This window comes from Nocardia sp. NPDC057668, assembly GCF_042799795.1.
Lineage (GTDB): Bacteria > Actinomycetota > Actinomycetes > Mycobacteriales > Mycobacteriaceae > Nocardia.
The window spans coordinates 505,325-617,750 of record NZ_JBHVIC010000001.1 but is presented as its reverse complement, the minus strand read 5'-3'; the positions used below and the strand labels follow the sequence as shown (position 1 = coordinate 617,750).

110 protein-coding genes and 1 riboswitch (2 of these 111 cut by a window edge) are annotated in these 112,426 nt (G+C 68.8%); of the genes, 50 read left to right on the top strand and 60 right to left on the bottom strand.

Annotated elements, in window-relative coordinates:
• Positions 1-617 carry the 3' portion of an AraC family transcriptional regulator gene (locus ACFVBH_RS02935; RefSeq protein WP_378999209.1) on the top strand. Its footprint begins 151 nt before the window's first position, so 617 of the gene's 768 nt are visible here — the last part of the coding sequence; its start codon lies beyond the left edge, outside the window; the stop codon is at positions 615-617.
• A 312-nt stretch (positions 618-929) separates the two neighbouring features.
• Here the strand turns inward: ACFVBH_RS02935 and ACFVBH_RS02930 are convergent, their stop codons facing one another.
• The 5 genes from ACFVBH_RS02930 to ACFVBH_RS02910 form a co-directional block, all read right to left on the bottom strand.
• Entirely contained in the window at positions 930-1,418 is a 489-nt protein-coding gene (locus tag ACFVBH_RS02930) for a hypothetical protein (RefSeq protein WP_378999207.1), read from the bottom strand.
• A gap of 171 nt (positions 1,419-1,589) precedes the next feature.
• Positions 1,590-1,829, bottom strand: coding sequence for a hypothetical protein (locus ACFVBH_RS02925; protein ID WP_354985416.1), 240 nt, complete (start codon positions 1,827-1,829; stop codon positions 1,590-1,592).
• Between the two features lie 61 nt (positions 1,830-1,890).
• On the bottom strand, positions 1,891-2,367 hold the full coding sequence (locus ACFVBH_RS02920) for a hypothetical protein (protein ID WP_378999205.1): 477 nt from the start codon (positions 2,365-2,367) through the stop codon (positions 1,891-1,893).
• Between the two features lie 260 nt (positions 2,368-2,627).
• Positions 2,628-3,230, bottom strand: a complete 603-nt coding sequence (locus tag ACFVBH_RS02915) for a hypothetical protein (RefSeq protein WP_378999202.1) — start codon at positions 3,228-3,230, stop codon at positions 2,628-2,630.
• Positions 3,231-3,426: 196 nt separating this feature from the next.
• Positions 3,427-3,936 carry a hypothetical protein gene (locus tag ACFVBH_RS02910; protein WP_378999199.1) on the bottom strand — a complete coding sequence of 170 codons (510 nt, stop codon included), beginning with the start codon at positions 3,934-3,936 and terminating at the stop codon, positions 3,427-3,429.
• 336 nt (positions 3,937-4,272) lie between these two features.
• Here ACFVBH_RS02910 and ACFVBH_RS02905 point away from each other — a divergent pair, with 336 nt between their 5' ends.
• Positions 4,273-4,479 carry a hypothetical protein gene (locus ACFVBH_RS02905; RefSeq protein ID WP_354985419.1) on the top strand — a complete coding sequence of 69 codons (207 nt, stop codon included), beginning with the start codon at positions 4,273-4,275 and terminating at the stop codon, positions 4,477-4,479.
• Positions 4,480-4,681: 202 nt separating this feature from the next.
• Here the strand turns inward: ACFVBH_RS02905 and ACFVBH_RS02900 are convergent, their stop codons facing one another.
• Positions 4,682-5,596 (bottom strand): hypothetical protein, encoded by a 915-nt coding sequence (locus ACFVBH_RS02900; protein ID WP_378999197.1) that lies wholly within the window; start codon positions 5,594-5,596, stop codon positions 4,682-4,684.
• A 140-nt stretch (positions 5,597-5,736) separates the two neighbouring features.
• Here ACFVBH_RS02900 and ACFVBH_RS02895 point away from each other — a divergent pair, with 140 nt between their 5' ends.
• On the top strand, positions 5,737-6,231 hold the full coding sequence (locus tag ACFVBH_RS02895) for a hypothetical protein (protein ID WP_378999195.1): 495 nt from the start codon (positions 5,737-5,739) through the stop codon (positions 6,229-6,231).
• A 200-nt stretch (positions 6,232-6,431) separates the two neighbouring features.
• Here the strand turns inward: ACFVBH_RS02895 and ACFVBH_RS02890 are convergent, their stop codons facing one another.
• The 4 genes from ACFVBH_RS02890 to ACFVBH_RS02875 form a co-directional block, all read right to left on the bottom strand.
• A complete protein-coding gene (locus ACFVBH_RS02890; RefSeq protein WP_378999193.1) occupies positions 6,432-7,376 on the bottom strand; it encodes a hypothetical protein in 945 nt (314 codons plus the stop codon).
• A gap of 111 nt (positions 7,377-7,487) precedes the next feature.
• A complete protein-coding gene (locus ACFVBH_RS02885) occupies positions 7,488-8,060 on the bottom strand; it encodes a GNAT family N-acetyltransferase (RefSeq protein WP_378999191.1) in 573 nt (190 codons plus the stop codon).
• 105 nt (positions 8,061-8,165) lie between these two features.
• Positions 8,166-9,509 (bottom strand): hypothetical protein, encoded by a 1,344-nt coding sequence (locus ACFVBH_RS02880; RefSeq protein WP_378999188.1) that lies wholly within the window; start codon positions 9,507-9,509, stop codon positions 8,166-8,168.
• A gap of 140 nt (positions 9,510-9,649) precedes the next feature.
• On the bottom strand, positions 9,650-10,132 hold the full coding sequence (locus ACFVBH_RS02875) for a MarR family winged helix-turn-helix transcriptional regulator (protein ID WP_378999186.1): 483 nt from the start codon (positions 10,130-10,132) through the stop codon (positions 9,650-9,652).
• A gap of 50 nt (positions 10,133-10,182) precedes the next feature.
• Between ACFVBH_RS02875 and ACFVBH_RS02870 the strand changes: the two genes are divergently transcribed.
• Entirely contained in the window at positions 10,183-10,599 is a 417-nt protein-coding gene (locus ACFVBH_RS02870; RefSeq protein WP_378999183.1) for a nuclear transport factor 2 family protein, read from the top strand.
• Here ACFVBH_RS02870 and ACFVBH_RS02865 read toward each other — a convergent pair.
• Both ACFVBH_RS02865 and ACFVBH_RS02860 read right to left on the bottom strand, forming a co-directional pair.
• Complete coding sequence (locus ACFVBH_RS02865) at positions 10,575-10,877, bottom strand: hypothetical protein (RefSeq protein ID WP_378999181.1); 303 nt, start codon at positions 10,875-10,877, stop codon at positions 10,575-10,577. The two genes, ACFVBH_RS02870 and ACFVBH_RS02865, sit on opposite strands and share 25 nt — an antisense overlap.
• 69 nt (positions 10,878-10,946) lie before the next feature.
• Positions 10,947-11,318, bottom strand: a complete 372-nt coding sequence (locus ACFVBH_RS02860; protein WP_354985429.1) for a nuclear transport factor 2 family protein — start codon at positions 11,316-11,318, stop codon at positions 10,947-10,949.
• Positions 11,319-11,430: 112 nt separating this feature from the next.
• On the opposite strand from ACFVBH_RS02860, the gene ACFVBH_RS02855 reads away from it, so the two are divergent.
• Entirely contained in the window at positions 11,431-12,399 is a 969-nt protein-coding gene (locus tag ACFVBH_RS02855) for an RNA polymerase subunit sigma-70 (protein ID WP_378999179.1), read from the top strand.
• A 218-nt stretch (positions 12,400-12,617) separates the two neighbouring features.
• On the opposite strand, the gene ACFVBH_RS02850 is transcribed toward ACFVBH_RS02855, so the two are convergent.
• From ACFVBH_RS02850 to ACFVBH_RS02840, 3 genes are all read right to left on the bottom strand, one after another.
• The gene (locus tag ACFVBH_RS02850) at positions 12,618-12,812 is read right to left on the bottom strand and encodes a hypothetical protein (protein ID WP_378999176.1); all 195 of its coding nucleotides are present in this window, start codon (positions 12,810-12,812) and stop codon (positions 12,618-12,620) included.
• A gap of 61 nt (positions 12,813-12,873) precedes the next feature.
• Positions 12,874-13,206, bottom strand: coding sequence for a hypothetical protein (locus ACFVBH_RS02845; protein WP_354985432.1), 333 nt, complete (start codon positions 13,204-13,206; stop codon positions 12,874-12,876).
• A complete protein-coding gene (locus ACFVBH_RS02840; RefSeq protein WP_354985433.1) occupies positions 13,203-13,526 on the bottom strand; it encodes a hypothetical protein in 324 nt (107 codons plus the stop codon). Before ACFVBH_RS02840 ends, ACFVBH_RS02845 begins: the two co-directional genes overlap by 4 nt.
• Positions 13,527-13,791: 265 nt before the next feature.
• Between ACFVBH_RS02840 and ACFVBH_RS02835 the strand changes: the two genes are divergently transcribed.
• The 3 genes from ACFVBH_RS02835 to ACFVBH_RS02825 are packed head-to-tail and all read left to right on the top strand — an operon-like array spanning position 13,792 to position 15,390.
• A complete protein-coding gene (locus tag ACFVBH_RS02835) occupies positions 13,792-14,643 on the top strand; it encodes a helix-turn-helix domain-containing protein (RefSeq protein WP_378999173.1) in 852 nt (283 codons plus the stop codon).
• A gap of 20 nt (positions 14,644-14,663) precedes the next feature.
• Positions 14,664-14,891: a DUF397 domain-containing protein gene (locus tag ACFVBH_RS02830; RefSeq protein WP_378999171.1), complete on the top strand. Its 228-nt coding sequence runs from the start codon at positions 14,664-14,666 to the stop codon at positions 14,889-14,891.
• 40 nt (positions 14,892-14,931) lie between these two features.
• Positions 14,932-15,390: a pyridoxamine 5'-phosphate oxidase family protein gene (locus ACFVBH_RS02825; protein WP_378999169.1), complete on the top strand. Its 459-nt coding sequence runs from the start codon at positions 14,932-14,934 to the stop codon at positions 15,388-15,390.
• On the opposite strand, the gene ACFVBH_RS02820 is transcribed toward ACFVBH_RS02825, so the two are convergent.
• Positions 15,377-15,925, bottom strand: coding sequence for a DinB family protein (locus ACFVBH_RS02820; RefSeq protein WP_378999167.1), 549 nt, complete (start codon positions 15,923-15,925; stop codon positions 15,377-15,379). The genes ACFVBH_RS02825 and ACFVBH_RS02820 overlap by 14 nt on opposite strands.
• Positions 15,926-16,062: 137 nt before the next feature.
• Between ACFVBH_RS02820 and ACFVBH_RS02815 the strand changes: the two genes are divergently transcribed.
• Complete coding sequence (locus ACFVBH_RS02815; protein ID WP_378999165.1) at positions 16,063-16,350, top strand: metallophosphoesterase; 288 nt, start codon at positions 16,063-16,065, stop codon at positions 16,348-16,350.
• 10 nt (positions 16,351-16,360) lie between these two features.
• Here ACFVBH_RS02815 and ACFVBH_RS02810 read toward each other — a convergent pair whose 3' ends face one another.
• A complete protein-coding gene (locus ACFVBH_RS02810; RefSeq protein WP_378999163.1) occupies positions 16,361-17,266 on the bottom strand; it encodes a hypothetical protein in 906 nt (301 codons plus the stop codon).
• Positions 17,267-17,412: 146 nt separating this feature from the next.
• The gene (locus tag ACFVBH_RS02805; RefSeq protein WP_378999161.1) at positions 17,413-18,132 is read right to left on the bottom strand and encodes a class I SAM-dependent methyltransferase; all 720 of its coding nucleotides are present in this window, start codon (positions 18,130-18,132) and stop codon (positions 17,413-17,415) included.
• 253 nt (positions 18,133-18,385) lie between these two features.
• Between ACFVBH_RS02805 and ACFVBH_RS02800 the strand changes: the two genes are divergently transcribed.
• Entirely contained in the window at positions 18,386-18,763 is a 378-nt protein-coding gene (locus tag ACFVBH_RS02800) for a hemophore-related protein (protein ID WP_378999158.1), read from the top strand.
• 111 nt (positions 18,764-18,874) lie between these two features.
• Here ACFVBH_RS02800 and ACFVBH_RS02795 read toward each other — a convergent pair whose 3' ends face one another.
• On the bottom strand, positions 18,875-19,894 hold the full coding sequence (locus ACFVBH_RS02795; protein WP_378999156.1) for a hypothetical protein: 1,020 nt from the start codon (positions 19,892-19,894) through the stop codon (positions 18,875-18,877).
• Positions 19,895-20,174: 280 nt separating this feature from the next.
• Here ACFVBH_RS02795 and ACFVBH_RS02790 point away from each other — a divergent pair, with 280 nt between their 5' ends.
• The 5 genes from ACFVBH_RS02790 (at position 20,175) to ACFVBH_RS02770 (ending at position 30,350) form a co-directional block, all read left to right on the top strand.
• Positions 20,175-24,425 (top strand): HAMP domain-containing protein, encoded by a 4,251-nt coding sequence (locus ACFVBH_RS02790; protein WP_354985443.1) that lies wholly within the window; start codon positions 20,175-20,177, stop codon positions 24,423-24,425.
• Positions 24,425-26,776 carry a SpoIIE family protein phosphatase gene (locus tag ACFVBH_RS02785; RefSeq protein WP_378999153.1) on the top strand — a complete coding sequence of 784 codons (2,352 nt, stop codon included), beginning with the start codon at positions 24,425-24,427 and terminating at the stop codon, positions 26,774-26,776. Before ACFVBH_RS02790 ends, ACFVBH_RS02785 begins: the two co-directional genes overlap by 1 nt.
• Positions 26,777-26,844: 68 nt before the next feature.
• On the top strand, positions 26,845-28,050 hold the full coding sequence (locus ACFVBH_RS02780; RefSeq protein WP_378999150.1) for a hypothetical protein: 1,206 nt from the start codon (positions 26,845-26,847) through the stop codon (positions 28,048-28,050).
• 288 nt (positions 28,051-28,338) lie between these two features.
• Positions 28,339-29,415, top strand: a complete 1,077-nt coding sequence (locus ACFVBH_RS02775; protein WP_378999148.1) for a fused (3R)-hydroxyacyl-ACP dehydratase subunits HadA/HadB — start codon at positions 28,339-28,341, stop codon at positions 29,413-29,415.
• A 215-nt stretch (positions 29,416-29,630) separates the two neighbouring features.
• The gene (locus ACFVBH_RS02770) at positions 29,631-30,350 is read left to right on the top strand and encodes a haloacid dehalogenase type II (RefSeq protein ID WP_378999146.1); all 720 of its coding nucleotides are present in this window, start codon (positions 29,631-29,633) and stop codon (positions 30,348-30,350) included.
• A gap of 78 nt (positions 30,351-30,428) precedes the next feature.
• Here ACFVBH_RS02770 and ACFVBH_RS02765 read toward each other — a convergent pair whose 3' ends face one another.
• A complete protein-coding gene (locus ACFVBH_RS02765) occupies positions 30,429-31,085 on the bottom strand; it encodes a hypothetical protein (protein WP_354985448.1) in 657 nt (218 codons plus the stop codon).
• A gap of 292 nt (positions 31,086-31,377) precedes the next feature.
• Here ACFVBH_RS02765 and ACFVBH_RS02760 point away from each other — a divergent pair, with 292 nt between their 5' ends.
• Entirely contained in the window at positions 31,378-31,908 is a 531-nt protein-coding gene (locus tag ACFVBH_RS02760) for a hypothetical protein (protein WP_378999143.1), read from the top strand.
• A 36-nt stretch (positions 31,909-31,944) separates the two neighbouring features.
• Here the strand turns inward: ACFVBH_RS02760 and ACFVBH_RS02755 are convergent, their stop codons facing one another.
• Positions 31,945-32,628, bottom strand: coding sequence for an HAD family phosphatase (locus ACFVBH_RS02755; protein WP_354985450.1), 684 nt, complete (start codon positions 32,626-32,628; stop codon positions 31,945-31,947).
• The gene (gene ribB / locus ACFVBH_RS02750) at positions 32,625-33,281 is read right to left on the bottom strand and encodes a 3,4-dihydroxy-2-butanone-4-phosphate synthase (protein WP_378999141.1); all 657 of its coding nucleotides are present in this window, start codon (positions 33,279-33,281) and stop codon (positions 32,625-32,627) included. The genes ACFVBH_RS02755 and ribB overlap by 4 nt, the downstream gene beginning before the upstream one ends.
• 296 nt (positions 33,282-33,577) lie before the next feature.
• Between ribB and ACFVBH_RS02745 the strand changes: the two genes are divergently transcribed.
• Positions 33,578-35,023, top strand: coding sequence for a M6 family metalloprotease domain-containing protein (locus ACFVBH_RS02745; protein ID WP_378999139.1), 1,446 nt, complete (start codon positions 33,578-33,580; stop codon positions 35,021-35,023).
• A gap of 127 nt (positions 35,024-35,150) precedes the next feature.
• Here ACFVBH_RS02745 and ACFVBH_RS02740 read toward each other — a convergent pair whose 3' ends face one another.
• From ACFVBH_RS02740 to ACFVBH_RS02725, 4 genes are all read right to left on the bottom strand, one after another.
• On the bottom strand, positions 35,151-35,612 hold the full coding sequence (locus ACFVBH_RS02740) for an SRPBCC family protein (RefSeq protein WP_378999137.1): 462 nt from the start codon (positions 35,610-35,612) through the stop codon (positions 35,151-35,153).
• A gap of 485 nt (positions 35,613-36,097) precedes the next feature.
• Positions 36,098-37,501, bottom strand: coding sequence for a lipase family protein (locus ACFVBH_RS02735; RefSeq protein ID WP_378999135.1), 1,404 nt, complete (start codon positions 37,499-37,501; stop codon positions 36,098-36,100).
• Between the two features lie 237 nt (positions 37,502-37,738).
• A complete protein-coding gene (gene glyA / locus ACFVBH_RS02730; RefSeq protein ID WP_378999133.1) occupies positions 37,739-39,040 on the bottom strand; it encodes a serine hydroxymethyltransferase in 1,302 nt (433 codons plus the stop codon).
• Between the two features lie 126 nt (positions 39,041-39,166).
• Positions 39,167-39,366: riboswitch (cobalamin riboswitch) on the bottom strand.
• 74 nt (positions 39,367-39,440) lie between these two features.
• Positions 39,441-39,794, bottom strand: coding sequence for a hypothetical protein (locus ACFVBH_RS02725; protein ID WP_378999131.1), 354 nt, complete (start codon positions 39,792-39,794; stop codon positions 39,441-39,443).
• Between the two features lie 239 nt (positions 39,795-40,033).
• Here ACFVBH_RS02725 and ACFVBH_RS02720 point away from each other — a divergent pair, with 239 nt between their 5' ends.
• On the top strand, positions 40,034-41,233 hold the full coding sequence (locus tag ACFVBH_RS02720) for a helix-turn-helix domain-containing protein (protein WP_378999129.1): 1,200 nt from the start codon (positions 40,034-40,036) through the stop codon (positions 41,231-41,233).
• Between the two features lie 78 nt (positions 41,234-41,311).
• Here the strand turns inward: ACFVBH_RS02720 and ACFVBH_RS02715 are convergent, their stop codons facing one another.
• Positions 41,312-41,581: a GlsB/YeaQ/YmgE family stress response membrane protein gene (locus tag ACFVBH_RS02715; protein WP_354985458.1), complete on the bottom strand. Its 270-nt coding sequence runs from the start codon at positions 41,579-41,581 to the stop codon at positions 41,312-41,314.
• A gap of 173 nt (positions 41,582-41,754) precedes the next feature.
• On the opposite strand from ACFVBH_RS02715, the gene ACFVBH_RS02710 reads away from it, so the two are divergent.
• The 8 genes from ACFVBH_RS02710 (at position 41,755) to ACFVBH_RS02675 (ending at position 48,569) form a co-directional block, all read left to right on the top strand.
• Positions 41,755-42,333, top strand: a complete 579-nt coding sequence (locus ACFVBH_RS02710; protein ID WP_354985459.1) for a TerD family protein — start codon at positions 41,755-41,757, stop codon at positions 42,331-42,333.
• Between the two features lie 113 nt (positions 42,334-42,446).
• Positions 42,447-42,707 (top strand): hypothetical protein, encoded by a 261-nt coding sequence (locus ACFVBH_RS02705; RefSeq protein ID WP_354985460.1) that lies wholly within the window; start codon positions 42,447-42,449, stop codon positions 42,705-42,707.
• A gap of 227 nt (positions 42,708-42,934) precedes the next feature.
• Positions 42,935-44,287 (top strand): cytochrome P450, encoded by a 1,353-nt coding sequence (locus ACFVBH_RS02700; protein WP_378999126.1) that lies wholly within the window; start codon positions 42,935-42,937, stop codon positions 44,285-44,287.
• A gap of 96 nt (positions 44,288-44,383) precedes the next feature.
• A complete protein-coding gene (locus tag ACFVBH_RS02695; protein WP_378999124.1) occupies positions 44,384-45,850 on the top strand; it encodes an aldehyde dehydrogenase in 1,467 nt (488 codons plus the stop codon).
• A 44-nt stretch (positions 45,851-45,894) separates the two neighbouring features.
• The gene (locus tag ACFVBH_RS02690) at positions 45,895-46,644 is read left to right on the top strand and encodes an SDR family oxidoreductase (RefSeq protein ID WP_378999122.1); all 750 of its coding nucleotides are present in this window, start codon (positions 45,895-45,897) and stop codon (positions 46,642-46,644) included.
• A complete protein-coding gene (locus ACFVBH_RS02685; RefSeq protein WP_354985464.1) occupies positions 46,644-47,555 on the top strand; it encodes an NAD(P)-dependent oxidoreductase in 912 nt (303 codons plus the stop codon). The genes ACFVBH_RS02690 and ACFVBH_RS02685 overlap by 1 nt, the downstream gene beginning before the upstream one ends.
• The gene (locus ACFVBH_RS02680) at positions 47,555-47,974 is read left to right on the top strand and encodes a carboxymuconolactone decarboxylase family protein (protein WP_354985465.1); all 420 of its coding nucleotides are present in this window, start codon (positions 47,555-47,557) and stop codon (positions 47,972-47,974) included. The genes ACFVBH_RS02685 and ACFVBH_RS02680 overlap by 1 nt, the downstream gene beginning before the upstream one ends.
• A 10-nt stretch (positions 47,975-47,984) precedes the next feature.
• On the top strand, positions 47,985-48,569 hold the full coding sequence (locus tag ACFVBH_RS02675; protein WP_378999119.1) for a TetR/AcrR family transcriptional regulator: 585 nt from the start codon (positions 47,985-47,987) through the stop codon (positions 48,567-48,569).
• Between the two features lie 182 nt (positions 48,570-48,751).
• On the opposite strand, the gene ACFVBH_RS02670 is transcribed toward ACFVBH_RS02675, so the two are convergent.
• The 4 genes from ACFVBH_RS02670 to ACFVBH_RS02655 are packed head-to-tail and all read right to left on the bottom strand — an operon-like array spanning position 48,752 to position 52,686.
• Entirely contained in the window at positions 48,752-49,711 is a 960-nt protein-coding gene (locus ACFVBH_RS02670; RefSeq protein ID WP_378999117.1) for an ABC transporter substrate-binding protein, read from the bottom strand.
• Between the two features lie 11 nt (positions 49,712-49,722).
• Complete coding sequence (locus ACFVBH_RS02665) at positions 49,723-50,493, bottom strand: ABC transporter ATP-binding protein (RefSeq protein WP_378999115.1); 771 nt, start codon at positions 50,491-50,493, stop codon at positions 49,723-49,725.
• A gap of 1 nt (position 50,494) precedes the next feature.
• Positions 50,495-51,337 carry an ABC transporter permease gene (locus ACFVBH_RS02660; RefSeq protein ID WP_378999113.1) on the bottom strand — a complete coding sequence of 281 codons (843 nt, stop codon included), beginning with the start codon at positions 51,335-51,337 and terminating at the stop codon, positions 50,495-50,497.
• Between the two features lie 29 nt (positions 51,338-51,366).
• Positions 51,367-52,686, bottom strand: coding sequence for an aryl-sulfate sulfotransferase (locus ACFVBH_RS02655; protein WP_378999111.1), 1,320 nt, complete (start codon positions 52,684-52,686; stop codon positions 51,367-51,369).
• Between the two features lie 156 nt (positions 52,687-52,842).
• Between ACFVBH_RS02655 and ACFVBH_RS02650 the strand changes: the two genes are divergently transcribed.
• Positions 52,843-53,901: a LacI family DNA-binding transcriptional regulator gene (locus ACFVBH_RS02650; RefSeq protein ID WP_378999109.1), complete on the top strand. Its 1,059-nt coding sequence runs from the start codon at positions 52,843-52,845 to the stop codon at positions 53,899-53,901.
• Positions 53,902-53,985: 84 nt separating this feature from the next.
• Here ACFVBH_RS02650 and ACFVBH_RS02645 read toward each other — a convergent pair whose 3' ends face one another.
• The 3 genes from ACFVBH_RS02645 to ACFVBH_RS02635 all read right to left on the bottom strand — a co-directional run bounded on the left by ACFVBH_RS02645 (position 53,986) and on the right by ACFVBH_RS02635 (position 56,754).
• Positions 53,986-54,696, bottom strand: coding sequence for a hypothetical protein (locus ACFVBH_RS02645; protein WP_378999107.1), 711 nt, complete (start codon positions 54,694-54,696; stop codon positions 53,986-53,988).
• A 176-nt stretch (positions 54,697-54,872) separates the two neighbouring features.
• Positions 54,873-55,811, bottom strand: coding sequence for a methionyl-tRNA formyltransferase (locus tag ACFVBH_RS02640; protein ID WP_378999105.1), 939 nt, complete (start codon positions 55,809-55,811; stop codon positions 54,873-54,875).
• A 100-nt stretch (positions 55,812-55,911) separates the two neighbouring features.
• Positions 55,912-56,754 (bottom strand): CPBP family intramembrane glutamic endopeptidase, encoded by an 843-nt coding sequence (locus ACFVBH_RS02635; protein WP_378999103.1) that lies wholly within the window; start codon positions 56,752-56,754, stop codon positions 55,912-55,914.
• Positions 56,755-56,917: 163 nt separating this feature from the next.
• Here ACFVBH_RS02635 and ACFVBH_RS02630 point away from each other — a divergent pair, with 163 nt between their 5' ends.
• On the top strand, positions 56,918-57,376 hold the full coding sequence (locus ACFVBH_RS02630) for an SRPBCC family protein (RefSeq protein WP_354985475.1): 459 nt from the start codon (positions 56,918-56,920) through the stop codon (positions 57,374-57,376).
• A gap of 130 nt (positions 57,377-57,506) precedes the next feature.
• On the opposite strand, the gene ACFVBH_RS02625 is transcribed toward ACFVBH_RS02630, so the two are convergent.
• The 5 genes from ACFVBH_RS02625 to ACFVBH_RS02605 are packed head-to-tail and all read right to left on the bottom strand — an operon-like array spanning position 57,507 to position 63,941.
• Entirely contained in the window at positions 57,507-59,513 is a 2,007-nt protein-coding gene (locus tag ACFVBH_RS02625) for a molybdopterin-dependent oxidoreductase (RefSeq protein WP_378999100.1), read from the bottom strand.
• Positions 59,514-59,565: 52 nt separating this feature from the next.
• Positions 59,566-60,333, bottom strand: coding sequence for a 3-oxoacyl-ACP reductase (locus tag ACFVBH_RS02620; RefSeq protein WP_378999098.1), 768 nt, complete (start codon positions 60,331-60,333; stop codon positions 59,566-59,568).
• Between the two features lie 47 nt (positions 60,334-60,380).
• Entirely contained in the window at positions 60,381-61,742 is a 1,362-nt protein-coding gene (locus ACFVBH_RS02615; RefSeq protein WP_378999096.1) for an aldehyde dehydrogenase family protein, read from the bottom strand.
• Complete coding sequence (locus ACFVBH_RS02610) at positions 61,739-62,608, bottom strand: gamma-glutamyl-gamma-aminobutyrate hydrolase family protein (protein ID WP_378999094.1); 870 nt, start codon at positions 62,606-62,608, stop codon at positions 61,739-61,741. The genes ACFVBH_RS02615 and ACFVBH_RS02610 overlap by 4 nt, the downstream gene beginning before the upstream one ends.
• Positions 62,589-63,941 (bottom strand): glutamine synthetase family protein, encoded by a 1,353-nt coding sequence (locus ACFVBH_RS02605; RefSeq protein ID WP_378999092.1) that lies wholly within the window; start codon positions 63,939-63,941, stop codon positions 62,589-62,591. The genes ACFVBH_RS02610 and ACFVBH_RS02605 overlap by 20 nt, the downstream gene beginning before the upstream one ends.
• A 316-nt stretch (positions 63,942-64,257) precedes the next feature.
• Here ACFVBH_RS02605 and ACFVBH_RS02600 point away from each other — a divergent pair, with 316 nt between their 5' ends.
• Positions 64,258-66,513 carry a germacradienol/geosmin synthase gene (locus tag ACFVBH_RS02600; protein WP_378999090.1) on the top strand — a complete coding sequence of 752 codons (2,256 nt, stop codon included), beginning with the start codon at positions 64,258-64,260 and terminating at the stop codon, positions 66,511-66,513.
• Between the two features lie 115 nt (positions 66,514-66,628).
• Positions 66,629-67,528 (top strand): bile acid:sodium symporter family protein, encoded by a 900-nt coding sequence (locus ACFVBH_RS02595; RefSeq protein ID WP_354985482.1) that lies wholly within the window; start codon positions 66,629-66,631, stop codon positions 67,526-67,528.
• Positions 67,529-67,564: 36 nt separating this feature from the next.
• Here the strand turns inward: ACFVBH_RS02595 and ACFVBH_RS02590 are convergent, their stop codons facing one another.
• The 3 genes from ACFVBH_RS02590 to ACFVBH_RS02580 all read right to left on the bottom strand — a co-directional run bounded on the left by ACFVBH_RS02590 (position 67,565) and on the right by ACFVBH_RS02580 (position 70,731).
• Entirely contained in the window at positions 67,565-69,130 is a 1,566-nt protein-coding gene (locus tag ACFVBH_RS02590; RefSeq protein WP_378999087.1) for an adenylate/guanylate cyclase domain-containing protein, read from the bottom strand.
• A gap of 450 nt (positions 69,131-69,580) precedes the next feature.
• Positions 69,581-69,940, bottom strand: coding sequence for a cupin (locus ACFVBH_RS02585; RefSeq protein ID WP_354985484.1), 360 nt, complete (start codon positions 69,938-69,940; stop codon positions 69,581-69,583).
• Positions 69,937-70,731, bottom strand: coding sequence for a class I SAM-dependent methyltransferase (locus ACFVBH_RS02580; protein ID WP_378999085.1), 795 nt, complete (start codon positions 70,729-70,731; stop codon positions 69,937-69,939). Before ACFVBH_RS02580 ends, ACFVBH_RS02585 begins: the two co-directional genes overlap by 4 nt.
• Before the next feature lie 59 nt (positions 70,732-70,790).
• Between ACFVBH_RS02580 and ACFVBH_RS02575 the strand changes: the two genes are divergently transcribed.
• From ACFVBH_RS02575 to ACFVBH_RS02560, 4 genes are all read left to right on the top strand, one after another.
• On the top strand, positions 70,791-71,453 hold the full coding sequence (locus tag ACFVBH_RS02575) for a helix-turn-helix domain-containing protein (protein ID WP_354985486.1): 663 nt from the start codon (positions 70,791-70,793) through the stop codon (positions 71,451-71,453).
• A gap of 179 nt (positions 71,454-71,632) precedes the next feature.
• Positions 71,633-72,094 (top strand): hypothetical protein, encoded by a 462-nt coding sequence (locus tag ACFVBH_RS02570; RefSeq protein ID WP_354985487.1) that lies wholly within the window; start codon positions 71,633-71,635, stop codon positions 72,092-72,094.
• A 10-nt stretch (positions 72,095-72,104) separates the two neighbouring features.
• Entirely contained in the window at positions 72,105-72,812 is a 708-nt protein-coding gene (locus tag ACFVBH_RS02565; protein WP_378999082.1) for an ABC transporter ATP-binding protein, read from the top strand.
• Complete coding sequence (locus tag ACFVBH_RS02560; protein ID WP_378999080.1) at positions 72,809-73,654, top strand: ABC transporter permease; 846 nt, start codon at positions 72,809-72,811, stop codon at positions 73,652-73,654. Before ACFVBH_RS02565 ends, ACFVBH_RS02560 begins: the two co-directional genes overlap by 4 nt.
• Before the next feature lie 7 nt (positions 73,655-73,661).
• On the opposite strand, the gene ACFVBH_RS02555 is transcribed toward ACFVBH_RS02560, so the two are convergent.
• Together ACFVBH_RS02555 and ACFVBH_RS02550 are read right to left on the bottom strand one after the other, a co-directional pair.
• Positions 73,662-74,519 (bottom strand): hypothetical protein, encoded by an 858-nt coding sequence (locus ACFVBH_RS02555; RefSeq protein WP_378999078.1) that lies wholly within the window; start codon positions 74,517-74,519, stop codon positions 73,662-73,664.
• A gap of 38 nt (positions 74,520-74,557) precedes the next feature.
• Positions 74,558-75,337 (bottom strand): AraC family transcriptional regulator, encoded by a 780-nt coding sequence (locus ACFVBH_RS02550; RefSeq protein ID WP_378999076.1) that lies wholly within the window; start codon positions 75,335-75,337, stop codon positions 74,558-74,560.
• A 54-nt stretch (positions 75,338-75,391) separates the two neighbouring features.
• On the opposite strand from ACFVBH_RS02550, the gene ACFVBH_RS02545 reads away from it, so the two are divergent.
• The 3 genes from ACFVBH_RS02545 to ACFVBH_RS02535 all read left to right on the top strand — a co-directional run bounded on the left by ACFVBH_RS02545 (position 75,392) and on the right by ACFVBH_RS02535 (position 77,766).
• Positions 75,392-76,234: a sulfite exporter TauE/SafE family protein gene (locus ACFVBH_RS02545; RefSeq protein WP_378999074.1), complete on the top strand. Its 843-nt coding sequence runs from the start codon at positions 75,392-75,394 to the stop codon at positions 76,232-76,234.
• A gap of 280 nt (positions 76,235-76,514) precedes the next feature.
• Positions 76,515-77,165: a hypothetical protein gene (locus ACFVBH_RS02540; RefSeq protein ID WP_378999072.1), complete on the top strand. Its 651-nt coding sequence runs from the start codon at positions 76,515-76,517 to the stop codon at positions 77,163-77,165.
• 97 nt (positions 77,166-77,262) lie between these two features.
• Positions 77,263-77,766: a Fic family protein gene (locus ACFVBH_RS02535; protein WP_378999070.1), complete on the top strand. Its 504-nt coding sequence runs from the start codon at positions 77,263-77,265 to the stop codon at positions 77,764-77,766.
• Between the two features lie 101 nt (positions 77,767-77,867).
• Here the strand turns inward: ACFVBH_RS02535 and ACFVBH_RS02530 are convergent, their stop codons facing one another.
• Both ACFVBH_RS02530 and ACFVBH_RS02525 read right to left on the bottom strand, forming a co-directional pair.
• Complete coding sequence (locus ACFVBH_RS02530; protein WP_378999068.1) at positions 77,868-78,875, bottom strand: endonuclease/exonuclease/phosphatase family protein; 1,008 nt, start codon at positions 78,873-78,875, stop codon at positions 77,868-77,870.
• A gap of 151 nt (positions 78,876-79,026) precedes the next feature.
• Complete coding sequence (locus ACFVBH_RS02525; protein ID WP_378999066.1) at positions 79,027-84,492, bottom strand: carboxyl transferase domain-containing protein; 5,466 nt, start codon at positions 84,490-84,492, stop codon at positions 79,027-79,029.
• A gap of 359 nt (positions 84,493-84,851) precedes the next feature.
• Between ACFVBH_RS02525 and ACFVBH_RS02520 the strand changes: the two genes are divergently transcribed.
• Complete coding sequence (locus ACFVBH_RS02520; RefSeq protein ID WP_354985497.1) at positions 84,852-85,220, top strand: hypothetical protein; 369 nt, start codon at positions 84,852-84,854, stop codon at positions 85,218-85,220.
• A gap of 127 nt (positions 85,221-85,347) precedes the next feature.
• A complete protein-coding gene (locus tag ACFVBH_RS02515) occupies positions 85,348-86,601 on the top strand; it encodes a TMEM143 family protein (RefSeq protein WP_378999064.1) in 1,254 nt (417 codons plus the stop codon).
• On the opposite strand, the gene ACFVBH_RS02510 is transcribed toward ACFVBH_RS02515, so the two are convergent.
• Positions 86,591-86,983, bottom strand: coding sequence for an NUDIX hydrolase (locus ACFVBH_RS02510; RefSeq protein ID WP_354985499.1), 393 nt, complete (start codon positions 86,981-86,983; stop codon positions 86,591-86,593). The genes ACFVBH_RS02515 and ACFVBH_RS02510 overlap by 11 nt on opposite strands.
• 142 nt (positions 86,984-87,125) lie before the next feature.
• Between ACFVBH_RS02510 and ACFVBH_RS02505 the strand changes: the two genes are divergently transcribed.
• The gene (locus ACFVBH_RS02505) at positions 87,126-88,121 is read left to right on the top strand and encodes a diiron oxygenase (protein ID WP_354985500.1); all 996 of its coding nucleotides are present in this window, start codon (positions 87,126-87,128) and stop codon (positions 88,119-88,121) included.
• Between the two features lie 85 nt (positions 88,122-88,206).
• Here ACFVBH_RS02505 and ACFVBH_RS02500 read toward each other — a convergent pair whose 3' ends face one another.
• Positions 88,207-88,932, bottom strand: a complete 726-nt coding sequence (locus tag ACFVBH_RS02500; protein WP_354985501.1) for a TetR/AcrR family transcriptional regulator — start codon at positions 88,930-88,932, stop codon at positions 88,207-88,209.
• Positions 88,933-89,040: 108 nt separating this feature from the next.
• The gene (locus ACFVBH_RS02495; RefSeq protein ID WP_354985502.1) at positions 89,041-89,742 is read right to left on the bottom strand and encodes a hypothetical protein; all 702 of its coding nucleotides are present in this window, start codon (positions 89,740-89,742) and stop codon (positions 89,041-89,043) included.
• A gap of 259 nt (positions 89,743-90,001) precedes the next feature.
• On the opposite strand from ACFVBH_RS02495, the gene ACFVBH_RS02490 reads away from it, so the two are divergent.
• Positions 90,002-91,462, top strand: a complete 1,461-nt coding sequence (locus ACFVBH_RS02490; protein ID WP_378999061.1) for a flavin-containing monooxygenase — start codon at positions 90,002-90,004, stop codon at positions 91,460-91,462.
• 169 nt (positions 91,463-91,631) lie between these two features.
• Here the strand turns inward: ACFVBH_RS02490 and ACFVBH_RS02485 are convergent, their stop codons facing one another.
• The 4 genes from ACFVBH_RS02485 to ACFVBH_RS02470 form a co-directional block, all read right to left on the bottom strand.
• Entirely contained in the window at positions 91,632-93,203 is a 1,572-nt protein-coding gene (locus ACFVBH_RS02485) for a protein kinase (protein WP_378999059.1), read from the bottom strand.
• A 125-nt stretch (positions 93,204-93,328) separates the two neighbouring features.
• Positions 93,329-94,060 carry a S1 family peptidase gene (locus ACFVBH_RS02480; protein WP_354985505.1) on the bottom strand — a complete coding sequence of 244 codons (732 nt, stop codon included), beginning with the start codon at positions 94,058-94,060 and terminating at the stop codon, positions 93,329-93,331.
• Positions 94,061-94,311: 251 nt separating this feature from the next.
• The gene (locus ACFVBH_RS02475) at positions 94,312-95,088 is read right to left on the bottom strand and encodes an RNA polymerase sigma factor SigF (protein WP_378999057.1); all 777 of its coding nucleotides are present in this window, start codon (positions 95,086-95,088) and stop codon (positions 94,312-94,314) included.
• 1 nt (position 95,089) lies between these two features.
• On the bottom strand, positions 95,090-95,443 hold the full coding sequence (locus ACFVBH_RS02470) for an STAS domain-containing protein (protein WP_378999055.1): 354 nt from the start codon (positions 95,441-95,443) through the stop codon (positions 95,090-95,092).
• A gap of 322 nt (positions 95,444-95,765) precedes the next feature.
• On the opposite strand from ACFVBH_RS02470, the gene ACFVBH_RS02465 reads away from it, so the two are divergent.
• A complete protein-coding gene (locus tag ACFVBH_RS02465) occupies positions 95,766-96,050 on the top strand; it encodes a hypothetical protein (RefSeq protein ID WP_354985508.1) in 285 nt (94 codons plus the stop codon).
• Between the two features lie 22 nt (positions 96,051-96,072).
• Here the strand turns inward: ACFVBH_RS02465 and ACFVBH_RS02460 are convergent, their stop codons facing one another.
• The 4 genes from ACFVBH_RS02460 to ACFVBH_RS02445 form a co-directional block, all read right to left on the bottom strand.
• A complete protein-coding gene (locus tag ACFVBH_RS02460) occupies positions 96,073-97,038 on the bottom strand; it encodes an acyl-CoA desaturase (protein ID WP_378999052.1) in 966 nt (321 codons plus the stop codon).
• On the bottom strand, positions 97,035-98,603 hold the full coding sequence (locus ACFVBH_RS02455) for a peroxidase family protein (RefSeq protein WP_378999050.1): 1,569 nt from the start codon (positions 98,601-98,603) through the stop codon (positions 97,035-97,037). The genes ACFVBH_RS02460 and ACFVBH_RS02455 overlap by 4 nt, the downstream gene beginning before the upstream one ends.
• Before the next feature lie 37 nt (positions 98,604-98,640).
• Positions 98,641-99,993, bottom strand: coding sequence for a glutamate decarboxylase (locus ACFVBH_RS02450; protein ID WP_378999048.1), 1,353 nt, complete (start codon positions 99,991-99,993; stop codon positions 98,641-98,643).
• A gap of 343 nt (positions 99,994-100,336) precedes the next feature.
• Positions 100,337-100,933 (bottom strand): isochorismatase family protein, encoded by a 597-nt coding sequence (locus ACFVBH_RS02445; protein ID WP_378999046.1) that lies wholly within the window; start codon positions 100,931-100,933, stop codon positions 100,337-100,339.
• Positions 100,934-101,077: 144 nt separating this feature from the next.
• Between ACFVBH_RS02445 and ACFVBH_RS02440 the strand changes: the two genes are divergently transcribed.
• The gene (locus ACFVBH_RS02440; RefSeq protein WP_354990871.1) at positions 101,078-102,055 is read left to right on the top strand and encodes a helix-turn-helix domain-containing protein; all 978 of its coding nucleotides are present in this window, start codon (positions 101,078-101,080) and stop codon (positions 102,053-102,055) included.
• 75 nt (positions 102,056-102,130) lie between these two features.
• On the opposite strand, the gene ACFVBH_RS02435 is transcribed toward ACFVBH_RS02440, so the two are convergent.
• The gene (locus ACFVBH_RS02435; RefSeq protein WP_354990870.1) at positions 102,131-102,517 is read right to left on the bottom strand and encodes a hypothetical protein; all 387 of its coding nucleotides are present in this window, start codon (positions 102,515-102,517) and stop codon (positions 102,131-102,133) included.
• A 277-nt stretch (positions 102,518-102,794) separates the two neighbouring features.
• On the opposite strand from ACFVBH_RS02435, the gene ACFVBH_RS02430 reads away from it, so the two are divergent.
• The 5 genes from ACFVBH_RS02430 to ACFVBH_RS02410 all read left to right on the top strand — a co-directional run bounded on the left by ACFVBH_RS02430 (position 102,795) and on the right by ACFVBH_RS02410 (position 107,991).
• Positions 102,795-103,451 (top strand): hypothetical protein, encoded by a 657-nt coding sequence (locus tag ACFVBH_RS02430; protein WP_354990869.1) that lies wholly within the window; start codon positions 102,795-102,797, stop codon positions 103,449-103,451.
• 223 nt (positions 103,452-103,674) lie between these two features.
• Positions 103,675-104,406, top strand: coding sequence for a DUF2334 domain-containing protein (locus tag ACFVBH_RS02425; protein ID WP_378999043.1), 732 nt, complete (start codon positions 103,675-103,677; stop codon positions 104,404-104,406).
• Between the two features lie 292 nt (positions 104,407-104,698).
• The gene (locus ACFVBH_RS02420; RefSeq protein WP_378999041.1) at positions 104,699-105,379 is read left to right on the top strand and encodes a class I SAM-dependent methyltransferase; all 681 of its coding nucleotides are present in this window, start codon (positions 104,699-104,701) and stop codon (positions 105,377-105,379) included.
• Entirely contained in the window at positions 105,376-106,902 is a 1,527-nt protein-coding gene (locus tag ACFVBH_RS02415) for a glycosyltransferase (RefSeq protein ID WP_378999039.1), read from the top strand. The genes ACFVBH_RS02420 and ACFVBH_RS02415 overlap by 4 nt, the downstream gene beginning before the upstream one ends.
• 84 nt (positions 106,903-106,986) lie before the next feature.
• Positions 106,987-107,991 carry an LLM class flavin-dependent oxidoreductase gene (locus tag ACFVBH_RS02410; protein ID WP_354990865.1) on the top strand — a complete coding sequence of 335 codons (1,005 nt, stop codon included), beginning with the start codon at positions 106,987-106,989 and terminating at the stop codon, positions 107,989-107,991.
• Between the two features lie 120 nt (positions 107,992-108,111).
• On the opposite strand, the gene ACFVBH_RS02405 is transcribed toward ACFVBH_RS02410, so the two are convergent.
• Entirely contained in the window at positions 108,112-109,245 is a 1,134-nt protein-coding gene (locus tag ACFVBH_RS02405; RefSeq protein WP_354990864.1) for a hypothetical protein, read from the bottom strand.
• 141 nt (positions 109,246-109,386) lie between these two features.
• Between ACFVBH_RS02405 and ACFVBH_RS02400 the strand changes: the two genes are divergently transcribed.
• Positions 109,387-110,169, top strand: coding sequence for a hypothetical protein (locus ACFVBH_RS02400; RefSeq protein ID WP_378999035.1), 783 nt, complete (start codon positions 109,387-109,389; stop codon positions 110,167-110,169).
• A gap of 87 nt (positions 110,170-110,256) precedes the next feature.
• A complete protein-coding gene (locus tag ACFVBH_RS02395) occupies positions 110,257-111,213 on the top strand; it encodes an AEC family transporter (RefSeq protein WP_378999033.1) in 957 nt (318 codons plus the stop codon).
• A gap of 32 nt (positions 111,214-111,245) precedes the next feature.
• Here the strand turns inward: ACFVBH_RS02395 and ACFVBH_RS02390 are convergent, their stop codons facing one another.
• Positions 111,246-112,426, bottom strand: partial view of a M1 family metallopeptidase gene (locus ACFVBH_RS02390; protein ID WP_378999031.1) — the 3' portion only. It continues 157 nt past the right edge of the window; 1,181 of the gene's 1,338 nt are visible here — the last part of the coding sequence; its start codon lies beyond the right edge, outside the window; it ends in the stop codon at positions 111,246-111,248.

Genomic DNA, 112,426 nt, shown 5'->3' with positions numbered 1-112,426 from the left:
CGGGACAGGTGAATTGGGTGCTACCGCCGACGTTGGCGCTGTGGCTTCCCGCCGGGGTCGTGCATCGCACAGGAGCGACACGCGATGCCGTGCTGCACAGTCTGTACTTCGAACCGGACCGCTGTGACGTGACCTGGACCGAGCCCACCGCTGTGCGCGTCGACGGGCTGCTGGCGCACTTGATCGCCCATCTGGGTAGGGATGATCTGGCCGATGATGCGCGCCGCCGCGCCGAGGCGGTCGTGCTGGATCTCCTGCAACCGCTGCCCGCGACGCCGATCGACGTGCCGCTGCCCGTCGATGAACGAGTGCGGGCGGTCGCAGACGCGCTCCTGGAGGATCCCGCCGATCCGCGTGGACTGGAGGCGCACGCCCGCGCGGTCGGCGTGAGCCGGCGGACGCTGACTCGCCTGTTCGTCCAAGACACCGGTATGAGCTTCGACCGCTGGCGCACTCACGCGCGGCTGCAGGCGGCGCTCGTGATGCTCGCCGAGGGGCAACCGGTATCCCGTGTGGCGCACAGCGTCGGGTACGCGACGGCCAGCGCGTTTCTGGCGGCTTTCCGGCGAACGGTCGGCACGACACCCCGGCGATATCTCGACGGCACTAGGAACTGACGCCGTGCACGGATGCCGGCCCCGCATGCCCCCGCGCGCAGTGCGACCGGCCGCGCGTCGCGGTGCTCGGGGGTTTCCGTCGCTTCCGGCGTCTCACTTCGATCGGTTCGATGCCAGACTGGCGTGATGACGACCGACAGGGTTGACGCTGCACGACAACTGGTGCAGCGGGGCTTCCCGCAGGCCCGGGAGGGATAGCTGGGTGGCAGCGTCGCGCTCGGAATGGCGACGCCTACCTCTCATCTGGACATAACCATACTGTTGTCGGGTTCGCCAGCGGTCCAGAGCCTTCTGCTGAAGCGGGCGCGCTGCTCAATGTACCCAGGCGATCAGCTGTGGATTGTGTTCGCTCATCGCCTTCAGGATGGACTCGTACGAGACGGAAAGATTGTTCAACCGGATGTCTAGCGAGGCAGTGGAAGCGAACTCGGGATCGGTGCCGTTGAGCTCCACAACGATCGGCGTTATTGGCTGGTCACCTTCACGGTCCGTGCGTATCCATACATGATCTACGGCAGTCCAAGGGACATATCCGAATCTCTGGTGCCTGATGCCATGGTCGGTGATTACGAGCATGGGCTTGTGGCGGATCAATTCCCATAAGGCCACTATTGCCCCGACTATGAAGAGGGGCACGAAGATACCGGCGACTATCCACCCGAGCACGCCCGCGAAAATTGTGGTGCTGAACACCGCCGCCATGACCAGACTGCCAAGCAGCCCGCTACCCAACCCGCTCTCGAAATACTTCGTGTCTTCACGCCCGACGTCCCCACCCGAACCCGGGCTCACCCGCTCCACCTGGGGATCATATCCAGCGGCATGGCCGGTTGGGGCGGCTGGATGATGCGAGACAACCCGAAGGACAGTGGTTTCCGTGCGAGTCGTGTCAGTTCGATGGGAGCCACACTTGACGGCGGGGACGACAACTTCACACTCATCGGCAGATGCGGACGCCCGCGTGGCTTTAGATCATCGACAGCACGAAACCGATGAAGCCGTGAGTGATTCGCTCCAAGCCGGCTCCGTCGTCACGGTCGGTTGCGCGGCGAGCGACTGGTACACCTCCGGCGGACAGTAGGCCCCCGAACAGTCCGAGAAGTCGAACAGGGCGGGATTCTCCGCCCACTTGGCGAACACCCACAGCCCGCAGGACAACACCAACAGCACCCCGAACACGATCACGTACTTTTTGAACCACACGCGCGCCATGCTAGCCCCCGATACGTCCCATATTCCCCGTACATTGAGGCGGGAGCTCGAAGTGGGGCGTTCACATCTGCCAGTCCACTCGGTGGCCATCACGAAGAAGGGTCTCCTCCACCGCGGCCCAGTCCTCCACCCACTCACAGCGGCAGGCGATCTCCATGGCGGGGTCATCGGCAATTCGGATCATGTCGCCTTTTGCCAGCGCTCGCTCCTCTGGTGTTTCGGCGAAGTCCTGCATCCTGTCGACTCGGATACAGCGCCCTGCGTCGGCGCCGGCCACGACTCGGCCCACAATGCCGTAATAGTGAGTCGCGCCTGCGTGTCTGGCGATCTCCTCTGAACGATCGAACTCCGCAATCACGCGTGATTCCGCACCGATCGTCAAAGTGACGCCCACAGTCTTTCCGAAGATCACGATGCCGCCCTTGGCGGTCGTCGAGTTCTCCTCGGCCTCCATGACAACCGCCTCGAGAGTCATGAACGGCCCCTCCATGACGGTGACCCGCTGACCAACCTGAAATCCGACCACGAGCTCTGACATTTCCACATCGAACCACCCGCAGGTACAGCGCACAGACCGCTGCCTTCCGCGAGAAATCTTCTACGAAATCGGCATCACGGGAACCATCTGATCCGCCCCACCGACTGTGGCATGGTCACTTCACGGAGGACGATTTCGAGTGCGCCATCGAGATTGACGCCGGACTCGACCCGTCTGGTCTGCGGCGGCCTTCTCGGATCTGGACGAGGGTGTCCGCCAGTCGATTCGGCGCATCGAACCGGGCCCGAGTGAAGTCGGGTTCACCGCGGTGTGAGGTCGAGGGCGGTGCGGCTCCGTGCGCGGCAGCGGAAGATGGTGAACACCATGGTCGTGCCGATGACCACGACGACGTTCCAGAGCACGATCTCTTTCGCCACGGTCGACAACTCTTCGGCTGGCTTTCCCTCTGCGACGGTCAAAGTGACACCCGCCTGGGAAACCCCGGTCAGCAGGTAGGTGTCGTGGTGATCCGCGTGGAAGGCGTATCCGGCGCGGCCGTCCAGACCGTCGACATGACGCATGAGGATGGGTCCGACAGCTCGCACCTCGACCGGTCTGCCCGCCTGATCGGTCAACGTGACGGCTATGTCCTTCTCTGGCGAAAACTCGTCGCCAACCCCTTCGAGATAGATCACGTAGTCGCTATCGGAGGCCAGGGTCAGCCAGCCTGACCCGGGGCTCTCTACGCGCTGGAAGTCACCTACTTCCGCGGTTACCTGCGACCAGGCGCCGAATGCGGAGATGATCACACCGATCCCCCCGACCAAGACGGCGACGATCCCGGGAAAGATCCACCACAGCGACGGCGTGGCCGTCCACCGTCCTGGTTGCTGCGGGTTCGGGGAGTATCCCGGGTAACCCATCGATCGAATCCTCTGCGGTAGTACTGAACTCGGTCAATGCACGCTCGGTTTCCGAGAAGTCGGCGTGGCGCGCGTACTCCGTGTCCCTCCACCCGGACCGTACTGACCACACCATTGGTACCCGCGAAGGCTACGGGTTCTATCGTCTATCAGCGCGAGGCGGGCAGTCGGCTCTGGGCCGCGTGGTGGTCGCGGATCAGTATCTCTCGGAGAAGCGGTACCAGGAACCGGCATGGGGCTGATAGCTGAAGCGGCTGTTGTCCTTCGGAGGGTTGTCAGGGAAGTAGGCGAATCCGGTGTATGCGAAGGTGAGGAAGGCTTCACCTTGGTAGATCAGGCAGCCTCCGCTGCCTTTCGCAACTTTGGAGACGCGGTAGACCCCGACGAGCCGTGTCTCGGTCGAAGTGGCACATGTGAGCGCCGTTCGCTCGAGCGCGCTTTTCGACACCACCCACCCGAGCTCGGCCGGCGCTCCTGTCCACGCCGTGATGAACGTCAATGCGACCAGCAACGGAGAGATCAGGCTCATCTGCCAACTGCGGTAGAGCAGCAGACCTGCGACAGCGGCAGCCAGCCAGACAATACCTACGAACGAAAGCATGAGCACCGCGAAGAATGCCGAGCTTGCCGAACCGCGCGAGGCCTGACTCCACAGCAGAAACAAGCAGATAAGCGCGGTCGCTCCTGCAATCAGAGTGGAGGTCACCTTCCAGGAGTGGGGGACCAGGAGGTTGTCCACTCGACGGGGCCGCGGTCGGTTGGTTCTCGCCACCATGGGAAACGCGAAGACGCCCCGCTTCGAACTCATAACGTCCTCCCCACGCAGTCCACCCCCGCAAAAATAGCTCAGCGCAAGTTGATCGGTCACGATGCTGGCTTGGACAACGACTGTTGATGTCCTGACTGTCAACACCCATGGGCGGGCCCATCAGACGGTTTGCGATCCGATGTGTTTGTGGTGCAACGGATGTCCTGAGCGGTCGTGACGCTCTAGAGTTGCCGCTGGGTCGGGCGGACCGGCCCGAGAACAGCGGGAGAGACCATGAGCGAGCACGACGACGACATCAAACAGGCGCTGCTCGAGGAGCAGAACAAGAACCGCGAGCTGGACGTCAAGGTGGTGGGTCTCGAACGGCAGATCGCCGAACTGCAGACGGAGCTCGAGGCGGCGAACAGCCGGTACGAGGACCTCGACGGGCTGTACAAGAAGGTTCTGCAGGAGGCTGCCGACCTGATTCCCGAGTCCTGAGCGGCACCGGGTCGTAGCGCTCATCAGATCCTGGCCGCCGGAGGTTTTTGCCCCGTCGGCGGCCAGGATCGGTCGCGTTCTACGGGTTGCCGAGGACCCGTAGCGGCTTGCAGCGCTTGGCATTCGCGGACGCGAGCGCGAACACATCGGCTCAACTTCGCCGGTTCCATCGGTGCGTCGGCTCGAGACGGCGCGGGTCCGTTCAGACCCCGGGAGTCAACCGTTTGCGGGCGCCGTCCACGCGTCGTTCCACGCCGTCCAGGTGTTTCTGCGCGCGCTGGAGAGCCTCGCGTGTGGTTCGCTCGGTGGCCGCGGTGAATCGGCGGCGCTGTTCGGCCTCGGTCAGTTCGGCTCGCAGGGTTTCGACGCGGCCGACGAGTTCTGCCAGGTCCGCTGCGGCCGCGTCGTGGTCGGATCGAGCGGAAGTCACGGCGGCGCGGGCGGATTCGACCTCGGTGAGCATTTGCTCGAGCTCGCGACGTATCTCGGCCTGCGGGTCGGGAGCGGGCTTGTCTGCGGCTTTGGATTCGGTGCGCGGTTTGGTCCGCGTGGCTGGTTCTTCCGCGTGATCCTCGGTGGAATCGGTTGTCGTCGAGCGCGTTCGGCTGCCGCGATGTCCCGCACCGGGAACCGCGGTCAGTGCGGCGGGCCCGAATCCCTCGTAGGTGGCTGCGGCGGTGAGCGTTCCGGCGCGCAGCCCGTCGGCGACCGATTGATCCGCCAGCGCCGCCTGCAGACTCGCGCCGACCTCGCGCAGGACGGATTCGGTCAGGCGCTGGCCGTGGCCCGCCGCCAGTTCGGCGGTTTTGCGGGTGACGGCGTTGACCACCTGCTGCCGCCGCGTGGTGAGCGCGCGCAACTTGTCCGCCGACAGCCGCCGCTGCGCGTCGCGCAGGGCTTCGCCCACTTCCGCGACCGCGCGGACATCCTCGCTCGCCTCACGAGAGAGCAGATTCAGCGCCCACGCGGCGACCGTCGGCCGCCGCAGCTTGCCGATGGCGGCGGCCAGTACCTTGTCCCCGGCGTCGCGGGCCTGCCGCGCCCGCTCGGTGCGGGCGGGTACGAACTCGGCGGGCGGGAGCCCATAGAGTTCGGTGACGACCTGGTCGAGCGTCATGCGCCAAGCCTACGGGCACACCCGGACTCTGACCGGTAAGGCGAGTTGGTCCAGCGAGTGGCCTACCTGGAGTGGGCCGGCTGGACCACGTCCACAGGTTGAGCGCAGCCTCGCTATTGACCGCGATCGATACTTACCCTGTGAAGAAGCGCTCGAACACCCACCGCACCGGATTGACACGCGACAACCCGCGCGCTGCTGTGGCAGCCGCGGCGCGACAGCTCGAAAAGGCGATCTCCGCCAGCGACCACAGCGTCAGCATTTTCCTCGACCCTGTCGTCGCCCTGGGCGAGCATCAACTGCCGCACCGCATTCCGGTAGCGGACCATGTGCGCCGTGTGGTGTCGGATCCGGTTGTCAATGTGCGTGCGATCGGTATGTGGTGCAGCTGGGCGGATGATTTCCGGGGAGTCCTCGGTGCGGTGTATCCACCGGGTGGACTGATCGAGGACGAAGGCGCCGTCGATTCGCATGTTCAGGCACTCGCAAATGCCATCGAGACCTTTATCGGGGCGGTACGAGTCGCCGCCCAGGTTGATACTCGGCCGGAGGGCTATTACGCCAACAAATGGACAGAGATCGTCCTGGTCTCCAGTACACATATCGCCCGTCTGGCGCTGACCGCCACAGACTGATTCCGTGCTGGGGTCCCGGTACGACGCATTGTCTATGCCGAGGGGGAGGTCGTCGATGAGTTCGGGCAACCGCTGCCGGAAGAGGCTTCGGCGCCGGAGCCTGTGGACGAGGAATTTGTCTTCGAGATGATCGCGCGGTTGACCGGGCTGAACTTCGGTGAGATCAGCGCCGCGCCGCAGAGCGTGTGGAGTTGCGGGCATTAGTCGCCGCGGGTCACCCTGCCCTCTATTCGATTCCCGCTCGCGGTGCCGTAGTCCGCGTATTTGTAGCTCGCCGAAACCACCCGGGTACCGCCGGCCTCGCACGTCGGATCGCGTAACTCGGTGAACGCGAACGTGTTGCCTGTACCGGATCGGTGCAGCAGCACCACGCTGTTCGGCGGATCCGGCCGTAGCGGCTCGTCGTCGCGGAACGAGATCGCGGTGGGCGGGGTTGTCTCTACCTTGCCTGCGCCGGTTCGTAGCGTGACCACGACCCCGAACGCGTTGTCGGGAACATCTTTCGGTGGATCCGTCTGCTTGACGTCCCCCGCGTAGACGGTCGTTCGCGTCGCGTCGATCCAGTCCGACCAATTCCTCCCGCAATTGCGGTCGGTGACGCGATCGGCCAGGACGCCGGACGGGGTTCCGCTGCCCCCGATCAGCGGCGGAATCGTGAGCATCGCGGCGGTGACGAGCACGACCGAGAGTGCCGCTCCGCCCCGCACCCAGGCGGCACGTGTCCGACCGGAGCGGCCGTCGTAGAAGTGGCGGCAGGCCGCCGCGAACGCGGTGGCAAGCGCGAAACACGACGCGGCGAGGCTCGTGTCGAGGTGTTCCGCTATTCCGGGCTCGAACCCGAACAGGTGTAGCTCGGCCCCCACGAACTGGGCGAACAAACTGGTGATCAGCCCGCCCGTGATGGCGCCGCCGGGTGCGAATCGGTAGGGCAGCAGGCCGAAAATGGCGGTGAGGAACACCAGCGGGCTGACGACCAACAGAAATGGCCAATAGACGGTGAAGTTGGCCGCGAACCGGCCACCTGCCTCGAGCTTGACCCCCGGATCGGCTCCCGACTCCGAGTAGAGTGCGCGGCCGATCGCCAGCCATGCCACAGCCAACGCGCCGACCGCAACGACCTGTAGCGCGTATGCGAAGGGGTTCAAGCGATTCCGCGATTTGTCACGAGCAAACACGCGGTAACGGTATCGACCGGATATGTTCGAATTGGTTGCCAGCTGTGGAGAAATCGTGTGGCTCTGAGCTTTTCGTGTCGGCTATCGCTCTTTCACCCAGAACATCCCACGCCCGGATTCGGCCGGAGCGCTCTGCACGCGGGGTTCGATGCGGTCGAGGCGATAGCCGAGTCGGCGCGCGACCGCGGCGCTGCGGACGTTGGCTTCGTCGCAGTGGATTTCGACGCTCTTGATGCCGGGCAGGGCCAATGCGATGCGGGTCAACTCGCCCGCGCTGCGGCTCACCACGCCGCGCCCGGTGTGCTTCACATGGCACCAGTAGCCGATCTCCAGCGCCGGTGGGCCGAGGCAGTCGTGGAGGCCGATCGCGCCGAGCAGGGTCCCGTCACCGTCGAAGATCCCGTAGTTGAAGGCGCGGTCGCGCGTTGGCCAGCCCTGGGCGACGGTCTCGTCGAACTCGCGCTGCTTCGCAATGGTCGGGGGTTCGGCCAGCCACTCCATCCACGGGTGGATGTGCTCGTAGGATTCGGTGAGCGCCTCGACCCGTGCGGTCAGGTCCTCCGGCTGCCAGCGGCGTAGCAGCAGGCCCTCCAACTCGATTCGCTGCGGAGGGCCGACGCCCGGTGCCAGAGCAGGCGAGAGTTCGAGGTCCATACAGGCGATAGTGGCGGTGGGGCCTGTACCGAGACAAATCGTTTTTCGCCCGCGCGCCGGCCGGTTCGGGAATGCACAGCCGCATTCCCGAGCCGAATCGACCGATTACGGATCCAGCCCGTGGATGATGAAGTCGATGTGGGGATCGCCGCGATAGGAGCCGATGGCCGCGCGGATGTCGAACGTCGTCCCGGCGGTGCTGAGGATGAAGACCCAGACCTTCGGGGTGGTGGCCACGCCGGTGTTGTCGGTGGGGTAGGAGGCGTACGCCTGTTCGGAATTACCGTCGAAGGAGATCCGCATCGCCTGGCCCTGGGGGTTGTAGGGGGCGAAGTAGATCTGGACGCCGGGGAAGGGCACGCCGTTCGCCCGGCCGTATTTCACCGACAGGGGCGCGGCGGAGGTCCAGTCGTTGCCTATGCCGCCGCCGTGCACGGTTTGGTTGTTGCCCGAGACGATCGTCAGTACGGCGTCGGTGGGGTTGGCGGGGGCCGCGTTGTTCCAGATCGAGGGTGCGGCGGTGGTCGGATCGGCGCCGGAATAGACCGCGAGGGTGCCGTCGTCGGTGATGGTGGTGACGTAGCTGCCCTGCGGGCGGGCCTTGGTCGAGATCGCCCAGTAGAGGCCCTGATTGTGGCCGGGGTCCGTGCCCTTGTAGACGCAGAGGTTGCCGTCGGTCTGCATGACCGCGAAGCACGGGAACGCGGGCTTGGTGACGCGGTTGCTCCAGTACGGTTGCCGCGCGGTCTGGATGCTGCTGCCGGGCGGGGTGCCGCACACCAGGGTGAGCGCACCCGTGTCGGTCAGCGTCAGACCGTATTTGCCGTTCCCCGAAGGGAGCAGCGTGTTGCGTGAAATCCATTGTCCGGCTTGCAGAGTGTTGCCGGTTGTCACCCGGTTCGCGGCGTAGCTCTGGCTCGAGTTCCAGGTGATGAACGCGGGGTCGAACCCGTTGTCCGGCACGACACCCTCGGGCGCGGAGCCGATCTGGAGGTTGCCGTCGGGCGCGAAGACCGCCCAGTACTTCGGACCGGGGCCGCGCTGCCAGGTGTTCGTGGCCCAGCACGGACCCTTGTTGTCCGACGGCCCGGTCCCTCGATAGATGACGAAGTTGCCGTCGTTCTGGATGGTCGCGAAGTACTGGCCGTTGGTCTGCGCGGGATTGAACTTCCACTTCGGGTCGATGTGCGCGGAACCGGCGTCGCCCACCGCGGAGTAGTATGGCTGATTCGGGTCGATGTCGGCGTAGGCCCCGCCGGTCGCCCCGGGGCGCGCGAAATAGAACCGCAGGTCGCCGTTGGCTTGCAGGACCGCGTAGAAACCCGAGAGCGGGCCCTGTTTGAAGAAGTAGTCACCGACGCGCAGAAAGTTGCCCGACGCGAGCGCGGACCCCTTGTTCGTCCCGGCGGGCGGGAGCAGATTGCCGCTGTTCAAGCTGGTCTTGTTCATCGGCTTCTCGCTTCGCTCTCGCCGGCCGTGCTGAGTTTCGATGGTCCGGCGACGCGCCCGGTCCGGTCAAGCGGTTCGGGTGAAATCGATGTCCCGGCAAGGCAAGTCGTGCGCGACGCGCCGGAGAACCGGGATCGTGATCAGTGGGGCGGGAGCACCGCCCGGCGTTCGACGGCCTCGATCCCGCCGAGTTCGGCGAGCAGTTCGGTGAGGAACGTGCGCTGTGCCGCGAGATGCGATTCACCGAACCGTGCCGCGAGGCGGGTTTCGAGAGCGGCGCGGGCGCGGCGGGCGGCGGCGACGGCGGCGTGGCCGCGGGGAGTCAGGCGGATGCGCCGGATGCGGGCGTCCGAGGGGTCGGGCGTGCGTTCACAGTAGCCGAGGCGCTCGAGCTCGGCGACGGCTTTGGACGCGCCCTGCTGGGTCATCGAAAGGTGGGCCGCCAGTTCGGTGATGGTGGGCTCGCCGGCGATCAGGTGCTGGAAGAGGTAGCCGTGTGACATGCGCAGATCGCCGAAGCCGTCCTCGCTCAAGGACGCCTGAACCTGTGCCGCGGCGGCTTGGCCCGCGAACAGCGCGAGGGTTCCGGTGTCGAGCGAGCGGGGATCGAGGTCGGCGGCCATGGGGACATTCTGCGTTGCACAACCTTAGTTGTGCAACTATGGTTGTGAATATGTCGAACATCGAGAATCCCAATGTCGAGATCGCGCTGCGCTACCACCGGGCGGTGTCGGACTTCGCGGGCGGAGCCGAGCTGGCCGCGTTCTTCCACCCGGACTTCACCCACCACGAGCTGCCGAACGCGCTGTTCCCGCAGGGGAACGTGCGCAGCCTCGACCAGGTGCAGGCAGCCTCGGCGGCGGGGCGGAAAGGCTTGAGCGCGCAGAACTTCGAGGTGCTCAACACGATCGCGATGGGCGAGCAGGTCGTGCTGGAGGTGCTCTGGACCGGGACGCTGGCCGTGCCGGTGCGGGACCTGCCGGTCGGTCATGTCATGCGGGCGCACATCGCCACGGTGCTGGAATTCCGGGAGGGGAAGATCATCGCCCAGCGCAACTACGACTGCTACGAGCCGCTCGTGCCCGCCTGATCGGGATAGCCTGTCCTGCGCAGGCGCACCGCCACCGCGATCGTGAGACAGGTGGTCACGAAGCTGCCGAGCATCCCGTAGAGCAGCGCCCACTGGCGCTCGTGGAAACCCGCCAGGCAGAAGACGGACTGCACGTAGACGAAGATCGCGAGCATGCCGAGCGAGACGCCCTCGGCGCTGCGCGAGGCCCACATGCGGCGCAATTGCAGGCAGACGGCGGCGATGTTCACGAAGCTCGCGCTCCACGCCAGCCAGCCGATGAGGGTCCAGAAGCTCACCGCGCCTCCGATTGCCGATGCCCGAGGACGCCGGGCCCCGGTGGATCCGGAGCCCGGCATCGTTCGCAATCAGTGTGCCGCAGACCTCGCGGCCTCGAACGGCAGGCGGTCGAAGATGAAGCGGCTCTGCGTGATTCGGCCGTCGACAACGGTGACGAGTTCGGCCCCCGGGCCGTCGGCGACCGGGAGGGTCGAGGTGTTGTACATGACCAGGGCCGTGGTGTCGTTCCCGAAGGCGGCGAACATCGTCGCGCCGACGAGGATCTGGCTGAACGGCTCGAGGAAGGCGCGATAGGCGGCCGCGCCCTCGATGCGGCCCGCGGGGGCGTCGCAGACGATGTCCTCGGCGACGTACTTCATCGCGGTGTCCATGTCCTTACCGGTCCAGGCGTGGAAGTACTCCAGGGCGACGCGGACGGCGGGACTGTCGTTGGTGATCATGTCGGTCTCGATTCGATCGGTGAGAAGCGGTCATCGGTATAGACACCGACCCGCTCGTGAACGGACCGGTGGCGTCCCGGCGAATGTCGGCCACAGATGTCACGATGGCGGCATGACCGAGGCATTGACTGCTGCGCGGGGCGGGGACGAATTGGCGTTCGCGCAGCTCACCGCGCCCTATCGGGGTGAATTGCGGGTGCACTGCTATCGACTGCTCGGGTCGCTGCACGATGCCGAGGACGTCGTGCAGGAGACCCTGCTGGCGGCGTGGCGGGCGCTGCCGGAGTTCGAGGAGCGCTCCTCGGTGCGGACGTGGCTGTATCGGATCGCCACGAATCGCTGCTCGAACGCCCGGCGGGACGCGAGCCGTCGGCCCCCGCCGCCGTTGCCCTTCGAGGTTCCCGAGCCCACGCGGGCGGGGGATGTGGGCTGGCTCGAGCCGTTTCCGGACAGCCTGCTCGATCCGGAGAAGAGCTATCAGGCAATGGAATCGGTTGGGGTGGCTTTTATTTCGGCGTTGCAGCGGTTGCCGCCGCGCCAGACCGCGGTGCTGGTGCTGCGGGATGCGCTGGAGTTCAGCGGGTCCGAGGTCGCCGACATGCTCGGCACCACGACCACCGCGGTGAAAGCCGCGTTGCAGCGCGCGCGGGCGACGCTGCACGGCGATGCCGAGCCGGTGGATCCGCCCGGGCGTGGTTCGGACACCGAGCGGGAGTTGACTCGGCGGTTCGCGGCCGCGTATTCGGCGCGCGATGTGGATGCGGTCGTGGCGCTGCTGACCGACGACGCGTGGCTCACCATGCCGCCGTGGCCGCACGAGTATCAGGGCCGCGCGGTGATCGCGGAGTTCCTGCGCGGGGTGCCGGCGTTCCGGGATCGAAATCCGTTGCGGCTCATGGGTACGCGTGCGAACGGTGGTCCGGCGTTCGGGGTCTACGCCAGGCTCGCGGGTGACTCGGATTTCCGTGCCACGGGGCTGCTCGTACTCGGTCTCGCGGGGGAGGGCGTGGGTATGCTCACCCACTTCCCGCCCGCCGAGGTGTTTCCGCACTTCGATCTGCCGATGACGCTGGATGCGTGAGACGTGCATCCTGGCTGCGACCGGCAACGCAACCGTGATTATCGGCGCTGCGGCCACCACCCGCGCGGTCGCCGCGGGCGCGAGTACGGCATCGACATCCCCGCATTCGGCGGCTGCGGACGCCGGCCGCGCTCCGACCGGCGGCATGTTCAACGGCGCGCTGGGTCGACCGTGAATCACGCTGTGGCGCATCGGGTATTCGATTGCCCGGGCGTGACTCAGGCCGCGTGACGGCCGGTCGGTAGCGCGGCGTGCGGGGTCCGGATGATGGAGCGTTCGCGTTCGATGCGCGAGCGAATGGCCTCCACGGTCCACTCGTCGCGCGCGGGTATGGCGCGTGCCAGGGTCGCGAGCCATACGCCGAGAGCGCCCACTCCCATACCGATCACGAAGAGCAGCCAACCGTGCAGCATCTCCGCCACCTTCTCTCCGGTCGTTCCATGATTGGTTTCGGTGAGCCCGGCCGATGCTCGATCAGCGATCTATGCCGGGGATGAACTCGACAGGCTTGCCGGACAGCGGATTTCGCGGCCAGTGCCCGATCGGCGTCAAGGACCACACATCCACGTCCTGCCGCATGGCGTCGAGCCAGCCCGAGACGTGCAGGACGTCCGGGACGATGACGGCCCGGATACCCGACGGGGCGAAGGTCGCGAGCAGCAGGCTGAAATCCTTGTCGCAGGGTTCGACGAGGATGGCGCGCAGGTCGAATCCGTGGTGCCGGGCGAAACGGCGCAGCGCGCCGATGTGGTCGCCGGTGTCCTCGCCCGATCTGTCGCTGCGCACGATTCCGTATGCGCTGGTCACGGATTCACCTCACAGACGGTGGCGGCCGCGCGGTCGGCGAGTACGCCGAGCAGACAGTCGTGCGGAACCGGGAGGCCGGTCAGGTGCCCGCACAGGGTGATGACGGTGCGCGCCTGGGCTCGCCGGCATTCGTGCAGCAGGTCCAGGAACGCGGACGGGACCGTTTCGTCTCGCGGATGCGGCTCGAGGAAGACGGTGCCCAGCTCGCAGCCGAGTTCGCGTGCGGCGGTGGATAGCCGGCGCCGATGGCTCTCGATCGCGCTCGCGTCGAGCAGGTCGAGTCGGAGGTAACCGTAGGCGAGGGGCGGGAGGGGGTTCATCGACCTTGCCCCAATGCCGTTGTGGGAGTTGCGGAATGATGGAACGGACCGCGCGATTCGGGGTTTTCACTAGCACTGCTGGACATGTGCGTCACCGCCCTGAGAGCGCCGTACGTGCGACTGAACCGTACGGAAGTGTCGTGTAGTGGCAGGCTCAATACTAGTCTGTATATATACAAGTCGAGATGTGTACTGCGAAACCGGGGCGATATGTCCGACGTAGTATTCGTTAGGTCAGCCGAGATGGCCGAGGTGGGAGGTTGAGGTGTCCGATCGTCGTTCCGACCCTGCGGCACTGCGGTTCTTGATCGGCCACGACCTGCGGATCACGCGCGAGCGGGCCGGATTCAAGCAATCCGAGGCGGCCAAGGTGCTGGGGTGCAACCAGCCCAAGATCAACTACCTGGAAACCGGCAAGACGCAGCAAAAGCCGGACGAGACAACGGCATTGCTGCGGGCGTACGGCGCAGATGTCGAGCACGTCGACCGCATCGCGTCACTGGCGGGACAGGCGGACCGCACGACATGGTGGGCGCCGTTCTCCGATGTGTTGCCGGACTGGTTCCGCACCTTCATCGGTCTGGAGGGACTGGCCTGCGGTCAGTTCGTGTACCGGTCGAAAGTCTTTCCCGGGCAGCTGCAGACCGAGCGCTACGCGACGGCGCTGCTGGAGGCGGGCCTGCAGATCGCGCTCATGGATGTGCCGCAGGTCGTTCGGAGCCGGATGGCGCGTCAGCGTTTGACCGACGGCGAGCATCCCCTGCGCATGGTCGCGGTGCTCGAGGAAGCTGTCCTGGATCGTCTGGTCGGCGGTCCGGAGGTGATGGTCGAGCAGTTGCGGCACCTCCTGGATCTCGTGCGGCTCGACAATGTCGAGGTGCGCATCATGCCTACTCGGGTGGCGGTACACGACGGGATCAACGACGAATTCATGCTGCTGGACTTCGATTCCGCGCAGAGCATCGGCTACCTGGAGTTCGCCGCAGGCGCTCTCTACGTGCAGGACCAGGAGCAGGTTCGGCTGTATAAGATGATGGCCGACCGTATCCGCGCTGCGGCGCTCCCGGCCTCCGAGTCCGCCGATCTCATCGCGGCACGGATTGCCAACCTGCAGTGATGAGTTCGGAGCGGCCTGACATGAATACCCCTGCCCTATCCTGGCGGACATCGAGCTACAGCGGGTCGAACGGGGGCGAGTGCGTCGAGGTTGCCTTCGACGGGGATCTGGTGCTCATTCGCGACAGCAAATACCTGCGTGATCCAGCCAACGACCCGGCGCGGCAGCCGATGCTCGCGGTGTCCGGCGCGGTGTGGGCCGCCTTCCTCGCGGGAGTGTGCGAGGGGGAGTTCGCCGTCGCGGCGTGAGGTGGCGGGCGGCGCGGTCGCGCGCGGCTACGGTGTAGCCATGGAGGAACGCCGACTGCTCGAGGAGTACGTCGCCGGGGGCGGGCTCATGCAGCTCGCCACGGTGGGCGACGACGGCACGCCCCGGGTGTGCAGCGTGTGGTACCTGCCGAGCTTCGGGCCGGATCGGCTGCACTTCATCTCGCGCCGGGATCGGTTGCACTCGAAGAACATCGATGGGAACCCGGCGGTGGCCGGGGCGATCATCGACAACCCGCCGGCCGAGCTCGGGCTGACCGGGCGGGGCGTGTCGTTCACCGGTGTCGCGCGGGAGCTGCCCGGGACGGGCAACGACGACGTGGCCGCCGCCTTCGCCGCGCGCTGGCCCAGGGCGAGCGGTGTGCTGAGCGCGATGCCCGACGCTGCCTCCCGGCTGTACGAGATCGCGGTCAGCGAATGGGTGCTGTTCGACGAGGAGAATTTTCCGGCGAGTCCGCGCCGGACCATCAGCGCGGGATAGCGTCGCTCCCGGCGGTGTTCGCGGCGCGCAGCAGTCGCAGCTGACCGATCTCGGCGGCGTTCTTCATCAATTCGGCGTTGACCCAGGCGACCGCGTGCACCACCGCTTTACCGGCGTCGCTCGGCCACGGGAACTCCGCCGGGGCGTCGAGCTCGGCGTCGGTGAGCGTGTCCAGGATGTCGAGCCACTGCGCACGCAGGTCGCGCAACCATGCGATGGTCGCGGAGCCGGGCCCCGGCCAGCGAATCTCGGTGCGCTCGTGCGGAGTCCGATGCCGCCCGTGGTCGATCGCAACGGTCCACCACCACCCGATATGCCAGGTGAGCCACGCGACGGTGGGAACCGGGATCGGATCCGGCTCGGAATCGGCCCAGTCCGGAACCCAGCCGCCGTTCCCGTCCGCCCGGACGTTCCACGTCAGTTGGGCCGGTTCCCAACCGAAGTCGTGGTCGTCCAGCCGCTCGAGGTGGTAGTCCAGCAACGCCCACACCAGCTCGAACTGGTCACGCAGCACGTCGGTACGCGAGGTAGTCACGGCCGCATCCTGCCGGGCCGACTCGGTGCGCGGCAACCACATTTGGCACGGCTGCCACCGTCGGCGGCCGCGGCCGCGATGCCCGGCGCGGCCGTCGGCCCCGGGTTAGGCTGCGATCCGAGGGATCGGGAGGGACCGTGCTGCTCGCACATTTGAGTGATCCGCATCTGCGCGCCGACGCGCTGTCCGCCGCGCCCGCCGCCGGTTTGCATCTCGCGCTCGGGCGGGTCCTGTCACTCGATCCACGCCCGGACTGCGTCGTGATCACCGGCGACCTCGTGGAATACGGTCATCGCGCCGCGTACGAGCAGCTGCGAGAGCTGCTCGAGCGATTCCCGCTACCGATACATCTCGTTGTCGGCAATCACGACGATCCCGATGCGGTCCGGCGCCGGATCAAGGCATGCGGGCAGACCCCTGGCTGACTGGTCGGCGTCACGAATCCGTGGTGCGGCCCAAGGTGCCGAGGAACGTTTCGAAGACCGGGGTCGGGGTCACCTCGCCCTGATTGTTCACGTGGTTCGTGGTGGCGGCCAGGTCTATTCGGCCTTCGTGCCAGTGGTAGAGCCAGGGGCTGATCGGCCAGGGGTCGGTCTCGTAGACCAGGGTGCCGAAGCGGGCCAGGACCAGGAGGGCGCGCAGGACCTCCAGGTCGGTTATGGGGTGGCAGTACACGCGCTGGCGGGCGGGGGCGGTGAAGAGGGCGCCGGCTGGGCCGACCACGGGGTAGTCGTCGAGCCAGCGGAGATTCGTCGTGAGGTACTCCGAGCCCGCCATGCGGAAGATCGGCAGGTTCGTGGCCAGCGCGTCGAAATCGCCCAGGGGCAGGGGTGCGAGGGATACGTCGCCGTCGGCCCGCACGTTGTTCTCGGCCAGGGTGAAAAGTTCGGTGTCGGGGGGCCATTCGTGGGTCCAGGCGCGTTCGACGGGCATCACCGTGTGCACCTTGTCGATGAGCAGGCGCTGGATCAGGCCGGGCGCCCATTCGCGCCACACCAGATTGCGGGCGGCGGCCGCGGCGGGGTAGACGCGGGTTCTGAGCAGTGCGCGCATGGCCGGGAAACTGTGCACGTCCAGGGGTGCGTCGCGGTCGACCGCGGTGGCCGCGACCACGGTGCCGAGGTGGTCGCTGACGATCGCCGGCCAGTGATCGGCCGGTTCGAAGAGCAGGCGGCGGCGAATGTGCTCCAGGGTCAGGGTCGTCATGCTGTCGTTGTCGGACACCATGATCTCGTCGGGGCCGACCGGGAGAATGGTGTAACCCAGGTCCGAGGCAGCGGCGAAGAGCAGACCGAAGAGCCGGCGCGGGTTCAGGTCGTCGTCGCGCATTCGAGCCGCCACCGATACAGGATATTCGACGCGGGCGTTCGCGGGGTTCTGTCGGGCGTGCGCGCGCGGATGCATGACACCGTGAGAGTGCCGGGGCGGCAGATTGATTCGGCGACGTGGCGTTCCCGGGAGGCGGGACGACCGATACGGCGGCGTGCCTAGCGGGAGCCCTCCCAGCGGTAGTACGAGGCGACCGCGGGCTGTCCGGTGTAGCCAGGGCCGGTCGTGTCGTCGGCCCCGAGGTAGGTGGCGGAAAACCGCGCCGGACGAGATGCCCCGGCGGTGAGGCGGTGGTGGCGGGCGTCGTACGTGAAGTCGGATTTGCGTAGTTCCGCCACGACTTTTCGCGTGGCCGGTGTGCCGTCGGGATGGCGGATCAGGGCCGGGTCGAATTGCGCGGCCAGGGTTCCGGTGGGTGTGAGCGAGCGGGTCATGGCGGCCAGCAGCGCCAGCTTGTCGCCGATGTAGTGCAGACCGTGCACGCAGGTGATGAGATCGGCGGCGCCAGATGGTTGCCAGTCGGTTGCGTTGGCGGTGATCAGGCGTAGGCGCGGGGTGGCGGGCGCGGCCCGGAAGTGGTCGACCAGGTCGACCCCGACCAGGGTGATGTCGGCGGTGGGGAATTCGGCGGCGAAGCGTTGCTCGGCCGCCAGCAGCGCCCGGCCGGAGCCGCAGCAGATGTCGATCCAGGTGACCGCGGCGTCTGGGTCCGCCCGCAGGCGCTCCGCCAACCGCTCGTAGGGGTCGAAGCCCAGATCACGGGCATAACTGTTCACTCCGGAGAGCCCGCGATCGCGGTTCATCGCGTTGTTGGCGACCACCGCGGAACGCTCCAGCGCGGCGGTGTCGAGCAGTGGCGGAACGGGATTGGACAGCATCGGACCATTCTCCCGGTTTCGCGGTCGTACCGCGTGTCGCGGCCTCGAACGCGGTCCTGCCGCCGCTCGGCACGCTCGCCGACGGGACACGACAGGAGGTTCAATACCCGTCTCGCGCGTGCTCGAAACAGTTGTCCGAAAGTTCGCTAGATAACCAAACCTTCGGCGGCGCGGCTCCGAAATCCCTTCTGTCCGGCTCATTCCGGGGCCGGATTCGCACAGTGTTGACGCTACTGGAAGGAATCGCTTTTTCATGAGGTTGATCAGTTCGCATGGCTTCGCTCGTTCGGCGGTACTCGCCGGTTTCGCTCTGTCGGCGATGCTGACCGGTGCGGGCGCGGCGAGTGCCGATCCGATGGGCGATCTCGAGCCGATCCTCAACTCGAGCTGTTCGTTCAGTCAGATCGATGCCGCGCTGCACGAGGTCTCGCCCGAGACCGCGGCCCAGCTCGACGCCGCGCCGGCGCAGAAGAACGCGATCAAGGCCGCCTACGACCAGCCGGTCGAACAGCGCCGCGCCGCGTTCCAGGCGCTCATCGCCCAGCAGCAGCAGATGGGTGCGGTGGCGCAGGACAGCTCCGCCTTCGGCAGCCAGATGGACGAGGTCGTCGCGACCTGTAGCCAGTACTGAGTTCCGGAAGCGGCTCGCGCGCGCCCGGATCCCCCGGGGGCTGAGCGACACCGCGTGGATCGGGTACGCGTGACTGCGGAGCACGCGTACCCGAGCTCGCCGGGACTTCCGTCAGGGCAGGGCGTTCGCCCGCGGATTGCGTTCCACGCTGTAGTAGGTCGGATCGTCGCGCAGACGCCAGTCGGGACCGGTGAAGAACCGGGCGGCGGTGTCGTCGCCGAGGGCGATGTAGCGCAGCCAGGCCACGGCGGCGCCGGACGATCGGTAGTTGCCGGGGCCGTCGACCGGTGAGAAGTGGCTCACCCCACGGGCATTGGCGATCCAGGCCGGGGCGGCGGACACGAGGTTGTATTCCCACCACCGCACCCAGGCGAAGTCGGGGACCACGACATCGTTGTAGCCGGTGAGGAACAGGGTGGGGACGGTGATCGACGAGCCCAGGGCCAGGGGGCCGGGTTCGATCGCCAGGGCGCCGATGATGCGCAGGGCCGGATCGATCGCGCCGGCGATCGGCGGGAACAGGGCTGCCGCCTGGAGCGTGGCCTGACCGCCGCCGGAATGGCCGGCCAGCACGGTGCGGCTCAGGTCGATCTTGCCGAACAGCGGTGAACTCGGATCCCGCTGCTGGGCAACGGCGGTGGCCAAGCCGATCGCGGGCACATACGCCAGCGAGTTGAAGAAGTCGTAGGACACCACGACCACGAAGCCGTGGCCGGTCCACTGCCGGACAAGGGCGTCGTATTGCCCGGGGTTGGAGGTGATTCCGCCTTCGAACAGGATCAACGGCGCGCTGTCCAGGTCGGCGATGTCCGCCGGAAAATAGGTGTTCACCCCGATCGGCGACTGCAATCCGTACGGAAACGCCTGCGTGCACCGCAGATCGTCGACATTGCCCGACAGGTGCACCACGATGTGGGCGATCATGCCGAACACCGATTCCTGACAGGGATTTGTCACCGTCGAGGTTGTCACCCCGTGCGGTCCGGCCGTGTCGAAGAGGGACTGCGCCGTCGTCCCCGGTGTGATGTCATCGGCCGTCGCGGTCGCGGGGCGCACTCCGCCCACCCCGGCAGCGATCCCGAACGCCGCGACGAGAGCGAGAACGCGCCGCCCGGCACTGGACTTCATCATTGATGTCCGCCTTCACCCGATCGGAACCGCCGAGCCCGATCGATCAACTCTGAGACTGTTCAGTCTCGGATTAGACCGTAACTCCGGTGTGGCGCACGACACAAGGGGGCGCCGGACCGCCCGTCCGTGCCGCGAACCGACCAGCCGTTCGGTGCTGCGGGCTGTTGGCTTGTGCGCCAATGGATTCACATGTCCGGGAGCGGAAACGTAGAGTTCACCTGCGGGTGAGCGCGCAGAATCCCATGCCCGGCCCGATGAATCGACCAGAGCGAGGACAGACATGACGGACGCGTCAGCACCGGCCCGCGCGTCGGCCAAGGCGGCCGGAGCGGACACCGATCAGGTCGAATTGCGCCAGCTCCTGGCCGGTTTGACGGCGGTGCGCGACGGTGACTTCGGCACCCGGCTGCCGACCGACACCGACGGGCTGCTCGGCGAGATCGCGACCGTCTTCAACGGCATGGTCGATCAGCTGTCGCTGTTCACCTCCGAGGTCACCCGCGTGGCTCGCGAGGTCGGCACCGAAGGCCAGCTCGGCGGGCAGGCCGAGGTTCCCGAGGTCTCGGGAACGTGGAAGGACCTCACCGATTCGGTGAATGCCATGGCGGGCAACCTCACCGCCCAGGTCCGCAACATCGCCCAGGTGACCACCGCCGTCGCGCGCGGCGACCTGAGCCAGAAGATCACCGTCAGCGCGCAGGGCGAGATCCTCGAACTCAAGAACACCATCAACACGATGGTCGGCCAATTGTCCTCCTTCGCAGACGAAGTCACCCGCGTCTCGCGCGAGGTCGGCACCGAAGGCATCCTGGGCGGGCAGGCCGATGTGAAGGGCGTGTCCGGCACCTGGCGCGACCTCACCGACTCGGTGAACTTCATGGCGGGCAACCTCACCGCGCAGGTGCGCTCGATCGCCCAGGTCGCCACCGCGGTCGCGGGCGGTGATCTGACGCAGAAGATCCGCGTCGACGCGCGCGGGGAGATCCTCGAACTCAAGAACACCATCAACACGATGGTCGACCAGCTCTCGGCCTTCGCCGACGAGGTCACGCGCGTGGCCCGCGAGGTCGGCACCGACGGCAGGCTCGGCGGCCAGGCCGATGTGAAGGGGGTGTCCGGCACCTGGAAGGACCTCACCGAATCGGTGAACGTCATGGCCGACAACCTCACGGCGCAGGTGCGCTCGATCGCCCAGGTGACCACGGCGGTGGCGGGCGGTGATCTGACGCAGAAGATCCGCGTCGACGCGCGCGGGGAGATCCTCGAACTCAAGGAGACCATCAACACGATGGTCGATCAGCTGTCCTCGTTCGCGGACGAGGTCACGCGCGTGGCCCGCGAGGTCGGCACCGAGGGCAACCTGGGCGGGCAGGCCACCGTGCGCGGTGCGTCCGGTACGTGGAAGGACCTGACCGACAACGTCAACGTGATGGCCTCCAACCTCACCAATCAGGTGCGTTCGATCGCCCAGGTCGCCACCGCGGTCGCGCGCGGTGATCTGAGCCAGAAGATCACCGTCGAGGCCAAGGGCGAGGTCGCCGCGCTCGCGGGGGTGATCAACACGATGGTCGACACGCTGTCCGCGTTCGCCGACGAGGTCACGCGCGTGGCGCGCGAGGTCGGCACCGAGGGCATGCTGGGCGGGCAGGCGCGGGTGCCCAACGTCGCCGGCACCTGGAAAGACCTGACGGACAACGTCAATTCCATGGCCAACAACCTGACCAATCAGGTGCGCAACATCGCCCAGGTGACCACAGCCGTCGCCCAGGGCGATCTGACCCGCAAGATCGACGTCGACGCGCGCGGGGAGATCCTGGAACTCAAGACCACGATCAACACCATGGTCGATCAGCTCTCGGCGTTCGCGGCCGAGGTCACCCGCGTGGCGCGCGAGGTCGGCTCGCAGGGCCGGCTGGGCGGGCAGGCCGAGGTCGAAGGCGTCTCGGGCACCTGGAAACGCCTGACCGAGAACGTGAACGAGCTCGCGGGCAACCTCACCCGGCAGGTGCGCGCGATCGCCGAGGTCACCAGCGCCGTCGCCGAGGGCGACCTGACGCGGTCGATCACGGTCGAGGCCTCGGGCGAAGTCGCCGAACTCAAGGACAACATCAACTCCATGGTGGAGTCGCTGCGCGAGACCACCGAGGCCAATCAGGATCAGGACTGGCTCAAGACCAATCTCGCGCGCATCTCCGGGCTCATGCAGGGCCAGCGCGATCTGCACGTGGTCGCCGAGCTCATCATGGACGAGCTGGCGCCGCTGGTCTCGGCGCAGTACGGCGCGTTCTACCTGGCCGACGACACCGCCGAACGGCCCGAACTGCGCCTGATCGGTTCCTACGGCAGCCCGCAGGAACCCGGTGGGACCCAACGGTTCACCTTCGGGCAGTCGCTGGTCGGGCAGGCCGCGCGCAGCCGTCGCACCATCGCGGTGGACGACGTGCCCGGCGACTACCTGACCATCGCCTCCGGGCTCGGGCAGACCGCGCCGAACACGCTGCTGGTGCTGCCGATCGGCGTCGAGGATCAGGTGCTCGGGGTGATCGAACTGGCGTCGCTGCACCGCTTCACGCGCATTCACCGCGACTTCCTGGACCAGCTCATGGAAACGGTCGGGGTCAACGTCAACACCATCATCGCCAACGCCCGCACCGACGAGTTGCTGGTGGAATCGCAGCGCCTGACCACCGAATTGCAGGTCCGCTCCGAGGAATTGCAGGTCCGTCAGGAAGAGCTGCAGCGCTCCAACGCCGAAATGGAGGACAAGGCGGCTCTGCTGGCCATGCAGAACCGCGACATCGAGGCCAAGAACCTCGAAATCGAGCAGGCCAGACAGGAATTGGAGACCCGGGCCCAGCAGCTGGCGCTGGCCTCGAAGTACAAGTCGGAGTTCCTGGCCAATATGAGCCACGAGCTGCGCACCCCGCTCAACAGCCTGCTGATCCTGGCACAGTTGCTGGCGCAGAACCCCTCTCGCAACCTCTCGCCCAAACAGGTCGAGTACGCGGGCATCATCCATTCGGCGGGATCGGATCTGCTCCAGCTGATCAACGACATCCTGGACCTGTCCAAGGTCGAGGCCGGCAAGATGGACATCACCCCCGCGCGTGTGCCGCTGCGCAAACTGCTGGACTACGTCGAGGCGACCTTCCGCCCCATGACCACGCAGAAGAGCCTGGGATTCCGCATCACCACCGCGCCCGGCCTGCCCCTGGACGTGCTCACCGACGATTCGCGGCTGCGGCAGGTGCTGGGCAATCTGGTGTCCAACGCGGTGAAGTTCACCGAAACCGGCACGGTGGAACTGCGGATCGAGCCGCCGCAGGCGCGCGAACTGCCGGCGGCCATGCGCAGGCACGGGTCCGCGATCGCCTTCCGGGTGGTCGACACCGGCATCGGCATCGCCGAGCATCAGCTGGAATCGATCTTCGGGGCGTTCCAGCAGGCAGACGGGACCACGAGCCGCAAATACGGCGGCACCGGACTGGGACTGTCGATCAGCCGGGAGATCGCCTACCTGCTCGGGGGCGCGATCACCGCGGAAAGCACACTGGGCGAGGGCAGTACGTTCACGCTGTACCTGCCGGTCGCGCGGCCGGACTTCCAGGAGAGCGCCTTGACCGAGCGGGAGGACGAGCAGCGCTCGGACGACCGCCCGGAGCTCGCGCTCGCGGGGCCCCAGCCCCAGCGCCGGTTGCTGGTGGTGGAGCAGCGGCCGCAGGGTCTGCTCTCGCTGGTCGCCCAGGGCGCGGTGGCCGACCTGGCCGACAGCAACGACCCGCGCGGGCCGGTGCAGGTGGTCAGCGCGACGGGGGTGCAGGAGGCGGCCGCGGCCATGGCGGCGGAGGCATTCCATTGCGTCGTACTGGAATTGGACCTGCCGGGCGACGCGGCGCTGGCGTTCCTGCAGACCATGGACGGGGACGCCGCGCTGAGCAGCGTGCCCGTGCTCGCCCACAATCACCGGCTCGATTCCGAACAGGAGCGACTGCTACAGCAGCGCATCGAGCGCCAGCCCCTGGAATTGCTGTCGAGCCTGGACGAACTGCGCGAGCGCATCGCCCTGCACGTCATGGCGCAGGCCCCGGGGGACGTGGTGCCGCTGGTGCGGCGCGAGGACGCGCCCGCCGTCGCCCCGCAGCAGCCGGTCGGCGAGCTCGTCGGGCGCACCGTGCTCATCGTCGACGACGACGCGCGAAACCTGTTCGCGCTCAGCAGCATTCTGGAACTGCACGGGATGAGCGTGCTGCACGCGGAGAACGGGCGCGAAGGCATCGACAAGCTCCTGGCACACCCGGAGACCGATCTCATCCTGATGGACGTCATGATGCCCGAGATGGACGGGTACACCGCGACCGCGACCATCCGGGAGATCCCGCGCTACGAAGACCTGCCGATCATCGCGGTGACCGCGAAAGCCATGCTGGGCGACCGCGACAAGAGCCTGGCCTCGGGCGCGAACGACTACGTCACCAAACCCGTGGACGCGGACGCGCTGCTCGGCCGAATCCAGCACTGGCTCGGCGCCTGATGGAGCAGGACGGTGACGCCGCGACCGCCAGGCTGAACGGGGTGGTGGTCAACCGGCTCGCGGCGACCGTGGACCGGCTGCGGACGCAGATTCAGCAAGCCCAGGCCACCGCCGACGGGCGCGCGCTGATCGAGATGGCCAAAGGGGTGCTGGTCGAGCGGTTGCGGTGCGGGCCCGCGCAGGCGGCGCAGCAGCTGGAGTCGCTGTCGCGGCAGGCGGGCGTCGGGGTGCTCGAGCTGGCCGCGGATCTGGTCAACCAGGCCGCGCAGGACAAGATCAGCGAAGCGGTCGGCCAACTCCTGCGGCGCACAACCGATTCCGACGGGGCGGCGGTGCGCCTGCGGACCGCGGAGAGCGCGCTGCTCGCCGCGAACGGGGACACCCAGCGCGTGGCCGAATCGGTGCTCGAGCACGCGCTGGCGCCGCTGGGCGCGACCGCGGTGGTGATCTGGGCCGCGGGCGCGGACGCCTCGCTCTCGCTGGTGGGGTTCGCGGGTATCGGCGTGCAGGAGGCCGAACGCTGGCGGTACGTGCCGCCGGGGCTGGCGACCCCGGCCCGGCAGGCGCTGCTCACGCGCGAGGCGGTGTGGATCGAGGATCTCGACGCCTCGCGACTACCCTCGATCGGCGACCGGCGGGGCGGGCGCGCGGCCGTTCCGGTCGGCGCGGGCGGCAGTCTGCGCGGTGTCCTCGAGGTGTGCTGGCCCCAGCCGATCGAACCGCAGCCGCCGCAGGTGCGCCGGCAGTTGGCGGCGCTGGGCGAGCTGTGCGCGCACACCTTCGAATCGGATCCGCTCGCGGTGCAGTCCTCGGACCGCTCCGACGCGGCCGGGCTGGTGCGCCTGGCCGACGGACTGTTCGATCCGGCGCTGGTGCTGGTGCCCCAGCGCGAGCACGGAGCACTCACCGATTTCCGTATCCACCATGTGAATTCGTCCTTCATCGACCCCGCCGGGCGGCCGCGCGGACTGATCAACGGCGCGCTGTTTTTGGAAACGTATCCGATGGTGGCCGAAGAGGGCCGGCTGTTCGAGCGCATCGAGCGCGTGCTGGCCACGGGGGAGAGCTATCGCGCGGACCGCGTGCTGCTGACCGAGCTCGTCGACCAGGTGCCGCTGACGGTCGCGGCCGCGCTCAGCATCGGCCGCTACGACGACGCGGTGCTGATCGTGTGGCGGCTCGAGGACGACGCGGCGCGGCTGGCGGCGCTGCTGCAGCACGCTCAACGTCTGGGCCGGGTCGGCGGGTTCGAGGAGAACGCCGCCTCCGGCGAGATCACTTGGAGTGCCGAGCTTTTCGCGCTCTACGGGGTGTCCGCGGGTTCGGATCCCATTCCGCTGGCGCAGTTGCCCGGGCACGTGCACGAGGCCGACTCCGAGGCGGTCCGGCGGTTCCTGCGCACGCTGCTGCAGTATCGCCGCCCGACCTCGGCCGCGTTCAGGCTGATCCGGCCGGACAGCGTGATCAGGCACGTGCGGATCATCGCCGAACCGGTGCACGACGAAGCCGGGCACCTGCTCGCGGTTCGCGGTGCGTACCAGGACATCTCGGCGCAGCACTGGACCGAGATCGCGCTGTCGGCCACCCGGGACAGGCTCACCCACACCGAGGAACACGCGGCCGAACAGAGCAGTCTGGCGCGGCAGCTGCAGCAGGCGATCATGCCCGACGCCCAGCCCTACACCGACGCGTTCGGGCTGCGCATCGCGGTGCGTTATCAGCCGACCGAGCAGGCCCACCTGGTGGGCGGGGACTGGTACGACACCATCGTGCTGCCGTCCAAGAACATCCTGGTCTCGGTCGGCGACATCACCGGGCACGGGATCACCGCTGCCACCGGAATGGTGGTGCTGCGCAACGCCTTACGCGGGCTCGCGGCCACCGGTGCGGGTCCGGGGCAAATGCTGACCTGGCTGAATCTGGTCGCGCACCACCTGACCGATCACATCCTCGCCACCGCGGTCTGCGGTCTCTACGATCCGCAGACCCGGGTGCTGCGCTGGGCGCGCGCGGGGCACCTGCCGCCGGTGCTGATCCGGTCCGGGCAGGCCGTGAACCTGCCCGAGCTGCGCGGCATCATCCTGGGCGCGCTGGCCGAAACCTCCTACGAGGAGGGTGAAGTCCAGCTCGAGCCCGGCGACACCCTGCTGCTCTACACCGACGGCCTGATCGAACGCCGCGCCGAGCACCTCGACGTGTGCGTGGACCGCCTGCTGCGCGTGTCGGCCGAGTTCACCGGCGGGCTCGACGATCTCGTGGATCACCTGCTCGACGGCAGCGACGCCGACACCGACGACGACACCTGCGTGGTCGGCATCCAGGTCGAACCGGGCCAGGGCCCGCCGCCGTAGCTCCGCGCGCGGCGGCGTGTCTTGTACAGTGACGAGTCGTCAGCGAGTCTTACCGGTGGGGGTTTGTCATGGCGCGCAATGGGTTACGGCGATTCGTGATTTTCGCGGCGGCGGTGACGCTCGTCGCGGGCGCCGCGGCGGTGACCACGGCCGCGCCCGAACCGGCTGTCGCCGCGGCCGTCGAACTCACCCCGCCCGCGCCGACCGGCAGTCATCCCGTGGGTGTCACCGAAGTGCATTTCGTGGACGCCGGGCGCGTCGACCCGTGGGCCGGCGGCGACCGGGAACTGATGGTGCAGATCTGGTATCCCGCTGAGGATTCCGGGTCGTCGGAGCCCGCGGTGTGGATGCCGGCCGGTGGCCGCGAAGCCCAGCGGGACTACCTCGACGGGTTGGGGGTGCCGGCGCGGAGCTGGCGGCTCGGGCCGAGCCACAGCTACCCGAACCGGCCCGCGCGCCAGGGGATCGGGCGTTTCCCGGTGCTGCTGAATTCTCCTGGTATGACCGACACCACCGGGTGGAGCACGGCGCAGGCCGAGGATCTGGCCAGTCACGGCTACGTGGTGGTCGCCATGAACCACACGCACGAGGCGTTCGCGGTGCACTTCCCGGACGGGCGCGTCGAACGCACCGTCGTACCGCTGGATTCGCCGCCGGAGGTGCTGAGCGATGTGCTGTTGCCGAACCGGGTGGCCGATACCCGCTTCGTGCTCGCCGAGTTGGCCGACGCGGCGGCGGGCGGTCCGACCGCGGCGGCCCTGCCCGCCGAACTGGCGGCCAATCTCGACCTGACGCGGGTGGGTATGTTCGGTCATTCGCTCGGTGGCTCGACCACCGTGCAGGCGCTGCACGACGAGCCCGGGATCCGGGCCGGGGTGAATCTCGACGGACCCGTGCTGGGTTCGGTCGCGGACGAAGGCACGGACAAGCCCCTGCTCATGCTGGCCGGTGGCCGCTCGCCGTGGTACGGCCAGCCGGGCTGGGAACCGTTCTGGTCCAACAACATCGGGGTAAAGCTGCCGATCGGCATCGCGGGCACCGAGCACATGTCCTTCTGCGATCAGCAGGTGATCCTGCCCGTGCTCGCCGCGGCGGGACTGCTCGGGGCGGAGGCCGCAGGTGACGCCGTCGGGGACATCGACGCCCGGCGGTCGGTCGATCTTCAGCGCACCTATCTGCGCACCTTCTTCGATACCGTCTTCGCGCGCGAGGGCGGGGATATTCTCCGGGCTATCACCCTGCTGGCGCAGCCGGAGGTCGTTCCGCACGGTTGAGTTGCGGCGGGCGGGGCCATCCGAGAGCGCGCGAGAAGGGCCCGGCGCGGCGGGGAGCTGCGGAATTGCCGGGCACGAGAGGCGCTGTCGGTTCTATCGTGAGGTAGTGGCTCGCCGATAACCCTGATCCGTATCGGGGGCGATGTACTGCCCGGTCTGCCGGGCTCGTTAGGTCCTGTGCCAGTATTTTTCGCCAGGACGGCCAATCCGCGGACGGGTTCGCGCCGACTTCTGTGAAGTAGCTCGTTCATTGCCATGCTCGGTCAACTTTCAGGAGGAGAACGCTCGATGGCCGCCACCGTGAACGAATGCCTGGATACGCCAGTGACCGCGCCGGAGCCGGGGGACGGGGAGGGCGGGGGCGCAGCGGCAACGCTGGGGGAGATGGTGGGGCGTCAGTTCCGGCTGCGGGACCACTACGAGGTGGGGCGGGAGAAGGTGCGTGAGTACGCGCGGGCCGTGCAGGCCGAGCATCGCCTGCATTTCGACGACGAAGCCTCCGCGGCGCACGGGCTGCCGCGGCTGATCGCGCCGCCGACCTTCGCGGCGCTGCTGGCCGCGCCGGCGCAGACGGCGCTGACCGATCAGCTCAGCGGCTGCGATCTCACCACCGCGGTGCAGACCCAGCAGCACCTGGAGCTGCACCGGCCCATCGTCGTCGGTGATCGGCTCTCGAGCACCATCGCGCTGCGGTCACATCGGGAAGCCTTCGGCGGCGATCTGATGCTGGTGGACAACTACATTCGCGATCAGTACGGCTGCCCGGTCGTCACCTCGCACACCAGCGTGATCGCGCGCTCGGGCGGGTCGGATATTGGACGGGCACTCAGTGCGCTGAACCCGACGATCCTGCGCCATGACGTCCGGAACGGCGCAGCCCCGGAGGTCGTGGACGTGACCGGCGGCGCGGCGTCCGCTCGCGCGGAAACCAGCACCCTGCGTGGTCTGGATCGCCGGACCGCCGCGGTCGGCGATGCCCTGCCCACGCGCCAATTCCGGCTCAGCTACGGCGATTTGGTGCACTACGCGGGACTGTCGGGAGATCCGAATCCGATTCACTGGTACGAGCCCGCCACCGCGCTGACCGGGCTCGGTCCCGGGGTGGTCGCGCACGGCATGCTCACCATGGGGCTGGGCGCGTCCTATCTCACCGGGTGGGCGCGCGATCCCCGGGCGCTGCGCGAGTACAGCGTGCGCTGGACGAGTCCCGCGCTCGTGGTGCCGGGCCGGTTGAGCGTGATCGAGTTCACCGGCAAAGTCGCTGCGCTGCACCGGGACAGCGGACTGGCGACGGTCGCGATCGGCGCGACCCAGAACGGCCGGCGGCTGTTCGGGCGCGCCACCGCGACGGTGAAGCTGGGCTGAGTCGCCGTGCGTGACGCCGAATCACGACGGAATCGGCGCATGTATCTGACACTCGAGATTGTACGAAGACGCCGGGGTCGGTAACGTTTCCGGCCGTCGGGGCGTTCCGGGCCGGAGGGATTCCCTTGGGCCGGTGCGCGATGGGGTGCGTTTCGGTCGCGGATATGGTCGAGCGGATACGCCGTTCGGGCTGTATCGCACGGAGGGGGCAGTGAATGCCGGGTTCGCGTCTGTCGGCACCGCAGGCTCTGCTGTTCGACGTGCAGGGCACCGCGACGGATTTCTTTTCCACCGTTACCGGTACCGCCCGGCGCGTGGCCGGTGCGAAGAACCCGGCCGTGGATTGGCCGGAATTCGTCAATGCCTGGCGTGCTGCCTATTTCCGGGAAACCTCGCGCGAGCGACGGGCAACCGATGCGTGGATCAGCGTGGATTCCATCTACCGGTCGACCCTCGACGAATTGATCACCGCCCGGAATCTCGAACTCGACGAGAACGAACGCCGGGAGGTGAACGCCTCCTGGAAGCTCCTGACGCCCTGGCCCGACGTCGTGCCGGGCCTGCGCCGGCTGCGCCGAGATCATGTGCTGGCCACCCTGTCCAACGCCGACGTCGACGCCGTCGTCAGCATCACCCGGCACGGTGACCTGCCCTGGCATGCTGTTTTCACCGCCGAGATGGCCGGGGTGTTCAAACCCGACCCGGTCATCTATCACCTGGCCGCGCGTTATCTGGGCCTGCCGCCGTCGGAGATCATGATGGTGGCGAGCCACAAGTACGACATCCGCGCGGCGGCGCGATTGGGCTTCCGGACCGCGTTCATTTCCCGGCCCGACGAGTTCGGCGACCCGGCGCTCGCCGACGCGGAATTCTCCGACGAATTCGATATCAACGCAAGGGATTTCCAGGATCTCGCCGATCAACTCGGCTGTTGATCTCGCTGGCGCCGGTGCCCGCGGCGACGCTGCTGTTCGGCCGCTGGAACCGGTGGTCATCGGCGCGGGGAATGCGGATCAGGCGCTCGCCTCGGCGAATCTGAGCTCGAATCGCCGTGTGGTCGGCTCGTCGAGGTCCGGGCGCAGCCCGGCGAGCCAGCGGCGGTACAGCGCCTCCTCCGCGTTGTCGTGCTCCGGATCGACGGGGCGATCGAGGTACGGGCCCAGGATCGTCACCAGGGGGCCGAGCGCGCCGCCCCGGCGGCGGTTGGCCTCGAGCAACTGGGTGACATAGCGCCCGTACAGCGGCTGAACGGTGGCGTTCAGGCGACGCGCGGCGGCCTGTTGTGCGGGGGATCCGGATTCGGTGAGTGCGCTGATCTCGCCTGCGGCGGCGATCAATTCGGTAATGGTCTCGGCGTCGATGTACACCCCGGGCGGTCCGGCGACGATGCCGGTGCGCTCCTTGAGCGGGGTGGGATTGCCGCCGGCGAAGTACACGTTCTCCGCCGAGCCCGGCGTCCAGTCCAGTCCGATGTCGAGGCGGCGCAGGGTTTTCGAGGTCAGGCCGTGCGCCGCGCCTCGCTCGATCTTGAGCATGGTGGGTTCGGTCGGCCCGCCGTGCAGGTGCACCTGCCGCCGCGATCGGTGCATCGCCGCCATGCGGGCGAGCACGATCCGGGCCAATCGTGTGGCCGACGCGTCATCGTGCGCGTCGCCGCCGGTCACCGTCACGGGCACGATAATAGTACGAAAATCCTTCACGGCGGAACCTTCGATTTGCGTGGATCACCTGGGTTCCAGGCGGAAGGCTGCTGATTTGTGCACTATGTCGGTGACGAAGCCCTTGTTAATGGGGAAAGATTTTCGTAGGATTTTCGCATCCTGACGTCGCGTTCAGCCGCACTCCCGCGCGGCGGCCGGGAACTGGCGTTGGGTGATCGACCGCGAAGGGGGCGGTCGATCACCCAGTGTCCCGGTACATTTGGCGCAGCCCCTGCTCACCGATGACCGAGGATCCGCAACTGTGCTTCTGCCCTGGGATGGTCGAACGCTCCGGGGCCACGTCCCGCGCATCCTGTTCGGCCTCTGCGCGATCGCCCTCGCCGTGATGGCCACCTTCGCCATTGCCGAGAGTCTCGCCGTAATCACCCGAGCCACCGGAATCTCCGGTGTCGCCGGCACCTTCGTCAGCGAGCGTTGTGATCCCGACAGCGGTCGCCGCGCCGCCGTCTGCACGGGAACCTTCGCCGCGGACCGGAATCCGGGCACGGTGGTGCCGAAGGTCCTGCGGGGTGGTCCCTATACGCCGGGCACGCGGGTGCCGGTGCGCTCGGGCGCTGATCTCTCGGTGACCGGAAGCGTCACCGCCGCCACCGGATTGGGCTCGGCCGCGATGTTCACGTCCTTCGTGCTGCTCATGCTCGTCGGCGCCGCGATGAGTTTCTTCAAGATCACGCTGATCCAGCGGTTCTCCCGGGTCACCCTGTACTCGGCGGCCATCCTGTTCATCGGTGGCGTGCTGATCGCCGTCGCCGCGGCGCTGGCCGGTCCCTGACCGCGCGCCGGGCGGGCGATATCCCCGGGGCCGTGATCAGGGGATGAGAGCCTGATCCGCGTTGCGGCCCAACTGGTTTCGGAGCCACGGTGCGGCCGCTAGCGCGTTCGCGGCCAGATGCGTCACCAGGGCGGCGTCCGCCGGGGCGATCAGCGTCGCGGGGTGCGGGATGGCGAGTACCCGCATGCCCGCCCCGGCCGCCGAGCGGATGCCCGCGGGGGAATCCTCCACGGCCACACAGTGTGCGGGGGAGAGATAGAGCAATTCGGCGGCGTGCAGGTAGGGCGCCGGGTGCGGTTTGGAGTGCGGATGGTCCTCGCGGGTCAGGACCAGGGGGAAGTATCGGTGCAGATCGAAATACCGCAGGGTGGCGTGTACGAAGCGGCGGGGCGAGGCCGAGACGATGCCGGTGATGGCGTGGTCCGCGGCGGCTTCGATCAGTTCGGCGATGCCCGGGAGCAGGGCCACCTGCCCCTGCTGGATCTGGCCGATCATGAGATCGGTGCAGGCTTCGACGACCCGGGCCGGGGAGTCCGAGCCGCAGACGTGTGCGAGATGGTCGGCCCAGTCGCCGTGACCGTGGGTGCGGGCCCGATCCGAGTCGGTCCAGCTGTGCCCGTGCTGGGCCGCGTAGTCGACCCAGCACCTGTCCCACGGGTCCATGCTTCCGACCAGGGTGCCGTCCAGATCGAACAGCACCGCGTCGACGCGTTCGCTCATGCGTCGACGCCGGTCGGGCCGGATTGCAGGGCGATCAGCTGATCGATCGAAATCAGTTTCAGCCCATGGGAATCGGCGAAGGCGCGCAGTGCGCCCAGGCGCATGACCGAACCGTCGTCGTGGCAGACCTCGCTGATCACGGCCACGGGGGACAGGCCCGCCAGACGCATCAGTTCCACGCCGGCCTCGGTGTGACCCTGGCGGGCGGCCAGGCCCCGCGGATGGGCGCGCAGCGGGAAGACGTGTCCGGGTCGTTGCAGGTCACCGGCGACGGTCGCGGGATTCGCGAGCGCGCGCATGGTGGTGGCGCGGTCCTGCGCGCTGATGCCCGAGACCACGTCCGCCACCGCGTCGACGGTGAGGGTGAACGCGGTTTCCTTGCAGTCCTCGTGGGTCGAGGTCATGAGCGGCAGGCCCAGCAGGTCCGCGCGTTCGGCGGGCATGGGTGCGCAGACGACGCCGCCGGTGTAGCGGATGAAGAAGCCGAGCGCCTCGGGCGTCGCGAATTCCGCGGCCATGATCAGATCGCCCTCGTTCTCGCGATTCTCGTTATCGACCACGATCACCGCGCGGCCCGCCCGGATCTCGCGCACTGCCTCGTCGACCTGGTCGAATACGTTCACGCGGTACTGCGTGGATACCGGAATCGTCATCGTAGTGGCCTTCCGTTCGAGTGGAATGGGAGCGCACAACTCAGCAGACGGTAGCCGAAACAAGATCGATAACGCGGGAGCGCGGGAGACCGCTCGCGCCCGTGTCCATGAACATACTCCGTGGTCAGCGCGCCGGGGAGGGTCGGTCGCCCGGGTGGGGACGGGCGATCACCGCCCGTGTTCGCGGGCGGGCGGGCAAGATTGAACCCGGCTCCCGGACAGCGGTATTCGGCGCGGGAGCCCGTTCGCGCCGGCCGGTGCGGGCGCGCAGCTGTCGGCGAGGCGAGGACACCAGCATGAGGCTCACGCTCACCCCCATCCCCGCGCACCGGTGCGACGGCGCACCGTGCCCGGTGCCCCTGTCGCCGCAGGCGTTCAGCCAGTTGTATCTCGCCTATCTCGATCTGACCGGCGCGAATCGGCTGCCCTCGACGCTCTCGTTCGAGGAGTACTACGAGATCTGGCGGGCGCAGCGGCGCGGGGAGGATCTGGTCGGGCTGGACGACGGCGCGACGCGGACCGCGCCGGGCGGGGACAAGGAACTCATCACCCGGCCCAATGTTCGGCTCAACGGGGTGATTCGGACGATCGTGCTGCTGGTCGATTTTCCGGACAAGCCGCACGAGGCCGCGCACGGGCCGGGGTACTACGAGGCGATGCTGTTCAGCGACAAGCTTTTTCCGACCGGCAGCATGCGGGACTTCTACCGTTCGGTGAGCGGGTTCGACGCCGAGGCGGGAACCGGCATCGATGTGCAGGGTGCCGTGCACGGGTGGTTCCGGCTGCCGCAACCGCTCACGTTCTATACCGACGGCAGCTCCGGGACCGGTAACGGGTTCCCGCGCAATGCCGCGGGGATGGCGCGGGACGCGGTCAAGGCCGCGCTGGCCGAGGGCGTGGATTTCACGCCGTACGACGTGCTCGGGGAGCGAATCGTGACCGCGCTGTTCATCGTGCACGCCGGGCGCGGAGCCGAGGAAACCGGTTCGGCCGACGACATCTGGAGCCTGAAATGGGCGATCCCGGGCGCGGGGGAGCAGGTGGCGCCGAACCTCGCCGTGACGACCTTCCTGACCGTGCCCGAGGACTGCAACATGGGTGTCTGCGCGCACGAATGGGGCCATCTCGCGGCGCGCTGGGCGGATTACTACGACACCACGCAGTCGCCGAACTTCCGCTCGGCAGGGCTCGGCGACTACTGCCTGATGGCGGCGGGCAGCTGGGGCAATCACGGCATCACGCCCGTGTACCCGAACGGCATGTTGCGCGCGTTCCACGGCTGGCTCGAGCCGCGCGTCGTCACGCAGACGACCGCGGGCATCGTCCTCGAGCCGGCGGCCGAGGGCGGCGGGATGGTGTTCATCCGCAATCCGCGGCGGATGCCCCGCGAAAGCCAGTACGTCGCAGTGGAATACCGCCGCAAACGCGGGCAGGACGCGTTTCTGCCCGACGAGGGGATCGCGATCTACGTGGTCGACGAGGCGATCGAGAACGTCAACGACGAGTCCGCCCTGGCGATCGAGCTGATGCAGGCCGACGGGAAACGCGACCTGGCCGCGATCTTCCGCGGCGGCAACCGCGGCGACGCGAACGACCTCTACCCCTCCGCCGGCAACGCCACGATCGGGCAGTCGACCCGACCCGCCCTGAACATGCCCGGCGGAACCTGGTCCGGGATCACGATCACCGTCCACGGCAGTCCGGGGGACGATCGGATGACCATCGACGTCGCCATCGACTGACCGGTCATACGCGCCCGCATCGTGCTGCGGAGGGGACCGTGGCGGGGGCGCCCGCCGGGGCGACCGGTGGACCGGTCACCCCGGCGTGTCGCGCGCGGCGGGTAGTCGCCGAAGCCGAGAGGTGGCGTCACACGCCGGCGCGGGGGACGTCGCCGGGCCAGGCGCCGGTTTCGTGGCCGCGCTCCTCGATGAACTGCTTGAAGCGCTTCAGATCGCCCTTGACGCGGCGGTCCAGGACGCCGAGCTTGTCGCCGACGTTCTCGACGAAGCCCTCCGGATCTATGTCCATCTGGGTGATCACGCGGGTCGTGGTGTCGTCGATGCGGTGGAAGGTCACCACGCCGGCGTGCTCGGGGCCGCTGTCCGAGCGCCACGCGATGCGTTCCTCGGGATGCTGCTCGACGATGGTCGCGTCGAATTCCCTTTCCACCGGCCCGAAGTGGACCTTCCAGTGGGTTCGGGTGCTGTCGAGCTGATCGACGCGCTCGACGCCCTCCATGAACTGCGGGAAGGACTCGAACTGGGTCCACTGGTTGTAGGCGGTCCGGATCGGTACGTTGACATCGGTCGATGCGGTAACGGTACCCATGGGGAGACCTCGCTTCCTGTGTCACGGATGCCGAGATTTCCGGCATCAACCGCGTGCTACCCGACGCGACGGGACGCAAACACCGCTCCCGTGACCAGCGGCGTCGCCCTCGGCCGGCCGGTTGTTCCCCGAATCTCCGTCCACGCCGGGCCGATCGGCACTCGATCGGCCCGGTGAGCCACCACGGGCCTCATGTACGCCGAGGTTGCCCCGCGGCGTCCGGCTCAGAGCTCAGCACATTGTGCTGCTGCGTTAACACGGTTGTCCCGCAGCGTTATTCACCGGGTGAGACCGTCGTATTGCGGGTTCCGGCGGTGCGCCCGCTGCGGGAGAGTGAGGGAAAATGCCTGCTGTGGAAGCCATTACCGTCGTCGCCGTGCTGACTCCGCTCGCGGCGATCATCGGTCGCATGGTCATGATCGCCGTGCCCTGCCGGGATGTGCCCCGGGCGTACCGGCCGGGCACGGACTGATCCGGGACCCCGGTTACTTCACGCCGATCGGTGCGCCGAAGAACGATCCGAGGGTATTGCCCAGCGTCTGGCCCAGCAGGGTCAGGCCGGCGGGGTCGGTCGCCATCAAGGGAGTGTCCGTCGTCGAGCAGCCGGGGGCGGCGGGGACGCCGTTCAGACGGTCGCCCAGCCACAGCAGAGCGGTTGTGGAGCCGGAGATCTCGGTGGTGATGTGCTCGCCGAGGTGTTCGCGGGTGTACTGGACCCGGGCGTTCGGATCCTGGCAGTAGGTGTCGACGAGGGTGTTCACCGGGCCCACCGGGATGAGCTCGTCGGGATTGGCCTGCCAGATGAACATCGGCATATCGGGTGTGGATTTACCCATGCGGGTGCGGGTGAGGGTATCGATCACCACCGGGTTCCGCATCGGATCACCCTCCGGAACCCGCAGCATGCCTTTCAGATTCGCGAAGGGGAACAGGGCGGTGTTGTACTGCACGCACAGCCCGCCCTTGACGACCTTCAGGGCCTGGCCGAGCGGGTCCAGATCGCGATCGAGCAGTGCCCCGAACTCGGGGTACTCGCGGCCGAGGCCGATGACGGCGGACATGATCATCCCCGACCACAGCTGACCGTTGCCGATGTCGAGCAGCGGGCCGAAATCCGCGGGCACGCCACCCTCGGCCGTGCCCACCACGTTGAGTTCGGGCGCGTAGGAGGCCTTCAGCTCGGCCGCATGGCCGGTCGCGATCGCGCCGCCCGAATAGCCGTACAGGCCGATCCGCGTGTCGGGGGCCAATCGCATCGGGCCGAAATCCTTCGCGGCGCGGATGCCGTCCAGGGTGATGCGCCCGGCCAGCGGCCCGGCGCCGAACGCGCTGTCGGGTCCCTGGTAGTCGGGAATGACGATCGCCCAGCCCTGTTGGACGGCGGCCTGCGCGATGACGAACTCCAGCGGCGCGACGATCTGCCCGACCGCGGCCGCGGCGGACCACTGCTGCACCGCGTACGAGGGCGCGCAGTAGGCGGCCAGGGAATCCTCGGCGACCTGCACCGAGACCAGCCTGTCGGGTGCGGACCCGCGCGGCTTGATGACCGTGGCGACCGCCGGAATCGCCTCTCCCCGAGTGTTGTTGGAGCGGAACGAGACCTGCCAGGCGTCGACGTTGAGCGGAATCACCCCGGCGTTGGCCACATTCACCTGCCGGGCGGCGATGACCTCGCCCGGGGCCTTGCTCGCCACCAGCGCGGCCGGCGGATCGTGGAACCCCGGATCGAGCTCGGGGGGCACCGCGAACGCCGGTGCGGGCTGCACCGCGACGGGTGCGGATCCCGCGGGCTCGCCGGACGCGATCGCGGTGGTGAAGGTACCCACCGCCGCCGTGAATGCCAGAGCCACCACGGCCGCCCGGCCAGGTAGCGACGCGCGCAGCGCCATTGGTCGTCTCCATCCGTTTCAATGTGAGACCACACTGACTCACATGGAGGGCAGAGTATCGTCTGCGTCACTATCGAGCAAGGGCTGTCCGAGACAGTTTGCCGAAATTTTTCGGGAGCGGTTGTGCACGGTGCGACGGACATCCGTGACGACCCCGCGGTCCGCGCCGTGCGGCCGGATTCCCCGCGCGCCGAAAAGCTTTGGCACACGGGGAATCCGACCGGCGTCACCGCCGGATCAGATCAGGTTCCAGCTCTCGAGCCCCTGGTACAGCGGAATGTCGCGAGCCAGCTTGCCGACCCGGGCGCGCAGGGCGTCGATGTCGGAGCCGCCCGCGAGCGCGGTGGCGATGATGTCCGCGACCTCCGTGAACTCCGCATCGCCGAACCCGCGCGTGGCCAGTGCGGCCGTGCCGATCCGCAGCCCGGAGGTGACCATCGGCGGACGAGGGTCGAACGGAACGGCGTTGCGGTTCACCGTGATTCCGATCTCGTGCAGCAGATCCTCGCCCTGCTGACCGTCGAGCTCGGAGTGCCGCAGATCCACCAGCACCAGGTGCACATCGGTCCCGCCGGTGAGCACGGTGATGCCACGCTCGGTCACATCCGCGCCGCTCAGCCGCTCGGCCAGGATCTTCGCCCCGGACAGGGTGCGCAGCTGGCGATCGGCGAACTCCGCGCCCGCGGCGATCTTGAAGGACACGGCCTTGGCGGCGATGGCGTGCATGAGCGGGCCGCCCTGCTGACCCGGGAAGACCGCGCTGTTCAGCTTCTTCGCGAATTCCTGCTTCGCGAGGATGAGCCCGGAACGCGGCCCGCCGAGGGTCTTGTGCACGGTGGAGGACACGATGTCGGCGTGCGGCACGGGGGAGGGGTGCACGCCCGCGGCGACCAAACCGGCGAAATGCGCCATGTCCACCCACAGGTACGCCCCGACCTCGTCCGCGATCTCGCGGAACGCGGCGAAGTCCTGATGCCGCGGGTAGGCCGACCAGCCCGCCACGATCACCTTGGGCCGCGCCTCGAGCGCGATACCGCGGACCTCGTCCATGTCGATCCGATGGTCCCGCTCGCTGACACCGTACGCGTGCACCTCGTACAGCTTGCCCGAGAAGTTCAGCTTCATGCCGTGCGTGAGATGACCGCCGTGCGCGAGGTTCAGCCCGAGCAGCTTCTCGCCCGGGTTCATCAGCGCCATGAGCACCGCGGCGTTGGCCTGTGCGCCCGAATGCGGCTGGACATTGGCGAATTCGGCCCCGAACAGTTCCTTGGCGCGCTCGCGGGCCAGGGTCTCCACCACGTCGACGTGCTCGCAGCCGCCGTAGTAGCGCCGGCCCGGATAGCCCTCGGCGTACTTGTTGGTGAGCACGCTGCCCTGCGCCTGCAGCACCGCGCGCGGCACGAAGTTCTCCGAGGCGATCATTTCCAGGGTGTCGCGCTCGCGGGCGAGTTCGCCCGCCATGGCGGCGGCGAGCTCGGGATCGAGTTCACCGAGCGATTGCGTATCGACCGATGCCGGACGGGTTTTCGAGGTGGTCACGGGAAGCTCCAGGGTGGCGGTGCGAAGGATCGCCGCCCTATCCGCGCGCACGACCGACGCCCGCGCCCGCCGGGCCGGTGCTGATCGGTGATACGCCCGGTCCACGAGGCGACGACCACCGGATACGGCGTATCCGGTACAGCGGGCAGGTCTTCGGACTCGCGGGCACCGGTCCCCGCGCGGGGTCCACCTACTGGCCGTCGCTTCCCGGACCCGGGTCCAGTGCGTGTGACGGCGGTCGTTCCTGCTCACCGCTGCGGGACAGTCCCGGATTCTCACCGGGTTCCCTCTCACCCGTCGGCGTGACCGCCGCTCGGGCTTCGACACTCGCGATGGGTCAGGGGCTCCGTCGGCCACATCGCAAGCGAACCAGCTGCGCCACCAGGATAGGCATCGGTGATCACGCCCGGGCGCCGGGGGCTTCCGGGTGTCCCGGCTCGCCCGCGCCACCGCGCGCGTAGGTTTCCTCGGGTTCGACCGTGATCACGTCGACCACCGCGACCAGACCGGTGGGGACGACCGCGGCGTCGAAGTGCTCGACGGTGGGGACGAACACCGCGCTCGCGCCCGTGCGGGTCACCGCGACCCGCAGGCGATGCACCCATTCCTGGGTATGGGCGTCGAACACCAGGATTTTGGACAGGTCGTACCCGAGCCGGGCGGCGGCGCTGCGGATCAGGCGCTCGTCCCACGGCTGCCGCACGCCGGAGACGTCCTTGTTCAAGAATCCGAGGGCCTTCGGACTGTCGAACATCACCGGCACCCCCCAACAGCGGCGAAGGGCCGTGGATCCTCGCCGGCGCGCATGCGTTCCATGTCCGATTCCTTCGGTGCGGGAATTCATCGAGTGCGCCTGTCGCGCCGCAGATTCGACAAATCGGACGAACCGCTCCGGCGCTGGTCGCTGTATCCAGCCTGCTCCCGCTACTCCCGGCGGACTCACACAATTTGTGGCAGTCTCGATACCGGGGAACCGCTTGAATCGAGGCCGTGATGAGTGAGGAATCGGCCGGGGTGGGCTCGCGCGTCGCGCAGGGCCGCAAGCTCCGGGGATGGACCCAGGCCCGATTGTCCATGGAGACAGGACTGTCGACCTCGTTGATCAGCGCCGTGGAACAGGGCCGCCGCGCGGCCACCCCGGCCTTCATCGCCGCGAGCGCGAAAGCGCTGCGCACCAGCACCGCCGAACTGCTCGGCCAGCCGTTCGTGCCGACCAGCGTGGAGGACCGGGAGCTGCACGGCGCGATCGCGCTGCTGCGCAACGAACTCGCCGCCTACGACCTGGCCGACTCCGAGATCGAGGTGCGCCCGGTCGCCGCCCTCGCCGCCGCCGCCATCGAGGCCCGCCGCTACCGCCGCGACGCCGCCGCGCCGAAACTGGCCGCGCTGCTGCCCGCCCTGCTCACCGAAACACGAGTTCTGGTGCACCGCAGTCATGGTCACGAGCGCGATCGCGCGTTCGTCGTGCTGGCCGAGCTGTACTACAACGTGCGCAGCCTGGCCCACAAACTCGGCTACATCGACCTGGCCGCCAGCGCCGTCGACCGAATGACGTGGGCCGCCACCGCCAGTGGCGATCCGCTGTGGATCGCGGCCAGTCAGTTCCATCGCGCCAGCCTGCTGACCAACGGCGGCGACTGGAAGACCGCGCTGATCTTCCTGGAGCAGTGCCGCGCCGAACTTGAGGCGGCGTTGCGGGCGGGCGCCGATCGCGACCTCATCGCCTGGGGCGGACTGCATCTGCAATCCGGGCTGGCGGCCGCGCGGGCCGGAAACCGGGATCTGGCCGATTCGCATCTGGCCGAGGCCGAGGCGACGGCCAAGCGCGTCGGGCACGATCGCGACGAGGTCCTGGTATTCGGCCCGACCAATGCCGGCATCTGGTCCGTAGCCCTGGCGGTGGAGTTGATGGATGGCGGAGAAGCGCTGAAAAGAGCTGACGGACTGTACATTCCGCCCGGCACCCCGCGCTCGCGGTCCGGGCACCACTACATCGATCTCGCCCGCGCCTACCTGCTGCACGGCGATCGCGCCATGGTCCTGGACGCGCTGCACACCGCCAAGAACATCTCGCCCTCGCTGACCCGCTACCACCCGATGGTGCACGAGACCATCCGGGTGCTGGCCCGCCAGGATGCCCGCCGCACCGACGGAATCCGCGGGTTCGCGGCCTGGTGCGGGGTCAGCGCCTGAATAGCCCCCGATACACCTGTGCCCGAGTCGCCCCGGAATGTGGGGCGCTCGGGCACAGGCCGTTTCAGTGGTGGAGGGTCAGCGCACCGATCGTCGCGTGACCAGATTGACCAGTAGCAACAGGATGACGGCGCCGCCGAGACAGGTGAAGAAGCTGAACCAGAGGCCGCCGCCCTCGACGTCGACATCGAAGAGCTTGAGCAGGAAGCCGCCGAGCAGGCCGCCGATGACACCGACGACGATGTTGAGCAGGATGCCCTGCTGAGCGTCGGTTTTCATGATCTTGCTGGCAATCCATCCAGCGAGACCGCCAATGATGATCCACCCGAGAATACCCAGACCGAGCATGATTTTCTCCTTCTATCAGCGTCGCCGTAATCGCCGGCGCTCACTTCTTCACATACCCGCCGCCGGGGAAACGATGCGGGGGTACCGCAGAATCCCGGGCGGCGCGCAGAGTTTCAAGCTCCGAGCAGGGGGAATGCCGGGAGCAACAAGATTGCGATCGAAGGAGATGCTCGGTGTCCATCGCGTTGGTAAACCCGGACGGATCAGCGCTGGAATGCGTCGCGGTGGCGTTGGGGTGGGACGCATCGGACCTCGATCTCGTGGTTCCCGTCGACGGCGCCCTCGAACCGGGGGTCAGGGTCGACTTGAACGTTGCGGCACTGCTTTTCAGTGCTGATCAGTTGGTGGACGCCGTGTACTACGGGCAGCTCTCCTCGCGGGACGGTTCGGTCCGGCACACCGGAGACAACCTGACCGGTGAGGGGGCCGGCGACAATGAGGTCATCGTCCTGGACCTGGCTCGCCTGGCCCCGGAGGTCACGTCGGTCATCGTCGTGATCACATCGTACTCCGGACAGAGTTTCGCGAACATCGCAAACGCGTACTGTCGCCTGCTCGATGCCGGAACCGATACCGAGATCCACCGGTACCTGCTCAGCGGCGGGCCGCACACCGCTCTGGTGATGGGCAGGTTCGAACGCTTCCCGGTGGTCTGGGCGTACGAGGGCATCGGCGTCGGCATCCCCGCGCTGCACGCGGCCGAGGCGGTCCCGTACGTGCTGCAGTATCTGCACAGTCAGGCCGCGCAATGATTTCCGATTTCCGGAAATCGACCACGTTAGGTTCCCGGATTCCCGGGTATCCGTCGAGTATGAAGACGATCCGTAATACTCGGTGACACCGGGTATTCGACGAAGGATTCAAAATGAGAACATATCCGGACGACGGGAGAACGCGCGTGGTACGCAGCTCGGGTGGTATCAGCATTCTTGGTGTGCTGGTCTTGGTTTGGCTGCTGATCGGCGCCATTGCCGCAGGCCAGCGCGACTACTTTGACAACGCGCCGACAAACTGCGCGAGCACCGGAACCATTGCGGTGACAATTCTCGCCGGGCCGTTGAATTACATGGGCGTGAATCCGAAGATCGAGGACTGCAACGTCGATGTCCCGCAGCCCAGCCCGTAATCACTGACGTCGGCGCAGCACGGGTCGTCGAACGCGAGAACGCCCACTCGGTGAGAGTCGGTCATGCCGTAAGGCACTGACAGGAGATAACTCACCGGGTGGGCGTTGTGCTGCGTGTACCCCGGTGCGGTCTGGTTGTCCCTTGCCGGTTCCGGTCCTTCCGTTGTAGTGTCCGGACATGTGTCCAGCCACTTGGCCCGGGCGCTTGTTTCCGGGAAGGACTGCTCATGACTCTGCTGAGGCCGAAGCGGGTATCGGGCGGCGCGCACGAGCACGGTCACCTCGAGGAATTCCGGGTGGATCCCATCGCGCTCATGCGGCGGGTGCGGGCGGAGTGCGGGGATATCGGCGCCTTCGATCTGGCGGACAAGCAGGTCATTCTGTTGTCGGGGGCCGAGGCCAACGAATTCTTCTTCCGGTCGGGTGACGACGATCTGGATCAGGGCGCCGCGTATCCGTTCATGAAGCCGATCTTCGGTGACGGCGTGGTGTTCGACGCGCCCCCGGAACGGCGCAAGGAGATGCTGCACAATTCGGCGCTGCGCGCGGATCAGATGCGTGAGCACGCCGCCACCATCGCGCGCGAAGTGGAACGAATGGTGGCCCGCTGGGACGACGAGGGTGAGATCGATCTGCTCGAGTTCTTCGCCGAACTCACCATTTACACCTCCTCGGCCTGCCTGATCGGGGTCAAGTTCCGCAATCAGCTCGACGGCCGCTTCGCCCGGCTCTACCACGACCTGGAGCAGGGCACCGACGCGCTGGCCTACGTGGACCCGTACGCGCCCATCGAGAGCTTCCGCCGGCGCGATGCCGCGCGGGTCGCGCTGGTCGAACTGGTGCAGGGCATCATGAACGATCGCGCCGCGAATCCGCCTGCGGGCAAAGGGGATCGGGACATGCTCGACATTCTCATCTCGGTCCCGGACGAGCAGGGCAATCCGCGCTTCAGTGCCAGCGAGATCACCGGCATCTTCATCTCCATGATGTTCGCCGGGCATCACACCACCTCCGGTACGGCCGCGTGGTCGGTCATCGAGCTGCTGCGTCATCCCGGGGAACTGCGCAAGGTGGTAGACGAGCTGGACGAGCTGTACGCGGATGGCTCGGAGATCAGTTACGGTGCGCTGCGCAGGATTCCGAATCTGGAAGCGGTGGTGAAGGAGACCCTGCGGCTGCACCCGCCGCTCATCATTCTCATGCGGGTGGCGCGCGGGGAGTTCGAGGTGTGCGGCAGCGCCATCGCGCCGGGGGATCTGGTGGCCGCCACGCCCGCCATCTCCAATCGCATCCCCGAGGACTTCCCGGATCCGGACAGCTTCGATCCGGGCCGGTACATCGACCCCAATCAGGAGGACATCCTCAACCGCTGGACGTGGATCCCGTTCGGTGCGGGCAGGCATCGCTGTGTCGGGGCGGCTTTCGCGCAGATGCAACTCAAGGCCATCTTCTCGATTCTGTTGCGGGACTGGGAATTCGAGATGGCGCAACCGTCCGAGAGCTACCGCAACGATCACTCCAAGATGGTGGTGCAGCTGCAACAGCCCTGCCAGGTGCGCTATCGGCGCCGGGTCCGATAGCCGGGCGCGAAACCCGATGCCCGGCCGGGTCCTTGCGCCTGTTCACTAGCGCGGACTATAGTCCGTACACCTGTCCAGACAGCATTGGAGTGGTTCATGGTTCTCCCGCCCGCAGACAGCTCGCGGCTCTTGATCGGCGGCAAGCTGACCACCGGCGGTGGCGGTGAATTCGTCACGCTCAACCCCGCGACCGAAGAGGCGTACGGGTTCGCGGCCGATGCCGACAAGGCCGATATGAGCGCGGCCATCGAGGCCGCGCGTTCGGCCTTCGACAGCACCGACTGGTCCCGCGATCACGCCTTCCGTGCCCACTGCCTGCGCCAGTTGCGCACCGCGTTGCAGGCCGAGGTCGAGGGTCTGCGCGCGCTGACCGTCGCCGAGGCCGGCGCCCCGGTCATGCTCACTCGCGGCCCGCACCTCGAGGGCCCGGTCGCGGATCTGGAGTTCTCGGAGAAACTGGCCGAAAGCTACGAGTGGGAAACCGATCTCGGGGTCGCCGCGCCGATGGGCATTCGCAGCCGGCGCGTACTGCAGCGCGAGGCGGTGGGCGTGGTCGGGGCGATCACGCCGTGGAACTTCCCGCATCAGATCAATTTCGCCAAGCTCGGCCCGGCCCTGGCGGCCGGGAACACCGTGGTGCTCAAGCCCGCTCCTGATACCCCGCTGTGCGCGGCCGCGGTCGGGGCGATCATCGCCGAGCACACCGACTTCCCGCCGGGCGTGATCAATATCGTCACCTCGGCCGATCACGAACTCGGCGCGCAGCTCAGCGGCGATCCGCGGGTGGACATGGTCACCTTCACCGGGTCCACCCAGACCGGGCGCACGGTCATGATCAATGCCGCGGCCACGCTGAAGAAGACCTTTCTCGAACTCGGCGGCAAGTCCGCGTTCATCGTCCTGGACGACGCCGACATCGGCGCGGCGGCGGGCATGGCCGGTTTCTCGGTCGCGGTGCACGCCGGGCAGGGCTGCGCGCTCACCACGCGCCTGCTGGTCCCGCGCGCCTCGTATGCCGCGGCGGTCGACGCGGCCGCGGCGGCGCTGGGACGGATCACCCCGGGCGATCCGTCGGCTCCCGGAACCATCTGCGGCCCCTTGATTTCCGCACGCCAGCGCGCCCGGGTCGAGCGGTACATCGATATCGCGCGGACCGAGGGCGGGCGCATCGTGGTGGGCGGGCGCAGGCCCGCGGCGCAGCAGCACGGCTTCTTCATCGAGCCCACCCTCATCGCCGACGTCGACAACGCCGCGACCGTCGCCCGCGAGGAGATCTTCGGTCCCGTCCTGGTGGTGATTCCCTACGACGGGGACGAGGACGCGATCCGCATCGCCAACGACTCGCCGTACGGGCTGTCCGGTGCGGTCTGGGGCACCGATCCCGAGCGGATCGCCAAGGTCACCGAGGGTGTGCGCACGGGCACGCTGAGCGTCAACGGCGGGGTCTGGTACGCCGCGGACGCGCCGTTCGGCGGCTACAAGCAGTCCGGCATCGGCCGGGAAATGGGCGTCGCCGGCTTCGAGGAATACCTGGAAACCAAACTCATCGCCTCCATGGCCTGACAACCGCACCACCACACCATGTTTCACGCACGCAGGAGCTGATCTTGTCTCGCTTTACCGGAAAGTCCGCCATCGTCACCGGCGCCGCCCAGGGCATCGGGGCCGCCTACGCCCGGGCGCTGGCCGCCGAGGGTGCGAAAGTCGTTGTCGCCGACCTGAACGCCGAACGCGGCAAGGAGGTCGTGGAGAGCATCGCCGCCGCGGGCGGGACCGCGATCTTCGGAGAGGTCGACGTGGCCGACGCCGAATCGGCCACCGCGCTGGCCGATCTCACGCTGCGTGAGTTCGGGTCCATCGACCATCTGGTGAACAACGCCGCGATCTACGGCGATATGAAGCTGAATCTGCTGCTCAGTGTCGACTGGGACTACTACAAGAAGTTCATGAGCGTGAACATGGACGGCGCGCTGATCATGACGCGGGCGGTGTGGAAGCACATGCGTAAGGCGGGTGGTGGTTCGATCGTGAATCAGTCTTCTACCGCGGCGTGGACGTATTCGAGTTTCTACGGGTTGGCCAAGGTCGGGGTGAACGGTTTGACCCAGCAGTTGGCTACTGAACTTGGTGGGGCGAATATTCGGGTGAATGCGATCGCGCCGGGTCCGATCGATACCGATGCGACGAAGAACGTGACGCCGGATGTGATCGTGGAGGACATGGTCAAGCGGTTGCCGCTCAAGCGGATGGGTACCCCGCAGGATCTGGTGGGGGCGTGCCTGTATCTGCTCTCGGACGAGGCGTCGTGGGTGACCGGTCAGATCTTCAACATCGATGGCGGGCAGGTGTTTCGCTGATGACGACGCCGGAGAACGCGGCGGCTCCAGACGGTTCTGCACCGCGCGTAGGTTTCCTCGGGCTCGGTAACATGGGCGCGCCCATGGCCGAACGCCTACTGGACTGGGCGGGCGGGCTGACCGTCTGCGACATGCGGGACGACGTCGTCGCGCCGTTCACCGAGCGCGGGGCGCTGTCCGCGGGCAGCGGCGCGGAACTGGCCAAGACCTGCGAGGTCATCTGCGTCGCGGTCGTCAGCGACGATCAGGTCCGCGAGGTCGTGGACGGGCCCGAGGGCGTATTGCGCACGGCGGCGCCGGGTCTGGTGATCGCGGTCCATTCCACCATCGGTGACCAGCTGGCCGAGGAACTCGCCGCGCGCTGCGCCGAGTACGGCGTGGAATTCGTGGACGCTCCGATCAGCGGTGGCGCGATGGGCGCCAAGAGCGGCCGGCTCGCGGTCATGGTCGGCGGGACCGACGCGGCCTACGCGCTGGTGCGCGCGCCCTTCGCCTGCTTCTCCGATCTGGTCGTGCACGCCGGCCCAGCGGGTGCGGGCACGCGAATGAAGCTGGCGCGCAACCTCATCCACTTCGTCGCGTTCACCGCCGCCACCGAGGCGCAGCGCCTGGCCGAGGTCGCGGGCCTGGACATCACCGCGCTGGGCAAGGTGGTGCGCCATTCGGACGCGGTGACCGGCGGGCCGGGAGCGATCATGCTGCGCGATAACACCGCGGAAATCGCGGAGGGCGATTTCTGGCTGCCGATCCTGACCCACGTGCGGAACCTGGGGGAGAAGGATCTGGCGCTCGCGCTCGAACTGGGTGCTCGCCTGCAGGTGGAGCTGCCGCTCGGTGCGCTCGCCATCGACCGACTGGGACCCGGACTCGGTGTGCCCGTAGATAATTCGACCAGCGACAAGGAACTGTGATGGGTGATCAGGAATCGGTGAACGGCCAGGAATCGGCGAACGGGCAGTCGCGGCGCGAACGCGGTCTGGCGAAGATGTCCGAGGTGTACGGCTGGGAGTTCCAGGACGGCCCGGGCGATCACTTCGCCTTCACCGCCGACCATCTCTTCGCCGACATCTGGTCCCGGCCCGAGCTGTCGGTGCGTGATCGCCGGCTGTTGCTGCTGGGCGCGCTCACCGCGCAGGGACTGTTCGACGTCGCCTCCATCCAGGTCGGCGCTGCCCTGCGCAACGAGGAGCTGACCCCGGCGCAGTTGCGCGAGGTCGCGCTGTTCCTGTGCCACTACGTGGGCTGGCCCAGCGGCACCAATCTCGACGGCGTGGTCGGCAAGGCGGTCGCCGAGCATCGCAAAGCCACCGCCGCCAAGTCCGCCGAATAGCGCCGGTCCCATGTCCGACAGCGAACCCCTCGAGCTCGAAGCGACCCGGCGTCGGCTGACCGGCAAACAGGCCGACACCGTCGACAAGCTCACCGGAACCGCGCTGCGGGTCCTGGCCCGCGAGGGTTTCGCCCGGATGACCATTCGGATGGTGGCCGCGGAAGCGGGTGTCGCCGCGGCCACCGCGTACACCTACTTCTCCTCCAAGGAACATCTGGTGGCGGAGATCTTCTGGCGGCGGCTGCGCACGGCGCCCGTGACCGACGGCGACGATCCGGACCCCGTCGCGGGGACGATCGCCGAGCTGCGCACGATCGCCCTGCTGGTCGCCGACGAACAGGAACTCTCCGGCGCGGTGACGCACGCCCTGCTGGGCCGCGACCCCGATGTGCGGCATCTGCGGGCGCGGATCGGGGTGGAGATCCGCACGCGCCTGACCCGGGCATTGGGTCCGGCGGCCGATCCCGAGCTGGTGGAGGCGCTCGAACTGGTCTACGCGGGCGCGTTGGTCCGCGCGGGAATGGGATACGAGTCCTACGCCGACATCGCCGACCGGATCGAACGCGCGGCACTGCGTATTCTGCGCGCGGCGTGAAGCCGAATACGCGTCAGCTCCCGGCCGCACCGCCGATCGCTCGACGTCGCTGTGCTCGATGACGTTGTGCCCCGTGCCACCGAACTCGGCGGCACGGGGCGCGGTGGTGCGTGCACCCGGAAGTTTCCGGCCGAGCGCGGCGGTCGCCTCGATCGCCGTCCTGTCGGTCGGGACGGGCGTCCTCAGCCCACGTGCGGCAGCAGTGTGGCGTCGATCAGCGTGGCGTAGTCCGGCAGGGTGATCGCGGCGTCGATCTTGCCCTGTCCCTTCGCCCACTGCGCGAGGGCGGTCAGTTCGTTCGCGATCTCGGGCCGCAGCTGGAGCCCGAAATCGAACTCCGGCAGGACCTTGCCGAGCAGGGCGGGCTCGAGCTGGGTCGCCGCGGCGACCGCGCTCACCGCGTCGGCCGAGCGCGCGGTGAGCTGTCCGCCCGCCTCCTGCAATGCCGCGAGCAGGTTCGTCAGCGCGGGGCCCTTGTCGCGCACCGCGGCGGCGGTGGCCAGGTAGAGGCTGTGCTGGTTGTAGCTGCCGCCCGGCAGCTCCACCGCGTCCGCGCCCAGTGCCGCGGCGACCTGGGCCTGATACGGCTGGAAGATCGAGACCGCGTCCACGTCGCGCCGGGTGGCGGCGGTGACGGTCGCCGAGGGTGCGACCTGGACCAGGTTCGCTTGGATTCCGTTGTCGGAGAGTGCTTTCGCGACGAAGTAGGCCGCACTGGTGCCCAGCGGGGTGCCGATCGAGCGGCCGGCGAGATCCTGGACGGAGGTGATACCGGCGCTGCGCCGCGCGACGATTCGGGAACCCTGCCACCGGGATCCGTCGGCGATCACGCGCAGGGAGGCGGACCGGGCCAGGGTGGCGGAGGTGGGTACATCGGCGGCCGTGGCCACGTCCAGCTGTCCGGCGGCCAGCGCCTGCAGCGCCTCCACCCCGGAGGGGAAGTTCACCACTTTCACGCGGACACCGTGCCGGTCGAAGTAGCCCAGCTGCTGTGCCACCGGGACCTGCGCCCAGGACGGGTCGACGACGAATCCGACCGTCAGCGTGCCGGCGTCGGAGGTGTCGCCGCCGCACGCGGTGGCCGTGGTGAGGGCGGCGACGGCGGCCACCGCGGTGAGCAGTCTGGTCACAAGTGTCTTCATCGGTCTTCTCTTCATGCGTAGTGATAGCGGTCGTCGTGGTCGACGCCCAGTTCGTGGTGCAGGGTGCGGCGCAGTTCGCTGTATCCGGGTTGGTCGGCCAGGGCGCCCGCGGGGCGGGGGCGGTCCAGGGGATTGGTGATGAGCCGATCGATCCGGCCGTCGCGCAGCACGCCGATGGTGTCGGAGAGCCGAATCGCCTCGTCGACGTCGTGGGTGACGAACACGACGGTGCGCTCGAGCCGCGCCCACAGCTCGATCAGCAGGTCCTGCATGCGCAGCCGGGTGAGCGCGTCGAGCGCGGCGAACGGCTCGTCCATGAGCATGACCTCGGGATCGCCCGCGAGCATGCGCGCGATGCCGACGCGCTGGCGCATGCCGCCGGACAGGCTGCTGGGTCGCTGCCCGGCGACCGCATTCGACAGCCCGACCTCCTCGAGCAGCTCCCGGACGCGTTCGCGCCGCCGCCGCGCGGGCACACCGGCCGCGCGCAGCGCGAACGCGATGTTGTCCGCGACGCTCATCCACGGGAACAGCACGTCGCGCTGAAATGCCATGCCGCGGCGCGGATCCGGGGCGGTGACGGCCCGGCCGGCATCGGTCACCGTGCCCGTGGTCGGGGTGATGAGGCCCGCGAGACAGTGCAGCAGTGTCGATTTGCCGCTGCCCGACGCACCGACCAGCACGGTGCAGGAGCCATCGGGCACATCCAGGTCGATCCCGTGCAGGGTGGGCGCCACCACGCCGGGGAAGTGGACGCCGAGTCCGCGGGCGATGAGCGCCATGTCAGTGTTCCTCTCGCGCCCAGCGCGTCAGCGGTGTGGTGAACGTGGCCAGGGCCAGATCGCAGGCCGCGCCGATGATTCCGAGCACGATGAGGCAGAAGATGACGCGATCGGCCTGGGAGAACAGCTGCGCCTGGTAGATGCGATAGCCGATGCCCTCGGTCGTGCCGGTCATCTCGGCCACGACGATCAGCACGAACGCCATGGCCGCCCCGACCCGCAGCCCCGCCACCACGTCGGGCGCGGCTTCGGGCAGCACCACGCGGGTCAGGGTCTGCACGCGGCCGCCACCCAGGCAGCGGGCCGCGCGCAGGAAATCGGCCGGGGTATCGGCGAATCCAGCGTGGCTGTTGATCCAGACCGGCACGAACACGCCCAGGGCGATCACCAGGGCCTTGCTGTCCTCGCCGATGCCGAACCACAGGATCGCCAGCGGGACGATGCCGATGGTGGGCACCGGCGCGAGCAGTCGCAGCACCGGCTGTAGCAACCGCCGGCCCAGCCAGGTGCTCGCGGTGACGATGGCGGCGGCGATACCCGCGAGCGCGCCGATCAGGAAGCCGATCAGTGCGCGTTGCAGGCTGGCGGCGATGTCGGGTCCGAGCAGTCCTTCGGTCCACATTGTGCGACCGGCCCGGAAGACCTGGGCCACACTGGGAAACAGCTCGCGGGGGAACACGTCGGCGGCGACCACCAGCGACCACAGCGTGGCGGCGATGGCCAGGCCGGCGAGAGTTCCCCCGGCCGCCCCGGCCCGCGTGGACCAGATCGCGCGCGGGCGGCCGCTGCCCGGCGTGCGCGCGGGCGCCCGGGCCGTGGTGGTTGTCGGACGCGAGCTGGTCATGGGCGGAACTCCTCGGGCGAGCGTGATGGTCAGAGAGCGCCGCGCCGGTCGACGGCGGCGGCACGGGATGCGGGCGCTCCCAGGGGCACCCAGTCGAACGGCACGGCTTGCGCGCGGTAGACCAGCGGGGTGCGGGTCAGGCGGTCCACGCCGGGCACCCGGGGTTCGCGCACCTCGGGTTCACCGCCGACGCCGAGGCCCTCGTACGGGGATCCGTACTCCCACACCACCTGACCGGACGAGGTGACCTGGAACAGCCGGCCGGTCATTCCCTCGGTGATGAGCGTGTTTCCGTTGGGCAGCCGCTGGGCGTTGCTCACGAAGGAACTGAAGAATGTCCAGGAGGGCAGTCCGGAATCCTCGGCGGTGTACTGCCAGACGATCTGCCGGGTCGACGGATCGATTTCCAGTACCCGCGAGCCCGCGTAGATTCCCAGCGGCGCGGGCGGATATCCCGCGCCGCCCTGATTGTCGAATACGAGAATGTTTCCCGCGCCGGGCAGGCCGTCGGCGATGAGATGTGGATTGTGCTGTCCGGATATCTGATCCACCGGCCGCGGCACCTTGTGCGCGTTGATGCGCTGGTGCTGCGCGCCCGGGGTTTCGGAGATATAGGGGCCCAGTTGCCAGACCACCGATTTCGTGGCCTTGTCGATCAGCGCGACGATATTGGCCTTGCGTGAGCTGATCAAAATGTTGTCCGGATGAAAGACGCCGCCGGGGTGCTCGCGATGCCAGCGGTTGGGTCCCAGGGACTTGGCGCTGTTGAGTTCGAGGTAGCCCCACGGATCATCGGGATCGCGGGTCACCGTCGCCCGCAGGGCCTCCCAGCCCGCGGCGGAGAAGCCCAGTTCATCGAGGTGATCCCCGGCCAGCCACTCCCAGACGATCGAGCCGTCCGGCGCCACCTCGAACAGTCCCTGGTCACCGACGACCGCGGGGCCGAGGGCGGGAACCACGCGCGGTACGGTCACCAGCAGCAGCCGGTTGCCGTTCGGCAGTGATTCCCAGTCGTGATTCTGCCGCGCCGCGCCGCCGGGAGCCTCGCTGCCCCATTCCCATACCGTGTCGCCGGACCAGTCCAGCTGTCCCACGGTGCCATTGGCGAAGATGCCGCCGCGCGAATCGCCGCTGCCCGACAGCTGGATTCCGATATCGCCGAGGCGGCCATTGTTGAGGGCCGGATCGATGATGCGCGGCGGCACCCCGGCGTACGGCCATTGTTTGTGCACGACGCCGCCCAGGTCGATGAGCCGGGTGATCGAATCCGCGCCCGTGAACAGAACGTAGCTGTCATATGCGAGTTCGGGTTCGAAGTAGGTGACGCCCGTGGGGCGAACGAATGCCATGCCGAATACTCCACCAGTCGGTTGTTAAGTCCGTGGATCGTGAACGTAACGAATCTAATCGATTAGCGCGACCGCGCAGAAGTCCCGTACGGTGTGAGAATCAAGGTGATTCCAACTGTGGCCGCAGCGGCCCCGGGTCTCGACGATAGGGCAGATGTGACCGCCAAACGAGTGACGCTGGCCGACGTGGCCGCGCATGCGGGGACCTCCACCGCCGTGGTGAGCTATGTCCTCAACGATGGACCCCGCCCGGTGTCGGAAGCCCTGCGCGCCAAGGTGCTCCGGGCTCTCGACGAGCTGCAGTACCGTCCCGATCGCATCGCCCGCGCACTGCGCCGCCCCGGTAGGTGGCGGCAGATCGGCCTGCTCGTACCCGATCTCACCCTGCCGCTGTTCGGCACGCTGGTCGGCCGGATCGAGCTCAAGGCGCGCCGCCGCGACCACCTCACCCTGATCGGCAACACCGGGTACGACCCCGATCGCGAACTCGAGTTCGTCGAGGCGTTCGCGGGCAGCGGCATCGACGGGCTGATCGTCGTGGGCGGCGCGAACGGGCCCGCGACGGCCAAAGTCTGTGCCCGCGAACGCATTCCGATCGTCTGGGCGCACAACAACCGGGATCACGTGGATTCCCCGCTCGTCGGAGCGGATCACGTGGCGGCCGGCGCGCTGGCGGCACGGCATCTGCTCGAGGCGCACGGTCGCCGCGAGATCGTCTTCGTCGGCGGCTTCACCGCCGAGGACGTCGTGCACGGTGATCGGGAAACCGTCGCGCAGCGCCACGCGGGATATGCGACGGTCGTCGGCACCGCCGATGCGCGGGTCGTTCGCACCGATCTCACCCCGCAGGGGGCATATGCCTCCGTAACCCGTTATCTCGCAACCGAACCCGCTCCCCGGGGCATGGTCGTGGGCACCTATGGCCAAGCCGCCGCGGTGTTGCGCGCCATCGCGGACTCCGGCCTGCGCACCCCGGAGGACATCGCGGTCGTCGGTTTCGACGCCGATGCCCGCAACAGCTTCGGGCAGCCCGTCCTCACCACCGTGCAGCAGCCGATCGACGTCATCGCCCGCGCCGCGCTCGATCGCATTCTGAGCCCGGCGACGGCCGCGACGCCCGTGGTCGATGTACGCCTCGAGGCCGGTGAGACCTGCGGTTGCGGGATCGATCCGATGTCATCGCGGAACCACCGGCTCGCAGCCGAGACCTTCTGACATCGGTTCCTTCGGTGCGAAGGGCCGGGTGAAACCACCGAAACCCCGCCTGGCGGGCGGGGTTTCGCCAGAGCTCGGCCCGGTCTACTTCGCCGGTGCGGGGGCCGGGGCGTTGATCGTGGTGAAGTACTGTGCCGCGGCCAGAATCGCCACGGGGGCGGTGATGAAGATCTGGCCGGCCACGGTGCCCAGGGCCCCGATCGCGGCGATCCCGCCGATGCAGCCGACCGCCGCGGCGGGGATGAAGGGGCCGAACAGGCCGACGATGGAGGCCGAGGCCACCGTCGCGCCGACCACGCCGCCCAGTACGCAGCCGACGGCCGCGCCGCCGAGTCCGCCGACCAGGGTGCCGATGGCCGCGCCGAGGGAGATGGTGCTGGTCATGCGGGACCAGGCGGCCACTTCCCGGTCGTATTCGGTCTTGAACGGCGCCTTGTCCTCGAAGGGCAGGGCCACGGGCTCGTAGACCGCGTGCGCCAGGTCCAGGCGCGGGGTCAGGGTGGCGGTGTTTCCGGAGATGTCGGCGGTGATCGGGAAGCGGAAATCGTCCACCCGGAAGGACAATTCGGTGCCGGCGAGGACCGTGCCGTCCGCGGCTCGGATCGTGAAGACGCCGTTGTCGGCGTTCAGCGATCCGGCGTCGGTGGTGATCACCGTGGATCGCTCGCCGACCTGTGCGTTGTAGCCGACCGCGTCGGGGGCCGGGGTGGCGTGTGCGGTGCCGGCGCCGATGGCCGCGACGGCGATCAGCATGGCGGCGCCCTGTGCGGGCGCCGCGAATTTCCTCATCAACATTTCTCGGTTCCTCGATCGGATTCATTCGGGCGGAACGGCTCCGGAGCCGTTCCGAACTGTAATGAAAACGATTGTCATTAGCAAACCGGTGGGCTGCCCGTCATCGGAGAAGAGGCGGCTCGGAACGCGACCGAGCCCCGTCCGGGTCGTGGACGGGGCTCGGTGGGCAGGCGGGGTTACGGCTGGTCGGTGAGGTAACCGCCACGCGCGAAGAACTCCGCGACCGGTGGCTCGGCGCCGTCCGCGGTCCGCACCGCGGTGATGTTCAGGGCGCGGTTGCCGCCTCGGAAAGCGTGGGGGCCGCTGACGACCGAGGCCTGGCCGTCCAGCACGACCACCCGGCCGGGGGTGCCGCCGACGGGGAAATCCGAGACGCGGGCCGCGAGGATTTCCACACGCTCGCCGCGGTAGAAGCTGTACGCGCGGGGGTACGGGGCCGAGAGTGCGCGCACGAAGCGTTCGAGATCGGTTGCGTCCCAAGACCAGTCGACGCGACTGTCGATGTCGGCGCGCTTGTGGAAGTAGGTGCGCTCGGCCATGTCCTGTGGCCGCCAGACCGCGGTGCCGTTCTCGAGGGCGTCCAGGGCCTCGTGCACGGCGGCCGGGATGAGATCCAGCCCCGCCAGGACGAGTTCGGTGCCGGTGTCCTCCGGGCCGATGGGCAGCGACTTCTGAATGAGAATGTCGCCGGTGTCGAGGTTCTCGTCCATGCGGTGCACGGTGAGACCGGTCTCGGCGGCGCCGCTGATCAGCGCCCAGAGCACGGGGGAGAAGCCGGTGAACTTCGGCAGCAGCGAATCGTGCAGGTTCAGGGTGCCGTGCGGGGGCATGGCGTAGAGCTCGGCGGGCATCCAGGTGTACCAGCTGTTCACCACGATGACATCGGGTTCGGCGCGTTTGACCAGGTCGATGGTCTCGGTGTCGGCGCGCTCGGTCAGGTGGACGGGAATACCGTGCGCACGCGCCAGATCCTCGACCGAGTCGTTCCAGATCGCCTTGTACGAGGACTCGCTCGCCGGATGGGTGACCGAGAGCACCACCTCGTGCCGCGAATCCAGCAGCGCCTGCAGGGTTCTGCGCCCCCAGGTCTGAAAACCGAACGTGACCACCCGCATTCGGGCACCTTTCTGTCGAGGAATGAAACTAAGGGTAGCCTCACTAACCGTTCGGTGTCTCGAGTACGTCCGTGGCCTGCGCGGGTCCGGCCACACCCGTTCAGAACATCGCGAGCCACATGGCCAGGGGTGCGTTGATGAAGCCGTGCACCGCGATGACGAGCCACGGATTGCGGTGCCGCGACCAGAGATAGCCCAGGAACAGGCTCTTCACCCCGATCACCGCGACGGCCGCGGCGAGGTCGACAACCGGCCCGTTGCCGCCCTGGATGGCCGCGTGCCAGGCCGCGAACACCACGCTGGTCACGAGAATCGCCGCCCACCGCCCGTACAGCGATTCGAGCCGGGTTTGCAGCCAGAAACGGTAGAAGACCTCCTCCAGCACCGCGTTCAGCACGAAGACCGCCGCTATGGTGACCGGATCCGGTATCGGGTCCGGGGCGGCGGGGTCGAGCGCGTAGGTGATCAACACGAAGGCCGCGACCGCGGGCAGCGGGCGGATCCAGCGCCCGGACAGGTCCGCGCGTGCCCATTCGCGCCACGTCACCACGCGCAGCGCCACGGGAAGCAGTAGCAGGAGAACGGCTTTCAGTCCGAGGAACCAGAGGTTGTCGCCGCCCGCCAGGTGCAGACCCGTCGCGAAGGCCACCGCCAGCGCCGCGAGCGTCCAGCTCTGCCGGACTCGGATACGGGTGTCGACCGCAGCGAACGGATCCGGCGCGGGCTCGCGCGGCGGGACCAGCCACGCCAGGGCGAGACCCGCCACCGCGGGCAGTCCGAGCAACCAGATCGACTGTGTCTTGGCGTCATCCGCCGAGAACCGCACCTCGGTATTGCCGGTGACGAGCAGCATCACCAGTGCGCCCAGGTAGATCGCCACCCCGGCGGCGAGCAGTGCCGTGCCGATACGCGAGCCGCTGTTCACCTCGCTCAGGCTACCCACGCCGATGTCGTGCCGGGTCGGGGTGCGGTCGGGCCGGCGAATACACGGATCGCCCGTCGGCACGGGGATTCGGGCGACCCTCGCGCCCGTGGGCGGCGCGGTCCCACGCCCGGTCGAAACGACGATGCGGCCGCGACACGCCGATGACTGCTAGCGTGCGGCTATGCAGAACAGTGTGACAGTGCGAATGGCCGCGCCCGCCGAACAGATCTGGGGGCTGGTCAGCGACATCACCAACACCGGTAAGTTCAGCCCGGAGACGATCGCGGCCGAATGGCTCGGTGGTGCAACGAGTCCCGCTGTCGGCGTGAAGTTCCGGGGGCGGGTGAACCGGAACGGGTGGGGGTTCAAATACTGGACCGTGTGCCGGATCATCGCGAGCGAGCCGGGTAAGGAGTTCGCGTTCACCGTGCTCGGGCCGGGCGGCATGGGCATCAACACCTGGCGCTACGAGTTCACGCCGGTCGAGGGCGGGACCGACGTGACCGAGTCCTTCCATCTGCACCAGGAGACGCTGCCGGTCAAGCTGTACTGGCTCGCGGCGGGCTGGACCCGCGGCAAGACGAACCTCGACGGCATGCGCGAGACCTTGAATCGGATCAAGGCCGTCGTGGAGAAGTGAGCGGTTCGGGCTCGGCTCCGTCGTGACCACCGGGCGGGTGACGCCGATCGTCGTGGTCACCATCCCCGGCTGGCTTCGGCACGGCACCACTGTTCGCCACCGTGGTCGGAGCGGATGGCCGGGCCGACCCCTAGCGCATCGCGGATGCCGCGCTGTCGGTGACGTCCGCACTCGCTCGCAACGGGGTGATGCGCACGCGATTGTCGTGGAAGACCGCACCGCCCTCGTAGTCCGAATCCCGTTCGGCGATGGTCGCATTCACCGTTGACCCGCCGCTGAGCTTGGCCCAGCGGCCCTTGGTGGTCGCGGCCACGCCCGGTCGGACCCGGTCGGACACCTCGGCCACGGCTTCGAACGAGCCGCGGTCGTTCGCGATGAGAATCGGTGTGCCGTCGGTGATCTCGCGCGCGGCGGCGTCCCGCGGATGCAGGGTGACGCGGGGTTCGCCGGAGCGGCGGCGCAATTCCGGGTTCGCGCCGAAGGTCGAGTTCAGGAAGTAGTGCGAGGCCGCCGAGATCAGCACCAGGCCGTCACCGGGATCGGCGGGCGGGGTATAGCCGGGCAGCGGATCGTGCCCGGCGGCCAGGGCCCGGGCGGACAGGAATTGCAGCTTGTCGGCGGGCACCGGCTGCGGGGTGATCTTGAGGAAGCCCTGGGCGCGCAGGCGCGCGGTGTCGTAGCCCGCCAGCAACTGTTCGGCCAGGGTCTCGTCGGAGTCGTAGAGCGCCGGTTCGGTCAGGCCCAGGTGCCGAGCCAGGCGGCGGAAGGTCTCGGTGGTGGACAGGCATTCGCCCGGCGGCGCGACGGCGGGATCGTTCCAGACCAGGTAGAGGTGCCCGTAGCCGGCCAGGACGTCCAGGTGTTCGGGCTGCATGGTGGCGGGCAGGATGATGTCGGCGTAGTCGGCGGTATCGGTCATGAAGTGCTCGAGGACCACGGTGAACAGATCCTCGCGGGCCAGCCCCGCGCGCACGCGGTTCTGATCCGGATTCGAGCCGACCGGATTGGCCGCGATGACGAACAGCGCCTTGACCGGTGGATCATCGATCTCGGTGAGTGCCTCGCCGAGCCGGGTCATCGACAGCGTGCGCACCGGATGCGGCAGCAGGTCCATGCGCAGCAGCGCCGGCTCGTCGAGCTTGAAGTGGCCGCTGGTCGAATAGTGCAGTCCGCCACCGGGAATGGCCCAGTCGCCGGTCACGCCGGGCAGGCACGCCAGCACCCGCAGCGCCATGCCGCCGCCCGCGTGCCGCTGGATGCCCTGCGAGGCGCGGATGGCGGTGGGCCGGGTGCGGGCGATGCGCTCGCCCAGCGCCACGATCGACGCGACGGGCAGCCCGGTGATCTCCGCGACCCGGTCGGGCGTGAATTCGGCTATGCGGTCCCGGAATTCGGGCCAGCCCACGGTGTGGGTGTCGATGTACTCCTGGTCCTGCGCGCCCAGGCCGACGATCACGTTGAGGAGGCCCAGCGCCAGCGCCGCGTCGGTGCCGGGCAGCGGGGCCAGGTGCTCGTCGCAGCGCTCGGCGGTTTTGGTGCGGATCGGATCGATGGCCACGGTGTACGCGCCGCTGTCCTGGATGAACTTCCACAGGTGGTGACCGGAGGTCAGCGGATTGGTGCCCCACAGCAGGATCAGCTCGGACTTGGCGAAGTCCTCCGGATCCATGCCGCCGGAGCCGCCGAGCGTGTACTTCAATCCGGTGGTGCCCGCGATCGAGCAGATGGTGGCCTTGTGCAGGCTCGCGCCCAGCACATTGAACAGGCGCCGCCCGGCGTAGCCCTCGAGGCCCTGGAGATAACCCAGACTCCCGGTGCCGTGGAACGGCCAGATCGCCTCGCCGCCGAACTCGTCCACGATGCCGGTGAGGCGCTCGGCGATCTCGCCCAGCGCCTCGTCCCAGCTGATCCGCTCGAACCGGCCCTCGCCCTTGGCGCCCACCCGGCGCAGCGGATAGCGCAGCCGTTCGGGCGAATCGACCTGTTCGAGATAGCGATTCACCTTCACGCACAGCGCGCCCCGGGTGATCGGGTGCTCCTTGTTGCCGCGCAGTTCCACCGCGGCCCCATCGCGCACGGTGACCACCCAGGAGCAGGCGTCCGGGCAGTCGAGCGGGCAGGCGCCGAGGACCTTCATGTCCTCGATCGTAGGACCCCGCCCGATCTCGGTCGCTACGTGCCGGGCCGTACTACAGCGGCGTCACGTACGCCCCGGAGATGCCGCCGTCCACCAGGAACTGCGAGGCCGTCATGAAGGACGAGTCGTCACTGGCCAGGAACGCGACCGCCGCGGCGATCTCCTCGGGCTCGGCGAATCGGCCCACCGGGATGTGCACCAGCCGCCGGGCCGCGCGCTCGGGATCCTTGGCGAACAGCTCCTGCAGCAGCGGGGTGTTGACCGGGCCGGGGCACAGCGCGTTGACGCGAATGCCCTGGCGCGCGAACTGCACTCCGAGTTCGCGGCTCATGGCCAGCACACCGCCCTTGGACGCGGTGTAGGAGATCTGCGAGGTCGCCGCGCCCATGACCGCCACGAAGGAGGCGGTGTTGATGATCGAACCCCTGCCGCGCACGAGCATGTGCTCGATCGCGTACTTGCTGCACAGGTACACCGAGGTCAGGTTGACCTCCTGCACCCGCCGCCACGCGTCGAGCCCGGTGGTGAGGATGGAGTCGTCGTCCGGCGGGGAGATGCCCGCGTTGTTGAAGGCGATGTCCACCCCGCCGTAGGCGTCCGCGGCCTGCTGGAACATGGCCTGGACCTGGGTCTCGTCGGTGACGTCGACCTTCACGTAGAGTCCGTCGACCTCGGCCGCGGCGGCCTGACCCGAGGTGGCGTCGATATCGGCGACGACGACCCGGGCGCCCTCGGCGGCGAAGCGCCGCACCGTGGCGAGACCGATTCCACTGCCGCCGCCGGTGACGACCGCTACTCGATCCTGTAAGCGCTGCAACATATCTCCTCTGGTGAATCGGTGGTGGATCCGGGCCGGGGACGCGGTGCTCAGTCGGTGGCGATGAAGACGTTCTTGGTCTCGGTGAACGCGCGGGCGGCGTCGGGGCCGAGTTCGCGGCCCAGGCCGGACTGTTTGAAGCCGCCGAACGGTGTCCAGTAGCGCACCGAGGAATGCGAGTTCACCGACAGGTTCCCAGCTTCCACGGCCCGGCTCACGCGCAGCGCCCGGCCCACGTTCGAGGTCCAGATCGAGCCGGACAGGCCGTACTCGGTGTCGTTGGCGATGCGAATGGCGTCGGCCTCGTCCTCGAAGGGCAGCACCGCGACGACCGGGCCGAACACCTCCTCGGTGAGGACACGATCGGCCGGGCCCTGGGGCAGGACCACGGTGGGGGCGAACCAGAAACCGGGCCCCTCGGGGCGGTCGCCGGTGAAGGCCACCTTGGTCGAGGGCTCGAGGAAGCTCGCCACCCGCTCGCGGTGCGCGGCGGAGATGAGCGGTCCCATCTCGGTGGTCTCGAGCGCGGGATCGCCGACCCGAACGCCGCGCACCGCGGGTTCCAGGAGTTCGAGAAAGCGATCGAAGACGCTGCGCTGCACCAGGATCCGGGAGCGGGCGCAGCAGTCCTGGCCGGCGTTGTCGAACACCGCGCCGGGCGCGGTGGCGGCGGCCTTCTCCAGATCGGCGTCGGCGAACACGATATTGGCGCTCTTGCCGCCCAGTTCGAGGGTCACCCGCTTCACCTGGTCGGCACAGCCGGTCATGATCTGCTTGCCGACCTCGGTGGAGCCGGTGAAGACCACCTTGCGGACGGCCGGGTGGGTGACGAACCGCTGCCCGACCACCGAGCCCTTGCCCGCGATCACCTGGAAGACGTTCTCCGGCAGGCCCGCTCGCACGGCCAGTTCGGCCAGGCGCAGCGCGGTGAGCGGGGTCAGTTCGGCGGGTTTGAGGACAACGGTGTTGCCCGCGGCCAGGGCGGGACCGAAGCCCCAGGCCGCGATGGGCATGGGGAAGTTCCAGGGCACGATGATGCCGACCACGCCCAGCGGCTCGTGGAAGGTGACGTCGATGCCGCCCGCGACGGGAATCTGACTGCCCAGCAGGCGTTCGGGGAGCCCGGCGCTGTAGTGCAGCACATCGCGGGCGTTGCCCGCCTCCCAGCGCGCGTTGCCGAGGGTGTGGCCGGAGTTCCGGACCTCGAGTGCGGCCAGGTGCTCCAGGTCGGCGTCGACGGCGTCGGCGAAGCGGCGCAGCAGCCGCGCGCGGTCGCCGGGGGCGGTGTCGCGCCAGCCCGGTGCGGCCCGGTGGGCGCGCTCGATGGCGGCGTCGACCGCGGCGAGATCGGCCGCCTCGACGGTCGCGATGACCTCCTCGGTCGCGGGGTTGATCACCTGGGATGTCGTCACCGATCGCGCTCCTGTCCGTATGTCGTTGCCGCCGCTACCAATGCCCGCATGAGCCGATGATCGGTGAGATCCGCCTCCGGATGCCATTGCACACCGATCAGGAAGGATTCGCCATGCGATTCGATCGCTTCGATGGTGCCGTCGGCGGCGTGTGCGGTGGCGCGCAGCGGTTCGGCGAGTCGTTCGATGGCCTGGTGGTGATGGCAGTTCGCCTTGACCTCGGGGCCGATGATCGCGGCCACCAGGCTGCCCGCGACGGTCGTGACGCGGGTGGCGCCGAAGATCCCGGGGGTGCGGGCGTGATCGGTGTGCCCCAGCACGTCCGGCAGGTGCTGCACGAGGGTGCCGCCCAGGGCCGCGTTCACCAGTTGCAGTCCGCGGCATACGGCCAGCACCGGAATGCCTTCGGCCCGGGCCAGTTCGAACAGCGAGAATTCGGATTCGTCGCGTTCGGGCCGGGTGCCGCGGGTCGCGGGATCGGGGGCCGCGCCGTAGCGGGAGGGCTCGAGATCGGCCCCGCCGGTCAGGACGATGCCGTCGAGGCGGCGCACCAGTTCGCGCCGTGCGGCGCCGACCGGTGGCAGCAGGACCGCGGTGCCCCCGGCGTGCTCGACCAGATCGACATAGTCCCGGGGCAGCAGCGCGCATTCCTGATCCCAGACCCCGTAGCGAGCGCGTTCGGAGTACGTGGTCAGGCCGATCACGGGCCGGAAGCCCGGTGCATCCGGCCCCGGATCGCGCACCGCCGCAGCGGCTTCCGGCGTGGCTCGGCGGGTGGGGTGAGCCTGGTCCGGTGCTCCGGACGCCGGTGGGCGGTGTCCGGGTCCGTCCGCGCCGGTGTCGTGATCAGAGGCGTTCGAAGCCACGGATGCGCTCCCAGTCGGTCACGGCCGCGTCGAAGGCGTCGAGTTCCACCTGCGCCGCGTTGCGGTAGTGGCGGACCACCTCGTCGCCGAAGGCGAGTTTGGCGGCCTTGCTGTCGCCGAACAGCAGGGCGGACTCACGCAGGGTTGCCGGGACGCGCGGGCGATCCGAACGGTAGGCGTTGCCCCGGAACTCAGGTTCCAGGGGTAGCGCGTTCTCGACGCCGTGCAGCCCCGCGGCAATGGTCGCGGCGACCGCGAGGTACGGGTTCACATCCCCGCCGGGTACGCGGTTCTCGAAGCGCAGGGCCGGGCCGTGGCCCACCACGCGCAGCGCGCAGGTGCGGTTGTCCCGGCCCCAGGCGATGGCGGTCGGCGCGAAGCTGCCCGCCTGGAAGCGCTTGTAGGAGTTGATGTTCGGGGCCAGCAGATAGGTGAACTCGCGCAGGCATTCGAGCTGCCCGGCCAGGAAGTGCCGCAGGATCGCCGATTCGCCGATCGCGCCGTCGCCGGGGAAGACCGGCTCGCCGGCCTCGGTGCGCAGGCTCAGGTGGATGTGACAGGAATTGCCCTCGCGCGCATTGTATTTGGCCATGAAGGTGAGGCTGCGGCCCTCCTGGGCGGCGATCTCCTTCGCGCCGGTCTTGTAGATGGTGTGGTTGTCGCAGGTGATCAGGGCCTCGTCGTAGCGGAAGGCGATCTCGTGCTGACCGGGATTGCATTCGCCCTTGGCCGATTCCACGTACATGCCCGCGCCGTCCATCTCGTTGCGTATGCGGCGCAGCAGCGGCTCGACACGGGTCGTGCCCAGCATCGAATAGTCCACGTTGTACTGGTTGGCCGGGGTCAGTTCGCGGTAGCCGCCGCGGAAGGCCGACTCGTAACTGTCGTCGAAGACCAGGAATTCGAGCTCGGTGCCGACGTAGGCGCGCAGGCCGTGCTCGGCCAGGCGATCGAGCTGGGCGCGCAGCACCTGACGCGGGGAGGCCGTGACCGGCGTGCCCGCGGGGTCGACCTGCTCCACATCGCACAGCACCAGCGCGGTGCCGGGCAGCCACGGCACCAGGCGCAGGGTGGCCAGGTCCGGGCGCAGGACGAAATCGCCGTAGCCGGTGTCCCAGGAGGACATGTCGTACCCGTCCACGGTGGCCATGTCGACGTCCACGGCCAGCAGGTAGTTGCACGCCTCGGTGGCGTGGTTCAGCACCTCGTCCACGAAATACCGTGCCGAGCAACGTTTTCCCTGGAGCCGGCCCTGCATGTCGGTCATGGCGACCAACACGGTGTCCAGCGTTCCCGCCTCCACCCGCTGCATCAGCTCGGCAACACTCAGCATCCCGGTTCGCATCATGACCCCTCTCGGCGGCAATGCCGATCACGCTAAGCGAAGTCGCGGCCTCGGGCTGCCCGAATCCACGATGCGATCGGCGGCACCCAGTCTGGCCGGTAGCTCGCGTCGCGGCGAGATGCCACACCGCAGGGGCGGGGGAGCAAGGTCGGTGATTTTCCTGAAAGTTCGCTGCCCCGGTCGTACCGTAGTGGAGGGCAGAAACACCCTGCCGCACAGAAGGTTCCGCTGGTCGTTGGTCCAGCGGTTTTGCTTTGCTCGAAAATGCACCGTCAGCGTTGTGATACAGGGCCAGGGGGTTGCTGTGCAGCCGTTCGAACTTCCCGATTTCTACATGCCGTATCCGGCCAGGCTCAATCCGCATCTCGAACAGGCCCGGGCGCATACCCGGGGGTGGGCCGCGCGCATGGGGTTCTTCGAACCGCAGCTCGGGCATCACATCTGGGACGAGACCGACCTGGAGCGGCACGACTACGGGTTGCTCTGCGCGTACACCCATCCCGACTGCGACAGTCCGGAACTGGATCTGATCACCGACTGGTACGTCTGGGTCTTCTACTTCGACGATCACTTCCTCGAACTGTTCAAGAAGACCGGCGACACCCGCGGGGCCCGGGACTATCTGGAACGCCTGCGCGCCTTCATGCCGCTGGACAGCGTCGAGATGCCCGAGCCGACCAATCCGGTGGAGCAGGGCCTGGCCGATCTGTGGCCGCGCACGGTGCCGAGCATGTCCCTGGACTGGCGGCGGCGCTTCGCCGGCACCACGCAGGCGCTGCTCGAGGAATCGCGATGGGAGCTGGCCAACATCACCGAGGGCCGCATCGCCAACCCCATCGAGTACATCGAGATGCGGCGCAAGGTCGGCGGGGCGCCGTGGTCGGCGAATCTGGTGGAACACGCGGTGGCGGCGGAGGTTCCGGCCGAGTTGGCGTACACCCGGCCGCTGCGCGTGCTGTGCGACACCTTCGCCGACGGGGTGCACCTGCGCAACGACATCTTCTCCTACGAGCGCGAGGTGCGTTCCGAGGGCGAGAACGCCAACGGAATTCTGGTGGTCGAACGCTTCCTGGGCTGTGCGACCCAGGCCGCGGCGGAGATCGTCAACGATCTGCTGACCTCGCGCGTGCAGCAGTTCGAATACACCGCGCTCACCGAATTGCCGCTGCTGTTCGCCGAATACGGGGCGACGCCGCGGGCCCAGCTCGCGGTGGCGGCGTACGCCAAGGGGTTGCAGGACTGGCAGGCCGGCGGGCACGAATGGCATCTGCGGTCCAGCCGCTACATGAACAAGTCGAGCACTCGCACGAGTTCGACCGCCGCCCTGCCGACGACGCTCATACCGAACGGAATCGGGATATCCGCGCTGCGGCTCACCCCGGGCAGCCTGGGCCTGGGGCCGCGCGTCAAGAGCTTCGCCCACGCGCCCGAACCGGTCGGCCCGACGCCGCTGCCGGAGATCTACATGCCCTTCACCCTGCGGCTCAATCCGCGGGTCGACGCCGCCCGCGAACACATCGTCGACTGGGCGCGCGGCATGGGCATGCTCGAACCCGCGCCCGGGGTCGAGGTGAACATCTGGTCCGAGCGCGATCTGCGCGACTTCGACTTCCCGCTCTGCGCGGCGGGATTGGATCCGGACGCCACCGGCGACGAACTCGACCTGTCGAGCGGGTGGCTGACCTGGGGCACCTACGTCGACGACTATTATCCGGCCGTCTTCTTCCCGGCCAAGAACGTGGTCGCGGCGAAGGCGCAGGGGTTGCGGCTGGCGGAGTTCATGCCGATCGAGGGGGCGGCGGCGGAACTGCCCGGCAATCCCCTCGAGGCCGGGCTGGCCGATCTGTGGGCGCGCACCACCGCGCCCATGGACGGCGCGCAGAAACAGGAATTCCGCAGGGCCATCCAGAGTTTCCTGACCGCGTGCGAGTGGGAGGTGCTCAATCACACCCTGCACCGCATCCCCGATCCCATCGACTACGTGGAGATGCGCCGCGACACCTTCGGCTCGGATCTGACCAAGTCGCTCTCGCGGCTCACACACGGCAATCTCGTTCCGCCGCAGATCTACCGGACCCAGACGCTGTCGAATCTGGAGAACACCGCGGCCGACTACGCGGTGCTGCTCAACGACCTGTTCTCGTATCAGAAGGAAACCGAGTTCGAGGGCGACTTCCACAACGGGGTGCGGGTCATCCGCAATTTCCTGGGCTGCGACCGGGATCGAGCCGTGACCGTGGTCAACGATCTGATGACCGCGCGCATGGAACAGTTCGAGCGGGTGGTGAGCGTGGAGCTGCCCACCCTCTACGAGGAGTACGAGCTCGAGCCCGACGTGCGCCGGGTGCTCGACCGGCGGGCCCGGGAGCTGCAGGACTGGCTGGCCGGAATCCTGCACTGGCACTTGGAATGCCGGCGCTACGGCGAAGAACATCTGATCGCGCGGTACCGGCCCGCCCCGCCGGCGCCCGCGGTCCCGGTGACCCCGGGCTTCACCCGGCCGTCCGGGCTGGGCACCACGGCCTACCGGTTCGGCGCGGCGCGGTCCGTACACAGCTGACGCACGACCGGTGGCGGGCGGCTCGAACCGGGCCGCCCGGCACCGAGTATTGCCCGGGGACCCGCTGGGCGGTCGCTACCCTGGAGGATCCAGGGGAGAAGGGTGGGGAAATCAGGTGAATACCGGAGCCGTATCGGTGGCCTTGCCGATCGCGCTGGCCGTGATCATGTTCGGGCTGGGGCTGTCACTGACCATCGAGGATTTCGCGCGGGTCGCGCGGCATCCGAAGGTGGTCGCCATCGCGCTGGTGTGCCAGGTGCTGGTGTTGCCGGCGCTGGCGTTCGGTCTGATCCTGGCCTTCGATCTGCCGCCGCTGCTGGCGGTGGGCATGATGTTGCTGGCGGCCTCGCCCGGTGGGGCGTCGGCGAATCTGTTCAGCCATCTGTTCCGCGGTGACGTGGCGCTCAATGTCTCGCTGACGGCGGTCAATTCGGTGATCTCGGTGATCACCATCCCGCTGCTGGTGAACTTCGCCATCGACTATTTCGAACCCGTCGACGACACCGGCGCGGTCGGGCTGCAATTCGGCAAGGTGGTGCAGGTCTTCGCGATCGTCCTGGTGCCGGTGGTGCTCGGCATGATCCTGCGGCGGGTGGCTTCGGGTTTCGCCGATCGGATGGACAGGCCGGTGCGAATCGCCTCGGTGGTCCTGCTCGCGCTGGTCGTGGTGGTCGGCGTGAGCGCCGAACGCTCGGACGCGGCGGGCTATCTGCGCCAGGTCGGCGCGATCACGGCGCTGTTCTGCCTGCTGAGTTTGACGATCGGATATTTCGTGCCGCGCCGCCTGGGCATCGGGCGGCGGCAGGCCATCGCGTGCTCGATGGAGATCGGCATCCACAACAGCGCCATCTCCATCACCATCGCGATCAGTGTCCTGGACAGCACCCAGATCGCCGTTCCGGCAGCGGTTTACGCCATTCTCATGACGCCCATGGCGGCGGCGGTCGGCTGGCTGCTGACCAGGCCGCGGCACCCGCGCCACGACGCGGCGGATCTGCAACCGGCCGAATCCTGACGCGGAGCGGATGTCGCGGGCGATGCCGCCCGGTGCTCACGGCCGCGGGCCGGCCAGCCGGGTCGGTTGCAGACGGCCGCGCAGGGTCACCGATTCACCGAGTTCCCAATGCTTCTGCTCGTCGAGGTCGGCGGCGTTCACGGTGTTCTCCGAGGCCAGTACGCGCGCGTCATAGGATTTGGCGAGTTCGCACAGGCGCGCGGCCTCGTTGACCGCGTCACCGATGACGGTGAATTCGTAGCGGCGGTGCGCGCCGACATTGCCGGCCACCACGCGCCCGGCCGCGACCCCGATCGCGGCGTCGAATTCGCGTGCGGCGCCGGTCAATCGGGAGCGGATGGCGCGGGCCGCGGACAGGGCCGCGGCGGCCGGATCGGCCAGCGGCGCGGGGGTGCCGAACACCGCGAGCGCTGCGTCGCCCTCGAACTTGTTCACCAGACCGCCCGCGTGCTCGACCTCGTCGACCACGATGGCGAAGAACTCGTTGAGGATGGTGACGATCTCGGGGGCCGGGCGCGAGGCGGCCATGGTGGTGGAGCCGATGATGTCGATGAAGAGCGCGGCGGCGTAGCACTCCTCGCCGCCGAGTTCCTGATTGCGCTCGAGGGCCGCCGCGGCGACATCGTGGCCGACGTGCCGGCCGAACAGATCCCGGATCTGCTCGCGTTCGCGCAGGCCCTGCACCATGCGGTTGAAACCGCTTTGCAGCTCGCCCAATTCGGTGCCGTCGTAGACGGTGACGGCGGCGTCGAGATCGCCGTTCTCGACCCGGCGCAGCGCGTTGCGCACGCCGCGGATCGGGGCGACGGTGGCCGCGAGCGTCTGGGCCATGAGCATGCCGCCGAACACCAGGGTCGCCCCGCCCAGGGACAGCACGCAGACAGCGAGCCGCGCGGTGCTGATGTCCATGCCGCACAGCGCGAGGATCGCCACCACCATGAGCAGTGCGACCGGGATACCCGAACCCAGCACCCACACCAGCGCCGAACGCCCGAACACCCCGACGCCGCGAGCCTGCCGGGACGGAGTCGCGTCGAGCACCCGGGCGGTCACCGCGCGCAGCGCGAACTCCGCGACCAGATAGCTGTTGGCGCACACCACGATCGCGCTGAACCCGATGCCGAGCAGGAGCTTGGGCACGAAGGCCGGATCCATGACCCCGTACAGCGGCGTCAGCACCGCCATACCGCCGATCCACAGCGCGGCCTGCTGGAAGGCCAGCCGGCGCGGCACCCGGGCGGCGGCCCGGCGTTCCTTCTCGTCGGGCACGTGGTCGGGGTCGATCGCCCAGCGCAGGGTCCGCACGCCCCACACCGTGCCCCAGGTCGTGCCGATCACCAGCGCGAGCGCCGCGTACAGGGGGGTCGCCAGGAAGTTCAGCAGGATCAAATCGCGGCTGAAGACCGACGGGCCCGGCAGCACCGCCCCGATCAGGGCGATGGCCACCACGATCCCGACCAGGTTTCCCAGGATCAGCGGCACGGTCAGCAGCGTCTGCACGCGCACCCGCCGCGACAGCGCGCCCTCGTTCGCCGGCCCGAGCAACCGCGAACCCCACGGTGCCGATCCCAGCGCCTTGCGCTCCCCGCCGCCCTCGACCATGCGGCCAGCCTAGGGGAAACGCGGGCGCGGTGATCGACTCCCGACCGGTTCACCGCGTGGAGAGAACGCCACGGGAGTCGGACACTCCGGACCGGCGGCGAGCCGGTCGGCCCGCATCGGTCGGCCGGGTCGCATCCGAGCGCGCCGCCGCGGGTAGGTGACGAGTCGACCGGGACAGCGCCCACGCAGCGACACCATTCGCGCTGCGCACGCGATTGTTCCGGGCTTCACCAGCCGGACCCCGCTGTCAGGCGGAGACTCTCCGCGGTGCTGTGGGATGCAAAGACTCGGCCGAGTCGGTCGTCGAGCCCGGGTATACCTGCGAGCGGGCTCGACCGTCCGGTGGCACGCCGTGACGCCGGAATCAATCGCGGATCACGCCCGGCACTGGCTCGAGTGCGGCGTACAGATTGTGCCGCGGTGCCGGATCCGAGTGATCGTGCGTCCGGGTCAGCCCTCGCGTCGCGTCGTGCGGACGTCGCGCTGGAGCACGACCTGGACGACCGCGTCGGTGCGGGCCAGGAGTTTGTGGGGGTCACCGGGTTCGATGTGGATGACGCTGCCGGGCTCGAGGACGTGGGAGGTCGTGCCGGCGGCGGTCGTGACGTCGAGGTCGATCACGCCGGAGACGCAGGTGATGAAGATCGGGCCGACTGCCCGGTGTTCGTCCAGGAGCTGGCCGGCGCGAAAGCTGATGCGCACCAGGGTGAGTCCGGTGCCGTGCAGCAGGCGCTGCGGGTTGGGGGTCGCGCCGTCGCGCGGCACCCAGGACGTGGTGTCGTGGACTATCGGGGCGGTGCTGGTCGTCACGCGTTCGGCTTTCTGGCGATGATGGAAATGGCGATGAGGGCGTCGCGATGGGTTTCGAAGGTGGCGCGCATGGCCAGCACGCGTTCGCGGGCGGGGCGGTCGCGCAGGATGTTGCGCACGATGCGGGCGGTGCCGAGCAGACCCTCGTCGGCGATCACTCGGCGCGGGCGCAGCAGGGCCATGGGCGCGAAATCGATGGTGTCGACGACGAATCCGGCCGCGGTGAGGGTGGCCGCCCATTCCGAAGCGGTCAGCGGCCGGGCGTTGACCTTGATCGAGCGGGACATCGCCTTGCGGATCTCGGTCTTGATCTCCTCGGGCAGATCGTCGGGGCGCAGCGCCAATTCGTGGATGGCGTAGCGTCCGCCGGGCCGAAGCACGCGGAACGCCTCGGCGATGATCTCGGCCTTGTGCTTGTCGGTCTGCATGGTCAGCATGGCCTCGCCGATGACCGCGTCGGCGGAATCGCCGGCCAGCCCCGTGGCGGCGGCGTCACCCGCGGTGATCTCGCCCCGTCCCCCGATGGCCGCGGTGGTGAGCGCGGCGGCGGCCGGATCGGCTTCCACGCCGCGATAGCTCGCGGGACCGTGCCCGAGAATGAGCGCGGCCGTCTTGCCCAGACCGGGCGCCAACTCGACCACCTCGGCCCCGCGCAGGGCCGCCGCGTCGAGCATGCGCTCGGTCATGGCCTTGCCGCCGGGGCGCAGGATGCGCTTGCCGAGCCGGGCCAGCAGCCAGTGTCCGGGGATGTGCGCGGAGTCGCGTTCGTCGAAGGGCAGGGGTGTGGTCATATCGCGGTGTTCCTACAATCAGTCGGATCGGTCATCGGTCGTGGCGTGAGAGGAGCGAAATGGCCACCGTGCCCCGGCAGCGGGATCGGGTCTTCGCCCTGGTGCGCGATTCGCTGCAACCGCTGGACGCGCCGGTCATCGCGCAGGCGCTGGGGATTCACATCACCACGGCGCGCTTTCACCTGAACTCGCTCATCGAGGCGGGCCTGGTCGAGGGCACCTGGTTGCCGTCGGAGACCGTGGGCCGCCCGCGCAAGGGGTACGTGGCGGTCGGGGCCGATCCGATCGCGCCGGTACTGGCCGCGCTGCTCGCCCAGCTGGGAGACACCCCGGCGGATCGGCGTGCGAAAGCCGCTGCGGCGGGCCGGGTCTGGGCGGACACCCTCACCGGCATCAGCGCGGACGACTCCGGTCTGCCCGATCCGGTCGGCGTGCTGTCCACGACGCTGACGCGGCTGGGTTTCCAGGTCTCCTCCGCCATCTCGAGTTTCGGCACGCACGAGATCGCGCTGTGCAACTGCCCGCTGCGGCGCATCGCGGCCGGGTCGCCGGAGATCGTGGTCGGTATTCAGCAGGGCATGATCGAACGGATTCTCGAGCGGCATTCGGCGGCGCTGGCCGCGCAGTACGAGGTCGACGTGCGGCCCGACGCGAGTGGCGACTGCGGCGTGACGCTGCGGCTCACCGTGCGGCCACCGCAGGGCGCGACCACCGCGGGTTGAGTTCACCGTCGCACACCTCTTTTCGATAGTCCGGCCGGTCCGGGGCCCCGGCTGCTTCGCGGCCGAGCTATTTAAATGAGTCTTGACCGTCGCCGTTAGGCTAGGCTAACTTAGCGCCTTCAACAGTATGTTTACCACGTCGCCGCGCTGTTAGGTGAATCACGCGAAAGGATAAATAGATGAAAAACCGCCGAAGTCTGGCCGGGGTGCTCGCCGTGCTCGCGGCCGTGCTCGCGGTCTTCGCGCCGACCGCGACCGCCGCACCCGAGGGCTTCCGGATCACGCGGGAGGTGCCGACGCTCGCCGATCTCGAGGAGCAGGTCCGGTTCCTGGTGGAGACCGCCGCCTCCGACGAGGCCAAGGCCGCCAATCTCGAAGGCGGGATGAACGCGGTCGTGGTTCCGCGCACGGTCTACAACCTCGGGCTGTTCCGCGCGCCCAAGGGCTGGAACGAGGTGACCGGACCCGAAACCCACAGCGGCGACGAGCACACCGCGATGCTGCACACCAATTCCGCGGGGCGGCCCGGGATCGTGATGAAGGTGACCTGGAAGCGCATCGACGGGGTGTGGAAGCTGGCGAACAGCTCGCTGTGCGAGGGCGTCAAAACCGTCGGGCTGCCCATTCCGTGCACGTTCTGATCCCGCCGCGATGATCGAGATCGAGGGCCTCACACTGCGTTACGGCGCGGCGACCGTGCTGGACGTTCCGGAGTTGACCGTCGCGGACGGGGCGGTGACGTATCTGCTCGGGCTCAACGGGACCGGCAAGACCTCGCTGCTGCGCTGCGTCTCGGGCGTTCTCGCGCCCGGCGCCGGGAGTATCCGGGTCGACGGCGCGCCGGTGCGCGCCGGGCACAGCACGCCGCCGAATCTCGGTGTGCACCTGGACTATCGGGCCTTCGATCCGCGCCATACCGCGCGCAGGCACCTGCGGTGGATCGCTCGCGCGCGGGGGATCGCCGGCAGCCGGGTCGCGGCGGTGCTGCGGCTGGTCGATCTGGAATCGGTGGCCGATCGCAGGCTCGGCCGGTACTCGCTGGGTATGTTGCAGCGCGTGGGCATCGCGGCCGCGCTGCTCGGCGAGCCGCGCACGCTCATCCTCGACGAACCGGTCAACGGGCTCGATATAGCGGGCATCCTGTGGTTGCGGGAGTTGCTGCGGCGCTTGGCCTCCGACGGGGTGTGCGTGCTGGTCACCAGTCATCTGCTGGACGAAGTCGAGCGCAACGCGGACGCGATCGTGGTGCTGGGACCGGGCCGGGTACTCGCCGCCGAACCGCTGGCGGCGTTGGTCGCGCCGGGGGTGCGGCTCGAAGACGCCTATCTGCGCCTGACCGGTCCGGTGGGGGCGTCGTGAGCGGCGCCGAGGTGGTGCAGCCCGCGCTGCGGGTGCGCTGGGGCCGTGCGATCGCCGCGGAGTGGACGCGCACGTCTGGGCGCGGGTTCCTCTGGAGCATCGCGGTGCCGCTCACGGTCGGGTTGCCGTTGCTGGTCACCTTCGCGATCGCGGCTGTGGCGGAACGATTCGCGCGGATTCCGGGGCAGTCGGCCATCACGTCGGTGAGCACCACCAACGCGGTGTACTGGGTGATCACCTTCGCGACCGCGATCATGATGGTGACCGCCGCCTACGCGCACGGCGTGCAGCGCCGCGGCGATGTCCGGGATCTGGAAGCGTTTCTGTTCCCGCGCGCCTGGGTGGCGGCGGCAGCGCGGTGGGTGTTCTACGGGAGCATCGCGGCGGTGTCGACGGTGGTGTTGCTGGTGATCGTGCTGGTCGCGCTGCCCCGGCTGTTTCCGCTCGTGTACGGGGAGGTGGATCTCACCGATGCCGCCGGGCTCCGATTCCTGTGGACGGTACCGATGTACGCGTTCGCCGCGTGCGGGATGGGCATCGCCGCGGGGGCGGTGATCCGGACTCCGTCGGCGGCGGTCGCGGTGCTGCTGTTCTGGGTGTACGTGGCCGAGAACTCGATCAGTCTGCTGCCGCACGGGTATACGGTGCAGGCGTACGCGCCGTTCCTCAACGCGGTGGCCGCCACCGGTCAGGAACTCGCCTTCCTGCCGCGGTTCGGGCGCAACGGGTCGCTGGTGTACTTCGTGGTGTTCACGGTGGCGGTGTTCGCGGTGGCGGTCGGCCCGTGGGCGCGGCCGGGACGTGTTCGGCGGCTACGCGCCGCATGGGCGGCGGGAGCGTAGCGGCCCGTCACCAGCCGCCGGCGAACAATGCGGTGAGACCGGCTACCGGGTCGCCGGCATTGGTCGTGTTCGCCACCGCCACGACGATCGCGGCCATCGCCGTCAGGATCGACAGCGCGCCGAACGCGGTCAGAACGCGCTTCGCGCGCGAATGCGCGGGCTGGGCGGCGGATTTACGCCACATCAGCACGCTCATGGCGAGCAGGTCGGCGGCTACCAGTGCGGCGGCGACGGCCACCACGACGTGATAGCGCGTGAAGTCGTCCAGCATGACATCCAGTGCGGCCGGGGCGCGTTCGCCCGAAGCGGCGGCCTCGGTCAATCGCTGCCGAACCTGGTCGAGAGATTCGGCGAGCGCGGGATCCGGGGAGCCGTCGATCAGGAAAGGTAGCAGCGAGGCGAAAGGCGCTATCGCGCCTTGGATATTGGCGATCACCAGCATCGCGGCGAACAACACCGGCGCGGTGGTGACGACTCCCGCCGCACCGAGTGCGAGTCTGCCGTTCGTGCTCGAGTCGTGTGTGCGAACGAACGCGCGCCACAGCAGCACCGTGAGCGAGATCAGCACGAACAGCAGCACGACCGCTATGACGGCCTTGCTCAGGTGATAGCGGAACCAGTAGTCGACGATGCGCTGCAGATCCGCCGGGAAGGCGGATTCCCCCGTGCGCCAGTAGGTATCGAAGGCCGTGCGAAACTCGCCGCGCAGCGCGTCCGCGTCGCCGAACGACGCCCCCTCGCGGGCGGCGAGCGCGCGGGGCGCGATCACGAAGGCGATACCCAGGACCACCGCGCCCGTGGCAAGCAGGCCGATCACGCGCCCGGGGAAGTTCGTCCGGACCGGCGGCGCCGGGGGAGCGGCCACGAACCACCTCCGCGTGATCGGGGAATGTGCCCGGCAGCCTACCGAATCCGGGCGTCGCGGGGTCGGAACGCGCTCGGCGGGGACCCCGTCTCGCGCTGGAACATGACCGAGAACGCCGCGGGGGTGTCGTAGCCGAGGTGTGCCGCGACGGCGGTCACGGTTTCGCCGGTGGCCACGGCGCGCAGGGCGTGCGCGACGCAGGCCCGCTGTCGCCACCGCTGGAAGGTCATGCCGGTTTCGGTGCGGAAGACCCGGTTGAATGATCTTGTGCTGATGCGCATTCGGAGCGCCCAGTCCTCGGGGGTGGATCGGATCGTGGGGGCGAGCTGGAACTGCTCGCACAGCCCGCGCAGTTCGGGTCCGATGGGCAACGGTAGTTCGAAGGGCAGCGGGGTCAGATTCCGCAGCTCGTACAGCAGGAGATCGGCCAGGCAGGCGTCGCGGCCGCGCCGGGCGTATTCGGCGGGCATGTCCACCGCGACCAGCAGCAGCTCGCGCAGCAGCGCGGACACCTCCACCACCTGACAGCGCGCCGGAAACCACGGCACCGCGGCGGGTTCCAGATACAGGCTGCGGGTGCTGACGCCCGCCATCAGCACCGCGTGCTCGACCTCGGGTGGAATCAAAGCGGCGCGCTGTGTCGGAACCGTCCAGCTCCCGTGCGCGGTGTCCACCCGCATGACCCCGGTCGCCGCGTACAGCACCTGTGCGCGGCGATGCCGGTGGGCGGGCAGGGGATGCGACACCGGATAGTCGGTGCCGATCGCCAGTACCGCCCGGTCGATCGAATCGACGTCGGCCACCGCGATGTTGCGCATGCCGATCACCCTAGGTGCGTGGCGGGTTCTCACGGTAAACGGTCCGAACATCGAATGTGCGCCCCCTGTTCCGCGTCATACGGTTCCCGGGTGCTGACATCGTTCCTGCTCCTGCTGTGCTGCGGCTGTCTGACCGGCGTGACGACCGTCCTGTTCGGGTTCGGTGGCGGCTTCGTGACCGTGCCCGTGGTCTACGCCTTCTCGGCCGCCACCGCCGGCGCCGATGCCATGCACGTGGCCGTGGCGACGTCCGCCGCCGTCATGATCGTCAACGCCGCGCTCGCGACGGTCGCCGCCGCCCGCACCGGCGATCTCCGCCCCGAGTTCCTGCATCCCCTGGCGCTTTTCATCGCCGTCGGCGCGGTGGCGGGGGCCGCGATCTCGACCGCGGTCCCCGACCGGGTTCTGCAACTCTTGTTCGCCGCCTACCTGCTGATCACCATCGCCGATATCGTGCTGCGCGCCGGGTTCATCACTACGCCGGATCGGCCGGGCACCCGGCCGATGCCGCTCCCACCCGTCAGCGGTGTCGGAATAGGCGCGGTCGCAGCACTTCTCGGCGTGGGCGGCAGCGTGATGACGGTCCCGCTGCTGCGCCGCGCCGGTCTGCCCATGTCCGAGGCGGTGGCGATGGCCAACCCGCTCGGTCTGCCGGTGGCCGTCACCGCGACCGTGGTCTATGCGCTGGCGACACCGGTAGCGGCGCCCGCCGGTAGCTACGGTCACGTCGACCTCGTGGCCGCCGCCGGGCTCCTGGCCGGGGCGTTGCCGACGATCGGCCTGCTGAAGAGGTCGCCGCCCGCGATTCCCGACCGCTTCCACGCGATCATCTACCCGGTCTTCCTCACCGTCGTCCTGGTTGGGATGATCACCGCCGCCTGCGCCGTGAATTCGTAGGGCCCGTGTGGAATTCGGGTCGAGGCTCGCGGTGGTGACCGCTCGAATCCGGAATTCGGAGCCGAACCGATGGGTCTCCCGAGTCGGCTGAATCGACGGGGGCGACGGAACGCGGGTGCTCCGAATGCTTGTCGGTGCCGATTCAGTCGGGCTGCGGTCGGGACTTTTCGAGTACGCGGACCGGTTCGTCGCCGGTCATCGTCGCGTCGGGACTCTGCGGTTGTCGGGGCCGGACCGCCGGTGTGATCCGCGCCGGTGGGCCTGCGGCACAATCTGATTCGTGAGCATGTGGGATTATCATCCGGGCGCGTTGTCCTGGGCCGACGTCGACCCGGCGACGCACGAATTCGATGCCGATGAGGCCGCCGGGGTGATCGGTGCGCTGCCGCCGCCGGACAGCGCGGATCCCGAGCGCTGGGTCGTGTCGGTTTCCGAAGCGGTGGGGGAGCGGTACGGGGTGTGGGCCTACGGGTGGGCCTGGGGGTGCGATGAGTCCGATTTCGGTGGCGGGCCGATCTCGGAGTGGTGCTGTCTGCGCCATTCGGTCGGTGAACCGGACGAGACGGTCGCACGGACCGTGCGGGCCCTCGTGGAATGGCGGGGCTGGCTCGAACGGTTGGCTAGGCGTTTCGGGGAGCTGGGGGTGCCCCCGGGATCGTCGGAGTCGCGAATCACGGTGTGGGAAGACGCGATTCCGCTGCTGGTGACCGAGGTCGTGGCACAGACCAACGCGGGTGACGCGTGGTACCGGCATGCGGCGCAGGTGCTGGGATGGTTCCTGGCGCGGGAAGGGGTTTCGCCGGACTTCGCCGACGCGCTGGTTCACTCGGCGATCGGCGGGCGTTTCCAGAGCTGGGTCGGACCGGACCAGGCGGTCGTGGCGGATGTCGCCGAGCGGGTGGCCGACGGGTTCTTCGAATCCGATGCGTGATGACCTGCGGTCCTGGCTCGCGGTGCGGGCGGCGGTGCCGTGGGGTGAGATCGGCAGGCGGGATGTGGGGCCGGTGGCGGGGCGACGCGACGGGGTCGTGTCGTACGTGAAAGCCTCGGGCTGGGACTCGGCGCGCGTCGAGCGGGTGTGCGCGGCGCTGGCCGCGGAGCGGTCCGATTCGGAGCTGACCTTCGAGCGGCTCGCGGAGTGGCATCGAATCGCTATGGGAGCGGGCGAGATCGAGCGATTCCGCGTGCTTCCCGCATTCGCCAAGGGTGGTCGCGAGCGGTATGGCGTCGACGCGACTACTGCCGGGGAGTTCGCGAATTGCCTGCGCGAGGGCGCCGAACCGGGGATGGCGCCGGCGGCGCGGGCCGCTCGGGTCTACCTGGATGTGTGTTTCTTTCATCCGTTTTCCGACGGCAACGGGCGTGCGGCGATGCTGGCGTTCGATCATGTGCTGGGGCGGGCCGGGGTAGTGCTCGATCAGGCCGGTCCGGTCTTCGCGGTGAGTCGGCGGGCTGATGACCCGGAGGGGGCTCGGGAACTGGTGCGGCTGGTCGATATTTTGATCGCTGCCACAGAATCTCGTGCGCGGTGATCGCGGTATTTGAATTGCCAATGTGCCTTAATAGCGCTGTATCACAATGGAATTGAGCTATTGAACCGCACTCGAGGCTCCCGACCGGTCCCCGCCGTGCGTCAGGACTCGGCGAGCCGCAGCCGTGCCACCACGGCCCGGTGGTCCGTCCCCGGGATCGTGTGAGAGTTGATCTCCAACGCATGCCCCCCGGCTATCAGAATCCGGTCTATTCCGATGAACGGTCCGAACGGCCGATCGGTGGGCCAGGTCGGCAGGGCGGCCACGCCGAGGAGTTCGGCCGCGTCGGCGTAGCGGCCGGTCAGCAGCGAGCGGTAGGGCGCGTGGTCCCAGGTCGCGTTGAAATCGCCGCCCACCAGAACGGGTCCGGACTGGGCTTCGAGGATTTCCGCGATCCGGGTCAGTTCCCGGTGCCAGACGTCGGCGTTCGAGAGCGGGGGAATCGGGTGGAGGGCGAAGACCGTGACCGGGCCGCGGTCGGGGTGGATCATGGTGGCGCGCAGGTTGTTCAGCCAGAAGCCGTCGAACTTCACGCCGTCCCGCAGTGGATAGCGGCTGAAGATGCCGGTGCCCTGGCCGCCGCCGGACGGCGCGGTGAAGCGGTGGGGGAACAGGTCGGCCAGGCCGGCCGCGTCCAGGCGGATCAGTAGGTCGGGGGTGAGTTCCTCGATGGTCAGGACTTCGGCCGAGTTGTCGCGGGCCGCGGTGACCACCGCTTCGGGTGAGCCGTGGCCGAGCATCAGATTCGACTGCATCACAACCACATCGGTGCCGGGTGGCGCGGAGCCGTCCGGCCACAGCATCGGCGCCTGCGACCACAGTGCGGCGGTCGTGACCACGACGGCCAGCGCCGTGCTCACCCACTGGCGCGTGATCGCGAACAGCAGCAGGGCCGGAATCGCGAACACCATCAGGTACGAGGCGAACGACGCCGCGAGGACCGCGGGCTCCCACGCCGTGGTGCTGTAGTGCAGGCCCACCCCGGCGCCCGCGGCGACCAGTCCCGTCCAGCCGGCGATCACTCCGACCCAGCCGAGCCACCCCCGCTTGCTCGGTCGTGCGATGCGCTCGGTGACCCGCTGATCCTTTGTCAGCTCATCGATACTCACAGAAAATCTCCCCTCCCCGTTGGCGCCGCCCACCCTACGCGACGCCGCGCACACCCTTCGTACCCCGTGAACGACACAGGTCCGGGGCTCGTGGAGAGCCCCGGACCCGGTCCGGCCGAACACGCCCCCGCAGCGCGAGGGCGTCGGTCGACTACTTGTTCAGACCCGCCTCGATCGCGTCGATGATGCGCGGGCGCAGTTCGGCGGCGCGAATGATCGCGTCGACCGATCCGACCTGCACGGCGCGCTGGATGTTGTGCACGCCGTCGAATTCGGCGGCGACCTCACCCAGCTTCTCCGCGCGGACCGAGGAGCGCATCTCGTCGAGTTCGGCGGTAAGCACCGCGCGATCCGCGCCGATGGCGTTGGCCGCGCGGGTGCCCAGGTCGCGCACTCGCGAGTCCGCGCCGGTGCGGGCGTTGACCTCACCGGAGAAGACCACGGCCGCGGCCGGAGCGCCGCCCAGCACCGAGGCGAACGAACCCTCCAGGGCCAGCACCGTCATGTTCGGGTTGAGCGCCTTGGAGAACACGACGAACGCGCCGCCGTGGTACCGCGAGATCACGCAGAACACGATCGGGCCCTGGAAATTGACGATGGCCCGGCCGATTTCGGCGCCGTACTCGAGCTGGAGCTTGCGCATCGATTCCGGGGAACCGTCGAAGCCCGAGAGGTTGGCCAGCACCACCAGCGGGCGGTTGCCGCTCGCGGTGTTGATCGCACGCGCTGCCTTCTGCGAGGACCGCGGGAAAAGCGTTCCCGCGGTGTAGGTGTCGGGACCGTCGGTCGGGGTGAGGCCGCGCCGCACCACGCCCCGCGATTCGATACCCAGCAGGCACACCGGGATTCCGCCCAGGCGCGCGTCCTGCACCACCGCGGTCTCGGCGTCGGCCATGCCGGCCCAGCGCTCGAGCACCGGATGATCCTGATCGGCCAGTGCCCGCATGACGGTGCGAATGTCGAAGGGCTTCTTGCGATCCGGGTTCGCGGTCGCGGAGAAGATCTCGCCGACGGTGGTGAAATCGCTGTCCGCCAGCACATGCGGGAAATCGGAGATGTCGCGGTCGATCGGGTCTCCGGTCGGCGCGCGGCGCGGTCCCTGCTCACCCGGGGCCACATAGGTGTGGTCGTAGTGCGACATCAGAACTTCGCGCGCCGCGGTCAGGTTCGGGGCCCAGTACTGCGCCTGGCCGTTGGGGCCCATGACGCGGTCGTAGCCGCCGATGCCGAAGTTGTCCTCGGCCGAGACGCCGCCGGAGAAGTCCAGGGACTGCTTGCCGGTGAGCACCATGGCCGAATCCGGGGTCATCACCAGGATGCCCTTGGTGTGCATGAGCATCGTGGCTTCGGCGTTCCAGTACGGCTGCGCGCCGACGTTGATGCCCGCGACGACGATATTGATCTCGCCGCCGTCCTGGGTGAATTCGACGATGCGCTTGAGTGCGGCCGCCACCCAGTCCATGTTCTCGGTGCCGGACTCCATGGAGATGCGCGCGCCCGAGGACAATGCGTACCACTCCAGCGGAACTCGCAGCTGCTCGGCCAGATCCAGCGCGGCGATGACGCGGCGGCATTCCGGCTCGGACAGTGCGCCGAGGGACTTTGTCGGATCGCCGAGCAGCACCACGCGGGTGACGCCGTCGGGATGCCGCTCGGTGCGGGTGGTCACCACGCCGGCGACCAGTGCGGCGCTGTTGCGCCCCTTGGGCCGGTCGACCGGCACCAGCGCGTGATCCGAGTCCAGGTCGTGCTCGGTGAAATCGCCCAGCAGACCGGTCAATTCGTACGGGTACACGGTGTTGCGGCTGCTGGCGCGCAGCACCTTCTGCCGGTACTCGTCCAGCGGCTCGACCGGCTCGTCCGAGCGATCGACGATGCTGACCTCGGTGCCGCCGATGGCGTCGAACGAGATCCGGACCGCGATCTTGACCAGTTCGTCGGTGCGGGCGTCGCGCTGACGGGCGATGAGCAGGATCTCCTCGAGTCCCGTGCCCGCCGTGGTCGGCTGCACGTGTCCCGCAATGGTTTCCAGCTCGGCCCGGGTCACATCGACCGGCGGCCAGATGTACATGACGATCCGGTTGGTGTGCAGTCGCTTGGCCGAGGGCCGCTGGGACTGCGCGCGCCGGATGGAGTCCAGGCAGGTGGCGATCGTGGTCTCGGCGGTCGGCAGCGCGAGCAGCCGGCCGTCGTGCTCACGCAGGGCCGCCAGGTCGCGGACCTGGGCGAAGGCCACCAGTCGCTCGTCGGAGGGGTTCTCCTTGGCGACCGCGCGGAACAGGTACACCTCTTCGTCGTCCGAGGACGGCAGTCGGGTGAGGTCGAACTTGTGCAGGCGCTTCATCTGCATGCGCTGCGCGATGTACGGGTGCAGACCGCGGATGAGGCGTTCCTCGTCCAGCCCGGTGGTCGAGGGCCGGAAGGTGAAGTGGTGGTGCATGACCGCGCCGCCGCTGCCCGCGACCGTGCAGGTGATGCGATGCACCTGATTCGGCATGGGCTGGGCGTTGAGGACTTCCTGCAGGGCCACGGCCATGGCGTCGAAGTCCTCGGGCTGGCCCTCCCAGCCCAGGTAGATGTCGGCCTCGATCGAGGCGGCGCCACCGGCCAGCTCGATGAGCCCGCGCACCGCGGTGTCCAGGGCGTGGAAGCTGACCGCGGCCGAGACCAGGCTCATGCCCTTGCGCTCGGCGATCACGAAGGTGCAGTCGTCGGCCTCGGTGGTGCGGACGCCGGTGAGACCCTTGTTGCCGTAGTAGCGGCGGGTCAGGACCTCGAGCATCGCCGAGTTGTCCATCTTGCCGCGCTCGAGCCGCTGGCCCAGCAGCCGCACCAGGGGCTCGGTGCTGCGGACCATGTCGGAGATGCGCTCGGCGCGATCCGGGGTGTTCGGGTTCTCGTCGAAGTGCCGCAGCTGCCGGCGGACGTTGGTGTACACCCGAGCGCGGTTGCGGCGCAGCAGCGGCAGGCCGTACCAGGCGTAGACCACACCGCGCGAGAGATCGGCGATGACCGGGAAGCGCACCTGCGTGGCGGCCACCAGACGCTCGAGCGCCAGACCGACCGGCTCGCGCAGCGTGCCGTTCGGCACGGGCTCGCGGACCCACTTGCGCAACAGCGTGGTGATCACCGCGACGGTCTCGGCCGGGCGCTGCTGCGCCAGGAAGATGCGGAAGACCGCGGCCTCGAGCTCGGGCGTGCGATCGAGCTCGGTGATTCCGTAGTGCCCCAGCGCCTTACCGAGTTTGGCCTTGAACGATTCCGGCAGACCGGCCCGCTCCACGTCCAGGCTCTGCAGGTAGGTGTGGAAGTACTCGCGGGCGCTGTGGACGTGGCTCTGCGCGCCGTCCTCGTCCCACGAGCGGTTGTGGCTCAGCTCGGCGAGATCGGCGAAGACCTCGACCAGTTCGAGCTCGTCGGCCAGCGGGCGCTGATTGTCGGCGAGGGCTTCCGCGCGCGCGGCGAGGTAGTCCTCGAGGACACGCTGTTCCTGGTGCGGATCCTCGTCGAAGCCGAGCAGCAGGCTGCGCAGATCCTGCAGGCCGCGAGCCATGCGCTCGGCGGTGCCCGCGGGGGTGGGCCGGTCGGGCAGGTCCAGTTCGACCGCGCCGACGGCCGCGGCCTCGCCGGCTTCGTCGTCGTCCGCGATCGGCTCGAGGCGCATGAGCGGCGCACCGGTTTCCACCTGGGTGCCGACCGATACGGTGCATTCCTTCAACCGGGCCTTGAACGGCGCGCGCAGCACCGTTTCCATCTTCATGCTCTCGAGCACCAGGATCGGCGCTCCCGCTTCGACTTCCGCGCCGACCGCGAGCGGGGTCGCGACCACCAGCGCGGGCGCGGGGGAGCGGACCACGCCGCCCTCGTCCCGGCTGATGCGATGCGTGACGCCGTCGATGTCCACCACGGCGATGGGACCGTGGGTGCCGGTGGTCAGGCGGTAGCGGATGCCGTTGACCACGATCTGGCCGGTGTGCTCGTCGAAGCGCTCGAGATCGACGTCGGCGGTGCGGGTTTCGGCGCCCGCCTCGATGCCGATGCGGAAGCGGTGCGCGCCGATGCGGGCGACTCGCACCCGGTAGCCCACGCCGCGCAGCTTGAGATCGTGCGGGCGCCCGCTCTCGTGCTGCACCTGCGGCCGGCCGCCGGACGCGGTGGACAGCAGGCGATGCCGCTCGGCGCTCTCCTCGTCCTCGTAGGCGTCGATGGCGGCCGCGGCCAGCGCGACGGTCGAATGCCGTTGCGAGACCAGGCGGCCCTCGCCGCGGACGCGGTCGATCCAGCCGGTGTCGGCCGAGCCGTCGATGACCTCGGGCTGAATCAGCAGGTCCAGGACGAAACTCTTGTTGGTCGCGCCGCCCTCGATGACCACGCGGGTCTGCACCATGGCGCGGCGCAACCGGCCCAGCGCCTCGTTGCGATCACGGCCGTAGGCAATGATTTTCGCGATCATGGAGTCGAAATCGGCGGGGATGGTGTCGCCTTCGCTGACACCGGTGTCCACGCGGATGCCCGGGCCCGCGGGCAGATCCAGGCGCACGATGCGGCCCGGCGCCGGGGCGAAATCACGGTCCGGGTCCTCGGCGTTCAGGCGCGCCTCGATGGCGTGCCCGCGTTCGGCCGGGGGCTCACCGGTGAGCGGGATGCCCGAGGCCACCATCAGCTGCGCGCGCACCAGGTCGAAACCGGTGGTGTACTCGGTGATCGGGTGCTCGACCTGCAGGCGGGTGTTGACCTCGAGGAAGGCGAAGAGCTGGTCGCCGGGGTGGTAGAGGAACTCCACCGTCGCCGCGCCGCAGTAGCCGACCGCGATGGCCAGGCGCTCGGCCGAGCCCTTGAGGTCGGCGACCTGCTCGGGCGAGAGCACCGGGGAGGCGGACTCCTCGATGACCTTCTGGTTGCGCCGCTGCACCGAGCAGTCGCGCACGCCGAGTGCCCACGCGGTGCCCTGCCCGTCCGCGATGACCTGCACCTCGACGTGGCGGGCGCCGGTGACCAGGCGCTCGAGGAACACGACGCCGCTGCCGAAGGCGCGGGCGGCTTCCTGGCGGGTGCGCTCGTAGGCGTCGACCAGTTCGTCCTCGTTGGTGATGACGCGGATGCCGCGCCCGCCGCCGCCGGCGGTGGCCTTGAGCATCAGCGGGTAGCCCACTTCGGCGGCGGAGGCCAGGGCCTCCTCGACGGTGCCGACCGCGCCGCGGCTCCAGGGCGCGACGGGCACGCCCACCTCTTCGGCGATGAGCTTGGCACCGATCTTGTCACCGAGTTTGCGCATGGCATCCGGGTTCGGGCCGATGAACGTCACGCCGATGCGCGCGCACAACTCCGCGAACGCGGGATCCTCGGCGACGAAACCCCAGCCGACCCAGGCCGAATCGGCGCCGGTGGCGAGCAGCGCCTGCTCGAGCACCTTCAGGTCGAGGTAGGGGCGATTGGCAGCCGGTCCGAGGTCGTACGCGACGTCGGCTTCGCGCACGAACGTGGCGTTGCGATCGACGTCCGTGTACAGGGCGATCGTCTGTATCGGCAATCCGGTCTCGGCGGCCAGATCCCGGACAGCATGGATGAGGCGCATGGCGGCCTCGCCCCGGTTCACGATGGCGATGCGGCTGAACACTCGCCTGCTCCTTCCACTGCACTGGCCCGATCGGGCGCGGATTTCGAGTATCGGTCCCGCGTAGTCTGCACCTAATCGCGCCCAGGTACACGGCATGTGGTTGTTACTCGCACGTATCCTTGGGAATACCTCGTATAGGCCCGGTCACGGGTGGGAGAATTTCCGGTGGGCGGCCGACCGGTACCGGACAAGGACCGTGCGAATCGGACTCGAACAAGGGAGGGGCGTCCGGCCGCGAGCCCATCCCGTCCAGCTTTTCCTGACTCAGCTTTTCCGGGCTCCGCGACGGCGGGCCGTCCAACTGGCAGCGTCGCCGAGTGGCTCTCGAGCGTCCTGCCGCGGTGTAGGAGGTGATTCGCGTGACCGACATTCTCGATGTGCTGCACGCGCGCTGGGCCGAGATCGCGGGCGAAGCGCTGCTGTCGGGCCGGGAACAACCCGATCTCACGCTGACCACCCGCGAGGTGCTGGACCTGATCGATCACATCGCCGAATTGCACCGGCGCTGCGACGAGTTCGATCTCGAATACCGCGAGATCGAGCACCAGTACGCGGTGCTGCGCGGGGCGAGCGCCGATTCGGTCAAGTCCTTCGAGCGCATTCGGGCCACGCTCGAACAGCGCACCGCTCATCCCGAGGCCCGAGTCCGCCAGGCCTGCACCATCGCTCGCGCCGCCGCCGAGCGACTGACGGCCGCGAGCGCCGACGCGGACGACGCGCTCGGCTGATTCGGCACACTCCCGCTGCCCTCGTGCGCATTTCGTGATCCGGGGATCGGATTCGACTGGGCGCGAGGGCACTCGGTATCCCTTTATGGTGAAGGCCGACGGGCCTGCCCGCCGAGAGGAGTTGCCGATGGACGCCGAACACTTTCTGCCGTTTCGTAAGAGCACGGTCGTAGCGCTGTGCGCGGGGGAGTTGCCCGCCGACGAACGGGAGTCGTTCCTGGAGTTCGCGCGATTACTGGCGGCGATGGCGCAGCACCGGATTCATGTGCGCGGTGAGCGGGTGCTGGACGCGTACGAGATCGTCGATCCGGCCGAGGACGTGCGCACCGTGCGCACCGCCACCGCGCGGGATCGGGCCGATGCGCGGGCGGTGGTCGAACGCGAACTCGTCGCCCTGGCCGCCGAGGCCGACTTCATCCGGATCGAAGCGGACGAGATCGAACAGGCCTTCGCCGAACACGATCTGATGAAGGTGCGCCTCGAGGTCGAGGACGAGAGCATCGACACGGTCATGTTCTTCCGCCGCGGCACCCGCCCGTGCACGGAAGAGGTGAAGTCCTTCTACGGATTACGCCGGCGGACCGTCGAGTTCACCAGCTACGCCAAGGTTCTGGTGTACATCGCCTTCACCGAGCGCCCGGACGCGACCGAGCGCGAGCCCAGCGGCGGGGTGCTGCTCAAGATGTTCCAGGATGTGCCGCGCAACGACCTGGAGATGCTGTATCCGACCGTGCGCGTGCGGATGCGGACCAAGGACAAGGTGCTCATCGGGGTGCCCGCGGTGCTCTCGGGCCTGGTCGTGCTGGCCACGAAACTGCTGGCGTCACTGGGTTTGATGGTGCTGCTGCTGGCGTTCTGGGTCGGGATCCGCGAGGAGACGGTGCGCCTGGATCAGGCGGCGCTGGTCACCCTGTTCGCCGGGCTGGCGGCCCTGGGCAGCTACCTGTGGCGGCAGTTCTCCAAATTCAAGAATCGCAAGATCAAGATGCTGAAGACGCTGCAGGAGCACCTGTACTTCCGCAATCTCGGCAACGGCGCGGGGGTGTTCCATCATCTGCTCGACGCCGCGGCCGAATCCGAGGTCAAGGAAACCCTGCTGACCTATCACTTCCTGCGCACCGCCGAACAGCCGCTCACCGCGGCCGGGCTCGATCGCGTGGTGGAGCAGTGGTTCGGCAGGCACTGGGACACCACGTTCGACTTCGACGTGCGCGGGGGGCTGCGGACGCTGCGGCAGCTGGATCTGCTCACCGAGGACGAGCAGGGCGTGCTCGGCGCGATCGCGCTGCCCGAGGCCAAACACCGCCTGGATCGGCACTGGGACAATCTGTTCCACATGCCCGTTCCCGGCGCGGCGGGGGTGCCCACCGTCAGTCGATGAACGCCTCGCGGAAGTGCGCGGCCAGATCCAGGCCGGCCGCCTCCGCCGGGGAGACCCACCGGTGGTCGTCGTGCTCGTCCGGATTGAGAGTGACCGGGCCGCCGCCGTTCTCGGTCACGTCGTAGACGCGGGCGTTGATGCGCAAGGGCTTTCCGGCCACGTCCATCCAGGAGTGCGCCGCTCGCTCGGCGACTACCTCGATGCGCAGTCCGGTCTCCTCGGCGACCTCGCGGACCGCGGCGTCCTCGGGGCGCTCGCCCGCTTCGATACCGCCGCCGGGCAGTTCCCACCGACCGGCCAGGAACACCCCCGGCGCGCGCCGGACCAGCAGTACCGCGCCCGCGCGTTCGACCCGGCAGTACACCAAATTCTTCTCCCGCATCCGACGATCATGCTGCCCGGGTCGCGGGTGCGCCAATCACGATTCCGGTCAAACAGTTGTGTGGGACTCGCGGTCCCATATATTCTGATTGTGACGCGCCACACGGCCGCATGTGCCGGATGGCCCGAACGAGGAGACACCGATGACGCTGTCGCAATCGGGTAGCAAACTGTTCGACCAGGACTATCGAGACGCGCTGGCGACCCTGTCCGAGGGGTCCGTCAACCGCAACTTCGATCCGTACCTGGACATCGCATGGGATGCACCGGAATTCGCGATCGATCCGAACGACCCCCGCTGGGTGCTGTCGCCGGAATACGACCCCCTGGGCGCCACGCAGTGGTACCGGGACCTGCCGCTGGAACGGCAGATCGAGATCGGCAAATGGCGGATCGCCAATGTCATCAAGGTCGGCGCGGCGTTCGAGAGCGTGCTCATCCGCGGGATGATGCAGTACATCATGAAGCTGCCCAACGGGTCGCCGGAGTTCAGGTACTGCCTGCACGAGATGACCGAAGAGTGCAACCACATCCAGATGTTCCAGGAACTGGTCAACCGGATCGGCGTGGACGTGCCGGGCATGCGGCGGCTGTTCCGGGTGCTGTCCCCGTTCATCGGGGTGGCCGGCGGCTACGCCCACGTGATCCTGTTCATCGGCATCCTCGGCGGCGAGGAGCCGATCGACCACTACCAGAAGTCGCTGATCCGCGACGGCGACGCGGTACCGCCGGCGGTGCTGCGCACCATGGAGATTCACATCGCCGAGGAGGCGCGGCACATCTCGTTCGCCGGTGAATTCCTGGCCGCGCATCTGGCCCGCATGAATCCGGTGTCCAAAGCGGTTGCCGCGGTGTCGTTCCCGCTCGCCATGCGCTGGCTCGCCGGGGAGATCATGGCGCCGTCCAAGTCGTTCGCGCGTCAATTCGACATCCCCGACGAGGTTTTCGCCGAGGCGTTCTGGGGCGGAGAGCAGCAGCGCCGCATCCTGTCCGGATACTTCGGGGACATGCGCAAGCTGGCCGGTGATCTGGGGCTGATGAACATGGTCACCAAACCGCTGTGGTCGCTGCTGCACGTGGGCGGCGAGCCGTCCCGGTACCGGAGCGAGCCCGAGCGCGGAAACCGGCACGCGGCCTAGGGATTCACGTCGTTGCTCGGTCGGCGACCGCGAGTGCGGCCGTGGCCGGTGCTCGTTCGCCGCGGTTCATCGCCCGCGGCGGATCTCATCGGGACGCGTCGTCGGCGAGTTCGGCGAGCACCTCGAGCAGCGGGCGATCCGGGTCCAGGCCGATGCCGTGGTCGCGGGTGACCGCGTCCAGCACGCTCCAGATGTAACCGGTGACGGTGGTGACCAGCGTGGCGCGATCCAGGTCCGGATCGGGGTCGCGTGCCCAGCGGGTCACCGTCGCCTCGGTCATCGCCACGATGGCGAAACACATGGTGTCGATGGCCGGTTCGTCCACCACCCCGACAACCCCGGCCAGGCCGGACACCAGTCGCCGGGTGCGTGCGGAGATGGCGGTGGCCAGGCCGGTGGCGGCGTCGAGATCGTCCGGATCGCCGACGGCCGGGCCCTTGCGCAGGAAATCGTGCAGCCGGGGATGGGTCTCGAACCAGTCCACGACCGTCGAGACCGCGCGGGCGAGGATCTCCCGGATCGAGCCGAAGCCGACGTCCAGCGCGGCGTCGAGGGTGTCGGTGAAGCGTTCGCCGATGGCGGTGCGCACCCGGCGGTCCAGATCGTCGCGGCCGTCGAACTGGCGGTAGACCACCGACTTGGCCAGTCCGGCCCGGTCGGCGATCTGCTGCATGGAGGCGTCGGCGTGCTGCTGTTCGAGCAGCTCGATCGTGGCCGCGATGATGCGCTCGCGGCGCTCGTCGTTGTGCGGCTGCCAGCGCGCCTGCCGCCCACCGGGGGCGGCTGACGCGGGTGACTGCGTGGTCGGCACGGGTCCGAGTCTAGAACACCGGGGTCCGCTCGCCGGGGCACTCGCGCGGGTGGCGGGGCGTCGGCGGCGTGCGGGCCGGAAGGTGTTCGTGGGGAAGGGGTTCGGGTGTCACGCCTCGTGCGCGCTGCTCGCTCCGGCCAGGACGGCGTCCCGGTCGGCGGCGCGTGTGCGCGCGTACTCGGCGACGGCGCGGGCGTAGTCGGCGTCCCCGCGCGCGGTGCAGGCGTGCACCAGCTGCTCACCGGCCTCGTGCAGGTGCGCGCTCGGGCCCTGTTCGGCCAGCAGGACCACGATCGCCTCCCAGGTCTCGGCGTGCTGATCGGGCAGGTTGAGTAGTTCTTCGAGGTAGTGGCCGGGCTCGAGCAGCCGCAGCGCCCGGCGCGCGTAGGCGTGCACCCGGCGCGGTAGTTCGGTGCGAATGAGCTCGATGTCGCCCTGATCCACGTGCCCCGGATGGCCGGGAAGGATTCGCATGGACCACATTTCGGTGAGGGAGTCGGGCAGGGCGGAGTCGGTGAGCAGTCCGGGGCCGGTGGCGGCCGACAGCGGGGTGGGTTCGGCGCCGAGCCGGGCGGCGCGCCAGGTGCAGAACTCCCACCAGGGGGCCGGGGTCGCGCTCAGGGTCAGGCCGAAGCTCAGCACCTGCTGGCCGCCGGTGTAGGTGCGGAAGGTGCGGGTGCGGCCGATCGCGGCCACGCCCTCGGGCTCGACCCGGGTCCAGGTCGGCTCCTCGCCATCAAAAGCGTAGGGCTCCAGCAGTTTTCCCGTGGTTCGCATCAGGCGGCGCAGCGCCGAATCCGGTGTAGCCATTCGGGCAGATTACTGGCGCGGTGCGACAGATCCGGGGAACCGCACCGGTGTCATGTCGCGCTCGAATCGATCTTGGTGTCCGGATCGGGGTCGGTCGCGCCGAGAGGTTGACAATTCCGGGCGCATCGAAATACCGTCGGTATTCGAATACTGTCGGTATCAACACTGTGGTTGGACGAGGGGTGTAGGGCATGAGGTATCCAGGGACCGGTGCGGATCGGGTTCGCCGCGGCGGCGCCGAGTTCTCGGCGGGTGCGCGATGAGCGGGGTCCGGCAGCCGCGCGTGGTGATCATCGGCGCGGGCGTGTCCGGCATCGCGAGCGCTATCACGCTGCGGCGCAACGGCTTCGATGACTTTGTGATCCTGGAGAAGGGCTCCGACGTCGGCGGGGTGTGGCATTGGAACCGCTACCCGGGCCTGACCTGCGACGTGCCCTCGCAGGTGTACCAGTTCGGCTTCGCACCCAAGCCGGACTGGTCACGGGTGTTCGCGCCCGGGGCGGAGATCCAGCGGTATCTGGCCGACGTGGTCGATGAGTTCGGACTGCGCCCGCACGTGCGCGTCGATTCGGAGGTGGTGTCGGCGGAGTTCACCGGGACCGGCTGGCGGGTCGAGACCGCGGGCGGACAGGTGCACGAGGCCGACTTCGTCATCTCCGCCACCGGCGTGCTGCACCACCCCGCCCGGCCCGCGATCCCGGGCCTGGACGAATTCACCGGCGATGTCGTGCACACCGCGCGCTGGGACGATGCCGTGCGCACCGCGGGCAAGCGGATCGCGGTGCTGGGGACCGGGTCGACCGGGGTACAGGTCGTGTCCGCGCTGCAGCCTGCGGCCGAGCGCATCACCCATTTCGTGCGCAGCCCGCAGTGGGTGATCTGGGCCCCGATGTGGTTGCCGCAGCCCGCGGTCGTCGGCGCGGTGCTGGATCGGATGCCGGCGCTCAATCGCGCGCTGCACCGGGTCGGCATGGCGGGCGCGAAGGCGTTCACCGATGTCGTCACCCGGCCGAGCTGGCGGCGGCGGGCGGTGCAGGAGTACGCGCGCCTGAGCCTGCGCGCACAGGTCGCCGACCCGAAGCTGCGTGCGGAACTGACGCCCGACTACGAGCCGCTGTGCAAGCGACAGGTGTTGTCCGGCACCTACTATCGCGCCCTGCGCGCCCGCAACGCCGAGCTCGTCACCGCCGGTATCGAGGAGATCACCCCGACCGGCATCCGCACCGCCGACGGCAGGCACCACGAGGTGGACACCATCGTGCTCGCGACCGGATTCCGCGCGCACGACTACATGCGGCCCATGACACTCACCGGCCGCGCGGGCATCTCGATCGACGACGCCTGGGCGAAGGGACCGCGCGCCTACCGCATGACCGCGATCCCCGGATTCCCCAACTTCTTCACTGTCCTGGGTCCGAATTCACCCACCGGTTCGATCCCCCTGCACCACGCCGCCGAGGTCACCGCCCGCTACATCACCGCGTGGCTGCGGCGCTGGAGCACAGGCGAGTTCGATACGGTCGAGGTCACCGAGGCCGCCACGGACCACTTCGGCGACCAGGTGGGCGAGGCCCTGCAACCCACGGTCTGGAACACCGGCTGCAACTCCTGGTACTTCACCGAAGGCGGCCACATCGACCTTCTCCCGTTCGACCGCCGGACGATGGAGGAGATGCTCGCCGCCCCGGAAGATGGCGATTTCCACCTGACCAAGTCCTGACCGTCCCGCGGGATGTCGCCGCCCACGCTCGCCGCGCGGCGCGGGCGGCTGGTCCGCGCCGTTCCGATTCGGGCCGGAATGGATCGTGTGCGCGTCGGACGCGGCGGTGTGACGCCGGTGCATCCGAGGGAGTCCGAATCCGTGTCCGAGGGAGTCTGAATCGGCGGGATCAGCCCGGCCACTGGTGAACTCGTGTCTGGGGGACGATCGCCGGGGCCTGGGTGGCGGGGACTTGCGGACGCGGGGCCGAATAGGTGGGAACCACCTGTTGGGCCGGTGGGGCCGGGGCCACGTAGGGCTCGGTCTCGACCGGGGGCGGGACCTCGGCGGGCGGGGCGGTGGTCGCGGGCGGCGGGGGTGCGGTGGTGACCGGCGTGGTGATAGTGGAGACCGCGACGCTGGTGGTGGAAGGGGTTGTCGTCGTGGGGGATTCGGAGTTGCCGCGGATCGCGAGGGTGATGGCGACCGTGGCCGTGATCGCGGTGAGAAGGACGCCGGAGACGGCGGCGGCGCGTCGGCCCGGGCGGGCGGGCGGTGGGAAGTCCGCGACCATGACCGCGGCGGGGGAGCCGGGGAGAGCGGGCTTCTCGGTGTGTGGCTGTGGGCTGGATTCGGCGATCTCGGTGGTGGAAGCGGCTGGGAGGGAAGGCTTTCCGGCGGAAGGGGGTGCTGTGGCGCGGAGGTCGGGGCCGTCCGCCTGCGGCGGATCGCCCCGGAACGGCGCGGGCTTGCCGAGGTCCACCGGCGCGGGGATCGGGACAGGCCGCGGTGCGGCGGCTCCGACGACGGTGGGGATCGCCGCCTCGTCGCGGGATGCGCCGTCGCGCCGGGGCGCGCTGTCGGTGCGGGCGGCCGTGTTCGACACCACCACCGGGCGGGCTGGTGCCGCGCGTTCGGTGGGCGCGATGGGCGGGAGCGCGCGGGCCGCGGCCTCGGCCAGCGCGGTGCACGTGGGGTAGCGGGCATCGGGGGACTTGGCCAGGGCGGTGGCCAGGACGGCGTCGAGGTCGGCGCGCAGATCCGGGCGAACCTCGCGGGGAGAGGGTGGAGGTGCGGTGAGGTGGGCGCCGATCACCGCGGCTTGATCCTTGCGGGCGTAGGGCTGGCGGCCGGTCAGGAGCTGGAAGAGCGTGCAGCCCAGGGAGTAGATGTCGGCCCGGTGGTCGGCGGGGGTGTCGCTGAAGCGTTCGGGGGCGGCATAGGCGAAGGTGGCGGCGATGCCGGACAGGGTGACCGTGTCGTCCAGGGTGCGGGCGATGCCGAAGTCGGTGAGCACGGCGCGCTCGCCGTGCCCGCGGTCGTGCTCGATGAGCAGGTTCGCCGGTTTGACGTCGCGGTGCAGGACGCCGCGCGCGTGCGCGTGGTCCAGTGCGCAGGCGGCGTCGGTGATCAGTCGCACCGCGCGGGCGGGAGCCAGTCCCGCGGGGTGGTGCTCGAGCAGCGCGGCCACGTCACCGCCCTCGATGTGCCGCATGGCCAGCCACAGCGCCGGATCGTCGAGTTCACTGCGGTCGTACACCGGCACGATATTGGGATGGTCGAGCCCGGCGGCCAGGTCGGCCTCGCGCGTGAACGCCGAGCGCGCCTTGGCATCCGAGGTGAAGGTCGCGGCCAGGACCTTGAGCGCGACCCGCCGCCGCAGGCGCGGATGCTCGGCCAGATACACCGCGCCCATCCCGCCCGCGCCCAGCAGCCGCTCGATGGTGAACCCGGCGAAGACAGACCCCGGCGGCAAACTCACTGCACCCTCCCCGCGCACGCCCGCGGGCCGCGCCCGAATCGGCGTCGCGGCCCGCAGCGAATGTAGCGCAGTCGGCCGGATGGCCGGTACGGCACCGTGATCCGTACCGGATCACGGTCGCCGGCTCACAGCAGCCGGAATCCGGCACCCACCCCACCACGCTCGTCGATGTCGCCCAGTATGTAGTCGATGCCGGTCGCCACATCGGGTTCGTGGATGGGGTTGAACGGGTTGGAACACGAGGGCAGGCGAATGACGAGCCCGCCCAGGTGGATCGCCTGCCCGGAAATGATCATGCCCACCAGCCGGTCGTTCACCAGCACCGGCGAGCCGGAGTCCCCGTAGTCCGCGCACACGTGACTGCTGAACCCGCCGCCGAGGTCCTCCCACACGGGTCCGCAGGTGAATCCGGTGGTGCGCCCGTTCTTACACACCCAGGACAGCGGTCCGGGCGGCGCGCCGACGCCGTTGATCACGCTCTGGGTGACCTGGCGGACCGGAGCCACGCGCGCGGCGTCGAATTCGATGATCGCCCAGTCCCAGTAGTGATCCACCTCGGCGAAATGGCCGATGATCCCGGCGCCGGGTGCGGCTTCGGACCAGACCGGCAGGCCGGGATTCCCGCAGTGCCCGGCGGTGATGCCGACCAGGCGATCGGCGTTGTCGAAGCCGATCGCGGTCAGGGTGCACAGGCCGACCACATTGGGGTCGCCCGTCCCGATGGCAATGCCCGAACCGCCGCCCATCGGGACGGGCCCGTCCGCGGCGGCGCTGCCGGGCAGCAGCACGCCGATCGTGAAGAGCGTTGCGGCGGAGAGGGATCCGGCGCTGGTGCACATCCTTGCCAAAGACAACATGCCGAACCTCCCGGGTGTGGATACCGCTCGAGGTCATTCGTTGGTGTCGGGTGGGACGCGTACTCGCGAAGAAGGACCGCCGGGCGGACCCGTGAAGCCGTGACTGGACAAACATACCGGTCGGTTCAGTTTAATCAAGTGTGCTCTGCACCGAATTCCGCGGGTGCTCGGCGCACCGCGGCGGGCACGCCCATCCTGGGTGGGCTCGGCCGCCCGCACCGGCCACGACCTGGGAAACCCGGCGCGCGCCCTCAGTCCCGCAGGGCGTCCTCGCGCAGCCGGGTCAGGGTCCGGGTCAGCATGCGGGACACGTGCATCTGCGAGACGCCGAGATCCTCGGCGATCTGGGTCTGGGTCTTGCATTCGAAGAAGCGCATGGTCAGCAGCCTGCGCTCGCGATCGGGCAGCTCGGCCAGCAGCGGGCGCACCGCCAGGCGCTGCTCGATGAGCTCGTAATCGGTTTCGATGCCGCCGAGGGTCTCGGCCTTGGGCAGCGGGGTGTTGTCGCTGTCGTCGCCGGTCAGCGTGGTGTCCAGCGAGGACGCCTGATAGGCGTTGGAGGCGATGAGCGCCTGGGTCACCTCGAGCAGATCGATGTCGAGCTCCTCGGCGATCTCGCGGGCCCGGGGCATGCGCCCCAGCCGCTGCGCGAGCAGCTCGATCGTGGAACTCAGCTGAACCTGAATCTCCTTGGTGCGGCGGGGAACTCGCACCGCCCAGGTGTAGTCGCGGAAGTGCCGGCGCACCTCGCCCATGATGGTGGGCACCGCGAAGGACAGAAACGGCGAGCCTCGCGAGACCTCGAACCGATCGACCGCGCGCACCAGGCCCAGGCGGGCCACCTGGACCAGGTCGTCGAAGCTCTCCCCGCGCCCGGCGAAGCGTCGCGCGATGTGTTCGGCCAGGGGCAGGCAGCGCTCGATGATCTTCTCGCGCACCATGTTTCGATCGGGTTCGCCGGTCTCGTCGGCTCGTGCCAGTTCCTCGAACGCGGCCTCGATGTCGTCGTAGCTGTTGACCCGCGTCACCTCACACCTCCAGCGCGGCGGACAGGCTGTGATACGAGTTCAACAGGCTGCGCGCACCCGACAGGCGCAGTACGCGGTCGACCTCGCGGCGGCCCACGACCATGCGCAGATCCACACCGTTGGCCACGGCCTCGGTCGCCGCGCAGATGAGGACCGCGGCGTTGCCGATGCTCAGGAACCGGGTGTTGCGCAGATCGAGCACCACGATGGCGACGCCCGCGCGCAGCGCGGTGGTCAGTGTCTGCCGGAATTCGGGCAGCACGAGTGCGTCGAGTTCGCCTTCGATGCGAATGATGGCGTGCACGTGGCGGGAGGCGGTGTCCGTGGTGTGGGATGCGGGGCGCTGAGCAGGCATATCGACTTCGATACGCCCCGGCAGAGTTGCGATTGCGGACACGGCGAAACCTCCCGTGAGGGGATGTCCGTAGGGTCGGTCCACCACGTCGGCGAGTCACCGCGATCGGGCGGCGCGCTGTCCGACTGTCGAGAGGTGGACTGATCGCGCATGACGCGGCACGGACCAGGGTCGGCTGTATTCTCAACCTCCCCTGGGGTTACCCATCCGCGCGCGTGGTCAAACCGTTGTCTGCGAGGTGTGCGAATTTCGGCCGGGTTTCGGATCGGCCCCCGCTGGCAACAAAGGGGGTGGGGAGCACAATTCCGAAGGAGATCCCGCGATGAGCGCACGTTTTTCGGACACCGCCGGCGATACGAGAAAGCAGCCCGCCGAAGCCCTGCTCGACACCTGCAACGGCCCCGGCCTCGCGCTGCTACTCGTGGGCATCATCGCCCTGGGATCCACGCTCACCGCCGCCGCCTCCGGAACCCCCGGCTGGCTGGCCCTCGGGGCCGCCACCAGCCTGGTCTGCCTGGCCGCCGGGCTCGTCGTGGTCGTGACCGAAGTCCGCCACGCACGCGCCCCACGCACGGACGCCCGCGAACTCGAGCGGGCGCGGGGGTAGCCCAGCGAGGGTCACTGCGTCGCTACTCGACCGCCGCGGTTGTACCGGGATCCGGGGCGGTCGGCCAGCGCACGTCATAGGCCCAGCCCAGGCGCTCGAAAATCCGGATCAGGGCCGCGGTCGGGTCGTGCTGGCCGGGCAGCCCGCCGTGCCGGGCGCTGGTCGGATTGGCGTGGTGCAGGTTGTGCCAGCCCTCGCCGAAGGTCAGCAGGGCGATCCAGCGCACGTCCCGGGATTGGTCCGCGCCCCGGGTCGAATAGTGCCGGTCACCGAACGCGTGGCAGATCGAGTTGACCGACCAGGTGACGTGATGCACCAGCGCGTAGCGCACGAGCCCGGCCCACAGGAACGCGGTGACGGCCCCGTGCGCGCTCGCGGTCGCCAGGCCGCCGATGAGCGCGGGCAGGAGCAGGGAGGCCGCGGCGATCACCGGGTAGCACCGATCGATGCGCCGCAGGATCGGGTCGGCGAGCAGATCGGGAACGTAGCGTTCGCGGTCGGATCTGCTCGGCGCGGTGACGAACCAGCCGACCTGAGCGTGAATCAGGCCCCGTAGCAACGCGGTTCGGCTCGTGCCGAACCGCCAGGGTGAGTGCGGATCGCCGGGCGCGTCGGAATACCGGTGGTGCCGGCGATGCTCGGCCGCCCACAGCGTGACCGGTCCCTCGAGAGCGATGCCGCCCGCCAGCGCCAGCGCTGCCTTCAGCGGCCCGCGCGCGGCGAACGAGCGGTGCGTGAAGCAGCGGTGGTAGCCGGCGGTGATGCCGAAGATCGCCACGGCGTACAGGGCCGCGCCCAGCGCGACATCCAGCAGTGAAGGTCCCCACCCGTAGCGCAGGGCCAAGGGAACCGCCGCCGCCAGCACCAGCGGTGGCGCGATCACCAGGCCGATCAGGGCCGCGACGCGGTGGCCCGCTCCGATCGGCACGGTGTCCGCGGGCCGGTCCCCGGGCGCGGCGCCGCGCCCGACCGGCCGATGCGTGCTCATCGGGGAGCGCTCCGGCCGAAGGTGACCAGGTGAGTGTGCTTGTCCTCCGGTGTGTTCCGGTTGAGGATGTCCGAGAACGAATGGGTCGACTCGATGACGCGCATGCCCTCGGGCGAGAAGGTGTCCGCGGTGAACAGCCGGGGTGAGAGCAGCGGGTGGTTCAGCAGTTCGGAGAAGGCCGAGACCACGAACATCCGGCCCATGAGGCGGCCCCACAGCGCGCCCTTCGCGGGCTCCTCGGCGGCCTGGCCCACGTAGTAGTCGATGTCGTCGATGTCGCGGTAGCGCTCCCGCAGGCCCGAGACGACGCCGCGGTCGCTGGAGATCTGCCCCCAGTCCGTCACCCGTTGCAGACCGGCGAACTCGCGATAGTCGTTGTAGGACGCCATGTTCAGGGCGCGGCCCATCACGATGGTCGACTCCTCGGTCGGCAGCAGCGACTCGTGGGTGTTCAGCAGCCCGAGCCGGCCCGCCGGTTGCGTGGACAGGTCCTGGAACAGCGGGCCCAGGCCGCGCGCCTCGACGAGCTTGCTGTTGGCGAGCGTGTCGATCAGCGGCACGGTCTCGCCGTCGATGCGGTATTCGGACGGGATCATGCTGTGCCAGCGATAGGACATGCTGTATTCGACGGTGACCCAGTTCGGTTGGATCCAGGGTCCGCGATAGGTGCGTTTCGGGTCGAGCGCGAAGCGGAAGTGGAACGGCGTGAGGTGGTTGACGTAATCCTCGAGCGCCACCCGGGTCATCAGCACGATCATCACGTTGCGCGTGGTCTGGAAGATTCGCTCGTCGTCCCAGTTCTTGTGCGCCGCGCCGATGACCTCGGCGATGCGGTTGTGCTCGCGCACGAACAGGGTGGCGAACATCTGGGTGCCGATGGTGGAGTTGGATCCGTCGCCGCCGAGCGCGTACAGCGAATCGTGCTTCTCGAGCGGAATGCGCTCGAATCGAACGGGTCTCAGCACGGCGAACTCGGCTTTGATCTGCCCGCCCGAGCACAGCAGCGGCGGGAATTCCGCGGCGCCGACCCAGCGACTCTTCAGGCGGCCGCCCTCGAAGGCCCGCAGCGCGTTGCTGGTCTCCTCGGTATGGCCGTACAGCGGCCTGGCGTCCACGATGTGGGTCGAATCGGTGCGACTGGGATCGGGATCGTTTCCGCGATGCAGGAATCCGTCGGTGAACCACTGGGACCACGCGGGGAGCAGCGCGGTCGATCGTTCGGCCGTCACGGTCGGGCCCGATCGCCGGAAGAGTTCGAGAGTTTCCGCGGGCGTGGGCAATCCGGGGCGCAGCTCGTCGACCGGTGGCAGCTGGCGTCCGATATAGGTGCGGTCGGTCAGCGACGGCCAACTGGTGTAGGGACTGCGCGCGCTGAGCGGTTCGGGGCGGGTGGGCAGGTTCCGCATGGCGATCTGCGTCAGCTGACTGTTCAGTTGGCGCTGCACCGGGGCGACACGATTCACCGCGGCCCAGAACGGGCCGTAGTGCGAGAGCACGTGCGCGGCGAGGCGAGCGGGGCGGCCGTCGCGGGACAGATCGCGGCCGGACGTGGTGGCACTGCACATGGGACATCCCCCAAGAAATGAAAGGTAACCGGTGGAGTTACGCGCGGGCGCGGTCGAGGAATTCGACCTCGCGCCGAATATCCGTCAGGAGCATGTCGGCGACGGCCTGACTGAAACCGTTGCGAATGACGAACCGGGCCACCGAGATGTGTTCCAGATTCGGCGGCAACGTATAGGTGGGCGCCTGCCAGCCGCGCAGCCGCAGCCGATCGGACAAATCGGCGATGGTGAACGCGTGTTCGCGTTCGGGGTGCACCCGAATTGTCAGGACGGGCAGGTGTTCACCGCCGGAGACAACCTGGAGACTCTCGATATCGGCGAGTTGTCCGGCGAGATAGCGCGTGACGTCCACGCACGTCTGCTGAACCGCGCGGTATCCGCCGAAGCCCAGGCGCAGGAAGTTGTAGTACTGGGCGATGACCGGCGCGCCGGACCGGGAGAAACTCAGCGTGAAGGTTTCCACGTTGCCGCCGAGCAGCTCGCAATTCATCACGAGATCCTCGGGTAATGCGTCGGGTTCCTGCCATACGATCCAGCCGACGCCGGGGAAGACGAGGCCGAACTTGTGCCCCGAGGCATTGATGGACTGCACGCGCGGTAAACGGAAGTCCCACACCAGATCCGGATCAAGGAACGGCGTGATGAATCCGCCGATCGCGGCATCCACGTGCAATGGGATGTCGATGCCCGTGTCCGCCTGCAGCGCGTCCAATTCCGCCGACATGCGCGCGATCGGATCGAGCTTGCCGACCTGTGTCGACCCGAGTACCCCGATCACGCCGATGGTGTTCTCGTCGCAGTACTCGCGCACGCGGGAGGCGTCGAGTGTGTAGTCGCCCGCCTCGATCGGCATCCACCGCGGTTCGACGTCCCAGTACCTGCAGAACTTCGGCCAGCACGTGTGCACCGCCGTGGACAGCGCCAGGTTCGGCCGATCGACCGGAAGACCCTGCGCGCGGCGGCGTTCGCGCCATTTGAACTTCATGGCCAGCCCGCCCAGCATGGCGGCCTCGCTGGAGCCGCCGGTGGAACAGCCCACGCTGATGCCGTCCGGGTCGCGCCACAGATTGTCGAGGATGTTGACGCAGCGCGCCTCCATTTCGGCGGTCTGCGGATACTGGTCCTGATCGACGATATTGCGATCGAGGGATTCCGCGATGAGTTCGCGCGCTTGCGGTTCCATCCATGTCGTGCAGAAAGTCGCCATGTTGAGCCGGGCGTTGCCGTCCAGGATGAGTTCGTCGCGAATCAATGCCGCGGCGGCGTCCGGTGACATCGGGCGGTCGGGGAGTTTGTATTTCGGTACCCCGCCGGCCGGAACGAGTCCGCTGTATAGGGGATTGACTTCGACCGATTCGCTCCACCGGTCCGGCTGCACATGAGTAAGCATCGTTCACGCACCTTCTCGGCGCGGCCGGCGCCGAGAAATGGCCGCGCTGATATTCAGGGACAAGAGCTTTCGAGATGGCCGAGCGTGGACACGTCGCTCGTACTCGTCATGAATCCGCAGAAGTATGCACTGTCGCCGACTGTCGTGCATTGTGGATGCGACGGCGTGGCAAGTCAGCGAGGAGTATTGGAAACAATTGTGGCACAACGCATTGGGTCTATGGCTATATCGGGGCAATCGCTCCTGTTGCAAGGTTAGCAGTCGGCGTCTCGGCGCTGCAATAGAACAGCCGAGAAGGTCGCCGACCGCTAATTGCCTTCCATCGCTTGACTTCCGCCGTACCTCAGCCCAGGGCGGAGGCGGTGGGAACCACGACGCCGTAGAGATCGCCGATCGTCGCCAGGGCGGCGGCGTGCAGCTGCTCGGCGGGGACCTCGGCGACGACCGAGGGCAGCGGCCGGGTCGCGCAGGCGTCGGCCACCACGGAGGGCAGGTTGCCGCGCAGGAACGCGCCCTCGGTGGTGAAGGTGACGCACATGTGGGTCATGAACCCGGCCAGCACCACGTGGTCGTGGCCGGCCGCGTCGACCCGATCGGCGAGGTCGGTGCCGACGAATCCGTTCGGCGCGGTCTTGACCACCACGGGCTCGCCCTCGATCGGCGCGACGCGGGGATGGATTCGCCCGATCTCGGCGGTGATGTCGTAGGGGGTGCCGACGCCGCCGTCGTTGATCACGTGGATGACGGCCGCGCCGGCGGCCCGGGCCCGGGCCAGGAGGTCGGCGGCGGCGTCCAGGGCGGCTTCCCAGCCGGTCAGCTCCATGACGCCGCGGGTGTAGGTGTTCTGGTAGTCGACCAGGATCAGCGTCGCGTCGGCCAGTGTCGCGGGGGTTCGATCGAGGCCGTTCAGGTCGCGCAGGGTGGTGCTCCGCGGGGTCATGTCTCGAATATCCTTCTGCCGGTGGGTGTTTGGGTCGAAGCCGCGTGTTCGCGGGGCGACGTGTTCCACGCTAGGGCAGATTCGGCGTGTCGGGAATGTCGGGTAACCTGCAGAATCGGACATTCGTCGGCTGGGAGGGTCATCGTGGAACGCTTGATCGTCGTCGTGCTCTTCGACCGCGTCGACCTGCTCGACGTCACCGGGCCGCCGGAGGTGTTCGCGCTGCTGCAGCGTGAGATGGACGAGCCCACCGGGTACCACGTCGTGCTCGCCGCGGAGACCATGGACCCGGTGACCACGTCGGCGGGGGTGCGGGTGCTGCCGGACGTGACCTTCGACGAGCTCGCCGGGCGTGCGATCGACACCCTGCTGGTGCCCGGCGCGGTCGAGGTCGACGAGCGGCGGCGGGTGCGCGCGGTGAGTGATCCGGCGGTGGTGGACCGGGTGCGGACGCTGTCCGCCACCACCCGCCGCGTGGCCTCGGTCTGCGTGGGCGCGCACATCCTGGCCGACGCCGGGCTGCTCGACGGCCGACGCGCCACCACGCACTGGTCGACCGCGCAGCAGCTCGCGGCCGAGCACCCGGCGATCGAGGTGGATGCCGACCCCATCTTCATCCGCGACGAGAACGTGTGGACCGGCGCCGGACTCACCGCCTGCCTGGATCTGGCCCTCGCGCTGGTGGCCGACGACTTCGGCGACGCCCCCGCCCTGCGGGTCGCCCGCCAGCTCGTCATGTATCTCAAGCGCCCCAGCGGCCAGAGCCAGTTCAGCGTTTCCCTGGAACCGATGTCGACGACCCGCCGTGTGGACGCGCTGCGGCACTACATCACCCGCAATATCGCGACCCCGCTCACCGTCACCGACCTGGCCGCCGAGGCCCATATGAGCGAACGTCAACTGAACCGGGTCTTCAAATCCGAACTCGGGATGTCACCCGCCGCCTACATCGAGTCCGCCCGCGTCGAAGTGGCCCGGAACCAGCTCGAAACCACCGACGCCACCCTCGACCGCGTGGCGACCCGCTCCGGCTTCAACACCACCGACACCCTGACCCGTGCCTTCCGCCGCACACTCGACGTCACCCCGACCGAGTACCGAAAACGCTTCCGAATCGGCTGAATTCGGCCGATCTCTCGTGACCGGCCCGCGCCGGAAGCGCTCGCTTCCGCCGCGGTCCGGCTGCGACACAGACGTTCAGGACATGATGGCCAGGGGCTGGGTTTCGGTTGCGGGGCATAGGGATTCGACGAAGGCGGTCAGGCGGATCCGGGAGTCGGCCAGTGCGCAGGTGAAGCTGCGGCGGCCGTCCGCGGACTCGCGGTCGGTGGTGGTCTCGGTCATGTTCAGGGCCTGGGCCCATTGCAGCAGGTGGGATTTGGCCTCGATGCTGGGCAGGTCGGGGTCGATGGTGCCGCAGAACTCGGCGGCGCCGGGCTCGCCGGTGTGGGACACGGTGAAACGGGCGCAGCACTCCCACATCCAGGTCACCGGTGGCAGGGGTTTCCCGGCGGCCGCGACCGCATAGGAATTGACCGTCCGGGAGACGGTTTCGATCGCGGCCATGGTCAGCGAATCGGTCACAGCGGACAGGGTGCCACCCCTGGTCAGCGGATTCCCGGAACTCGCGCGGTGCGCGTGTCGGGGTGGGGGAGGGTCGTGCGGGACCGGCGGGCGGGGCCGCTATCGTGCATCGACGATCCCGCGCGGGAAGCGCCGGGCGGGATCGGTACGGCGGTGGTGTATTCGCCGGGACGGGCGTGTCAGTGTTGTTGCGGCAGCGCCGCTTTGGCGTGCGACCGGAGTCGGTGCGCGCGGCCGCCGGTCTAATCTGAGGGTAACGATACGAAAGGGATGCACGGTGACTTCTTCGAATTCGCAGCGCCGGGTGGTGCGGGCGCCCGCGGACTGGGTGCCCGACGCCGGACTGGTGGCGGCGGCCCTGGAGAATCCGAACGGCGTGGTCGCGGCGATCGACGCCGACTACGTCGAGGACCCCGACGGGTACGTCCCGGCGGAGGCGATCAAGGGCTGCTGGCTGGTGGACGAGAACGGCACTCTGACAGGAGAGTTCGAGGAGAACCCGAAGCACGGGGTACCCGCGGACGACTTCGCCCGCCTGGCCGGGGACGACACCTTCATCGGCCGCCTCGGTTTCGATCCCGAGGAGATGATCCGGGAACAGATCACCGAGATGCTGGTGGAGCAGGTCCCCGGCACCATCGTGGAATGGATCAAGGTCACCGACGATCCCCGCCAGCTGACGGCCGGAATCCACGGCGCGGAGAACCGTTTCACCGTCACCCGCGTCGGCATCGCCATCCCCGTGGCGTTCTCCGCGGTGAGCCCGAGTTCGCGGCGCGAAATCCTCTGGGGTGTACTCACTTACGCCCAGACCGGGATGAACGATCCCGAGACGAACCGCCGCCGCATGTGGCTGGATCTGCGCGAAACCCTGGACTGGGCCGAGGAACAGTTGCAGCCGCGCCTGTTCACCGAGCCGGGCAGCCAGAACTGAGCCGACCGGCGGGGCCCACGGTCCCGCCGGGCACGGCCCGCTCACCCGGGACGGCATCGCGTACGCGCGGGCGTTCGGACACCGGTGCGGACGGCGCCGCGGGGCACCGGCGGCGATCCGGGGTGCGACGGCTGCCGGAACGCGGCCAACCACCGCGGGCGGCAGCGTGATTCGCGACGCCGGGCACGCGGAGCAGAGTCAGGGCGACGTGTAAATTCGCCGCATGGGGAGAGTTTCGCCGAGCGCGTTCGGGGTCGATCGCTTTCACGTCTCGGTACACGACGTCGCGCCGGAGTGGGCTGCCGAGACAGCCGAGATCTTCGATGCGCTGACGCCTTTGGTCGGATCGCGGGTCTCCGCGGGCGTCGTGCCGTGCTGGGGCGGGCGGCCGCTCCAGCCGGGCGACGAGCAGCTGGTCGCCGGCCGTGCACAGGAGGTGCTGCTGCACGGCTGGACGCATCGCCGCGAGCGCGGCCGCGGGCCGGTCAGCCTGCTCACCGGCGGTGCCGACGAGTTCGCCGGGCTCGGCGCCGACGCGGCGGCGGTGCGATTGCGCGCGGGCCGGGACGCACTGAGCGAGCGGCTCGGCACCCCCGTGGAGGGATTTCTGCCCCCGGCATACCGATTGGGCAGTGTCGGAACGGAAACCCTTGCCGCCGTGGGGCTCCGATACCGGGTCGGCTGGGCATCGGCGGCCGACGTGCACGGCCGCACCGTGCGGCTGGCCACTCGCATCTGGGACGTGTCGCCGCTCGCGGCCCTGTCCCGCGCGGCCGCGGCCGTCGGCCATCTGGCCGACCTGCGGCCAGGCGCGGTCCCGACGATCACCATCCACCCCCTCGACGTCCGCCGCGGCTTTCTGCCCCACGCCCTCGCCGCGGTCCGCGCTCAGTTAGCCCTGGGGCGCACCCCCGCCCTGATCCGCGAGCTGATCGACCGGGCGCAGACCCGATGAGCGCGGGCGAGCGTGGCGGGCCGACTCGGTACGGGATGTCGCCGATCGAGCCGGGCGCCCGGTACGCACGCGGGAGCGCATTTCCGCACGCGTGGCGTAGATCCGCGCCGGTGCGCTCGCCGCACCCCGGACACCGGTGCGCCGGGACCGGCATCGACGGTCCGGGGGAGTCCTGCGGTCGCGTGGCAGGGGAGCGAGCGGCGTGGCCCTACTATGCGGCGGTCCGAGCGTTCCCGGATGTCGCGCGAGAGTGGATCCACACCGGCGCCGCGCGTACCCCGGAGCTCGTCCGATGAGCGCGGACGGCAGGACCGTGTCCCGCCGGGCGGCGGGCGACGCGGGGGCATCGTCCCGGATCGGGGCGTTTCTGCGGGCACGCTTGGACAGGGCCGCGGCCCAGCGGGCGGGCCGGATCGCGGCGCGGGTCGCGCCACACCTGCCCGTGGGCGGGCGAGTGATCGACATCGGATCCGGGACCGGGCACAACACCGAGGCGCTGCGCGCGGTGACGGCCTCGAGTTTCGTCGAGACCGATGTGGTCGACATGCATGTGGCCGGGCCCGCGCCGGTGCTGTGCGCGGACGGGGCGCTGCCGTTCGCGGACAACGCTTTCGAGGCGGCGCTGGTGCTGCACGTCCTGCAGTTCCCGACCGATGCCACGGTGCTGCTGCGCGAGGCGGGGCGGGTCGCGCCGCGGATCATCGTGCTCCAGTCGACCGTCGGCGGCCCGGCCGGGCACGCCGCACTCGTGGTGCGGGGATTCCTGTTCGGGCGCTTGGCGTTTCGCATCGCCCGCGCCGTCGGATACGTCGCGCCGACCCCGCAGGCGCTGCGGGTGCTGCGGGTCTTCTCGCGGGCCGACGTGCGGGCCGCCGCCGCGGCCGCGGGACTGCGGGTGACCGCCTTCGAGGCGGACCGGTTCCCGGTGCCGTTCGGCGGGCGCGACCTGTTCGTCCTGGAGCGCGCGGAATGAAGGTCTCGGTGATCGTTCCGGCGCGCAACGAGGCGGCGGCGCTGGGCGACACCCTGCGGTCGCTGGTGATCGCCGCGCGCACGGCGCGCGCATCGATCGAGATCATCGTCGTGGACAGCGCCAGCACGGACGGGACAGCCGAACTGGCGCGCTCGTTCACCTGTGCCGAGGCAGCCGAAACAGCCTGGGGCGCCTCCCGGGTTCCGATCCGCGTCGCGGTGGCGGACCGGCCGGGCGCCGCGCGCGCCCGCAACCTGGGCGCCGAGCTGGCCGCGGGCGACGTGCTGATCTTCGTTGACGCCGACACCCGCGTTCCCGCCGACGCCTTCTCCCGCACGCTCACCCACGTGCACGCCGGCTACCAGGGCGGGCTGACCCGGCTCGGCGCGCTCGACGGCGGCCGCCGGGCCCGGCTGTGGTGGGCGTTCTGGAATGTAGTGCGCGCGCTGCCCATCGCCCGCGCGAAAGCCATGTCCGCCTTCATGTTCAGCACCCGCGATGCCTTCGACACGTTCGGGCCGTTCGACGAGAGCGTGCAGATCTCCGAGGAATGGCCGCTGCTGGCCGGTCTGTGGCGGGCCCGGCGCGACCGGTTCGTCTACGACCGCGAACTGACCGTGTTGTCCTCCGCGCGGCGCATGGAGATCCCGGCCTTCGGCTACACCCGCACGTTCGTGAAATACGCCTGGGCGGTGCTGCATTCGAGTGGCCGCGCCCGCTACCCGGACCGATTCCGCCACCCGCCCGCGGGCACGGAGACCCCGCGGCGGTGGCGGCTGCGGCTCGCCGCGCTGGTGGCGGGCACCGCGATGCACGAACTCGACCCGGTGCGGGTCGACGGGCGGCGCTGGTTCCACAAGCGCAGGCGTCGCGCCCGCGCGCCGCTGCTGCCGCTGTGGAATCTGTGGCTCGCGATCTGCGGCGAACCGGTGCGCGTGGTGTCCGGAACCGCCTGGCACGACCGCGAAAACGCGGTGCATCGAGCACTGTACGGGCAGGATGTCCGCCCGGCCGCGCACGGCGGCCTGCTCATTCCGTATCTGCCGGGCGTCCCGGCCGACGCGGTACCCGGCGGCCCGGCCGATCACGCGGACCGGGTGATCACCGCCGCCGCCCGTGCGCTGGCGGGACTGCACACCGCCGGGCAGAGCCACGGTGACGCCGTCCTGCGCAACGTCCTGCTGGATCCCGCCACCGGAACGGCCGCGTGGATCGACTTCGAAACCCGCCACCGTGACGCACTGCCCGTGCCGCGCCGCCGCGCCGACGATCTCTGGACCCTGGCCCGCTCGGCGGTCCTGACCCTGGGCCCCGGCCGGGCCGAGCCGGTCGCCGCCGCGATCGTGGCGGCGAGCCTCGACCCGGCCACCCGCGCCGCGCTCGCCGACTGCGCGACCGAGCCGGGACATTCGGTCAGTGTCCTGGCCCTGGCGCGATCGCCGCTGGTCGGTGTGGGTTTAGTGGAACTGCGCCGGGCCGTGCTGCGGCACTGTAATGCCACTCACCGGACCCTCGGGGCATAAGTTCGGGCCCGCGACGCTTGTCACAGGGGTGGGTGCGCACCGCATCCGCCCCGAACAGCACCGGTCTCCGAAAGGCGGCGTCGTATGGCCCCCGCACTGTCCCTGCTCGACCTGGCCTCGGTCGCGCCCGGCACCACCGCGCGCGACAGCTTCGACAACAGCGTCGAACTGGCGCGGGCCGCCGAACGCAGCGGATACACCCGGGTCTGGTACGCCGAACACCACAACATGCGCTCGATCGCCTCGAGCGCGACCAGCGTCCTGATCGGACACGTGGCCGCGCAGACCGAGACGATCCGCATCGGCTCCGGCGGCATCATGCTGCCCAACCATTCGCCCCTGGTCATCGCCGAGCAGTTCGGCACCCTGGAGACCCTGTTCCCCGGGCGCATCGATCTCGGGCTCGGCCGCGCGCCGGGCAGCGACCAGCAGACCATGCGGGCGCTGCGCCGCAATCCGTCCTCGGCGGATTCCTTCCCGCAGGACGTCCTCGAGCTCCAGGGCTACCTGTCCGGCAATTCCCGCATCCCCGGCGTGCAGGCCGTGCCGCGCGCGGAAGGCATTGTGCCGCTCTACATTCTGGGCTCGTCCCTGTTCGGTGCGCAGCTCGCGGCGCACCTGGGCCTGCCGTACGCCTTCGCCTCGCACTTCGCCCCCGACGCCCTGCACCAGGCGGTCGCGGCCTACCGCAGTGGTTTCCAGCCCTCCGAGCAGCTGGCCGAGCCCTACGTCATGGCCGGGGCCAATGTGTTCGCCGCCGACGACCAGGCCGACGCGGAAGCCCAGAAGACCATCGCCTACCGCGCCCGCGCCCGCGCGATGATCAAGCGCGGGGCCGCCGGCATCGACTACACCGACGACGAGATCGACGCGTTCCTGGCTTCCCCCAACGGTTCCCAGCTCTCGGCGATGACCACCTACACCGCGGTCGGCACCCCCGATCGGGTTCGCGCCTACCTCGACGACTTCGCCGCCTCGATCGAGGCCGACGAACTGATCCTGGCCCACCACGCGACCGACATCGCCGACCGCGTCCGCTCGGTCGAGCTCACGACCCCGGATCGCGTTGCCCAGGAAGCGGTTCGCTGATCGGACGAGGCCCGAATTCCAGGGGCGCCAGGGGTTCGGGCCTCGGATCACCCGCCGCCCGCCCGCACCCCGGCCCTTTCGCACGCCGGCCGTGCGAAACTCGATCGAGTCGAGCGATGATCAGCTCCTCGTGGCCTTGTACCGGCTGCGGTCGGCGTTGTTCTCCAGGGCCTTGACCAGCTGATCGGCGCGAGCCTGTCCGAAGATGGCGCGCGCCCAGATCGCGGAGGTGACGTCCGAACCCGGCGGGGGTTCGAATGCGCAGGACACCGTGGTGGATCCATTGGCCGGGATCGTCGCGGTGCCCACACAGTCGGGCCGGTCCTGATCGACGCCGGCAAAAGTGAGTCCGATGCTGTACGCGATGATGGTGTCGGTGTTCGCCGAGGCGACCCCCGGACCGGTGATCGCGATGAACGGCTGAGCCGTGGCGGTTATGGTCGACAGGGCCGAGCACGTCCGCGCGCACGGGGTGCTCCACCCCGCGTTGTGTTCGATCTTCTTCTCCGAATCGGAGGCGTCCGCCAGCGCCGTCACCACCGGCACCAGGTCGGAGTACAGGGTGTCCACCTCGGTCGTGCTCAGCGGAGTGACTCGAATATCGAAGGTGGCGTTCACGATTCGGGATACCCGGCCGTCACGTACGTAGGTTGTCACCCCGCCGCTGCTGATCGGGGTGGCAGCGTGGTCGTCGATGGCGACGGGCTCGCCGACCACGAGCGCGCTGCCGCTGCTCGCGCTGTTGTCGAGCTGCTTACCCAGAACCGAAGGATTCAGCGCCGAGGACAGGGTGATCCCGTGAAACACGTAGTGCCGGGACACCTGTTTGCCGTCCGAGCCGGTTGCGGCCTCCTCGCTCGCGCCGTCGGCGATCCACGCCGCGCGCGTGCCCTTCATGAAGGTCTTGTCATCGACATGCAGATAGTCGACCCACTGACCGGGTGCGATCTCGACGGTGCCGGAAACCTCGCCGACGTTGGTCACTCGCAGGTCCAAGGCGACCCACTTGCCGTCCCTGTCCGTCAGCTTCCCCGTGTAGTGCGCCCCGGCGGCTTTGGTCAGGCCCTGGCGCGCGGTCCGGAAGTCGTCGAGTGCGATCTCTTCCGCGGATCGGTGATCCCCGAGCATGAGCCAGCTCGCCCCGGCGGCCACCCCCGCCAGCACCACGGCGGTCAGTGCGATCGCCGGCCACCGCCGGCGTTTCCGCGCCGGGACCGTCGTATCCTCCGCCGCGGATTCGACCTCGTCCGTCATTCCCCACCCACCTGTTCAGTTCTTCGTCCAATAGCGTCCCGGACTATATGACCGGGTGATCAAAACGGGCAAACCGGGCGAAAGTGCTGATTGGGGTGTCGAATGCCGTAGGGGGAGTGCGGCGATCGTTAGCATGGGGGTGTGATCGAGCGTGGAGTGCGCGGGGTTCTCGGGGTGGGTCTGCTGCTGGCGGTGGTGACCGGGTGCGGATCCGGGGACCAGCATGACGGGCATACGGTGGCGCGGATGCCCACCGCCACACCGGCGGTGAGCGCGGCGGAGCCGACCACCGCCGCGCCGATCACCTCGGGCGCGGCCGTCGCCATCGGGGAGGTTCCCGGTAATCCCAACGCGGCCAAGGCTTTGCAGCCGTGGGTCCGGGATCTGACGGGGCAGGACCTCGACACCGTCGTGCGCAAGTGCTGGACCATCGAGCCGCAGAACGCGCGGACCATGTACGGCGACAAGGACGCCATCCTGGCCGCGGTCGCCCAGCCGGGCGTCGACGGGCAGTTCGCGGTGATCTGGAAGGGCCCGGTACAGACCGTCAGCGTCAAACGCAGCGAGATCGCCTCGGGCTACGCCTGCCCGCGGGTGTACGCGACCGGGTCCGACGCCGCGTTCGACGACGCGGACGCGCGCTACGCGGTGCGGCGCTACCTGTCCCGATGGGTCGGCAAACCCGTGAACGCGGACGACGTGGAGGGCAGGTATCCCCTCGTCTGCGCCGGTTCGGTCCTGGCCAACAATCCCGGAAGGCTCACCGGCACCACCGGATTCGGTGAGATGACCACCGCACCCTCGGGCATCTCCGATGTCCTGGTGACGGTTCCGGTGACGAACTCCTCCGGCGTGACCCAGCCGATGGTCTTCACGGTGGCGATCGGCTCGGAAGGCTACTGCATCAACGACATCTCCGGCTGACACTCGCCGCCTGGGCTCGGGCCGCCGTCGCCGGACACGCGGACGTACGCTCACGGCCGGTGTGCGTGCGGTGGCGTGGAGGATGATGTGGGTGGCGTGACCGCCATGGCGGCGAAGCTGGCGCCGGTGGTGTTCGTGTTCGCGGCGGGGGTGGTGTTCGCGCGGCGCGGGACCATCGACGCGGCGGCATCGAAACTGTTCTCCGAGTTCGCCTTCCGCTTCGCCATTCCGGCCTATCTGCTGGGCAGCCTCTATGCCGCCGACCTGGACCGGGTGTTCGACCCGCGCGCCATCGGCTCCTACGCCCTGACTCTGCTGCTGGCCGCCTGCCTGGTCGGCGGCATCTGCTACGCCCGGGGGCTCGGGATGCGTGGTATCGCCCTGCGCATCATGGCCGCCTGCCAGGTCAACACGGCCTACCTGGCGATCCCGGTGTTCGCACTGCTCTTCGGGGACGTCTCGCCGATCTTCCCGATCCTGCTGCTGCAGGTGTGTGTCCTGACCACGGTCATCATCGCCCTGCTGGAATCGGCTCCCGGGGACGGGATTCCGGTCGGCGCCACCGCCGCCGGCCGGGTGCGGCGCGGGCTGTGGTCGGCGCTGACCACCCCGCTGGTGCTGTCCTGCTGGCTCGGCATCGGCGCCAATCTCACCGCGGTGCCGGTGCCGCGGTGGATGCTGGACTGTCTGTCCACCGCGGGCGCGGCATCGGCCCCGATCGCGCTGTTCGCGCTCGGACTGCACCTGGGCGGCACGGGCCTGCGGCTGCGCCCGGCCGCCCCCGGCGAGTACTGGCTGATCGCTTGCAAGTGCCTGGCTTTTCCGGCGCTCACCTGGCTCATCGCGGACGCCGTATTCCACGTCGGGCACCCGTGGCTCGCGTACCTGACCCTCATCGCGGCCATGCCGACCGCCCAGAACCTCTTCCTGTTCGCCCAGAGCTACGACACCGACATCGATCTGGCCGCCGCCACGGTCGTGAAATCGACGCTGGTGTCGTTGCTGCTGTTACCGATCTGGGCGGCGCTGCTGATCTCGGGCTGACCGGCCCGTTCACCCGAGGCCGCGGGCCCCGCTCAGCGCGGTGGTGGCGGCAACGCGGGCAGGGCCGGGGTGTACAGCCACGTATCCCACAGCGACCGCAGCGGATTCGGGCTGTAATGCCCTGCCAGGTCCGTGAAATCGTCGGTGGTCACCGAGGAGTGCCGGTACCGGGCCGTCCACTCGCGCAGCAGATTGAAGAACTTCGGGTCACCGAGCAGCAGTCGCAGCGAGTGCAGCGCGAGCGCCCCGCGCTTGTACACCCGGTCGTCGAACATCCGGGCCGGGCCGGGGTCACCGATGAGGATGTCCTGCGGCAGATGCGCCAGATTGCGGTGCGCCGAACGGGCCAGCTGATCGGCGGCGGGCCCGCCCGCGGCCTCGGACCAGATCCATTCCGCGTAACAGGCGAAGCCCTCGTGCAGCCAGATGTCCCGCCACCGCGAGATCGTGAGACTGTTGCCGAACCACTGGTGCGCGAGCTCGTGCGCGACCAGCCGTTCCGAACCCCGTTCCCCGTCACAGTGATTCGCGCCGAAGGTGGAGATGCCCTGCGCCTCGATGGGTATCTCGAGGTCGTCGTCGGTGACCACCACCGTGTACCCGTCGAACGGATACGGCCCGAACGCCTCGGTGAAGACCTCCATCATGCGGGGCTGGCGCGCGAAATCATGGTCGAAGGCCGCGCGCAGCCGCAGCGGCAGCACCGCCTGCATGGGCACCGCACCGCGCCGGGTGTCGATGCGGTGCTTGCGGTACGGCCCGATCTGCACGGTCGCCAGATACGTGGCCATGGGCTCGGCCTGCTCGTACACCCAGGTGGTCTGACTCGCCTTGGTTTGCTTACGCATCAGCGTGCCGTTGGCGAGTGCGTAGTACGGGGTGTCGGTGGTGATCGATACCCGGTAGCTGGCCTTGGAACTCGGGTGATCGTCACACGGGAACCAGGAGGCCGCGCCGTTGGGCTGACTGGCCACCAGCGCGCCCTCGGTCAATTCCTCCCAGCCCACCTCACCCCACGGCCCGCGCACCGGGCGCGGCGCGCCCGCGTACTGGATGGTCAGCGACAGCGCACCGCCCGCCGGAATCCGCTGCGCCGGGGTGATCACCAACTTCCCGTGCTGGTGTGTGTATTTCGCCACGCGCGCGCCGTTGACGAGCACCTTGGACACGGCCAGGGACTGTGCCAGGTCGAGCGCGAAGCGATCCTGCTCCC

What these genes read in the sequence shown, in the direction of transcription:
- ACFVBH_RS02925 (WP_354985416.1), bottom strand. Translation starts at nt 1,829, where the DNA reads ATGGCGCGCGTGTGGTTCAAAAAGTACGTGATCGTGTTCGGGGTGCTG.
- ACFVBH_RS02920 (WP_378999205.1), bottom strand. Translation starts at nt 2,367, where the DNA reads ATGTCAGAGCTCGTGGTCGGATTTCAGGTTGGTCAGCGGGTCACCGTC.
- ACFVBH_RS02915 (WP_378999202.1), bottom strand. Translation starts at nt 3,230, where the DNA reads ATGGGTTACCCGGGATACTCCCCGAACCCGCAGCAACCAGGACGGTGG.
- ACFVBH_RS02905 (WP_354985419.1), top strand. Translation starts at nt 4,273, where the DNA reads ATGAGCGAGCACGACGACGACATCAAACAGGCGCTGCTCGAGGAGCAG.
- ACFVBH_RS02900 (WP_378999197.1), bottom strand. Translation starts at nt 5,596, where the DNA reads ATGACGCTCGACCAGGTCGTCACCGAACTCTATGGGCTCCCGCCCGCC.
- ACFVBH_RS02885 (WP_378999191.1), bottom strand. Translation starts at nt 8,060, where the DNA reads ATGGACCTCGAACTCTCGCCTGCTCTGGCACCGGGCGTCGGCCCTCCG.
- ACFVBH_RS02880 (WP_378999188.1), bottom strand. Translation starts at nt 9,509, where the DNA reads ATGAACAAGACCAGCTTGAACAGCGGCAATCTGCTCCCGCCCGCCGGG.
- ACFVBH_RS02875 (WP_378999186.1), bottom strand. Translation starts at nt 10,132, where the DNA reads ATGGCCGCCGACCTCGATCCCCGCTCGCTCGACACCGGAACCCTCGCG.
- ACFVBH_RS02870 (WP_378999183.1), top strand. Translation starts at nt 10,183, where the DNA reads ATGTCGAACATCGAGAATCCCAATGTCGAGATCGCGCTGCGCTACCAC.
- ACFVBH_RS02860 (WP_354985429.1), bottom strand. Translation starts at nt 11,318, where the DNA reads ATGATCACCAACGACAGTCCCGCCGTCCGCGTCGCCCTGGAGTACTTC.
- ACFVBH_RS02855 (WP_378999179.1), top strand. Translation starts at nt 11,431, where the DNA reads ATGACCGAGGCATTGACTGCTGCGCGGGGCGGGGACGAATTGGCGTTC.
- ACFVBH_RS02850 (WP_378999176.1), bottom strand. Translation starts at nt 12,812, where the DNA reads ATGCTGCACGGTTGGCTGCTCTTCGTGATCGGTATGGGAGTGGGCGCT.
- ACFVBH_RS02840 (WP_354985433.1), bottom strand. Translation starts at nt 13,526, where the DNA reads ATGAACCCCCTCCCGCCCCTCGCCTACGGTTACCTCCGACTCGACCTG.
- ACFVBH_RS02830 (WP_378999171.1), top strand. Translation starts at nt 14,664, where the DNA reads ATGAATACCCCTGCCCTATCCTGGCGGACATCGAGCTACAGCGGGTCG.
- ACFVBH_RS02825 (WP_378999169.1), top strand. Translation starts at nt 14,932, where the DNA reads ATGGAGGAACGCCGACTGCTCGAGGAGTACGTCGCCGGGGGCGGGCTC.
- ACFVBH_RS02805 (WP_378999161.1), bottom strand. Translation starts at nt 18,132, where the DNA reads ATGCTGTCCAATCCCGTTCCGCCACTGCTCGACACCGCCGCGCTGGAG.
- ACFVBH_RS02800 (WP_378999158.1), top strand. Translation starts at nt 18,386, where the DNA reads ATGAGGTTGATCAGTTCGCATGGCTTCGCTCGTTCGGCGGTACTCGCC.
- ACFVBH_RS02795 (WP_378999156.1), bottom strand. Translation starts at nt 19,894, where the DNA reads ATGATGAAGTCCAGTGCCGGGCGGCGCGTTCTCGCTCTCGTCGCGGCG.
- ACFVBH_RS02790 (WP_354985443.1), top strand. Translation starts at nt 20,175, where the DNA reads ATGACGGACGCGTCAGCACCGGCCCGCGCGTCGGCCAAGGCGGCCGGA.
- ACFVBH_RS02785 (WP_378999153.1), top strand. Translation starts at nt 24,425, where the DNA reads ATGGAGCAGGACGGTGACGCCGCGACCGCCAGGCTGAACGGGGTGGTG.
- ACFVBH_RS02780 (WP_378999150.1), top strand. Translation starts at nt 26,845, where the DNA reads ATGGCGCGCAATGGGTTACGGCGATTCGTGATTTTCGCGGCGGCGGTG.
- ACFVBH_RS02775 (WP_378999148.1), top strand. Translation starts at nt 28,339, where the DNA reads ATGGCCGCCACCGTGAACGAATGCCTGGATACGCCAGTGACCGCGCCG.
- ACFVBH_RS02770 (WP_378999146.1), top strand. Translation starts at nt 29,631, where the DNA reads ATGCCGGGTTCGCGTCTGTCGGCACCGCAGGCTCTGCTGTTCGACGTG.
- ACFVBH_RS02755 (WP_354985450.1), bottom strand. Translation starts at nt 32,628, where the DNA reads ATGAGCGAACGCGTCGACGCGGTGCTGTTCGATCTGGACGGCACCCTG.
- ribB (WP_378999141.1), bottom strand. Translation starts at nt 33,281, where the DNA reads ATGACGATTCCGGTATCCACGCAGTACCGCGTGAACGTATTCGACCAG.
- ACFVBH_RS02745 (WP_378999139.1), top strand. Translation starts at nt 33,578, where the DNA reads ATGAGGCTCACGCTCACCCCCATCCCCGCGCACCGGTGCGACGGCGCA.
- ACFVBH_RS02740 (WP_378999137.1), bottom strand. Translation starts at nt 35,612, where the DNA reads ATGGGTACCGTTACCGCATCGACCGATGTCAACGTACCGATCCGGACC.
- ACFVBH_RS02735 (WP_378999135.1), bottom strand. Translation starts at nt 37,501, where the DNA reads ATGGCGCTGCGCGCGTCGCTACCTGGCCGGGCGGCCGTGGTGGCTCTG.
- ACFVBH_RS02725 (WP_378999131.1), bottom strand. Translation starts at nt 39,794, where the DNA reads ATGTTCGACAGTCCGAAGGCCCTCGGATTCTTGAACAAGGACGTCTCC.
- ACFVBH_RS02720 (WP_378999129.1), top strand. Translation starts at nt 40,034, where the DNA reads ATGAGTGAGGAATCGGCCGGGGTGGGCTCGCGCGTCGCGCAGGGCCGC.
- ACFVBH_RS02715 (WP_354985458.1), bottom strand. Translation starts at nt 41,581, where the DNA reads ATGCTCGGTCTGGGTATTCTCGGGTGGATCATCATTGGCGGTCTCGCT.
- ACFVBH_RS02705 (WP_354985460.1), top strand. Translation starts at nt 42,447, where the DNA reads ATGAGAACATATCCGGACGACGGGAGAACGCGCGTGGTACGCAGCTCG.
- ACFVBH_RS02700 (WP_378999126.1), top strand. Translation starts at nt 42,935, where the DNA reads ATGACTCTGCTGAGGCCGAAGCGGGTATCGGGCGGCGCGCACGAGCAC.
- ACFVBH_RS02695 (WP_378999124.1), top strand. Translation starts at nt 44,384, where the DNA reads ATGGTTCTCCCGCCCGCAGACAGCTCGCGGCTCTTGATCGGCGGCAAG.
- ACFVBH_RS02685 (WP_354985464.1), top strand. Translation starts at nt 46,644, where the DNA reads ATGACGACGCCGGAGAACGCGGCGGCTCCAGACGGTTCTGCACCGCGC.
- ACFVBH_RS02680 (WP_354985465.1), top strand. Translation starts at nt 47,555, where the DNA reads ATGGGTGATCAGGAATCGGTGAACGGCCAGGAATCGGCGAACGGGCAG.
- ACFVBH_RS02675 (WP_378999119.1), top strand. Translation starts at nt 47,985, where the DNA reads ATGTCCGACAGCGAACCCCTCGAGCTCGAAGCGACCCGGCGTCGGCTG.
- ACFVBH_RS02670 (WP_378999117.1), bottom strand. Translation starts at nt 49,711, where the DNA reads ATGAAGACACTTGTGACCAGACTGCTCACCGCGGTGGCCGCCGTCGCC.
- ACFVBH_RS02665 (WP_378999115.1), bottom strand. Translation starts at nt 50,493, where the DNA reads ATGGCGCTCATCGCCCGCGGACTCGGCGTCCACTTCCCCGGCGTGGTG.
- ACFVBH_RS02660 (WP_378999113.1), bottom strand. Translation starts at nt 51,337, where the DNA reads ATGACCAGCTCGCGTCCGACAACCACCACGGCCCGGGCGCCCGCGCGC.
- ACFVBH_RS02655 (WP_378999111.1), bottom strand. Translation starts at nt 52,686, where the DNA reads ATGGCATTCGTTCGCCCCACGGGCGTCACCTACTTCGAACCCGAACTC.
- ACFVBH_RS02645 (WP_378999107.1), bottom strand. Translation starts at nt 54,696, where the DNA reads ATGTTGATGAGGAAATTCGCGGCGCCCGCACAGGGCGCCGCCATGCTG.
- ACFVBH_RS02640 (WP_378999105.1), bottom strand. Translation starts at nt 55,811, where the DNA reads ATGCGGGTGGTCACGTTCGGTTTTCAGACCTGGGGGCGCAGAACCCTG.
- ACFVBH_RS02630 (WP_354985475.1), top strand. Translation starts at nt 56,918, where the DNA reads ATGCAGAACAGTGTGACAGTGCGAATGGCCGCGCCCGCCGAACAGATC.
- ACFVBH_RS02625 (WP_378999100.1), bottom strand. Translation starts at nt 59,513, where the DNA reads ATGAAGGTCCTCGGCGCCTGCCCGCTCGACTGCCCGGACGCCTGCTCC.
- ACFVBH_RS02620 (WP_378999098.1), bottom strand. Translation starts at nt 60,333, where the DNA reads ATGTTGCAGCGCTTACAGGATCGAGTAGCGGTCGTCACCGGCGGCGGC.
- ACFVBH_RS02605 (WP_378999092.1), bottom strand. Translation starts at nt 63,941, where the DNA reads ATGCTGAGTGTTGCCGAGCTGATGCAGCGGGTGGAGGCGGGAACGCTG.
- ACFVBH_RS02590 (WP_378999087.1), bottom strand. Translation starts at nt 69,130, where the DNA reads ATGGTCGAGGGCGGCGGGGAGCGCAAGGCGCTGGGATCGGCACCGTGG.
- ACFVBH_RS02580 (WP_378999085.1), bottom strand. Translation starts at nt 70,731, where the DNA reads ATGACCACACCCCTGCCCTTCGACGAACGCGACTCCGCGCACATCCCC.
- ACFVBH_RS02575 (WP_354985486.1), top strand. Translation starts at nt 70,791, where the DNA reads ATGGCCACCGTGCCCCGGCAGCGGGATCGGGTCTTCGCCCTGGTGCGC.
- ACFVBH_RS02570 (WP_354985487.1), top strand. Translation starts at nt 71,633, where the DNA reads ATGAAAAACCGCCGAAGTCTGGCCGGGGTGCTCGCCGTGCTCGCGGCC.
- ACFVBH_RS02565 (WP_378999082.1), top strand. Translation starts at nt 72,105, where the DNA reads ATGATCGAGATCGAGGGCCTCACACTGCGTTACGGCGCGGCGACCGTG.
- ACFVBH_RS02550 (WP_378999076.1), bottom strand. Translation starts at nt 75,337, where the DNA reads ATGCGCAACATCGCGGTGGCCGACGTCGATTCGATCGACCGGGCGGTA.
- ACFVBH_RS02545 (WP_378999074.1), top strand. Translation starts at nt 75,392, where the DNA reads ATGTGCGCCCCCTGTTCCGCGTCATACGGTTCCCGGGTGCTGACATCG.
- ACFVBH_RS02515 (WP_378999064.1), top strand. Translation starts at nt 85,348, where the DNA reads ATGGACGCCGAACACTTTCTGCCGTTTCGTAAGAGCACGGTCGTAGCG.
- ACFVBH_RS02510 (WP_354985499.1), bottom strand. Translation starts at nt 86,983, where the DNA reads ATGCGGGAGAAGAATTTGGTGTACTGCCGGGTCGAACGCGCGGGCGCG.
- ACFVBH_RS02505 (WP_354985500.1), top strand. Translation starts at nt 87,126, where the DNA reads ATGACGCTGTCGCAATCGGGTAGCAAACTGTTCGACCAGGACTATCGA.
- ACFVBH_RS02495 (WP_354985502.1), bottom strand. Translation starts at nt 89,742, where the DNA reads ATGGCTACACCGGATTCGGCGCTGCGCCGCCTGATGCGAACCACGGGA.
- ACFVBH_RS02490 (WP_378999061.1), top strand. Translation starts at nt 90,002, where the DNA reads ATGAGCGGGGTCCGGCAGCCGCGCGTGGTGATCATCGGCGCGGGCGTG.
- ACFVBH_RS02480 (WP_354985505.1), bottom strand. Translation starts at nt 94,060, where the DNA reads ATGTTGTCTTTGGCAAGGATGTGCACCAGCGCCGGATCCCTCTCCGCC.
- ACFVBH_RS02470 (WP_378999055.1), bottom strand. Translation starts at nt 95,443, where the DNA reads ATGCCTGCTCAGCGCCCCGCATCCCACACCACGGACACCGCCTCCCGC.
- ACFVBH_RS02465 (WP_354985508.1), top strand. Translation starts at nt 95,766, where the DNA reads ATGAGCGCACGTTTTTCGGACACCGCCGGCGATACGAGAAAGCAGCCC.
- ACFVBH_RS02460 (WP_378999052.1), bottom strand. Translation starts at nt 97,038, where the DNA reads ATGAGCACGCATCGGCCGGTCGGGCGCGGCGCCGCGCCCGGGGACCGG.
- ACFVBH_RS02455 (WP_378999050.1), bottom strand. Translation starts at nt 98,603, where the DNA reads ATGTGCAGTGCCACCACGTCCGGCCGCGATCTGTCCCGCGACGGCCGC.
- ACFVBH_RS02450 (WP_378999048.1), bottom strand. Translation starts at nt 99,993, where the DNA reads ATGCTTACTCATGTGCAGCCGGACCGGTGGAGCGAATCGGTCGAAGTC.
- ACFVBH_RS02445 (WP_378999046.1), bottom strand. Translation starts at nt 100,933, where the DNA reads ATGACCCCGCGGAGCACCACCCTGCGCGACCTGAACGGCCTCGATCGA.
- ACFVBH_RS02425 (WP_378999043.1), top strand. Translation starts at nt 103,675, where the DNA reads ATGGGGAGAGTTTCGCCGAGCGCGTTCGGGGTCGATCGCTTTCACGTC.
- ACFVBH_RS02420 (WP_378999041.1), top strand. Translation starts at nt 104,699, where the DNA reads ATGAGCGCGGACGGCAGGACCGTGTCCCGCCGGGCGGCGGGCGACGCG.
- ACFVBH_RS02415 (WP_378999039.1), top strand. Translation starts at nt 105,376, where the DNA reads ATGAAGGTCTCGGTGATCGTTCCGGCGCGCAACGAGGCGGCGGCGCTG.
- ACFVBH_RS02410 (WP_354990865.1), top strand. Translation starts at nt 106,987, where the DNA reads ATGGCCCCCGCACTGTCCCTGCTCGACCTGGCCTCGGTCGCGCCCGGC.
- ACFVBH_RS02405 (WP_354990864.1), bottom strand. Translation starts at nt 109,245, where the DNA reads ATGACGGACGAGGTCGAATCCGCGGCGGAGGATACGACGGTCCCGGCG.